This window comes from Sphingopyxis sp. GW821-FHT12F08 (genome assembly GCF_058806755.1).
This window is the reverse complement of the sequence record NZ_JBXAQA010000002.1, coordinates 567150-678950: the sequence shown is the minus strand read 5'-3', so window position 1 is coordinate 678950 and position 111801 is coordinate 567150. Positions and strand designations below refer to the sequence as shown.

104 protein-coding genes, 1 tRNA gene, 1 other RNA gene and 1 riboswitch (2 of these 107 running past the window's edge) are annotated in these 111801 nt (G+C 66.1%); of the genes, 42 read left to right on the top strand and 64 right to left on the bottom strand.

The annotated features are described in order from the left end of the window. Positions 1-229 carry the 5' end (the start) of a serine hydrolase domain-containing protein gene (locus tag AC1RNQ_RS08010; protein WP_493170300.1) on the bottom strand. It extends 896 nt beyond the left edge of the window, so 229 of the gene's 1125 nt are visible here — the first part of the coding sequence; the start codon lies at positions 227-229; its stop codon lies off the left edge, out of view. Beyond that, the gene (locus AC1RNQ_RS08005; RefSeq protein ID WP_493170298.1) at positions 229-1452 is read right to left on the bottom strand and encodes a TetR/AcrR family transcriptional regulator; all 1224 of its coding nucleotides are present in this window, start codon (positions 1450-1452) and stop codon (positions 229-231) included. The genes AC1RNQ_RS08010 and AC1RNQ_RS08005 overlap by 1 nt, the downstream gene beginning before the upstream one ends. Before the next feature lie 197 nt (positions 1453-1649). Here AC1RNQ_RS08005 and AC1RNQ_RS08000 point away from each other — a divergent pair, with 197 nt between their 5' ends. The 4 genes from AC1RNQ_RS08000 to AC1RNQ_RS07985 are packed head-to-tail and all read left to right on the top strand — an operon-like array spanning position 1650 to position 6190. After that, the gene (locus AC1RNQ_RS08000) at positions 1650-3932 is read left to right on the top strand and encodes a TonB-dependent receptor (protein ID WP_493170296.1); all 2283 of its coding nucleotides are present in this window, start codon (positions 1650-1652) and stop codon (positions 3930-3932) included. After that, positions 3932-4399 (top strand): DUF3237 domain-containing protein, encoded by a 468-nt coding sequence (locus tag AC1RNQ_RS07995; protein ID WP_493170294.1) that lies wholly within the window; start codon positions 3932-3934, stop codon positions 4397-4399. The genes AC1RNQ_RS08000 and AC1RNQ_RS07995 overlap by 1 nt, the downstream gene beginning before the upstream one ends. A 13-nt stretch (positions 4400-4412) precedes the next feature. Then, on the top strand, positions 4413-5420 hold the full coding sequence (locus AC1RNQ_RS07990; RefSeq protein WP_493170293.1) for an NADP-dependent oxidoreductase: 1008 nt from the start codon (positions 4413-4415) through the stop codon (positions 5418-5420). Then, a complete protein-coding gene (locus AC1RNQ_RS07985; protein ID WP_493170291.1) occupies positions 5417-6190 on the top strand; it encodes an SDR family NAD(P)-dependent oxidoreductase in 774 nt (257 codons plus the stop codon). The genes AC1RNQ_RS07990 and AC1RNQ_RS07985 overlap by 4 nt, the downstream gene beginning before the upstream one ends. A gap of 107 nt (positions 6191-6297) precedes the next feature. Here the strand turns inward: AC1RNQ_RS07985 and AC1RNQ_RS07980 are convergent, their stop codons facing one another. The 6 genes from AC1RNQ_RS07980 to AC1RNQ_RS07955 all read right to left on the bottom strand — a co-directional run bounded on the left by AC1RNQ_RS07980 (position 6298) and on the right by AC1RNQ_RS07955 (position 12136). Beyond that, positions 6298-7308 (bottom strand): NAD(P)H-dependent flavin oxidoreductase, encoded by a 1011-nt coding sequence (locus tag AC1RNQ_RS07980; RefSeq protein WP_493170289.1) that lies wholly within the window; start codon positions 7306-7308, stop codon positions 6298-6300. 87 nt (positions 7309-7395) lie between these two features. Beyond that, entirely contained in the window at positions 7396-8610 is a 1215-nt protein-coding gene (locus AC1RNQ_RS07975; protein WP_493170286.1) for a cytochrome P450, read from the bottom strand. A gap of 224 nt (positions 8611-8834) precedes the next feature. Continuing rightward, the gene (locus tag AC1RNQ_RS07970) at positions 8835-9866 is read right to left on the bottom strand and encodes an NADP-dependent oxidoreductase (RefSeq protein ID WP_493170284.1); all 1032 of its coding nucleotides are present in this window, start codon (positions 9864-9866) and stop codon (positions 8835-8837) included. A 30-nt stretch (positions 9867-9896) separates the two neighbouring features. Further along, a complete protein-coding gene (locus tag AC1RNQ_RS07965; RefSeq protein WP_493170282.1) occupies positions 9897-10739 on the bottom strand; it encodes an SDR family NAD(P)-dependent oxidoreductase in 843 nt (280 codons plus the stop codon). Positions 10740-10743: 4 nt separating this feature from the next. Then, complete coding sequence (locus tag AC1RNQ_RS07960; protein WP_493170279.1) at positions 10744-11535, bottom strand: EthD domain-containing protein; 792 nt, start codon at positions 11533-11535, stop codon at positions 10744-10746. Between the two features lie 82 nt (positions 11536-11617). After that, complete coding sequence (locus AC1RNQ_RS07955) at positions 11618-12136, bottom strand: nuclear transport factor 2 family protein (RefSeq protein WP_493170277.1); 519 nt, start codon at positions 12134-12136, stop codon at positions 11618-11620. A 314-nt stretch (positions 12137-12450) separates the two neighbouring features. On the opposite strand from AC1RNQ_RS07955, the gene AC1RNQ_RS07950 reads away from it, so the two are divergent. The 4 genes from AC1RNQ_RS07950 to AC1RNQ_RS07935 are packed head-to-tail and all read left to right on the top strand — an operon-like array spanning position 12451 to position 17634. Beyond that, positions 12451-12828, top strand: a complete 378-nt coding sequence (locus tag AC1RNQ_RS07950) for a nuclear transport factor 2 family protein (protein WP_493170275.1) — start codon at positions 12451-12453, stop codon at positions 12826-12828. A 60-nt stretch (positions 12829-12888) separates the two neighbouring features. Beyond that, positions 12889-14136 (top strand): cytochrome P450, encoded by a 1248-nt coding sequence (locus AC1RNQ_RS07945; RefSeq protein ID WP_493170274.1) that lies wholly within the window; start codon positions 12889-12891, stop codon positions 14134-14136. Positions 14137-14161: 25 nt separating this feature from the next. Continuing rightward, positions 14162-16525 carry a membrane-bound PQQ-dependent dehydrogenase, glucose/quinate/shikimate family gene (locus tag AC1RNQ_RS07940; RefSeq protein ID WP_493170273.1) on the top strand — a complete coding sequence of 788 codons (2364 nt, stop codon included), beginning with the start codon at positions 14162-14164 and terminating at the stop codon, positions 16523-16525. 59 nt (positions 16526-16584) lie between these two features. Further along, complete coding sequence (locus AC1RNQ_RS07935; protein ID WP_493170272.1) at positions 16585-17634, top strand: NAD(P)-dependent alcohol dehydrogenase; 1050 nt, start codon at positions 16585-16587, stop codon at positions 17632-17634. 72 nt (positions 17635-17706) lie between these two features. Here AC1RNQ_RS07935 and AC1RNQ_RS07930 read toward each other — a convergent pair whose 3' ends face one another. The 8 genes from AC1RNQ_RS07930 to AC1RNQ_RS07895 form a co-directional block, all read right to left on the bottom strand. Then, complete coding sequence (locus AC1RNQ_RS07930; RefSeq protein WP_493170271.1) at positions 17707-18342, bottom strand: CoA transferase subunit B; 636 nt, start codon at positions 18340-18342, stop codon at positions 17707-17709. After that, on the bottom strand, positions 18342-19049 hold the full coding sequence (locus tag AC1RNQ_RS07925) for a CoA transferase subunit A (RefSeq protein WP_493170270.1): 708 nt from the start codon (positions 19047-19049) through the stop codon (positions 18342-18344). The genes AC1RNQ_RS07930 and AC1RNQ_RS07925 overlap by 1 nt, the downstream gene beginning before the upstream one ends. A 95-nt stretch (positions 19050-19144) precedes the next feature. After that, positions 19145-20203 (bottom strand): biotin synthase BioB, encoded by a 1059-nt coding sequence (gene bioB, locus AC1RNQ_RS07920; RefSeq protein WP_493170269.1) that lies wholly within the window; start codon positions 20201-20203, stop codon positions 19145-19147. A gap of 1 nt (position 20204) precedes the next feature. Beyond that, positions 20205-21152 (bottom strand): SDR family NAD(P)-dependent oxidoreductase, encoded by a 948-nt coding sequence (locus AC1RNQ_RS07915; RefSeq protein ID WP_493170268.1) that lies wholly within the window; start codon positions 21150-21152, stop codon positions 20205-20207. A gap of 10 nt (positions 21153-21162) precedes the next feature. Continuing rightward, positions 21163-22368, bottom strand: a complete 1206-nt coding sequence (locus AC1RNQ_RS07910; RefSeq protein ID WP_493170267.1) for a thiolase family protein — start codon at positions 22366-22368, stop codon at positions 21163-21165. Further along, positions 22361-23284: an alpha/beta fold hydrolase gene (locus AC1RNQ_RS07905; protein ID WP_493170266.1), complete on the bottom strand. Its 924-nt coding sequence runs from the start codon at positions 23282-23284 to the stop codon at positions 22361-22363. Before AC1RNQ_RS07905 ends, AC1RNQ_RS07910 begins: the two co-directional genes overlap by 8 nt. Further along, positions 23274-24803, bottom strand: coding sequence for a class I adenylate-forming enzyme family protein (locus AC1RNQ_RS07900; protein WP_493170265.1), 1530 nt, complete (start codon positions 24801-24803; stop codon positions 23274-23276). Before AC1RNQ_RS07900 ends, AC1RNQ_RS07905 begins: the two co-directional genes overlap by 11 nt. Further along, on the bottom strand, positions 24796-25878 hold the full coding sequence (locus AC1RNQ_RS07895; protein ID WP_493170264.1) for an amidohydrolase family protein: 1083 nt from the start codon (positions 25876-25878) through the stop codon (positions 24796-24798). The genes AC1RNQ_RS07900 and AC1RNQ_RS07895 overlap by 8 nt, the downstream gene beginning before the upstream one ends. 248 nt (positions 25879-26126) lie before the next feature. Here AC1RNQ_RS07895 and AC1RNQ_RS07890 point away from each other — a divergent pair, with 248 nt between their 5' ends. The 9 genes from AC1RNQ_RS07890 to AC1RNQ_RS07850 are packed head-to-tail and all read left to right on the top strand — an operon-like array spanning position 26127 to position 35312. Continuing rightward, positions 26127-27245 carry a thiolase C-terminal domain-containing protein gene (locus tag AC1RNQ_RS07890; protein ID WP_493170263.1) on the top strand — a complete coding sequence of 373 codons (1119 nt, stop codon included), beginning with the start codon at positions 26127-26129 and terminating at the stop codon, positions 27243-27245. Positions 27246-27247: 2 nt separating this feature from the next. Next, positions 27248-28399 (top strand): thiolase C-terminal domain-containing protein, encoded by a 1152-nt coding sequence (locus AC1RNQ_RS07885; RefSeq protein ID WP_493170262.1) that lies wholly within the window; start codon positions 27248-27250, stop codon positions 28397-28399. 11 nt (positions 28400-28410) lie between these two features. Then, a complete protein-coding gene (locus AC1RNQ_RS07880; protein ID WP_493170259.1) occupies positions 28411-29337 on the top strand; it encodes an OB-fold domain-containing protein in 927 nt (308 codons plus the stop codon). Further along, on the top strand, positions 29334-30164 hold the full coding sequence (locus AC1RNQ_RS07875; protein WP_493170258.1) for an N-acyl homoserine lactonase family protein: 831 nt from the start codon (positions 29334-29336) through the stop codon (positions 30162-30164). The genes AC1RNQ_RS07880 and AC1RNQ_RS07875 overlap by 4 nt, the downstream gene beginning before the upstream one ends. Positions 30165-30174: 10 nt before the next feature. Next, the gene (locus tag AC1RNQ_RS07870; RefSeq protein ID WP_493170256.1) at positions 30175-30972 is read left to right on the top strand and encodes an enoyl-CoA hydratase/isomerase family protein; all 798 of its coding nucleotides are present in this window, start codon (positions 30175-30177) and stop codon (positions 30970-30972) included. A gap of 2 nt (positions 30973-30974) precedes the next feature. After that, complete coding sequence (locus AC1RNQ_RS07865; protein ID WP_493170254.1) at positions 30975-32165, top strand: acyl-CoA dehydrogenase; 1191 nt, start codon at positions 30975-30977, stop codon at positions 32163-32165. A 20-nt stretch (positions 32166-32185) separates the two neighbouring features. Continuing rightward, positions 32186-33313: an acyl-CoA dehydrogenase family protein gene (locus AC1RNQ_RS07860; RefSeq protein WP_493170253.1), complete on the top strand. Its 1128-nt coding sequence runs from the start codon at positions 32186-32188 to the stop codon at positions 33311-33313. Between the two features lie 23 nt (positions 33314-33336). After that, entirely contained in the window at positions 33337-33822 is a 486-nt protein-coding gene (gene accB, locus AC1RNQ_RS07855) for an acetyl-CoA carboxylase biotin carboxyl carrier protein (protein WP_493170252.1), read from the top strand. A gap of 35 nt (positions 33823-33857) precedes the next feature. Then, complete coding sequence (locus AC1RNQ_RS07850) at positions 33858-35312, top strand: pyruvate carboxylase (RefSeq protein ID WP_493170250.1); 1455 nt, start codon at positions 33858-33860, stop codon at positions 35310-35312. Positions 35313-35324: 12 nt separating this feature from the next. On the opposite strand, the gene AC1RNQ_RS07845 is transcribed toward AC1RNQ_RS07850, so the two are convergent. Together AC1RNQ_RS07845 and AC1RNQ_RS07840 are read right to left on the bottom strand one after the other, a co-directional pair. Beyond that, positions 35325-36557: an MFS transporter gene (locus AC1RNQ_RS07845; protein ID WP_493170248.1), complete on the bottom strand. Its 1233-nt coding sequence runs from the start codon at positions 36555-36557 to the stop codon at positions 35325-35327. Between the two features lie 56 nt (positions 36558-36613). Continuing rightward, positions 36614-37360 carry a glucose 1-dehydrogenase gene (locus tag AC1RNQ_RS07840; RefSeq protein WP_493170247.1) on the bottom strand — a complete coding sequence of 249 codons (747 nt, stop codon included), beginning with the start codon at positions 37358-37360 and terminating at the stop codon, positions 36614-36616. A 168-nt stretch (positions 37361-37528) separates the two neighbouring features. Here AC1RNQ_RS07840 and AC1RNQ_RS07835 point away from each other — a divergent pair, with 168 nt between their 5' ends. Next, positions 37529-38761, top strand: a complete 1233-nt coding sequence (locus tag AC1RNQ_RS07835) for a cytochrome P450 (RefSeq protein WP_493170245.1) — start codon at positions 37529-37531, stop codon at positions 38759-38761. Positions 38762-38804: 43 nt separating this feature from the next. Here AC1RNQ_RS07835 and AC1RNQ_RS07830 read toward each other — a convergent pair whose 3' ends face one another. Further along, positions 38805-39434, bottom strand: a complete 630-nt coding sequence (locus AC1RNQ_RS07830) for a TetR/AcrR family transcriptional regulator (RefSeq protein WP_493170243.1) — start codon at positions 39432-39434, stop codon at positions 38805-38807. A gap of 618 nt (positions 39435-40052) precedes the next feature. On the opposite strand from AC1RNQ_RS07830, the gene AC1RNQ_RS07825 reads away from it, so the two are divergent. The 8 genes from AC1RNQ_RS07825 (at position 40053) to AC1RNQ_RS07790 (ending at position 49043) form a co-directional block, all read left to right on the top strand. Continuing rightward, on the top strand, positions 40053-41141 hold the full coding sequence (locus AC1RNQ_RS07825; RefSeq protein WP_493170240.1) for an LLM class flavin-dependent oxidoreductase: 1089 nt from the start codon (positions 40053-40055) through the stop codon (positions 41139-41141). Between the two features lie 24 nt (positions 41142-41165). After that, positions 41166-41891 (top strand): glucose 1-dehydrogenase, encoded by a 726-nt coding sequence (locus AC1RNQ_RS07820; protein WP_493170239.1) that lies wholly within the window; start codon positions 41166-41168, stop codon positions 41889-41891. 60 nt (positions 41892-41951) lie between these two features. Beyond that, positions 41952-44468, top strand: coding sequence for a TonB-dependent receptor (locus AC1RNQ_RS07815; protein WP_493170237.1), 2517 nt, complete (start codon positions 41952-41954; stop codon positions 44466-44468). 64 nt (positions 44469-44532) lie between these two features. Continuing rightward, on the top strand, positions 44533-45039 hold the full coding sequence (accB, locus tag AC1RNQ_RS07810; RefSeq protein WP_493170236.1) for an acetyl-CoA carboxylase biotin carboxyl carrier protein: 507 nt from the start codon (positions 44533-44535) through the stop codon (positions 45037-45039). Next, positions 45039-46406, top strand: a complete 1368-nt coding sequence (locus tag AC1RNQ_RS07805) for an acetyl-CoA carboxylase biotin carboxylase subunit (protein WP_493170234.1) — start codon at positions 45039-45041, stop codon at positions 46404-46406. Before accB (AC1RNQ_RS07810) ends, AC1RNQ_RS07805 begins: the two co-directional genes overlap by 1 nt. Then, positions 46403-46846 carry a biotin/lipoyl-containing protein gene (locus AC1RNQ_RS07800; RefSeq protein WP_493170232.1) on the top strand — a complete coding sequence of 148 codons (444 nt, stop codon included), beginning with the start codon at positions 46403-46405 and terminating at the stop codon, positions 46844-46846. Before AC1RNQ_RS07805 ends, AC1RNQ_RS07800 begins: the two co-directional genes overlap by 4 nt. Then, the gene (locus AC1RNQ_RS07795; RefSeq protein ID WP_493170231.1) at positions 46843-48264 is read left to right on the top strand and encodes a 3-hydroxyacyl-CoA dehydrogenase NAD-binding domain-containing protein; all 1422 of its coding nucleotides are present in this window, start codon (positions 46843-46845) and stop codon (positions 48262-48264) included. The genes AC1RNQ_RS07800 and AC1RNQ_RS07795 overlap by 4 nt, the downstream gene beginning before the upstream one ends. Beyond that, positions 48261-49043 (top strand): enoyl-CoA hydratase-related protein, encoded by a 783-nt coding sequence (locus tag AC1RNQ_RS07790; RefSeq protein ID WP_493170229.1) that lies wholly within the window; start codon positions 48261-48263, stop codon positions 49041-49043. The genes AC1RNQ_RS07795 and AC1RNQ_RS07790 overlap by 4 nt, the downstream gene beginning before the upstream one ends. Before the next feature lie 3 nt (positions 49044-49046). On the opposite strand, the gene AC1RNQ_RS07785 is transcribed toward AC1RNQ_RS07790, so the two are convergent. From AC1RNQ_RS07785 to AC1RNQ_RS07770, 4 genes are all read right to left on the bottom strand, one after another. Then, on the bottom strand, positions 49047-49856 hold the full coding sequence (locus AC1RNQ_RS07785) for an enoyl-CoA hydratase/isomerase family protein (protein ID WP_493170227.1): 810 nt from the start codon (positions 49854-49856) through the stop codon (positions 49047-49049). A 4-nt stretch (positions 49857-49860) separates the two neighbouring features. Next, a complete protein-coding gene (locus AC1RNQ_RS07780) occupies positions 49861-50502 on the bottom strand; it encodes a 3-oxoacid CoA-transferase subunit B (protein WP_493170225.1) in 642 nt (213 codons plus the stop codon). A 13-nt stretch (positions 50503-50515) separates the two neighbouring features. Continuing rightward, positions 50516-51199 (bottom strand): 3-oxoacid CoA-transferase subunit A, encoded by a 684-nt coding sequence (locus tag AC1RNQ_RS07775; RefSeq protein ID WP_493170223.1) that lies wholly within the window; start codon positions 51197-51199, stop codon positions 50516-50518. A 78-nt stretch (positions 51200-51277) separates the two neighbouring features. Then, complete coding sequence (locus AC1RNQ_RS07770) at positions 51278-51817, bottom strand: flavin reductase family protein (RefSeq protein ID WP_493170222.1); 540 nt, start codon at positions 51815-51817, stop codon at positions 51278-51280. Positions 51818-52016: 199 nt separating this feature from the next. Between AC1RNQ_RS07770 and ribB the strand changes: the two genes are divergently transcribed. Continuing rightward, complete coding sequence (ribB, locus tag AC1RNQ_RS07765) at positions 52017-53126, top strand: 3,4-dihydroxy-2-butanone-4-phosphate synthase (protein WP_493170603.1); 1110 nt, start codon at positions 52017-52019, stop codon at positions 53124-53126. A 57-nt stretch (positions 53127-53183) separates the two neighbouring features. Further along, positions 53184-53660, top strand: coding sequence for a 2,4'-dihydroxyacetophenone dioxygenase family protein (locus AC1RNQ_RS07760; RefSeq protein WP_493170220.1), 477 nt, complete (start codon positions 53184-53186; stop codon positions 53658-53660). A gap of 16 nt (positions 53661-53676) precedes the next feature. On the opposite strand, the gene AC1RNQ_RS07755 is transcribed toward AC1RNQ_RS07760, so the two are convergent. The 4 genes from AC1RNQ_RS07755 to moaA form a co-directional block, all read right to left on the bottom strand. After that, on the bottom strand, positions 53677-54375 hold the full coding sequence (locus tag AC1RNQ_RS07755) for a TetR/AcrR family transcriptional regulator (protein ID WP_493170218.1): 699 nt from the start codon (positions 54373-54375) through the stop codon (positions 53677-53679). A 750-nt stretch (positions 54376-55125) separates the two neighbouring features. Continuing rightward, a tRNA-Asn gene (locus tag AC1RNQ_RS07750) sits at positions 55126-55200 on the bottom strand. Positions 55201-55263: 63 nt separating this feature from the next. Further along, the gene (locus AC1RNQ_RS07745) at positions 55264-56034 is read right to left on the bottom strand and encodes an NAD kinase (protein ID WP_493170216.1); all 771 of its coding nucleotides are present in this window, start codon (positions 56032-56034) and stop codon (positions 55264-55266) included. A gap of 25 nt (positions 56035-56059) precedes the next feature. Further along, on the bottom strand, positions 56060-57067 hold the full coding sequence (gene moaA / locus AC1RNQ_RS07740; protein ID WP_493170215.1) for a GTP 3',8-cyclase MoaA: 1008 nt from the start codon (positions 57065-57067) through the stop codon (positions 56060-56062). 61 nt (positions 57068-57128) lie between these two features. Here moaA and AC1RNQ_RS07735 point away from each other — a divergent pair, with 61 nt between their 5' ends. After that, positions 57129-58325, top strand: a complete 1197-nt coding sequence (locus tag AC1RNQ_RS07735; RefSeq protein ID WP_493170213.1) for a GGDEF domain-containing phosphodiesterase — start codon at positions 57129-57131, stop codon at positions 58323-58325. A gap of 30 nt (positions 58326-58355) precedes the next feature. On the opposite strand, the gene mfd is transcribed toward AC1RNQ_RS07735, so the two are convergent. After that, positions 58356-61937, bottom strand: coding sequence for a transcription-repair coupling factor (gene mfd / locus AC1RNQ_RS07730; protein WP_493170211.1), 3582 nt, complete (start codon positions 61935-61937; stop codon positions 58356-58358). Continuing rightward, on the bottom strand, positions 61934-62194 hold the full coding sequence (locus AC1RNQ_RS07725) for a succinate dehydrogenase assembly factor 2 (RefSeq protein WP_493170210.1): 261 nt from the start codon (positions 62192-62194) through the stop codon (positions 61934-61936). Before AC1RNQ_RS07725 ends, mfd begins: the two co-directional genes overlap by 4 nt. A gap of 205 nt (positions 62195-62399) precedes the next feature. Here AC1RNQ_RS07725 and recG point away from each other — a divergent pair, with 205 nt between their 5' ends. Then, on the top strand, positions 62400-64463 hold the full coding sequence (gene recG, locus AC1RNQ_RS07720) for an ATP-dependent DNA helicase RecG (RefSeq protein ID WP_493170208.1): 2064 nt from the start codon (positions 62400-62402) through the stop codon (positions 64461-64463). Positions 64464-64579: 116 nt separating this feature from the next. Here recG and AC1RNQ_RS07715 read toward each other — a convergent pair whose 3' ends face one another. Next, the gene (locus AC1RNQ_RS07715; RefSeq protein ID WP_493170206.1) at positions 64580-64918 is read right to left on the bottom strand and encodes a PilZ domain-containing protein; all 339 of its coding nucleotides are present in this window, start codon (positions 64916-64918) and stop codon (positions 64580-64582) included. Between the two features lie 75 nt (positions 64919-64993). Continuing rightward, a complete protein-coding gene (tyrS, locus tag AC1RNQ_RS07710; protein ID WP_493170204.1) occupies positions 64994-66220 on the bottom strand; it encodes a tyrosine--tRNA ligase in 1227 nt (408 codons plus the stop codon). A gap of 135 nt (positions 66221-66355) precedes the next feature. Between tyrS and AC1RNQ_RS07705 the strand changes: the two genes are divergently transcribed. The 3 genes from AC1RNQ_RS07705 to AC1RNQ_RS07695 all read left to right on the top strand — a co-directional run bounded on the left by AC1RNQ_RS07705 (position 66356) and on the right by AC1RNQ_RS07695 (position 69514). Next, a complete protein-coding gene (locus AC1RNQ_RS07705; protein WP_493170203.1) occupies positions 66356-66940 on the top strand; it encodes a DOMON-like domain-containing protein in 585 nt (194 codons plus the stop codon). Beyond that, a complete protein-coding gene (locus AC1RNQ_RS07700; RefSeq protein ID WP_493170202.1) occupies positions 66937-68145 on the top strand; it encodes an exo-beta-N-acetylmuramidase NamZ family protein in 1209 nt (402 codons plus the stop codon). Before AC1RNQ_RS07705 ends, AC1RNQ_RS07700 begins: the two co-directional genes overlap by 4 nt. Before the next feature lie 178 nt (positions 68146-68323). Further along, positions 68324-69514, top strand: coding sequence for a M24 family metallopeptidase (locus AC1RNQ_RS07695; protein WP_493170200.1), 1191 nt, complete (start codon positions 68324-68326; stop codon positions 69512-69514). A gap of 126 nt (positions 69515-69640) precedes the next feature. On the opposite strand, the gene AC1RNQ_RS07690 is transcribed toward AC1RNQ_RS07695, so the two are convergent. The 3 genes from AC1RNQ_RS07690 to AC1RNQ_RS07680 all read right to left on the bottom strand — a co-directional run bounded on the left by AC1RNQ_RS07690 (position 69641) and on the right by AC1RNQ_RS07680 (position 72596). Then, on the bottom strand, positions 69641-70495 hold the full coding sequence (locus AC1RNQ_RS07690) for a DUF817 domain-containing protein (RefSeq protein WP_493170198.1): 855 nt from the start codon (positions 70493-70495) through the stop codon (positions 69641-69643). Then, complete coding sequence (locus AC1RNQ_RS07685) at positions 70488-71294, bottom strand: lipid II flippase Amj family protein (protein WP_493170197.1); 807 nt, start codon at positions 71292-71294, stop codon at positions 70488-70490. The genes AC1RNQ_RS07690 and AC1RNQ_RS07685 overlap by 8 nt, the downstream gene beginning before the upstream one ends. 123 nt (positions 71295-71417) lie before the next feature. After that, a complete protein-coding gene (locus AC1RNQ_RS07680) occupies positions 71418-72596 on the bottom strand; it encodes a vWA domain-containing protein (protein WP_493170195.1) in 1179 nt (392 codons plus the stop codon). 569 nt (positions 72597-73165) lie between these two features. On the opposite strand from AC1RNQ_RS07680, the gene AC1RNQ_RS07675 reads away from it, so the two are divergent. Further along, positions 73166-74563 carry a methyl-accepting chemotaxis protein gene (locus AC1RNQ_RS07675; RefSeq protein ID WP_493170193.1) on the top strand — a complete coding sequence of 466 codons (1398 nt, stop codon included), beginning with the start codon at positions 73166-73168 and terminating at the stop codon, positions 74561-74563. 150 nt (positions 74564-74713) lie between these two features. Here the strand turns inward: AC1RNQ_RS07675 and AC1RNQ_RS07670 are convergent, their stop codons facing one another. From AC1RNQ_RS07670 to AC1RNQ_RS07630, 9 genes are all read right to left on the bottom strand, one after another. Next, the gene (locus tag AC1RNQ_RS07670; RefSeq protein ID WP_493170192.1) at positions 74714-75559 is read right to left on the bottom strand and encodes an AAA family ATPase; all 846 of its coding nucleotides are present in this window, start codon (positions 75557-75559) and stop codon (positions 74714-74716) included. A gap of 86 nt (positions 75560-75645) precedes the next feature. After that, a complete protein-coding gene (locus AC1RNQ_RS07665; RefSeq protein WP_493170190.1) occupies positions 75646-76314 on the bottom strand; it encodes a DUF6975 family protein in 669 nt (222 codons plus the stop codon). A 253-nt stretch (positions 76315-76567) separates the two neighbouring features. Then, positions 76568-76864, bottom strand: coding sequence for a PspC domain-containing protein (locus tag AC1RNQ_RS07660; protein WP_493170188.1), 297 nt, complete (start codon positions 76862-76864; stop codon positions 76568-76570). A gap of 320 nt (positions 76865-77184) precedes the next feature. Beyond that, a complete protein-coding gene (locus tag AC1RNQ_RS07655; RefSeq protein WP_493170601.1) occupies positions 77185-77937 on the bottom strand; it encodes a formyltransferase family protein in 753 nt (250 codons plus the stop codon). A 17-nt stretch (positions 77938-77954) separates the two neighbouring features. After that, entirely contained in the window at positions 77955-78806 is an 852-nt protein-coding gene (locus AC1RNQ_RS07650; RefSeq protein WP_493170187.1) for a polysaccharide deacetylase family protein, read from the bottom strand. A gap of 216 nt (positions 78807-79022) precedes the next feature. Continuing rightward, positions 79023-81044 (bottom strand): RNA polymerase sigma factor RpoD, encoded by a 2022-nt coding sequence (gene rpoD / locus AC1RNQ_RS07645; protein ID WP_493170185.1) that lies wholly within the window; start codon positions 81042-81044, stop codon positions 79023-79025. 30 nt (positions 81045-81074) lie between these two features. Next, positions 81075-82961 carry a DNA primase gene (gene dnaG / locus AC1RNQ_RS07640; protein ID WP_493170183.1) on the bottom strand — a complete coding sequence of 629 codons (1887 nt, stop codon included), beginning with the start codon at positions 82959-82961 and terminating at the stop codon, positions 81075-81077. Next, a complete protein-coding gene (locus tag AC1RNQ_RS07635; protein WP_493170181.1) occupies positions 82958-83362 on the bottom strand; it encodes a GIY-YIG nuclease family protein in 405 nt (134 codons plus the stop codon). Before AC1RNQ_RS07635 ends, dnaG begins: the two co-directional genes overlap by 4 nt. A 111-nt stretch (positions 83363-83473) precedes the next feature. Further along, positions 83474-83926: a GatB/YqeY domain-containing protein gene (locus AC1RNQ_RS07630; RefSeq protein ID WP_493170179.1), complete on the bottom strand. Its 453-nt coding sequence runs from the start codon at positions 83924-83926 to the stop codon at positions 83474-83476. A gap of 133 nt (positions 83927-84059) precedes the next feature. Here AC1RNQ_RS07630 and carA point away from each other — a divergent pair, with 133 nt between their 5' ends. Genes carA through AC1RNQ_RS07615 form a run of 3 tightly spaced genes read left to right on the top strand, consistent with a single transcriptional unit; the run spans position 84060 to position 86304 of the window. Beyond that, a complete protein-coding gene (carA, locus tag AC1RNQ_RS07625; protein ID WP_493170178.1) occupies positions 84060-85256 on the top strand; it encodes a glutamine-hydrolyzing carbamoyl-phosphate synthase small subunit in 1197 nt (398 codons plus the stop codon). A 20-nt stretch (positions 85257-85276) separates the two neighbouring features. Next, the gene (locus AC1RNQ_RS07620; protein WP_493170177.1) at positions 85277-85972 is read left to right on the top strand and encodes a hypothetical protein; all 696 of its coding nucleotides are present in this window, start codon (positions 85277-85279) and stop codon (positions 85970-85972) included. Further along, positions 85972-86304 carry a hypothetical protein gene (locus tag AC1RNQ_RS07615; RefSeq protein ID WP_493170176.1) on the top strand — a complete coding sequence of 111 codons (333 nt, stop codon included), beginning with the start codon at positions 85972-85974 and terminating at the stop codon, positions 86302-86304. The genes AC1RNQ_RS07620 and AC1RNQ_RS07615 overlap by 1 nt, the downstream gene beginning before the upstream one ends. A gap of 134 nt (positions 86305-86438) precedes the next feature. Here AC1RNQ_RS07615 and AC1RNQ_RS07610 read toward each other — a convergent pair whose 3' ends face one another. Then, positions 86439-86786: an endonuclease domain-containing protein gene (locus tag AC1RNQ_RS07610; RefSeq protein ID WP_493170174.1), complete on the bottom strand. Its 348-nt coding sequence runs from the start codon at positions 86784-86786 to the stop codon at positions 86439-86441. Positions 86787-86849: 63 nt separating this feature from the next. On the opposite strand from AC1RNQ_RS07610, the gene carB reads away from it, so the two are divergent. The 3 genes from carB (at position 86850) to AC1RNQ_RS07595 (ending at position 91386) form a co-directional block, all read left to right on the top strand. After that, a complete protein-coding gene (gene carB, locus AC1RNQ_RS07605; RefSeq protein ID WP_493170173.1) occupies positions 86850-90170 on the top strand; it encodes a carbamoyl-phosphate synthase large subunit in 3321 nt (1106 codons plus the stop codon). A 96-nt stretch (positions 90171-90266) separates the two neighbouring features. After that, entirely contained in the window at positions 90267-90743 is a 477-nt protein-coding gene (greA, locus tag AC1RNQ_RS07600) for a transcription elongation factor GreA (protein WP_493170171.1), read from the top strand. Between the two features lie 13 nt (positions 90744-90756). Next, the gene (locus AC1RNQ_RS07595) at positions 90757-91386 is read left to right on the top strand and encodes a rhomboid family intramembrane serine protease (RefSeq protein ID WP_493170170.1); all 630 of its coding nucleotides are present in this window, start codon (positions 90757-90759) and stop codon (positions 91384-91386) included. A 137-nt stretch (positions 91387-91523) separates the two neighbouring features. On the opposite strand, the gene AC1RNQ_RS07590 is transcribed toward AC1RNQ_RS07595, so the two are convergent. From AC1RNQ_RS07590 to AC1RNQ_RS07570, 5 genes are all read right to left on the bottom strand, one after another. Next, positions 91524-92066 (bottom strand): NUDIX hydrolase, encoded by a 543-nt coding sequence (locus AC1RNQ_RS07590; RefSeq protein ID WP_493170168.1) that lies wholly within the window; start codon positions 92064-92066, stop codon positions 91524-91526. A 224-nt stretch (positions 92067-92290) separates the two neighbouring features. Further along, positions 92291-92977 (bottom strand): TPM domain-containing protein, encoded by a 687-nt coding sequence (locus tag AC1RNQ_RS07585; RefSeq protein ID WP_493170167.1) that lies wholly within the window; start codon positions 92975-92977, stop codon positions 92291-92293. 12 nt (positions 92978-92989) lie between these two features. Beyond that, on the bottom strand, positions 92990-93811 hold the full coding sequence (locus AC1RNQ_RS07580; protein WP_493170165.1) for a TPM domain-containing protein: 822 nt from the start codon (positions 93809-93811) through the stop codon (positions 92990-92992). After that, on the bottom strand, positions 93808-94320 hold the full coding sequence (locus AC1RNQ_RS07575; RefSeq protein WP_493170163.1) for a TPM domain-containing protein: 513 nt from the start codon (positions 94318-94320) through the stop codon (positions 93808-93810). The genes AC1RNQ_RS07580 and AC1RNQ_RS07575 overlap by 4 nt, the downstream gene beginning before the upstream one ends. A 1-nt stretch (position 94321) precedes the next feature. Then, the gene (locus tag AC1RNQ_RS07570) at positions 94322-94924 is read right to left on the bottom strand and encodes a LemA family protein (protein WP_493170161.1); all 603 of its coding nucleotides are present in this window, start codon (positions 94922-94924) and stop codon (positions 94322-94324) included. 118 nt (positions 94925-95042) lie between these two features. Here AC1RNQ_RS07570 and mscL point away from each other — a divergent pair, with 118 nt between their 5' ends. Together mscL and ssrA are read left to right on the top strand one after the other, a co-directional pair. Next, positions 95043-95459 (top strand): large conductance mechanosensitive channel protein MscL, encoded by a 417-nt coding sequence (gene mscL, locus AC1RNQ_RS07565; RefSeq protein ID WP_493170159.1) that lies wholly within the window; start codon positions 95043-95045, stop codon positions 95457-95459. Between the two features lie 34 nt (positions 95460-95493). Further along, positions 95494-95852: a transfer-messenger RNA gene (ssrA, locus tag AC1RNQ_RS07560) on the top strand. A 47-nt stretch (positions 95853-95899) separates the two neighbouring features. Here the strand turns inward: ssrA and AC1RNQ_RS07555 are convergent. The 15 genes from AC1RNQ_RS07555 to AC1RNQ_RS07485 all read right to left on the bottom strand — a co-directional run. Then, a complete protein-coding gene (locus tag AC1RNQ_RS07555) occupies positions 95900-99313 on the bottom strand; it encodes a DUF2339 domain-containing protein (protein WP_493170158.1) in 3414 nt (1137 codons plus the stop codon). Positions 99314-99421: 108 nt separating this feature from the next. Then, complete coding sequence (cobU, locus tag AC1RNQ_RS07550; RefSeq protein ID WP_493170156.1) at positions 99422-99955, bottom strand: bifunctional adenosylcobinamide kinase/adenosylcobinamide-phosphate guanylyltransferase; 534 nt, start codon at positions 99953-99955, stop codon at positions 99422-99424. Further along, positions 99952-101409 (bottom strand): cobyric acid synthase, encoded by a 1458-nt coding sequence (locus AC1RNQ_RS07545; RefSeq protein WP_493170155.1) that lies wholly within the window; start codon positions 101407-101409, stop codon positions 99952-99954. The genes cobU and AC1RNQ_RS07545 overlap by 4 nt, the downstream gene beginning before the upstream one ends. Then, positions 101397-102335: an adenosylcobinamide-phosphate synthase CbiB gene (cbiB, locus tag AC1RNQ_RS07540; protein WP_493170153.1), complete on the bottom strand. Its 939-nt coding sequence runs from the start codon at positions 102333-102335 to the stop codon at positions 101397-101399. The genes AC1RNQ_RS07545 and cbiB overlap by 13 nt, the downstream gene beginning before the upstream one ends. Next, positions 102328-103305, bottom strand: a complete 978-nt coding sequence (locus AC1RNQ_RS07535; RefSeq protein ID WP_493170152.1) for an aminotransferase class I/II-fold pyridoxal phosphate-dependent enzyme — start codon at positions 103303-103305, stop codon at positions 102328-102330. Before AC1RNQ_RS07535 ends, cbiB begins: the two co-directional genes overlap by 8 nt. Then, the gene (locus tag AC1RNQ_RS07530; protein WP_493170151.1) at positions 103302-104021 is read right to left on the bottom strand and encodes an adenosylcobinamide-GDP ribazoletransferase; all 720 of its coding nucleotides are present in this window, start codon (positions 104019-104021) and stop codon (positions 103302-103304) included. The genes AC1RNQ_RS07535 and AC1RNQ_RS07530 overlap by 4 nt, the downstream gene beginning before the upstream one ends. Further along, positions 104018-104578 (bottom strand): histidine phosphatase family protein, encoded by a 561-nt coding sequence (locus AC1RNQ_RS07525; RefSeq protein ID WP_493170148.1) that lies wholly within the window; start codon positions 104576-104578, stop codon positions 104018-104020. The genes AC1RNQ_RS07530 and AC1RNQ_RS07525 overlap by 4 nt, the downstream gene beginning before the upstream one ends. Next, positions 104575-105591, bottom strand: coding sequence for a nicotinate-nucleotide--dimethylbenzimidazole phosphoribosyltransferase (cobT, locus tag AC1RNQ_RS07520; protein ID WP_493170147.1), 1017 nt, complete (start codon positions 105589-105591; stop codon positions 104575-104577). The genes AC1RNQ_RS07525 and cobT overlap by 4 nt, the downstream gene beginning before the upstream one ends. Next, positions 105588-105995 (bottom strand): DUF1636 domain-containing protein, encoded by a 408-nt coding sequence (locus AC1RNQ_RS07515; protein WP_493170145.1) that lies wholly within the window; start codon positions 105993-105995, stop codon positions 105588-105590. The genes cobT and AC1RNQ_RS07515 overlap by 4 nt, the downstream gene beginning before the upstream one ends. A gap of 10 nt (positions 105996-106005) precedes the next feature. Further along, the gene (locus AC1RNQ_RS07510) at positions 106006-106548 is read right to left on the bottom strand and encodes a hypothetical protein (protein WP_493170143.1); all 543 of its coding nucleotides are present in this window, start codon (positions 106546-106548) and stop codon (positions 106006-106008) included. After that, on the bottom strand, positions 106548-108488 hold the full coding sequence (locus tag AC1RNQ_RS07505; protein ID WP_493170141.1) for a TonB-dependent receptor plug domain-containing protein: 1941 nt from the start codon (positions 108486-108488) through the stop codon (positions 106548-106550). Before AC1RNQ_RS07505 ends, AC1RNQ_RS07510 begins: the two co-directional genes overlap by 1 nt. A 146-nt stretch (positions 108489-108634) precedes the next feature. Continuing rightward, a riboswitch (cobalamin riboswitch) is annotated at positions 108635-108824 on the bottom strand. Positions 108825-108870: 46 nt separating this feature from the next. Then, on the bottom strand, positions 108871-109560 hold the full coding sequence (locus AC1RNQ_RS07500; RefSeq protein WP_493170140.1) for a phytanoyl-CoA dioxygenase family protein: 690 nt from the start codon (positions 109558-109560) through the stop codon (positions 108871-108873). Next, positions 109557-110333 carry an ABC transporter ATP-binding protein gene (locus tag AC1RNQ_RS07495; protein WP_493170139.1) on the bottom strand — a complete coding sequence of 259 codons (777 nt, stop codon included), beginning with the start codon at positions 110331-110333 and terminating at the stop codon, positions 109557-109559. Before AC1RNQ_RS07495 ends, AC1RNQ_RS07500 begins: the two co-directional genes overlap by 4 nt. Then, positions 110327-111328, bottom strand: coding sequence for a FecCD family ABC transporter permease (locus AC1RNQ_RS07490; RefSeq protein WP_493170137.1), 1002 nt, complete (start codon positions 111326-111328; stop codon positions 110327-110329). Before AC1RNQ_RS07490 ends, AC1RNQ_RS07495 begins: the two co-directional genes overlap by 7 nt. Continuing rightward, positions 111328-111801 carry the 3' portion of an ABC transporter substrate-binding protein gene (locus tag AC1RNQ_RS07485; RefSeq protein ID WP_493170135.1) on the bottom strand. 381 nt of this gene lie beyond the right edge of the window, so 474 of the gene's 855 nt are visible here — the last part of the coding sequence; the start codon falls outside the window, past its right edge — the gene reads right to left on this strand; the stop codon is at positions 111328-111330. The genes AC1RNQ_RS07490 and AC1RNQ_RS07485 overlap by 1 nt, the downstream gene beginning before the upstream one ends.

The window sequence follows — 111801 nt, the reverse complement described above, 5'->3', positions numbered from 1 at the left end:
CCGCCTTCGTCGTCGACCAGAGATTGACGAGCGTGTCCTGCGTCCAGCGCCGCGCGCCTGCCCGATCGGCCTGGCCGCCCCACAGGTCGACGACGCATTCGCGGCGGCGAAACACCACCAGCGACGCGCCGATTTCGCGATAGGCGCCGGTGCGTTCGAAATTGGCCGCGAAGGCATCGGCAACGGGCTCGAACCCCGGCGCGACGCGGCCCGCGATCGGCGCGCCCATCAACGCGCCCGCAGCCCGACGGCGTAAAGCGCTGCAAATTCGTCGGCGATATGGTTCACCATCGTCTCGTCTTCGCCATCGAACCATTTCGGAATCCAGCCGAAGGCCCCCGCAAGGGCGACTGCGGCTCCGGTCACGTCGATAGCGCGAATCGTGCCGTCGGCGATTCCCGCCGCGACATAGGCCGGGAAAATATCTTCGGACCGGCGCGCCAGCGCGACGATTTCCCGCCGCGCCTCGGGCTCGAGCGCCTCGATCCCCGCGAGCGGTACGAGCGGCGAAAATTCGGCGCGCGCATTCATCTCGACGAGCAGGCGGAAACCCGCCACGGCGCGTGCGAAACCGTCACCTTCATAGGCTTCGATCGCGCCGATCACCCGGTCGCCGAGCGCGAAGGCGCGGCGGTAGCATTGTGCAACGAGGTCGGGCTTATCGGTCAGATAATGATAGACGACGCCTTTGGTGGCGCCGAGCGCCGCGCCGATTTCGTCGAGCGAGGTCGCGTCGATGCCCTTTTGGTTGAAGAGGCGCGAGGCGATGCGCAGCAATTCCTCGCGCTTCATCGCCGCCGCTTCTTCGCGGCGAAACGGGTTGCCGCGTTCGCCGCGCAGCGCCGCGACGTCGATCCGGGGAAGCGATGATGCGCGATCGGGCGCGGCGCATATCCCGTCGCGGACAAGGTCGATCGCCGCGGCGCAGATGCGCGGGCGCATGATGGCGGGATCGTCGCCGCTCCAACGCGGCGCGAGCGGCACCCACGATACGATGCCGATGAGCGCCCGCGCGACGACAGCGGCATCGCACGGCCGAATATCGCCGTGGCGCTGACCTGCTTCGATGAGGTCGACGAGCTGCGCGAGCACCCCCGCGGCAAGCGCCTCGATGGTCGAGCGCTGTTCGTCGCCCAGATAGGCAACCTCGCTCAGAACCGCTTCTTCGACGCGATCGGGCGCGAGGCTGCGGGTGACGAAGGCGCCGATCCGGTCGAGCGCACGGCCTTCGACCTGTGCCGCCGCGGCAAGGTCGCGGCCGAGCGCTTCGCACGCGCGGCGATAGCATTGGAAGACGAGGTCCTGCCGGTCGTCGGCGTAATAATAGAGCGCCGCGCGCGTGAGGCCGAGCGCGCCGGCGATGTCCGCAAGCGAGGTTCCCGAAATGCCGCGCGCATTGAATTGCCGCGCCGCTTCGTCGAGCAGCTGGTCGCGCCGGCTGCGCTTCTGCACCAGCTTTAGCTCCGCTTCGGTTCGCCGCTTTGCGTTCATCGGTGATTCTGCCCTTTCGAATATTCTCATACCCATATGTAGAATCGCTTGACAAGTCCAATTTTGCATGTCGTGATGCAGACATACTCATTTGTTAAATCCGCGACAGACGGAATCGAAAACGGGAGTGCGGGCAAAAGCCCGGTTGGGAGGATGGGATGAAGCAGATATCACACACGCTATCGCGCCGGGCCGCAGCGCTTTTGCTCGCCTCGGCCGCCTTTTGTCCGGGCGTTGCGCACGCACAGGAAGCCCCGGAAACGGCGGTGCAGGAAAGCATCGGCAGCGAACCGATCATCGTCACGGCGCAGCGCCGCGCCGAACGGCTGACCGATGTCGGCATCGCGATCGAGGCGCTGTCGGCTGAAGCGATCACCGAGGGGCGGATCAGCCAGATCGAGAATCTGGCGCAGGCGGTGCCCAACGTCGACATCAAGGAACAGGTGCCCGGCGCGATCCCGGTCGTGACGATCCGCGGCATCGGCCTCGACGATTTCAGCGCGACCAACAGCCCTTCGGCGGGGATCTATGTCGACGAGATCCCGCTCGTCTCGACCGCGCTGATGAGCAGCGAAATCTATGACCTCGCGCGGATCGAGGTGCTCAAGGGGCCGCAGGGCACGCTCTATGGCCGCAATTCGACCGCGGGCGCGATCAACATCATCACCGCGCGGCCGACCCACGACTTCGCGGGTTCGCTGACCGCCGGATATGGCAATTACCAGAATTTCGAGGCCGAAGGCTTCATCAACGTGCCGCTGTCCGAAACGCTTGCGGCGCGCATTTCGGCGCGCACCGTGCAGCAGGGCAAGGGCTATTGGAAAAGCCGCCTGCTGCCCGGCGAAACGCTCGGCGAGCGCGATATCGTGACCGGGCGACTGCAATTGCGCTGGCAGCCGACAAGCGACATCGACGTCAATCTGAAGATCGAGGGGATGCGGTCCAATTCGGAACTCGGCCAGGGCGAGTTTTTCGGCGCGGTCAATCCGCTGACCGGCGGACCTTGCGCGCCCTATCTCGCGGGGCGCCCCGACAACAGCCAGTGCACCGATTTCTTCGGCTACACCGACACCGATGGCGATCCCTTCCTCGGCGACTGGGCGCGCGACGCCTTTTACAACATCGACAGCTGGGACGCGACGCTGAAGGTCGAGGCTGATCTGGGCGCGGTAAAACTCACGTCGATCAGCGGCTATCGCTGGCAGGATCGCGGCTTCGACGTCGATTCGGACGCGACCCCGGCGCGGCAGGTCGATTTTCTGCAGAACGACAAGATCGAGCAATTTTCGCAGGAGCTGCACCTGTCGGGCGAAACGGGGATCGCCGAATGGATCGTCGGCGGCTTCTGGTCGCACGACAAGGTGACGGTGTTCACGCCGGGCAATCACCTTGACCTGTTCGCGACGCAGACGGTGATCAATGCGCTGCAAAAGACCGACGCGACCGCGCTCTTCGCCAATATCGACTGGCATGTCGCCGACCGGCTGACCTTGGTCACTGGTCTGCGCCTGACGCACGAGAAGCGCAGCTATGTCGGCGGGACGACCGACCTCAACCCGCTCGGCTTCTCGCTGCTCTGCATCGCCGCCGGGCTCTGTGCCCCGGGTGTGCCCGGACCCGCCCAGCTGAGCTTTATCGACGACCGGATCAAGGACACCAATCTGACCGGGCGCATCGCGCTCGAGTTCAAACCGTCGGACGACAGCCTGATCTATGCGAGCGTTGCGCGCGGGCGGAAGAGCGGCGGCTATTTCAGCGGCATCACGACCAGCAGCGGCGAACTCGCGCCCTATCGGCCCGAAGATCTGACCGCCTATGAAATCGGCGCGCGCGCCGAACTCGCGAACCGGACCCTGCTCGCCGACGCCAGCCTCTTTTATTACGACTATGACGACGTGCAGACCTTCATCCGTGTTGATTCCGGGCCGATCACGATCCAGAAGCTCGGCAATATCGACAGCGCGCGCGTCTATGGCGCCGATTTCGACCTGACCTGGCTGCCGGTGAAGGGGCTCAGCCTGTTCGCAGGGCTTGGCCTGCTCGATACGCGGCTCGGTGCCTTCGCCACGAGCGCCGGACCGATCGCGGCGGGGAACAAGCTGCCCAACGCGCCCGATTTCACTTTCACCGGCCGTGCGCGCTACGAATTCGCCGTCACCTCGGGGATCGACCTGTCGTTCAGCGGCAGTGCGCATTACAGCGACAGCGTCTTCAAGGACGCCACGAACAACCCGGTGATCGCGGGCGACAGCTATTGGCTGTTCGACGCGCGTATCGGCATCGCCGCCGCCGACGACCGCTGGGAGGTTGCGCTGTGGGGCAAGAACCTCTCCGACAACCGCCACGTCGTGCAAGGCCTCGACGTCGGCGCACTCGGTTTCGGCAACCGCACCTATAATGCGCCGCGCACCTATGGTGTGACCGCGACGATGCGCTTCTGATGGGCGAGGCGGCGTTCACCGACCGCTTCGCGGAGATTGGCGAGGCGGAGCTGGAGCTGATCGCGCATGTCGAGGCGCGGCTCGGCCCGACGCACGACCTGCGCGACGCGCCGTTCAACCGCTGGCTGATCGTCGATGTCATCGGCGCGCGGATGGAGGGACCGCGCATCCGCGCGTCGCTTCAGGGCAGCGCCGCCGCCGATTGGGTCAGCGTCGGCGCGGGTGGCGACATCGGCGCGCTCGACGTGCGCGCGACGATGAAGACCGACGACGGCGCGCTGATCTTCAGCGAATATCGTGGCCGCGTCCACTTTGGCGCCGGCGGGCTCAACCATGTCGTGACCAGCCCGCGCTTCGAGACCGGCGATCCCCGCTACGCCTGGCTGAGCGGGCTGCAATGCATCGGCAAGGGCGTCTCGAACGCACGCGAGCGCTGGCTGCGCTACCGGCTCTACGCCGTCGTCTGAAAAGGAAACGACCATGGCTATCAACCGCCAACTCCTGCTCGCGCGTCGTCCCGAGGATCGCGTCTCGATCGATCATTTCGACATCGTGGAGACATCCCCGCCGCCCGTCGACGACGGCGGGGTTCTCGTGCGCACGCGCTTTCTGTCGGTCGACCCGACGAACCGCGTGTGGATGAAGGACGTCCCGCAATATATGCCGCCGGTCGCGATCGGCGAGGTGATGCGTTCGGGCGGGCTTGGCGAAGTCCTCGAATCGCGGCTCGACGGTTTTGCGCCCGGCGACCTCGTCTTCGGGATGACCGGGTGGCAGGACTATGCCGCGCTGAAGCCGGGCGGCGCGCTCGGGCTGGCGAAGATCCCTGCACTACCCGGCATCGCGCCCGAAAAATTCCTCGGTATCTGCGGCCCGAACGGCGTCACCGCCTGGGCCGGAATGATCGACGTCGCCAACGTGGGCGAAGGCGACACCGTAATCGTCACCGCCGCCGCTGGCTCGGTCGGATCGGCCGCGGGACAGATCGCGAAGCTCAAGGGCGCACGGGTAATCGGCATCGCGGGCGGCCCCGAAAAGGCGGCACGGCTGATCGACGATTTCGGTTTCGATGCGGGCGTCGATTATCGCGCCGACGATTTCGAGGGCCAACTCAAGGCGGCGACGCCGCGCGGCGCCGATATATTGTTCGAAAATGTCGGCGGTTCGGTGATGGAGGCGTGCATCGCGCGCATGAATCCGCGTGGACGCATCGCGCTTTGCGGGATGATCTCGATCTATAATGCAGGCGGCAGCGCACGCCACGACTGGTCGGTGATGCTCGCCAAGCGGCTGCGCGTCATAGGCTTCAACCTGATCGATTGCGGCGAGATATGGCCCCGCGCGGTGCAGGATCTGGCGCGCTGGCTCAGCGAGGGGCGAATCAAGGCCGAGGAGACGATCGTCGACGGGCTCGAACAGGCGCCCGAAGCGCTCAACATGCTGTTCGACGGCACCAATGTCGGCAAGCTGCTGGTCCGCGTGTCATGACCGGGCGGTTGACCGGCAAGACGTTGCTCGTCACCGGGGCGGCGTCGGGTATCGGCGCGGCGGTGGCGCGGCTTGCGGCCCACGAAGGGGCGTCGGGCCTTGTTCTTGTCGATCGCAATGCTGCGGGGCTGGCGGTGCTTGCGGCCGAACTCGACTGTCCGCTGATCGAAGCCGCCGGCGACGTCGCCGACCCGCTGTTCTGGGATAGGGTGGAGAGCGACATCGCGAGGCGTTTCGGCGCCCTCGACTGCGCCTTTGCGGGGGCGGGGATCGGCCATGCCGTGACGCCGATTGCCGATCTCGATCCCGCCAAATGGACGCAGGTGCTGTCGGTCAACCTGACCGGGGCTTTCCTGACCCTGCGGTCCAGTCTGCGCACGATGCGCGACGGCGGGGCGATCCTGCTCATTTCCTCGTCGACGGGGGTCAAGCCGTCGCCCGGAACCGCGGGTTATGGCACGTCGAAGGCGGCGTTGATCCACCTCGCCAAGATCGCGGCGCTCGAAGCGGCACCGTGCGGCATCCGCGTCAATGTCATCGCGCCGGGCGGGGTCGAAACGCCGCTTTTCCGCGGCAATGGCTTCTTCGATACGCTGGTCGAGAAGACCGGAAGCGAGCGCGGCGCCTTCGATGCGCTTGCCGCTCGCACGCCGCTTGGCCGCTATGCGACCGCCGACGAGGCAGCCAGCCTGGTCCTTTTCCTCCTTGGCGACGAAGCGGGGCAGATCACCGGCGCCAATCTGATCGCCGATGCCGGGATGACGTTGTAATATCCTATTGGTTCTACGTCCGCTCTTGCAAGTTTTCGCGCCAAAGGCGGCCTGTCCGCAATCGGCCAAAATCGGCCGTCTCCGCGTGATTCGGCAAGGCACCGTCATCAACGCCCGGCTGGAACGCCGGCATTTCTTTCGCGCAGCATCCCCGAAAGGCGGCGCGCGATGATTGCATCGGCGTCGGTCATGATCCGATCGATCAGGTCACGACAGGTGGGCAGATCATGGATCAGGCCCTGCGCCATGCTTGCCCAGTAGACCCCATGATCGAGGTCGCCGTTCGAAAGCAGTTCGCGCCCCTTTGCACCCGCCACAAGTTCGGCCACGTCGGCGAAGGTCGAGTCGGGCTCGTTCAGCCGGCGGACAACGTCTTCGGCCACGCGGTTGCGCCCGACGCGCGCGCTATTGTTGAGCTTGCGAAACAGCAGGACCGTACCGCGCTCGTCATTGTCCAGATAGGCCTGTTTGACGTTCGGATGGATCTGCGCTTCCTGCGTGGCGCAAAAGCGGGTGCCCATGTTGACGCCGTCAGCGCCCAGGGCAAGTGCCGCGACCAGCCCGCGCCCGTCAGCGATCCCGCCGCTGGCGAGCAGTGGCACTTTCACCTTGTCCGCCGCTGCGGGGATCAGGACCAGCCCCGGTATGTCATCTTCACCGGGGTGCCCGGCGCATTCGAACCCGTCGATCGACACCGCGTGCACGCCGAGCCGCTCCGACGAGAGCGCATGGCGCACCGACGTGCATTTGTGGATGATCGTGATGCGGCGCGCGTGCAGCATTTCCCAGACTTCGCGCACGGCCGGCGTCCCTGCTGTCTCGACTATGGTGATACCGGCGTCGGCTATCGCGTCGACGATAGCCGGATAGTCTGGTGGGTTCATCGTCGGAAAGACCGAGATGTTCACCGCAAACGGCTTCGCGGTCATCGCCTTGCAGCGCTCGATCGCCTCGCGCAGCGCTGCCGCTGAAGGGAAGGTGAGGGCGGTCAGCATGCCGAGCCCGCCAGCATTCGACACCGCCGAAGCCAGTTCGGGTACGCCGACAATCTGCATTCCGCCCTGCACGATCGGATGTTCGATCCCGAGCAATTCCGTGATCCGCGTGGTCAGCGCCATCTGCTTCTCTCTGTTGCGTCGGCTTCGCCCGACTCTAACGCTCGATTTGAGCGGGGAGGCGTCGCTATGTCGCCCAAATGCGGACCCTCACCATTCCAGCCAGAAGGACTCGGTTCCCGAGGTCACGCCGCCGAGATGACGGATTTCCTGACCAGGCTCGAGCCGGAAGCTCGGAATCCGGGCGAACCATTCTTCCAGCAGGATCTTGATTTCCAGACGGGCGAGGAACTGGCCCGGGCAAATATGCGGGCCAGCGCCGAAAGTGACCTGCTTCTTCACCGCGCGATCGAGGTCGACCTCGAACGGGCAAGCATTCACACTCTCGTTGAGCGCGTACAACTCGGTCGGCGCAATGACGATATCGCCCTTGGCCAGCGTCACGCCGTCGACCTCCACGTCGTTGATGACCTCGCGACCCGATGAGATGATCGGAAGGCGGCGGATCAGTTCATTGACCAGCTTGGGAATTCTGCCGGGATCCCTGGTAATCTCGGCTTGCAGATCGGGCAGGCCGGCAAGCGTGTACATCGCGAAACTCATGAAATTCACGACCGTGTCGAGACCGCCGACCATCGCCTGGCCTGCCAGGTTGACCGCCTCATCCTCGGTAATGTCGCGCCCTTCAATCTGCGCATCGGCGATATGGGTGAGCAGGTCGGTCCGGCCCGATCCTTTGCGTTCGGCAAGAATGGGGGCGAGATATTTCTGGAACTGGGCGGTCGCCTCGGCGGGCGTCACCGACCCGTCGGGGCGGGTGAACTGGTCGGCGAGATGCTTGAGCTCGGGGAGATTCTCGAGCGGCAGATCCACGAGCTTCATGAAGACCTGCAGCGGGAGATGTTCGGCGAACTCGTGAGCAAAATTGCAGCGCTTGTTTGGAAGAAACGCCTCGATGAGCGACACGGTCAGCTCGCGGATACTGCCTTCGAGCGCATTCACCGCCCCGACCTTCAATTGTTCGTCGAGAACCTTGCGGAAGGGCCTGTGACGCGGCGGGTCGAGCGATAGCGGGATGAATTCGCTATAGGCTTCACCCGAGGTCGACTTCGGTACCAGGACGATGCGGTTGGAAAAGCGCGTGCTGTCCGAAAGAACCGCCGAGACCAGTTCGGGGGCGAGCGCAATCCAATGGCCTTCGTTGTGCGGCGTCCAGGCGATGCCGTGCGGGGTGCTTTCGCGCATGCGTGTCCAGGCCTGGTGCAGGTCGGCCTCGAGGGTGCAAGGATTGTAGATATCGAAGTCGACCTCGCGGTCGACGGGAACGTGCGACGGACGCGCCGATTCCAACACTTCTGCGCTCACTTGCGCTCTCCCATCTTGTCTCATTTCGGATGGCGAATAATCGACATATTTTCGGATAAATGTCAATTCACATTATCGGCCCGGAGGGAATCCAATATATAAATTATTTAATTACAAAAGGTTGATATACAGTACTCCCGCGTGTGTACTTCAATCTAGTTGATGACAGTCACATACTCCGAGAAATAATCGGATAGAATCGCATTTTCAATGTAGCGGCCGGGTCAGGTCGACTGCCTCGCATCGTCCGAGATCTGCACGATCAACGTGCCCTGATTCGAGCCGTCGAACAGCGCGTTCAGCGACAGCGGCAGCACCTCCATCCCGACCCGCACATCCTCGCGGTGAAGCAGGCGGCCTTCCTCGATCCATCCGGCGAGGCGGGACATCGCCTGTGGGAATTGCGCGATGAAGTTGGAGGCCAGAAAGCCTTCCATGCGGATGCTGCCATATACGAGGCGCATGAGGTTCCCGAGGCGGTTCTCGGCTGCCCCGTCATTATAGCCGGAGATCTGGCCGCACAGGACGACCCGGCCGTGTCGCGCCATATTGTCGATGGCGGCCTGCAGCGTCGCACCGCCGATATTGTCGAAATAGATATCGACACCCTGGGGACAAAGGGCGGCAATCCGCGCGGCAACGTCTTCGCTCTTATAGTCGATGCACTGATCGACACAGCGCTGCTCGACGAGCCAGGCGCATTTGTCGGTGCCGCCGGCGATGCCGATCACGCGGCAACCGAGGATCTTGCCGATCTGGGCGGCGACGCTCCCGACCGAGCCGGCCGCACCCGAAACCAGCAGGGTCTCGCCTGCCTTCGGCTTGCCGATCTCGATGAGCCCGAAATAGGCCGTCAGCGCGTTCATGCCGACGGGCCCGAGCGCGTCGATGAAGCTGAAGCCGTCGGGGATCGGACGGATGAGCGCCCGCGTCGGAGATACCACGTCGAAATCCTGCCAGCCCGCGATCGTGCAGACCCGGCTTCCCGCAGGAAAGTCGGGGTTCGCGGACGCGATCACGCGCGCGGCAGAGGGGCCGCGAACGGGCTCGCCCAGCGCAATCGAAGGCATGAAATTGCCCGTCTCTTCGTCCATCCAGTTGCGGATGGTCGGTGCGCAGAGAAAGGCCATGTTCCGGATCAGGACCTCGCCCGCGCGAAGGTCGGGCGATGGATAGGCTTCTTCGCGATACAGAAAGTCGTCCGGAACACAGAGTCCGTCCGGGCGACGGGCGAGGAGCCATTGCCGGTTACGCATCTTCGCTTTCCCAGGACTTGCCGCGGCCCGTCAGTCCATCCTGTAACCGCCGCACACGTTGATGGTCTGCCCGGTGACGTAGCTTGAGTCCGGCCCCAGCAGGAAGGACGCCACCGATGCCTGTTCGGATGCAAGGCCCCTGCGTCCCATCGGGATGATCGTCTGGTTGTAGCTCGCCTTATAGTCGGCGAACTCCATGCCCGCGACCTTCGCCTTGCGCGACATCGTGCCATCGAGCATGTCCGTGTCGATCGAACCGGGGCAGATGCAATTGACCCTGATGCCCTGGCTTGCGACTTCCGCGGCCAATTGCTGGGTCAGGCCGATCACTCCGAACTTGCTGGCGCAATATCCGCCATAATTGGCAAAGCCGAACCGCCCGGCCAGCGACGATATGTTGACCACCGCCGACGGACGTCCATGCGCCAGCATCGCGCGGACGCCGACCTTGCACATGCGATACACGCCATTGAGATTGATATCGATCGTCGAATGCCAAAGCGCATCGTCCATGTCTGCGATCGAGGCTGCAGCCGCCTCGCTGGCGATGCCGGCATTGTTGACGAGGCCCGTGAGGTCGCCGAGTTCGGCCGTGGTGCGCGCAATCGCATCCGCGACCTGCTCGTCGCTGGTGACGTCGAGGTCGATGGCGATCGCGCGGCGGCCCATCGCGCGAATTTCCTCGGCGACGGACTCCGCGCCTTGCCATCCTTCTTCGCGCTCATGCGCCGGATATTCGGACGGGTCGCGCGCGATCGCGGTGACCGCGACATCCGCCCCGTCTTCGGCGAGCCGAAGCGCGATGGCGCGGCCAATCCCCCGTTTGCGCGCCGCGCCCGTTACCAAAGCGACCATGCCGTCCAGCTTGTCCATAGTTCTACTGAGCCCATTCTCGATCGACGAAGACGAATTCCTTCCCGACCAGGATGGTCGAGCTGCTGAAATCGATGAATTGCCGCTCGTCCTCGATCGCGGCATCCATCGCGGCTTGGGTTTCGGCCAAGGGCTTCGCGCCCGCGGGCCGCTCGAACCAGGACTCGGCGTGGCCGAGGAACGGGTCCGCCGTCGTTCCGCGCGGCGTGCCGAACGCCGAGGCCAGCGGGTCATCGCGGCGGTGCACCTGATTATAGGCGATGAGGCCGCGCGCCGGCGAATGCGAGCGGATCAGCGGGCCATGCTCCTCGAGCCAATATCGCCTGGCTTCCGCCTCGCCGAGATCCTTGGGCGGTCGCAGCGCAAAGTGCAGCCGCATCACATTGCTGCGCGCGCGCGCGACCGGACGGGAGAGGGACGTCGCCACTTGCGGATATTCGGTCGCCATCCAAAGCGGCGAGGCTGACAGGTCGACGAACCGGCTTTCGCTGGCCACCAGTTGCTCGGCTGCGGAAGCGCCGGCCGCGCTCGATAGCGCGGCACGCAGGGCATCTGCCGATTTCCACCAATATTCGGCAATCCCGTCGAACGGCTGAAGCATGCCGCCGCGCGCTTCGGATGCTGCGGCGTCAATGCCTTGTCCGGCGGGGTCGGGATGGAGCTGCAGATAGCGGACGATATCGAGATCGGTCTGGAACGACGCAACCAGGGGGCCGTTGGTGTCACGCCAGATATCGGCAAATTCGCGGTACGAAAGCCCGGCCGCGCGGCGCAGCATATGGACGAGGCGAATCATCTTTCACCCGGGCGCACGGCCGAAATCGAACGCGTCCGAAGATGACCGTAGTGGCGGTTTGCGCCCCATCCATTGAGCCAGGTCATGATTGCTCGAACACGCCGTGGCGAACGCGGCCTCTTTCGCTCATCGTTTCGAGCTTGCCGGGCCAGAAGGGCTTGTCGAAGCCGGCGGTCAATCTCGCGATACGCCAGGTCGGACCGTCGCGGCGATAGGCGACCCGGTAGAAACCCATCGATTCCATCGAGACCGCATCGCCTGTCGATGCCATCAACAGCAGATAGCTCAATGTCACTGCCTCGTCGTCGCGTAGGTCCTCGACGATCGTATTGAGGAGCATATGGCGCCGCTGATCCTTCTGGTGGGGCCAAAATTTGGAGAGCCACTCGACGATCGCCTCGCGCCCTTCGAGGGGCCCGATCGGAATTTCGCCGAGCACGCTGCCCTCCCATATCGCGTCGGGGGTGAAGCAGTCGCCGAGCGGCTCGATCCGCCGTTCGTCATAGGCCCAGCAATATCGGGCGATGCATTCGCCGACGGCTGCGCGATCGCTCGCCTCGCAGCGTTCGGCCGGCGGCACCGGCGAGCCCAGATCCAGCATTCCGACCCGATGGGCCCATGCAGATATCGATGATTCGTCGTATTTATCAGCCGTCGTCATATTGGGTAGCGCCCTCTCGTGCGCTGCTCTGATAATATCAGAGCGGCAGTTTACCTCGGGGTTTCTGCCAGTTTTATCGTACTTGACGAAAGTAGAAGCGGGATATACCTATGTCAACGATAATCGACGATTTGTCGGAAATAGAGATGACTCGCGGAAGTCGGGTCGTCGGGTAAGGCCGCTTTCGAATATTCGAGGCGGCCGCCGCCCGGTGGTCCCCGGCTCCGGAGATTGATCCAGCTGGGAGAGTGAAGATGACCGATTTCGCGGCCCGTGCCGATGGCATCATCCAGGCCTATAACGACAAGGACTTCGAGCGGCTCAGAGCCGCGATCGCCCCCGACCTCAAGATGGCGCATTTCAATCGCGGCGCTTCCTTCGAAAATGCCGATGACCTGATCGAAGTGATGAAGGCGTTCGGTGACAGCCTCATGCCCGACCGGCGTTTCGAGCCCGCCGAGGGCGTCCATGTCGTCGGCCATGTCGTCGTGCGCGAGGGGTATTGGGGCGGGACCGCCCAGCAGGATCTGCCAGGCTTTGCGGCCAAGGGAGAGGCGCTTCGCCTCCGGCTCTGCTCGGTGATGAAGTTCGACGACGCCGGCATATTGGTCGACTGGAAGGATCATGGCTGACGGCGCGGCCGGCACCTGTCGGCCGCACGACGATATCCCCTAGTCCCATGGAGGAAGCGCATGGAAACCTCAGCGGCGCTTGATGCAAATCCCGGCGAGCCGGATCTCGCACCCCGTCCGGATCATGTGCCGGAAGATCGGGTGATCGATTTTGATGTGTACCGGTCCCCGCCGGCCGGCATGTGCCCGCAGCGGATGTGGTTCGAGATGCAGGCTCATGCGAAGCATCCGGTCATGTGGACACCGCGCAATGGCGGCCACTGGATCGCGATGACGCCGGACCTTACCGAGTCGGTCCTGTCCGAGTGGGACACCTTCTCGACCAAGGTGGTCATGGTTCCGCGCGAGCCGATGGGGGAAACCTATTCCAAATATCTGCCCCTGCCGCTCGATCCACCGAATCATTTCGAGTTTCGCCGCATTTTGAATGCCAATCTCGGCGCGAAGTCGATCGCGCGCATGACCGAAGATGTCGAGGAACTGACCGCCGCGTTGATCGAAAGTTTCCGGGCCCGCGGCCGATGCAATTTCACGACCGAGTTTGCCGAGCAGCTGCCCGTCCGCATCTTCATGCGCGTGGTCGATCTGCCCGAGGAGGATCTGCCCAAGCTCAAATATCTCGCCGATCAGTTCACCCGGCCCGACGGTTCGATCACCCATCCCGAGGTGGAACGCCAGTTCAGCGAATATATCGGACCGGTAATCCGCTCACGCCGGGGCAAGGAGGGCACCGATCTCATCACCGAGATGATCAACGGCAAGATTTTCGACCGTCCGATAACGGATGAAGAAGCCGAGAATATGTGCATCCAGGTCCTGATCGCGGGGCTCGATACGGTGGTGAACCTGCTCGGGTTCATCTTCTCCTACCTTGCGACAAACGCAGGCCTGCGACGCAAGCTCGCGAGCGAGCCTTCGCTGCTCGAAGACGCGATACCCGAATTCCTGCGGCGCTTTCCACTCGTGTCGAATGCACGCGAAGTCGCCAAGGAAACCGAATTCGGCGGGGTGACGTTGAAGCCCCGCGACATGATCATGGGTTCGACGATCCTCGTCGCGATGAGCGAAGATAGCAATGACGATGCGCTCGAGTTCCGCCTCGAGCGGCCGAAGCGGCATTTCTACATATTCGGCAAGGGCATCCATGTTTGCCCCGGCGCGCCCCTCGCGCGGCTCGAGCTCAAGATCATCCTCAGGGAATGGCTGGCCCGGATTCCCGAGTTCCGCCTCGTCGAGGGCAATGACCTTTCCTATCTGAGCGGTATCGTCTCCGCAGTCAGTCCGTTCGAATTGGAGTGGGACGCTTGAACCGTCGCATCGCTGGAAGACGGCCATGAGCTCGCTCTCGACGACTTCGCCACTTGCCGAGGGACCGATGGACAACGAGCCCACAGCACCTTTGAAGCCCCGCAGGCGGTTCGTCCTCTCGGCCGTGCTCGCCGTGATCGCGCTGTTGCTGATTGTCGGCGGCGCGCAACTCGCCCTGCTCGGCGGCTCCATCTATTATCTCGCGGCGGGTATCGCCGTCGCCGCCACGTCATGGCTCGCCTTCAAGGGCGACCGGCGCGACGTGGCTGTCTATGTGCTTTTTCTCGCCCTGACGCTTGTCTGGGCGATCTGGGAAAGCGGCACCGACGTCTGGCGTCTGCAGAGCCGCCTCGTCGCCCCGATGATCCTCGGGCTTTGGGTATGCTGGCCCTGGCTCCGACGGTTTCGCACCATTGTCATCGGCGCCGCAGCCGTTGGCCTGGTCGCGTTCGGCGCGTGGCTCTGGCAGGTCAACCAGCTCCAGGCAGCGCCGGAGCAGGTCATCCAGGGCAGCGACGGGTCTGGTGAGTGGGCGCATTATGGCAATACGCTTGGCGGCACCCGCTTTTCTCCGCTGTCGCAGATCGATCAGGGCAACGTCGCGCGCCTCGCGCCAGCATGGACCTACCGAACCGGTGTGATCGCCGGAACCGGCCTCGGTTTTCAGGCCACGCCGCTGATGGTGAATGACACCGTCTATCTGTGCACGCCCACCAATATCGTCATCGCGCTCGATCCCGAGACCGGTGCGCGCCGCTGGCAATTCGACCCGAACATCGATGCACCCGACGCCGGTACCTGCCGCGGCGTCAGCTATTTCGCGCCGCCCGGTGCCACCGGACCGTGCGCACGGCGCATCATCACGGCCACCACCGATGCCCGGCTGATGGCCATCGATGCCGACGACGGAAAACCCTGTCCCGCATTCGGGACCAATGGTTCGGTCGACCTCACGCGGGGCTTCGGCAAGATCATCAAGGGATATTATTATATCACCTCCGCACCGACGATCGTCCGCGGCAAGGTCGTTTTGGGCGGCTGGGTGACTGACGGCCAATATGTCGGCGAGCCGTCCGGGGTCATCCGGGCGTTCGACGCGACGACCGGCGAATTTGCCTGGGCGTGGGACATGGATCGTCCGCACGAGCATGGCGAACCGGGGCCTGGCGAGACCTATTCCCCGGGCACTGCGAACAGCTGGGCCCCGATGAGCGGCGACGAGCAACTCGGCCTCGTTTACCTGCCCACCGGCAATTCCACGCCCGATTATTGGGGCGCCCATCGTTCGAAGGGTTCGGAGCAGTATAGCAGCTCGGTCGTCGCCCTCGACATCGAAAGCGGCGAAGCGCGCTGGTCCTTCCAGATCGTTCACCATGACGTCTGGGATTATGACGTTTCGCCGCAGCCCACTTTGATCGACATCCCTGTCGGCGGCGAGATGGTTCCCGCCTTGCTCCAGACGTCGAAGAGCGGACAATTCTTCATGCTCGACCGCCGGACGGGCAAACCGATCCGGCCGGTGGAGGAGCGACCGGTGCCGCAAGGACCGGCAAAGGGCGACTTCCTGTCTCCCACGCAGCCTCACTCACCGACCTTGCCGGCGTTCGACAATATGGTTCTGACGCCGCAGTCGATGTGGGGCCTGACCCCGCTCGATCAGCTCTGGTGCCGCATCAAGTTCAGCCAGGCGCGGTACGAGGGCATGTTCACGCCGCCCGGCTATCCGCGCCCGACCATCACCTATCCAAGCTTCCTCGGCGGCGTGAACTGGGGCGGCATTTCGATCGATCCGGATCGCAAGCTGGCGATCGTCAACTGGAGCCGGATGGCCAATTACACAACGATGGTCTCGCGTGCCGAGGCCGACGCCAAGGGCTACAAGCGCTCGCTGACCGGTGGCGCGCATGTCGGCCAGCCGGTCGCGCAGGAGGGAACGCCGTTCGCACTTCTGACCGGACCGTTCCTCTCGCCGCTGAATGTTCCCTGCACCGAGCCGCCCTTCGGCAAGATCGGCGTCGTCGACCTGAAGACCGGCAAGATGAACTGGGAGCGGCCGCTTGGCACCGCCTCCGACAGTGGGCCGTTCAACACGCGAACGCACCTGCCGCTGCCCATGGGCGTCCCCAACACCGGTGGCGCGGTCACCACCAGGTCCGGACTCATCTTCATTGCCGCCACGCAGGAGCGCGCGTTCCGGGCGTTCGATGTGAATAGCGGCAAGCTGGTGTGGCGCGTTCCGCTCCCGGCGGGCGGCCACGCCACGCCGATGACCTACATCAGCAAGAAGAGCGGTCGTCAGTTCGTCGTGATCGCCGCGGGCGGCAATGCACCGCTGTCCTCGGGAGCCGGCGATTATGTGATGGCCTACGCGCTGCCGAAATCAAACTGACGCCGGTTGCGCTCCCGTAATGTGAAGCGAGCGGCCCCGGCAGGGAGAAACAGAAGGCGATGCGAGCCTATCGGATAGTCGAATGGGGACGGCCTGCCGAGTTCGTCGACATTCCCACGCCTGTTCCCGGTTCCGGAGAGGTGCTCCTCCGCATGCGGGGCGCGGGTCTCTGCCGCTCGGACCTCGACATCATCGGCAGCCGGCCGGGAAGCGTTCCTTACGCCGCCGAATTATCGGCCGGTTTCACGCTCGGCCATGAAAATGCCGGGCAGGTCGAATATTGCGGTGACGGCGTTACCGACCTCAAGCCCGGCGACAATGTCGCGGTTCACAACATGCACCACTGCGGCAACTGCGAATATTGCCACGAAGGGTACGAACAATCGTGCGCGACCTTCGCGCGCGGACCGATTGGCACGACCCGCGGAGTGGGTATCGATGGCGGCCTTGCAGAATTTATGGTGGTGCCGCGCCGCGAGCTCGTGCCGCTGGGCAACGTTGATCCGGTTTCGATCGCGCCGCTGACCGACGCGGGGGTCACCTCTTACCGCGCAGTCAAGTCCGTGCTCGACCGGCTCAAGCCAGGCTCGACCGCGCTCGTTATCGGGGTGGGAGGCCTCGGCGCCTATGCCATCCAGTTCCTGAAACTGCTCTCATGTGCGACGGTCTTCGCGGTCGATCGGGCCGAGAGCCGGCTGTCCGACGCGCGGCGATATGGCGCCGACCATGCGCTTGTCGCGGATCGCCGCACGGCGGAAGCCATCATGGATATCAGTGGTGGCCGCGGCGCGGACGTCGTGATCGACCTGGTCGGAACCGACGAGACGCTCGCCTTGGCCGCAGCCGTGTCGCGGCCGCATGGACGGATCGTGCTGGTCGGCCTCGAAGGTGGTTCGCTCGCCGTTGGCTGGGGACGGCTGGCGACGACCTGCCAATTTGCTATCTCGCTCGGCAGCACATTGGCCGACTTGCGAGAGGTATGCCAGCTTGCGGCCGATGGTCGGCTCCTGATCGATTATGAGCGCTACGCTTTCGACGATGTGGAGACAGCCTTGTCCCGCCTCCGCGACGGCACGCTCAAGGGCCGCGCGGTCGTCACGTTCGACTGAGCAGAGGCCGCACGACCTGGCCCCGGTCGAAACCGGTCGCGGCCCCCGAAGGCAAACGGAGACCGGCGGGCTTTAGGCGAGGTAGCGCGCGGTCGTTTTTTCGGCGACTTCCCCGGCGGTCACCCCCGGCGCGAGTTCGATCAGCTTGAACGGGCTGTCATGGTCGTCACGCCGGAACACCGCGAGGTCGGTGATGATCATGTCGACGACATTCTTGCCGGTCAGCGGCAGCGTGCACGCCGGGATGAACTTGGGGCTGCCGTCCTTGGCGTTGTGTTCCATCACGACGATGATCTTCTTGACCCCGGCGACGAGGTCCATCGCGCCGCCCATGCCCTTGATCATCTTGCCCGGGATCATCCAGTTGGCGATGTCGCCATTTTCGGCGATCTCCATCGCGCCCAGGACGGTCAGGTCGATATGCCCGCCGCGGATCATCGCGAAGCTGTCCGCCGAGCTGAAATAGGCCGACTGCGGCAGCTCGCTGATCGTCTGCTTGCCCGCGTTGATCAGGTCGGCGTCCTCTTCGCCCTCGAGCGGGAAGGGGCCGATGCCGAGCATGCCATTCTCCGATTGGAGCGTGACCGTCATCCCCGCGGGAATATGGTTCGCGACCAAGGTCGGGATGCCGATGCCGAGGTTGACGTAATAACCGTCCTGCAGTTCCTTCGCGGCGCGCGCCGCCATGTCGTCGCGGGTCCAGGCCATTATACATTCTCCCTTTCGCGAACCGTTCGGAATTCGATCTTCTTGTCGTAGGGCGCGCCGACGATCAGCCGCTTCACGTAAATGCCGGGCAGGTGGATCGCATCGGGATCGAGGCTGCCGGTGGGGACGATTTCCTCGACCTCGGCGATGCAGATCTTCGCCGCGGTCGCCATCGGCTGGTTGAAGTTGCGCGCGGTCTTGCGGAAGATCAGGTTGCCGCTCTCGTCGGCTTTCCACCCCTTGACGATCGCGAGGTCGGCGAAGATGCCGCGCTCGAGGATATAATCCTGACCGTCGAAATTCTTCACTTCCTTGCCCTCGGCGACCAGCGTGCCGACGCCGGTCCTGGTGTAGAAGCCGGGGATGCCCGCACCGCCGGCGCGGCAGCGCTCGGCGAGCGTGCCCTGCGGGCAGAATTCGACCTCGAGCTCGCCCGCCAGATATTGCCGCTCGAACTCCTTGTTCTCGCCGACATAGCTGCTGATCATCTTCTTGATCTGCCGCGTGCGGAGCAGCTTGCCGAGCCCTTCGCCGTCGATCCCGGCGTTGTTGCTCGCGATCGTCAGGTCCCTGGTGCCCGCATCGCGGATCGCGTCGATCAGCCGTTCGGGGATGCCGCACAGGCCGAAACCGCCCGCGCAGATCTGCATGCCGTCGAAGAGCAGCCCTTCGAGTGCAGCGGCGGCGGCGGCGTAGTATTTTTTCATCGCAAGGCCCTCGTCAAGAACAGGCGCATTCCGTAGCGTCGGCTCGCTTGAACGTCAATATACGACAAATAGTCGGAAAATATACTTAGCTTCAATCAAAGATAATGTGGAAAATATTCCGATAAAAGGTCGGAAGTTGGCGAAGCTTCCTCGCTTTCGCCGCGCCGCATCGGTTCTTCGCTCTCCATCGGCCTGAGGCCAAGCTTTGCGAGGAGCGCCGCGTCGGCGCTGTCGCCGCGATTGCCCGTCGTCAGCAGTTTGTCGCCGGTGAAGATGCTGTTCGCCCCCGCCATGAAGCAGAGCGCCTGCGTCGCCTCCGACATGCTCTCGCGTCCCGCCGACAGGCGAACCATGCTCATCGGCATGGTGATGCGCGCGACGGCGACGGTGCGCACGAACTCGATATCATCGATCTTGGCGAGCGGCGTATCCGCGAGCATATCGCCGAGTACGGTGCCCTTCACCGGCACCAGCGCGTTGATCGGCACGCTGCCGGGGTGTTCAGGCAGGGTCGCCAGGGTATGGATGAAGCCGACGCGATCTTGCCGTGTCTCACCCATGCCCACGATGCCGCCGCTGCACACGTTAATCCCGGCGCTGCGCACTTCCTCCAGCGTATCGAGCCGATCCTGAAAGCTGCGCGTCGTGATGACATTGCCGTAATTCTCTGGGGATGTGTCGATATTGTGATTGTAATAGTCGAGCCCCGCGACCGCGAGTTGCTGCGCCTGTTCCTTGGTCAGCATCCCCAGCGTCATGCAGGTTTCCATGCCCATCTGGCGCACGCCCTCGATCATCTCGACGATCGCCGGCATATCGCGGTCCTTGGGGTTGCGCCACGCGGCACCCATGCAGAAACGCTGCGATCCGGCATCCTTGGCCTCGGCTGCCGCCTGCAGCACCGCGCGCACATCCATGAGCTTGGTGGCCTTCAGCCCCGTGTCGGCGTGTGCGCTCTGCGAGCAATAGCCGCAATCCTCGATGCAGCCGCCGGTCTTGATGCTGAGCAAGGTGCACAGCTGGATTTGCCCAGGCGCATGGCGGCGGCGATGGACGCCCTGCGCCTCCCACATCAGCTCGTCGAACGGCAGGTGGAACAGCCCGGCGATCTCCTCGCGCGTCCAGTCGATGCGCGGTGCGTCTTCGGGGGCCATTTCAGGGCGCTCCTACAAATAGGGGCGGAATTGCCGCGAGTTCGTCCGAGGTGGAGGCGGGATCGAGAAAATCGCCGAGCGCGCGGATCTGGTCGGCGTGCGCGGCCAGATCCTCGGGGCCATGGTCGGGATCGAAATAGCCCTCGCCCACGACGAACGCGACGCGCGCCACCTTGCCCGACGAACTCGAGAAGATTTCGCCGTTGATCCTTGTATCGCGGTGAGCGAGCCAGAGCACCGCGGGCGCCACGATCGACGGCGGCCCCATCGGGACCACGCCGCTCCGGATATCGCCTTGCCAATCGCTGCCGCCGCCTTCCTTGCTGTCGAAAAAGGCGTCGCGGTTCATTCGCGTGATCGCCATCGGCGCGACGGCATTGACGGTGATGCCGCTGTCGCCCACCTCCTGCGCCAGGCATTTGGTGAGCCCCGCTACCGCCAGTTTGGCGGCGCCATAGGCGCCTAGCCCCTCATTGCCGGCGAACCCGGCGTTAGAGGTCGTGTTGATGATGCGGCCCCGCCCCGCCGCCGCCAGATGCGGCCAGGCTGCGGCGCATAGATGGAATACCCCGTCGAGCGTCACCGTCTGCATCGCCCGCCAGTCGCCTTCGCGGATATCGGTGAGCTTGGCGAAGCTGATAATGCCCGCATTGTTCACGAGAATGCTGAGCTTGCCGAAGGCCGCGATCGCCTTGGCGACGATCGCCTCGGCTGCCTCGCGCGTGCCCACCGCCGTCTCGTCGGCGACCGCGCGGCCCCCGGCAGCGCGGATTTCAGCCGCGACGACTTCGGCGACGCCCGGCCCGCTGCCCGGCCCGCCCTCGGGGCCGCCCGGGTCGTTGACCAGCACCGCAGCGCCGCGTGCGGCAAAGGCCAGCGCATATTCGCGCCCGAGGCCGCGCCCGGCCCCGGTCACGATCACGACGTCATTGTCGAAACGAAGGGTCATGTCATAGTCCTCATTGCGGGATTTCGAAGAGTCCGGCGGATCCCATTCCGCCCGCGACACACATCGAGACGACCGCGTAGCGGACGCCGCGCCGGCGGGCCTCGAGAAGCACTGAGCCCGCGAGCCGGGCGCCGGTCATACCGAAGGGGTGGCCGAGCGCGATCGCGCCGCCATTGACGTTGATCCTTTCGGGATCGATGCCGAGCTCGTCGCGGCAGTAGAGATACTGGCTGGCAAAGGCCTCGTTGATCTCCCAGAGGCCGATATCGTCGACCTTGAGCCCGGCGCGCGCGAGAAGTTTGGGCACGGCAAATATCGGTCCGACCCCCATTTCGTCGGGCGTGCAGCCCGCCGACTGGAAGCCGCGGAAGATGCCGAGGATGTCCTTGCCCTCCGCCTCGGCGGTTGCGCGATCCATCAGCACCTGCGCTGCAGCACCGTCCGAAAGCTGGCTCGCATTGCCCGCGGTGACGTGGCGGCCCTCCTTGATCACCGATCCGTCTTTCCAGACCGGGCGCAACCCGGCGAGCCCCTCGGCAGTGGTATCAGCGCGAATCCCTTCGTCATGCTCGAACAGGAAAGTCTCCTGCCCGGTCACGCTGCCGTCCTTGGCGACGAGATTCCTGGTGACCGTCATCGGCGCGATTTCTTCGGCGAGACGGCCCGCGGCGACGGCGGCCGCGGCGCGCTGGTGGCTGAGCGCCGACACTTCGTCCTGCGCCTCGCGGCTCACGCCATATTTCTCGGCGACGATCTCCGCGGTCTCGATCATCGCCATATAGGCGTGCGGCTGCCGGTCGAGCACCGCTTGCGGCTGCGCGCGAAAGGTCGGGTGGTGCGCGTTGCGCGTATGGCTGATCGACTCGGCACCCCCGCTCAGCGCGACATCGAGATCGCCCGCCATGATCCCGCGCGCCGCATAGGCGAGCGTCGTCAGCCCCGAGCCGCATTTGCGGTCGAGCGTCGTACCCGGGACCGACAGCGGGAGGTCGGCGGCGAAGATCGCGGTGCGTGCAAGATTGCCGCCTTGCGTGCCCCATTGGGTGCCGACCCCGACGAGCACATCGTCGATCCGCGCCGGATCTATGCCCGCCCGCTCGACCGCCGCCTTCATGGCGTGTCCCATGAATTCCGGGGCGTCGGTATCGTTGAGGGCGCCCTTGAAGGCCTTGGCAATGGGCGTTCGTGCCGTGGAGATGATGGCTGCTTCACGCATAATGGTCTCTTTCATTGGCGAGGGTAGGCGAGGGATCGCCAAGAAAACGGCCGACAAGCTCGTTGAATCCTGCACGGCGCTGGTGATGGAGCCAGTGGCTCGCGCCGCCGAAGGTGATGACGCGGTGCCGCGCGAGATGTGCAAGACGCGTCGTCGGCGGCGGCGTTATCCAGCTCTCGTCGCCATAGGCGAGCAGCGTGGGACAGGGGATCGCGGTCAGCATCTCGTCGAGATCGGCGCCGCGCTGGTCTTCGGGCGGCCGATGGCGGCAGCCATTGTCATATTTCCAGCGAAGGCCCCGGTCGGCTTCGGCAATCAGGCCCGTTCGCGTGAGATAGGCGATCGTCTCGCTGTCGATTTCGGGGTTCGCTTCCTGCATGCGCTCGGCGGCGCGCGCGAGATCGGGATAGTAGCGCGGCGTCTGCAGCCGGCGCATCAGCTCGTTCGCCGTCCACTCGCGCAGACGTTCGGGATAGGGGCGCGACTTCTCGCGTTCCTGCCGGATGATCGGCAGCTCGACGCCCTCGATCGCGACGAGCGCGCGCACCCGTTCGGGGAAGGCGGCGGTGTAGCGCAGCGCAATCTGTCCGCCGAGCGAATGGCCGACGATTGCGAAGTCGCGCAGACCGCAGAGATCGGCGATGGCGGCGAGGTCGATGACGAAACTGGCCAGCGCATAATTGCCGTCGCTCGACCAGTCGCTGTCGCCATGACCGCGCAGGTCCGGCGCGATCACATGATAATTGTCCTTCAGCGTCTCGGCGAGCCACGTCCAGCTATGCGCCTGGTCGCGTATGCCGTGCTGGAGAAGGACGACCGGCGCGCCGGTCTCGCCCCATTCGAGCAGGTGGTGGCGCGAGCCGCCGAGCGACACGAAGCGCGAGCGTGCGGTGCTGACGGGCGGCTCAGGCGGCATGGCGGGCCTTGTCGCGCAGCGCCCTGCGCAAGATCTTGCCGGTGGGGCCCTTGGGCAGTTCGGGCAGGATCTCGATGTCGGCGGGCACCTTGTAGCGGGCGAGATGTTCGCGGCAGTGCTCGATCAGCGCGTCGACCGCGAGCGCAGCCGTTCCGGCGACATAGGCGATCGGGACTTCGCCCATCATCTCGTCCTCGCGGCCGACGACGGCGACCTCGGCGACGCCCGGCGCCTGGTAGAGAACCTCCTCGATGTCGACCGGATAGATGTTCTGGCCGCCCCGGATGATGACGTCCTTCTTGCGGTCGACGATGTAGGAATAGCCTTCGTCGTCGATGTAGCCGATATCGCCCGTATAGAGCCAGCCGCCGCGCAGCGCCGCGGCGCTGTCATCGGGCGCCTTGTAATAGCCCGCCATGAGATTGGGTCCGGAGACGACAATCTCGCCCGAGGTGCCGGCCGGGCAGCGATTCCCGGCGTCGTCGACGATCGCGAGGTCCATGCCTTCTAGCACGCGGCCGATCGTGCGGCCGCGTTCGAGCTCGCCATCGGCGTCCAGCCTGACTTCGGTCAGCGTCACCAGCGCGGTGCCTTCGGTCAGCCCATAGCCGGTCAGCACCTGGACCGAAGGCGCGGCAGCGATAATCCGTTGCAGCAGCGCCGAAGGTACAGGGGCGCCGCCGGTCATGATCCGGCGCAGCGACTGGAGGCGGGGACCGCTCGCCCCCGGATGATCGAAGATCTTCTGGAGCATCGTCGGGACGGCGGGCAGGAAGGTGCAGCCGAAGTCGCCGACGGCTTCGATGCAGCGCGCCGCATCGAAGCGTGGGAGGAGCACCAGCGTCGCGCCGGTGACCAGCATCGCGTTGATGCACTGGTTGAGCCCGAATGTGTTGTAGAGCGGCAGCGCGCAGAGGATGACGTCGTTCGCGTCGAGACCGAGCCACGCTGGCGTCCGGTCGTAGTTGGCGGCAAGATTTCCTGCGGTGAGGATCACGCCCTTCGCCTTGCCCGTTGTCGCGCTCGTCAGGAGGTGAAAGACGGGGTCGCCGGGGCCGATCGCGGCGAGGTCGGCGAGCGGACTGGAGGCCGCGAGCGTCGCAGGAATCGAGGCACCCGCCGCGTCATGCGCCGCCGTATCGACCAGCAGGAGCCGGCAGCTTGCCGGGAGGGCGGCCAACGCCGCGCTCGCGAGCGCTTCGGTGGTCACGATGAACGCGAGATCGCAGCAGTCGACCGCATGGGCGATCTCGGTGGGGCGGTAGAGGATGTTGACCGGGGTGATCGGCGCGCCGAGCGCGAACAGCGCCTGCTCGACGACGATGAACTCGGGCGAGGCGGGGAGCAGCAGCCCGACATGCACGTCTCGCGCAACGCCAAGCGCCGCGAGCGCGCCCGCCATGTCGCGGACCTGCCGCGCCAGCGCCGCGAAGCTCGTCTCGCCGCCTTCGAAGCGGATCGCGATCTTGTCGGGGCGCTCCGCCTCGCGCGCAAAAAGTGCATTCGCCCTGTTAAGCATCGGCGGCCTCGGTCTCCGGCCGCACGCTCGGGCGCGGCGCCTCGTCCAGCCCATAGATCCGACGCGCGGTTCCTGCGAACAGCATTACCCGGTCGGCCTCGGGCCAGCCCTGCGTGATCCGCTTGAAGGCGTTCCAGAGGGTCCGGTAGCTGTACATCGCCTTGTCGACCGGGAAGTTGCTTTCGAACATGCAGCGTTCGGCGCCGAACAGTTCGGTGCAGGTCTCGACATAGGGCTGCCAGGCCTCGGCCAGTTCCGCCGACGAAGGGGGCAGGGCGCGCTCGTGCCAGCGCGCGCCGCAAATGATCATACCGAAGCCGCCGATCTTGACCGCGACGTTCGGGCAATCGGCGAGTCGCCGCATAGCGTCGCGCCAGCGCGCGAACGACGCCTTCTCCTGGCCCTCATAAGGGCCGACCCCGAGGATGCAGCCGAGATGGTCGAGGATGATCGAGGTGCCGGGCACCGCCCGTGCGGCGTCGACCAGCTCGGGAATCTGCGCATGATAGAGCATCGCGTCATAGACGAGACCGCGGCGGCCGAGTTCGGCCAGCCCCGCACGATAGGCGGGGTCGCCGAGAAGGCCCGCCGGGGCCGGGCGCAGCACGATGCCATCGGGGAAATTCTCGTCGCGCGACACCGAGTGGCGAATGCCCCGCAGCGCGCCGTCCGCCGCGATGCTGTGCGCATCGAGCGTCTCGGTGAGCAGAGGTCCCGACATGAGGTCCGCATAAGCGACAATAGCCTTGGCGATGCTAGTCGCGCATCCGGCTTCGCGCGCCGCGCGGGCGATGGCGGCGACCTTTTCGGTTTCGCCGACCGGCGCCAGATGCGCCGGGCCGTCGGTACGATAGCCATAATGAGCCTGGACGAAGACCGTCGCGTCGATCCTGTGGCCATCGTCCACATCGGCGCACATTTCCGCGAGAAGATAGGGCGATCCGCCCTCTTCCCAGAGATGGTGATGCGCATCGATGATCGGAAGCTCCGGCTCCAGCACATCTTCGACGCGCTGCGACAGCCAGGCAAGGTCCGGCGACGGATAGCGAAACTTGCCTGAAACATCGAGGCTCACAGTCTTCTCCTTCTCCATCTTCCGATATTGTTTCGGATATACTCGGAATGCAAGCCCTATGTTGATCCGGCATGATTCCAAGGAAACCGTGCATTAATCGTCTATATCGCGCGAAACTCAAAATCCGATGAAACGTCGAATATGGGTTGACGGAAATTTTTCCCGGCCATAAACCGACCCTGCACAGCGGACGTACCGGGACTGAACGGGCGCCAGGCTTGCGAAACGTAACGCATGGGAGGCCGTGGATGGCTCTGAAGAAGGTGGCAGTGGTCGCGACTGCGCAAGCGGAGCTGCGGCCCGCTTGGCGCGATGCGCAGCACATCGACCTGATCTCGTCGGTCGTAACCGCGGTGTTCAAGGGATCGGGCTTCTCGATCGACGACGTCGATTTCGTCATCGACTCGGGCAGCGACGTTCTCGACGGACGCTCGATCTCGAACTGCGGCTTCCTCGGTGCGCTCGGTGCGCACCACAAGGAAGAGGCGCGTGTCGAAGAGGACGGGCTGTTCTCGGCGCTCTACGGGGTCAACAAGATCCGCTCGGGCGCCGCGTCGGTCGGCCTTCTCGTCGCTTATTCCAAGCCGTCCGAGTCGGTGGTCGAGAATTACTGGGCCTCGCAGGTCGAACCCTTCTACCAGCGCCCCGTCGGCTTCAACCAGCGCGCGGCCGCGGGCATCCAGGCGCAGCATTATCTGGCTTCGGGCAAGCTCGGCGAGCGCGACCTCGCCGAACTGGTCGTTGCCCGCTGGGCCGATGCAAAGGCCGATGGCCGCGTGGCGATCGACGAGCTTCCCGATCTCGACGCCGTGCTCGGCGCCTCCGAAGCGGCCGCGCCGCTCACCGAACTCATGTTTGCGCGCCCGGTGGACGGCGCCGTCGCGATCCTGATCGCAAGCGAGGATGCCGCACGGCGGAGCGGCGGAACGCCGGTGTTCGTCACCGGCATGGGATCGAGCACCGACTGCCACGCCTATGCCGACCGCGACCGCAGCCGGCTGCGCGCGCTCGAAAATGCCGCCGCCATGTCGGCCCGCGCGGCGGGCTGGGACGCCGCCTCGGCCGATATTGTCGAGGTCAGCGCCTCTTCGGTCGTCTCCGAACTCATGGCGATCGAGGCGCTCGGCCTTGCCAAGCAGGGCAATGGCCTTTCCGCGGCGCGCGGCGGCAAGGTCGCCGTAAACCGCTCGGGGGGCGCACTACCCGCCGATCCCATCATGGCGACCGGCATGTTCCGGCTCGCCGAAGCCGTCCGACAGCTGCGCGAGCCGCAGCTCTACGGCAGCGGCACGCCGAGCAAGGCGGTCGTCCATGGCAGCACGGGCGTCGCGATGCAGAGCAACTGCGTATTCAGCCTCGAGGTGTGACAATGACCAGACATGTAGGAATCGTCGGGGTTGGACAGACCCATCACGCGCGTCGTCGCACCGACGTCAGCCAGGCCGGGCTCGTTCGCGAGGCGGTCGACCGCGCCCTTGCCGACGCGAAGCTCACGATCGAGGACATCGACACGATCGTCGTCGCGACGGGCCCGGTGCTGTTCGGCGCCGTGAACCATCCCGAACTCTGGGTCGCGAATGCGATCGGGGCGCAGGGGAAACCCCTTCTTCGCGTGACCAGCGGCGGCGGCGCAGGCTTTGCCGGGGCGCTCGCCGGCTATTATCAGGTCGCGGGTGGCTACGCCGACCGAACCCTGGTCGTCGCCTATGACAAGCTGTCAGAGGGGCCGCTGCAATATTCGATCTCGACGCTCTACGATCCCTTCTGGGGCCGCGAGTTTGCGGTTGGCATCATGGGCTTCTCGGCCGCTTACTGGCGCGCGCGCATGGACGTCCTCGGTCATACCGAGGAAGCCGCCGCGATGGTGTCGGTGAAGAACCGCATGAACGCGATCGCCAATCCCTATGCGCATATGAAGAAGGAAGTGACCGTCGACGAGGTGCTCGCCTCGAAGCCGCTGTGCTGGCCGATCAAGCTTCTCGATGTGCCGCCGATCTCGGACGGTGCCGCTGCAATCGTCCTCGCCACCGAAAAGGTCGCCCACAAGTCGACCGATCGCCCGGCGTGGATCCAGGGCATGGCCTATTATTGCGAAGCCGATAACGCGCCCGAACGCTCGCTGATGATTTCCGAGCCGCTCGCGCTCGCCGCGCGCGCCGTTTATCGTTCGGCGGGCATCACCAATCCGCGCCGCCAGTTCGACGTGGTCGAGGTGCAGGAGCCCTATTCCTGCTTCGAGCTCAACTATTATGAGAGCCTCGGGCTCTGCCCGCCGGGGCAGGCCGCCGAGCTGATCGCCTCGGGCGCGACGCAGCTCGACGGCGACATCCCGGTCAATCCGTCGGGCGGCTGCATGGGCGCGAATCCCATCGGCGCGGTCGGCGTGATCCGCCTCATCGAAGCCGCGACCCAGGTCATGGGCCGGAACGAAAGCCACCAGATCAAGGATGCGAAGCTCGCACTGGTCCAGTCCGGCGGTGGCTGGGCCAACCTGCGCGGCTGCGCGGTCCTGAGCGCATAGGGGACGACGACATGTATTCAGCACCCGAAACGATGCCGATCGAACTTCCGGTCTTCAATGCGCAGATCGCGCTGCCCTACACGCTCACGCCCGGGCGCGCGGCGGGGACCTTCCTCGCCGAGATCAAGAACCGGCGGATCGTCGGTTCGCGCTTCCCCGACGGCTCGGTTGTCGCGCCGGCGCAGGATTTCTCCGCGATCAACAGCGACCCGATGGAAAGCTTCGTCGAAGCGCCCCACACCGGCGAGCTGACGGGCTTCACCCGTGTCGACGGCCAGGTGATCGGTCTTGTCCGCCTCGACGGCTGCGACAATGAGTTCGCACACCGCCTGATCGGCGATCTCGGCGACTTCAAGATCGGGCAGCGCATCGAAGCGGTCTGGGCGGACGAGGCGTCGGAAACGATCACCGCGATCAGCGGTTTCCGCGTTGCGGCCGATGCGCCGGTCGGCACGGTTTCGCCGCTCGCCGATACCGAGGCGCCGCTCGAGGTTGTGAAATATTCGCTCGCGCTGCCCTATGAGCATGCCTACGGCCCCTATTACGGGCGCATGTTCGACGAGATCAAGGAATTCGGGCGCGTCATCGGGGTTCGCACCTCGAACGGCGACGATGCCTTGCTCCCGCCACGCGAAGTCGACGATATCACGCACAAGCGCACCGGCACCTGGAAAGCCTGCGCCGACACCGGCACCATCCGCGGCTGCTCGATCATCAACATGGAGTTCGTCGGCCAGACCCGCGAACCGCCCTATGTCTATGCCGAGATCGTGCTTGACGGGGCCTCGACGCGCCTCATTCACATGATCGACATCGACAGCCTCGAAGAGGCGAAGGAGCGCATCAAGCCCGGAACGCGTGTCCGTGCGATCTGGACCAGCGGCGAGCGGAAGGGTTCGATGGCCGACATCGAACGCTTCGAGGTCATCGACGAGTGACCGAGTGGCGCATCGACTCGCTGCTCATCGGTGAGCTCTACCTGCCGCATGGCGGGGGGATCCAGCGCGACCCGGTCCACGTCTGGCTGGCGCGCGACGGAACGCATAATGTGCTCATCGACTCCGGCATGGCCGAGATCGCGCTCATCACCAAGCGCCTCAAGGTCGAAGGGTGGGGCGGAGGCCATGCCAAGCTTACCGAGCTCCTCGCCGGCGAGGAGCTGACGCCGGGCGACATTGACCATGTCGTGCTCACCCATGGCCATTTCGATCACGCCGAAAATCTCGACCTCTTTCCCGACGCCTGCATCGTCATCCAGCGCGACGAGCTGTCGCACGCTGCGGATCCGGTGCCGTCGCAGCGCATCTTCTACTGGCAGTCGACGATCGGCAATCTGGTGGCGCGCCGCCGGCCCGGCCAGATCCGTACCCTCGACGGCGATGCCGAGCTGTTCGCCGGTTTCCGCGTCCTGAAGGTGCCGAGCCACACGCCGGGGATGCAGGTGCCACTGATCCGGACCGCCAAGGGCATCGTCGCGATCGCCTCCGACCTTGGCGATCATTATCGTTACTGGTTTCCGGCAGATGCGCGCGCCACCGACCATCCGCAGCGCTCGCTCTCCGACGCCTTCCTGACCGGGAATATCCGCAGCGAAAGCGAGCGCGACTGGCAGGCGGCGATGCGCCGGGTGCAGGTGAACTCCGACATCGTCGTGCCCGCGCACGACTTTCGCATCCCGAAGAAAATCCCCGAGCAATGGTTCGCCATTCCGGAATCGACCGAAGGCGATCTGGCGCATGTGCCGCCGGATATGTCCAGCTTCTGAAAGGTCAGCCATGTCTTACGAGAATATCCTCTATGAAGTGAGCGACCGGATCGCGACGATCACGCTCAACCGGCCCGACGCGATGAACGCGACGACCGACGAGCTCTATGCCGAGCTCGAGGACGCCCTCGGCCGCGTCGCCGCCGACCCCGATGTCGGCTGCGTCATCCTGACGGGCGCCGGGCGCGGCTTTTGCGCCGGTGCCGACCTCAAGGCGCGCAAGGACGACATGACCCCGCTGCAGCGCCGCACGCGCCACCGCGGCATCCTGCGCAATATCGTCGAACCGCTCTTCCGGCTCGAAAAGCCCGTCATCGCCGCCGTCAACGGCGCCGCAGCCGGGGCCGGCTTCAATATCGCGCTGGCGTGCGACTTCATCATCGCGAGCGACCGGGCGAGCTTCATGCAGGCCTTCGCCAAGGTCGGCCTCGTTCCCGATCTCGGCGGCCTCTACCTGCTGGGCCGGGTCATCGGCATCAACAAGGCGAAGGAGCTCTGCTTCACCGCCCGCAAGGTGCCTGCCGCCGAGGCGCAGGTCATGGGCATCGTCAATCATGTCGTCCCGCACGACACGCTGATCGCCGAAGCGCGCGCCATCGCCTCTAAAATCGCGGCGGGCTCGCCGACGGCGCTCGCCATGACCAAGACGCTGCTCGACAAGTCGACCAACGCGACGCTCGACCAGATGCTCGAATATGAAGGCTATGCGCAGACCATCGCCTATCTTACTCCCGAATATGAGGAGGGTGTCCAGGCCTTCCGCGAGAAGCGCGCGCCCGATTTCGCCACTGCCGCGAAGCGGGGCTGACCATGGACTTCAGCTACAGCCCCGCTGAGGAGGAGTTTCGCCAGCGCCTGCGCGCCTGGCTTGCCGACGCGCTTCCCGCGGGCTGGGGCGTGACGGCCTTCGAACCTGAGGATGAGGAGCAGCGCTATCTCTTCCGCCGCGACTGGGACCGCAAGCTCCACACCGGCGGCTGGACCGGCATCAACTGGCCGGTCGAATATGGCGGCCACGGCGCGACGCTGACCGAGCGTGCGATCTTTGCCGAGGAAATGGCGCGCGCCCGCGCGCCCGAAAGCCTCAATATCATCGGGCAGAATCTCGCCGGGCCGACGATCCTGCGCCACGGCACCGAAGAGCAGAAGAAGCGCTTCCTCCCCAAGATCATCTCCTCGGATGAGATCTGGTGCCAGGGTTTCTCCGAGCCCAATGCCGGATCGGACCTCGCCTCGGTGCGCACCCGCGCCGAACTGAGGGGCGACAAGTTCATCGTCAACGGCCAGAAGATCTGGACGAGCTTCGCGCAATATTCGCAGTGGTGCTTCGCGCTTGTCCGCACCGACGGCGATCTCCCCAAGCACAAGGGGCTGAGTTTCCTCCTCATCGACATGAGCAGTCCGGGCATCTCGATCCGGCCGCTGCGGCAAATCTCGGGCGAGAGCGAATTCAACGAGACCTTCTTCGACGATGTCGAAGTACCGGTGGAGAACATCGTCGGCGGGCTCAACGAAGGCTGGCGCATCGCGATGACGACGCTCGCCTATGAGCGCGGTCCGGAAGATTGCCTCGGGCGCCAGATTCGCTTCAAGCAGGAGCTCGAAAAGCTAATCGACGTCGCGGTGTCGAAGCCCTCGAACGGGGGCGTCGCGATCGACGATCCGCGCGTCCAGGAAAAGCTCGGTCGCTCGATCACCGAGGTCGAGGCGATGCGCCTCGTCGCGCTGCGCAGCTTCAGCCGCTACAAGAATGGCGGCGAGCGCGGATCCGATGCCTCGGTGGTCAAGCTCTACTGGAGCCATGCTGCGCAGCGGATGTACGAAAATGCCCTCGACATCCTGTCGCCCGAAGCGGTGCTGTCGGACAATGATCCGCTCGCCGACGCCGGCGGCAAGTTCCAGCTGAGCTATCTCCAGTCGAAGGCTTTCAGCATCTATTCGGGCTCCTCGGAGATCCAGCGCAATATCATCGGCGAGCGCCTGCTCGGCCTGCCGCGCTAGACGGCGAAAGGAAGAGGAACATGGACTTCGCATTCAACGAGGAGCAGCAGAACCTCGCTGAGACGGTCGGCAATGTTCTCGCCGATTTTCCCGCGCTCGCGGGTCCCGATCTTGATCGTGCCGCCGATATCGACGCCTGGAACGCGCTTGCTGCACTCGGTCTGTTCTCGCTGCTCGTTCCCGAGGCCGACGGCGGCGTTGGTCTCACGCTCGTCGACTGCGCGCTCGCGATCGAGGCCCTGGGCGCCGGGCTCGCGCCGCCTGTCGTCGCCAGCACGCTTCTCGTGACCGAAGTCATCGCGCGCTTCGGGAGCAGCGAGCAGCGCGCGCGCTGGCTCGGACCGCTTGCCGCCGGCGAAGTGCGCGCCGCGCTGGCCGTCGCCGAGAGCGGCGCCGAGGATCCGACGCGCTGCGCCACCCAGATGCGCAGCGGCGCGCTTAGCGGAACAAAGATTGCCGTCGCCGGCGCTGCGGACGCCGATCTCTTTCTCGTCACCGCGCAGGATCGCGGCAGACCCATTCTCGTGCTGGTCGAACGGTCGGCAGGGGGTGTCGGAGTCCGTCACCATGAATCGCTCGATCCGTCGGCCGGGCTTGCCGCGGTCAGCTTCGACGCCGTGCCGCTTGAGGCGACCAGCCTGCTCGGAGCCGATCGCGGCGAGGCGGCGCTCGAAACGCTGCTCGATCTCGCCTCGACCGTCCACGCCGGCCTCGCGATCGGCATCGCGGGCCGCATGCACGATGTCGCGGTCGACTATGCCAAGACGCGCGAACAATTCGGTCAGGTCATCGGCGCCTTCCAGTCGATCAAGCATCGCTGCGCCGACACTGCCGTCGCGGTCGAGGCTGGACGGGCGACCGCCTATTACGCCTTCTGGTCCTGCTCGGAGGGCATGGACGATCGGTCGCGGAGCGCCTCGTCGGCCAAGGCCTATTGCACCGAGATTGCGCGCGATGCCTGCAACGACGCGATCCAGATCCACGGCGGCATGGGTTTCACTTGGGAGCTCGGCCTCCACCGCTTTTTGCGCCGCGCGAAAATCCTCGAGCATGCAATCGGCACGCCGTCGTGGCACTATGCCCGCGTTCTCGCCGCCGCGCTTGCGATGCGCGACGAAGCCGGGACCGCCAGCCGCGCTGCGGCCTGAGACTATGAGAGGGACGGCCGGTCATGGATGAGCGCACCACCCGCGACCTCGAGATCATCATCGATCTGTTCCGGAAGGGGGAACTGCGAGAGTTGCTGGTTCGGGGGCCGGACCTCAGCCTGCGCCTGTCGATGGATGCCGATAGCGCCGGCCGCGAAAGCGTGCCTCGCGCCGCGCCGCCTGCCCCGAGCGCCGCTTCGGCCGCAGCCGCCGGCGTTACCGGCCGGATCGCGCCTCCGGCTGCGCCCGCCTCGGCGATCGACCCGGCCTGGACCGCAGTGATCGCGCCCAATCTCGGGACCTTCTACCGTTCACCCAAGCCCGGCTCGCCGGCCTTCGTCGAGGTCGGGCAGACTATTTCCGCCGGCACCGAGGTCTGCCTGATCGAGGTGATGAAACTATTCACCTCGGTACGAACCGAGGTCGCGGGCGTCGTGCGGCATATCGCTGCCGAGGACGCACAGCTCGTCGAAGGCGGGCAGCCGCTCATCTATATCGAGGCCGACTGATGTCGGCCGACGCGATTCCTGGAGTGTAGGACGAAATGGCTCATATCGAATTTCTCGACGAAACGATGCGCGACGGGCAGCAGAGCCTGTGGGGGCTGCGCATGCGCGCCGGCATGGCGCTTCCGGTATCGCCGCTTCTTGACAAGACCGGGTTCAAGACGATCGACCTCACCGGCGGCGGCATGCTCGACGTGCTCACCCGCTATTGCCAGGAAAATTACTGGGAAGGCCTCGACCTGCTCGTCGCCTCGATGCCCGACACGCCGGTGCGCGCGGGGCTGCGCGCCAATGCCAATGTCACCTTCAGCGTCAGCCCGCGCGCGCTGATGGATCTTTGGGTCCGCCGGCTTTGCGCGCATGGCGTGCGCTCCTTCTGGATCTACGACGTGCTGTTCGGCATCGATAATATGCTGCGCCTCGCGAAGGTCGCGAAGGAATCCAATGCGCAGGTCGCGGGCGCGGTGATGTTCGCGCTCTCGCCCGTTCATACCAATGAATATTTCGCCGAAAAGACCCGGCTCCTCGCGGCCAGCCCCGATGTCGACAGCATCCTTCTCTACGACACCGCCGGGGTGCTCGAGAAGGAAAGGCTGATCGGTCTCCTTCCCGGCATCGTCGCCGCGGCGAACGGCAAGCCGATCGAATTCCACGCCAACAATCTTCTCGGCATGTCGGCCAAGGCCTATCTCGATGCCGTCGATCTCGGCGTCTCGGTGCTCCATACCGCGAGCCGGCCGATGGCGAACGGGCCATCGGTCCCCTCGACCGAGATCATGGTGCGCAATATCGAGATCAAGGGCCATAGCCACTCGCTCGACAAGAGCCTGTTCCAGCCGGTCGCCGATCATTTCCGCGCGGTCGGCAAATCGGCGGGTTTCCTCGTCGATCAATATGCCGAATATGACGCCTTCTCCGAAGAGCATCAGATCCCCGGCGGCATGATGGGGACCTTCAAGGCGCAGCTCGAGATGCACAATATGACCGACAAACTGTCGGACGTGCTAGACGAGGTCGCAGCGGTGCGTCGCGACCTCGGCTATCCCGGCATGGCGACCCCCTTCAGCCAGCTCGTCGGTATCCAGGCGGTGCTGAACATCGTCACCGGCAAGCGCTACGGCACGGTTCCCGACGAGGTCGTGCAATATGCGGCGGGATTCTATGGCGACACCGTCGCCCCCGTCGATCCCGACGTGATGGACCGGATCATGAACAGCGCGCGCGCCGCCGAAGTGCTCGCCAACCCGCCTGCCGATCCCGATCTCGACGAGCTCAAGAAGCAATATGGGACCGAGGACGAGGACGAGCTCATTTACCGCGCGACCGTGCCGCAGGCCGACATCGACAAGATGCGCGCGGCAGGACCCGTCCGCCGCGACTATCCGTTGCTCTCCTCGCCCGAGCTCGAGCAGGTCCGCAAGCTGATGAGTGTCGCGACGCTGCCGCTCGTCGAGGTCAAGACGGGCACGCTCGAGGTCAGCCTCAAGCGCTGACGATCGGCCCGGTCAAGCCGCGGACGCGGCGTCCGGGAAGCGCTGGTCGGGATAGCGTCCGAGTGCGAGGATGCCTGCGGCGCCTGCAATCAGCAACCCTGCCGCGAGCGAAATCGGGAGCGCATAGCTTCCCGTCAGGTCATAGGCGCTGCCGAAAGCGAGCGGCGCCGAGCCCGCGCCGATCGAGACGAACATATAGAGCCGGCCGTAGATGGGCGCGAAATGCCTAAGCCCGAAATAGCGCGTCGCGAGAAAGCCAAGCATGTCGAGTTCCATTCCCGTCGCCATACCGATGAGCATCGCGGCGAGCGCATAGGCGCCGAAGGAAAGCGGCAGCTGGAAGGCGAAGCAGGCCGCCGCCGCCGGGACCAGCACGCAGGCCGCGACCGCGGGTGCCCACATATGGTCGACGAGCGATCCGATGAGGATGCGCCCGACGATGATCGCGAGCCCGAAAAAGCCCATGATCGAGACTGCGTCATCGGTCGACAGCCCGGCGTCGGTGAGCGCGGGAACGATGGTCGGGATGAGCCCACCGACCGCGACATAGATGCAGAAAGTCGCAGCGCCCAGCAGCCAGAAATGTCGCCGGCGTAGGGCAGCGCGAAGGGTCAGCCCGGGAGCGGACAGCGCGGCTGCGGTATCGGCCCCTGCCGCGGCATGCGGCACTCGCCGCGGCAGCAGGAGCGCGCAGAGCGGAAGAATGAAGAGAAGCCCATAGGCGCCAAGAATGAGATAGCTCGCCTGCCACCCGCCCCGATCGAGCCCGAACGCGGCGATGCGCGGCATCAGCATCGCGGCGATCCCCGTGCCCGAAAGCGCAATGCCGAGCGCGAGCCCGCGCGTCTTTTCGAACCGGTCGACGATGAGATAGGTCCAGGACACCGCGCCGGTTCCGGCTCCGAGCAGCGCCATCAGCCCGTAGAAGAGATAGAGCTGCCAGGCCGCGCCGGTGATCGAGGCGCAGGCCGCGACCGCGGTCGAGAGGCCGGAGACGCCGAGCAGCACCGATCGCCGGAGCCCAAGCCGCTCGATCATCCAGCCGGCGAGCGGCCCGCCCACCATGCCGAGCCCGGTGCTGAAAAGGATCGCGGCCTGGATCGTGCCGCGGCCCCAACCGAACGCATCGTGCAAGGGACCGGTGAGAACCCCGATCGTATAGACGGGGAGCGTCGCCGGCGAGCAGGTGAGTGCGATCGCGGTGAGCAGGACGAGATGCCAGCTCTTCCCCCACTCGGCAGCCACCCGCCCTCCGGGCCGCTCGGGCGATGCCGACTTTGCGGCCTGCTCGGCCACGGCCGTCATAGCGCGGTGAGGCCGCCGTCGATGATATATTCGCTGCCGGTGATGAAGCCCGATTCGTCCGAGGCCAGGAAGACGACGAGGTTCGACACATCCTCGACCTCGCCGACGCGCTTGATCGGGACCGACCCGCTCGCAATCTTGATCTGGTCGGCGTCGAGCGCCTCGGTCATCATCGGGGTGCGGATATAGCCGGGGTGCACCGAATTGGCGCGAATGCCGTGCTCGCCATATTCGATCGCGACCTGCTTGGTGATGCCGCGCACCGCGAACTTGCTCGCGGCATAGGCGACGTTCGGCGTGCCATAGATGGCGACGATCCCCGAGATCGACGAGATGTTGACGATCGAGCCGCCGCCGGCGCGCACCATCGAGGGGAGGACATGCTTGGTGCCGAGGAAGACCGAGGTCTGGTTGACGCGGCACACAGTCTCGAAATCCGCCGCCGCAAGATCCGCCGCCTTGGCGACCGGCCCGATGATGCCGGCATTGTTGACGAGCACCGAGACCGGCCCGAACTTTGCCTCGGCGGCGGCGACCACAGCGGCCCAGTCAGCTTCGCTGCCGACATCGTGCCGCACGAAGAGCGACGCCTCGCCGAGCTCGGCCTCGAGCGCCGCGCCGGCCTCGGCATTGATGTCGGTGAAGACCGTCTTCGCGCCTTCGGCGACGAAGCGGCGGGCGTGCTCGGCCCCCATGCCCTGCGCGGCGCCGGTGATGATCGCGACCTTTTGATTGAGCCTCATGTCACCTCTTCCATTTTTTCCGATAGAACATCGGATATTTTTTGACAATTTGGCACAATATATGAGGAAAATCAGGCATGTCCAAGGTTAAATCCGATAAACAGTCTTTTTATGGGGCGTCGCATCGGGTAGGAAAGGGGATCGGTCTTGTGCCTGGGAGAGACTAGAATGGAAGTTGGCGCGTTCGACACGAAAGATGTGCTCGTCTTGCCGCGCCCGGAGAATGTCCCGGCGGACCGGGTCTTCGATTTCGACATCTATCGCGAGATTCCCGAGGGCATGGATTTTCACGCCTTCTGGCGCGAGATCATGGAGCAGGCGCCGCATCAGTTGATGTGGACGCCGCACAACGACGGCCACTGGATCGCGCTCACCGCCGAGCTGTCGGACATCGTCATGTCCGAGCCGGCGCGCTTCTCGAACAACACGGTGCTCGTCCCGAAAGCGGCGGGCGAGGCCTATCGCCTCATCCCCTTGTCGCTCGATCCACCCGAGCACCGCCCGTTCCGGACCCTTCTCAACGAAAATCTCGGACCCAAGCCGCTCAAGCCGATCGAGCAGGCGATCGTCGATCTCTCGGCCGAACTCATCGACGGCTTCAAGGATCGGGGCCGCTGCAATTTCGTCGAGGATTTCGCCGAGCAGCTGCCGGTGACGATCTTCATGATGCTCGTCAACCTGCCGCTTGCGGATCTTCCGACGCTCAAGCATCTCGCCGACCAGTTCACCCGGCCCGACGGGTCGATGACCTATCCCGAAGTGCTCGAGGCCTTCCGCGAATATCTGACCCCGGTGATCGCCGCGCGGCGCACCGGCGCCGGCGAAGACATGATTTCGCGCATGGTCAAGGGCCAGATCGACGGGCGCGAGCTCAGCGAGATCGAAGCGCTCAATATCTGCACCCAGGTTCTCGTCGGCGGGCTCGATACCGTCGTGAACATGCTCGGCTTCACTTTCTCCTATCTTGCGCGCGATACGAAGCTCCGCCGTGCGATCGCGGCCGATCCCGCGCTGATCAACGATGCGCTGCTCGAATTCTTCCGCCGCTTTCCGGTCGTCTCCTCGTCGCGCGAAGTGCGGAGCGACGTCGAGTTCGACGGTGTCATGCTCCGCCGAGGCGACATGGTCATGTCCCCGACAATCGTTGTCTCGATGGACGCGGGCATGAATGCCGATCCACTCGACTTCCAGCTCCAGCGGCCCGGGCGCAGACATTCGACCTTCGGCAAAGGCTCACACACCTGTCCCGGCGCGCATCTCGCCCGCATGGAAGTGAAGATCGTCCTTCAGGAATGGTTTGCGCGTATCCCCGAGTTCCGACTCGGCGAGGATCGCCCGCTCGCCTATACCAACGGGATCGTCGGAAGCGTTAAACCCTTCGCGCTCGTCTGGGACGTCTGACGGTCGTCATAGTCGGGCGTCCGCGCCGGTGGGTACGTCCCGGTCAGGCCGCGTGGCACTCGCATTCGAGAAGCCGGATGATGCGCTCGCCGATTTCCGCGCCCGCCTTGGTGAGGTTGCGCGGCTTGCGATAGAGTAGCCAGGTGATGATGAGCTGGTTCGACCCGCCGATGATGATCGCGGCGGTATCATATTTGTTGCGCGCGGGATCGACCCAGCCCTCGGTCTTGCCGATCTCGACCAGGAACTGGACGATCTTTGCGAAGTCATTGATCGTATATTGGAGCTCGGTCTCGCTGACGAAGACGCTTGGCCAGATCTCGAGATAGAGGAGGCGCGCCCATTCGGCGTGCTCGCGGGCATAATCGGCCGACATGGTGAGATAGAGGAGCAGCCGCGCGCGCGCGCTCATCGACGCCGGCGCGGCGGCGCGATAGCTTTCGAAGAAGTCGGCGAGGTAGAACATGGGGACGTCGTAAGCGAGGTCCTCCTTGCTCTTGTAATATTCGTAGAAGGTGGAGGTCGAGATCCCGGCCTCGGCGGCGATATCGGAAATCTTGGACCTCGAGAGGCCGTCGCGCGCAAAGACGCGCAAGGCCGCGTTGAAGATTTGCTGCTCGGTTCGACGGCTGCGGTCCTGCTTGCGCTCGGTATCGCGAGTCGCTCGCGACAATATCTCCCCGAGGAGGGTCTCCCATCCGGGGTCCGTACCGGGAGCGATGGCGATGTCTTGGGTACCCGTTGCCAACTTGTCTCTCCAAAAACCGTTTATTGTTCGAGTTTGTACTAGCATCGCGCCTTGGTCAATCGGCTATTGTTCGGCGTCCTGATATCGCGGAAATTGCTAGGTTATGCTAGATATTTCTAGAATATGTGGCGCATGAAGCGAGACGGAGAGGGGAGTCGCGTTATCGTCATGCAAATGAAGTTTTCCGACGAATGATCGATTTTATTTGACGCTCGACCATGGTCGGCGTAGGAGATTGATGCCGCACCAGCCGAAAGAAGCTGTGCGGCGGCATTTGGGAGAATCGGCAAATGGCATTCGTCACGGCAACCGCTGGACAGCGCTTCAGCCTCGAGGCCGAGGCACGCACGCCGATCGGGCGTCTGCCGCGCGTTCGGGCGCCGCTCCCCCGATATTCGCTCTCCGAAACATCATCTCAGGCAGGGACAGGTGCCACTGCGCGATCGGCCGCATCGCGAAACCATGCGACGCGCGCGTGGCCGGGCTATTGAAGCATCGGGTGCGCCCCATCGCGCAGACCAAATTCAGAACGAGGTATCCAACATGAAAATCGGTATGTTTCAGACGCCCTTTCTCCGGCCGGAACGCAAGCCCAAGCAGGTTTTCGAATGGGCGATCCGCCAGGCCGTGCATGCGGACAAGGTCGGCTTCAGCGAATATTGGGTTGGCGAGCACGGAACGCTCGACTGGGAATCCATTCCCAGCCCCGAACTCGTCATCGCTGCGGCGGCGCTGCAAACCGAACAGATCAAGTTCGGACCGCTGGCACATCTTCTGCCCTATCATCACCCCGCGACGCTCGCCGTTCAGACGGCCTGGCTGAGCCAGATCCTCGAAGGCCGCTACATGCTCGGCGTCGCGACCGGCGCCTATCCGACCGACGCGGCGCTGCGCGGCATCACCGACATGTCGAAGAATCACGAGATGATGCTCGAGGCGATCGACATCATGGAAAAGGTCTGGAAGGCCGAGCCCTTCAGCGTCGAAGGCAAATATTGGAACGCCGGCTATCCCGAAGCCGATCCCAAGAAAAAGCTGCGCGACGTACGGCCCTGGGACGGCGATATCCACATGGCGATGACCGGCCTGTCCGCGCCGTCGCCGTCGATCGCTTTTGCCGGCACCCACGGCTTCATTCCGGCCTCGGTCTATGCCGGCAATGAATTCCTCAAGAGCCATTTCGAGACCTATCGCGACAAGATGACTGAAGCCGGTCGGAAATCCGACCGCTCGGCCCACCGCGTGGTGCGCGACGTTATTGTTGCCGACACCGACGAGGAAGCGCGCAAGCTCGCCATCGAAGGCGGCATCGGCGATGCGTGGAAGGCCTATATCAAGCCGACCTATGAGCGCTTCGGCGTGCTCAAGGGCCTGCTGCACGATCCGAATGTCGATCCCGCCGACGTCGACGCGGCCTATCTCGCGGAACATGTCTGGATCGTCGGATCGGTCGAAACGGTGCGTCAGAAGCTCGATCACTGGATGAGCGAACTCGGCGGACCCTTCGGCACCCTCCTCATCTACAGCCACGACTATATCGACAATCCCGAGCCTTGGGAGCGGTCGATGGAACTGCTGGCGAAGGAAGTCGCGCCGAAGATCAGCACCGACGCGGCCGCGGAAGCGGCCTGACAGATGCAACGCCTCTGCGGAAAAGTGGCGATCGTGACGGGGGCCGCCCAAGGCATGGGCGAGGCGCACGCTCGACTCTTCGTCGCCGAGGGCGCGCGCGTGGTCCTGACCGACATCAACTCCGACGATGGCGAACGGATCACGCGCGAACTTGGCGATACCGCGGTGTTCGCGCCGCACGATGTCGCGAGCGCGGACGATTGGGACCGGGTCGTCGCGCTTGCCAACAAGCGCTTCGGCCCCGTCTCGGTGCTCGTCAATAATGCCGGCATCATCGGGCCGGTGAAGTCGATCCTTGAGTTTTCCGCCGAGGAGTTCACCGAAGTCTTTCGCGTGAACGAGCTCGGTGTGTTCCTCGGCATGAAGGCCGTGCTGCCGGACATGATCGCGAACGGCGGCGGCTCGATCGTGAATATCTCCTCCATTGCGGGCATGCTCGGGACGCGCGCGTCGTCCAACGCAGCCTATTGCTCGACCAAATTCGCCGTTCGCGGGATGAGCAAGCTCATTGCGGCGCAATATGGCCACGCCGGCGTCCGGGTGAACTCGGTTCACCCCGGATATATTCTGACGCCGATGATGGTCGCCGCGACTGACGAAAAAGGCGGCGGAGCCGCCGAACTCATTCCCCTGGGAAGGTTGGCCCAGCCCGACGAAGTGTCGCGGGTGGTGCTGTTCCTCGCTTCGGATGAATCAAGCTTCGTGAGCGGCGCAGAACATGTCGTCGATGGGGCCATGATCGCTGGATAGTCAAAAAACAGGCGATCGACGCTGCTCGGCAGCGCGGTCGCACATTGGGAGGTGCCTGAAATGAAAACCAATCTATTCCTCACATCGTCCGCCATGCTGGTCGCGATGCTCGCCGCCGCTCCCACCGCGGCGCAGACAGCGCCAACGGCACCAGCTGCCGATACCGAAACCGACACCTCGAACAACGAAATCATCGTTACCGCGAACAAGCGCGAGCAGGCGCTGAACGACGTCGGTCTCACCATCACGGCGGCGACGGGCGAAAGTCTCGGCGAGCGCGGCATCAAGGGGCCCGAGGATCTCGCCAAGCTCGTCCCGGGCTTCACTTTCACCCAGTCGCTCTATTCGACCCCGGTCTACACGCTGCGCGGCATTGGTCTTTACGACGCGACCTTCGGCGCTGCGCCGTCGGTTTCCATTTACACCGACGAAGTGCCGCGCAACGTCCCGGTCATGTCGGATGGCCTCGACCTCGATATCCAGCGGCTCGAAGTCCTCAAAGGTCCCCAAGGCACCCTGTTCGGCCAGAGTTCGACCGGCGGCGCGATCAACTATATCGTCGGCAAGCCGACCGACAGCTTCGAGATGGGAGGCTTTGCCTCATACGAACGCTTCGACCGGTTCGAATTGTCCGGTCATGTGAGCGGACCGCTCTCCGACACGCTGCGAGCACGCCTCGCGGTCAAGGGCGTTACCGGCGGCGCATGGCAGCGCAGCTTCTCGCGTCCCGACGACGAGAATGGCGCGGAGCGCAAGCTGATGGGCCGTTTCTCGCTCGAGTTCGAGCCCTCGAGCGCGGTGAAATTCCTGTTCACTGCGACGGGTGCGCGCGATCGCTCGGATCCCCTCGCGTCCCAATATGCGGGGACGTTGCTGAATGTCTACGGGTCGCAAGCCGCATTGACCGCTTCCGGGAACCCCTATGGATTTGTCGACGCCGAACGTTTTGCGCAGTTAACCACCCCGACAAGCCCCGGCTTTGACGGGTCCTTCCTCGGGCGCCAGGCCGTCGTCGTCGGCCGCTTGTCCAGTCCCAACCCCTCGGTCCGCGCCGGCGCCAACGCGGTCCTCGGAACGCCGATCAGCGATGGTGCGCGCGGCGCGGACTGGGCATCCGGCCTGCTCGGCAAGTCGGACAATGATTATTTCCAGTTCGCCCTGCGCTCGGATTTTTCGGTGAGCGACAGTGTCACGATCACGTCGACCACCGCTTATGCGAAGAAGAACCTCGAATATGCGCAGGACCTCGACGGGACGACCGCCCGTGTCGTCGATGTGCCGCTCGACGGACAGGTCGAATCGTTCAACCAGGAACTTCGCATCGCCGGCGACAGCGGCGGTATCAACTGGATCGTCGGGGCGAGCTTCGACGATATCCGGACCGAGCAGAATAATTTCTTCTTCCTGGGCGATTATTCGGCGAACGCCGACCTGATCACGCTGACGCTCAACAATTTCAACTCGAAGCAGCAGACGTTCGGGCTTTTCGGCAATATCGAGGCGGAGTTGAGTTCCAACTTCACCGTTCAGGGTGGCGTCCGCTACACGAAGAACAAGCTGGACGCGCTCTACTGCTACAATGATCCGCCGGAAGACACGGCGCAGGGAACGGCCCTCGTATTCGGGTCCGCGCTCAACAGCGTTCCGATCGTGATCCAGCCGGGCCAGTGTTTCCCGACCACGGGCGACCTGTTGCAGGGCACGGCGCGCTCGACGCTCGACCCGGTCGCGAGCAGCCTCGACCAGGACAATATCTCCTTCCGCGTCGGCGCAAACTACAAGTTCGATGGCGGTATGCTGCTCTACGCGACGGTGAGCCAAGGCTATAAAGCCGGCATCTTCTCGGCGATCGGCGCCTCGCGCGTCAGCCAGTATACGCCGGCCACGCAGGAAAAGGTGATTGCCTACGAGGCGGGCTTCAAGGCACCGCTTGGCGATCGCCGTGTGCAGCTCAACGGTGCCGCCTTCTATTACGACTATTCGGACAAGCAGGTCCGCGGCCGCATCCAGGATCCGGTGTTCGGCCTGCTCGAGAAGATGCTGAACGTTCCGGGATCCTATATCTGGGGCCTCGAAGCCGACTTTACCGCCGAGCCGGTGGACGGGCTGAATTTCTCGGCCGGTGCGACTTATCTCAAGAGCAAGGTCACCGACGATTATACGCAGACGCCCGATGGCCTGGCGATTTACAATGCCTCGGGCTTCACCGGCAATTTCAAGGGTTCCAAGCTGCCCTACACGCCGACCTTCAGCGCGAACCTCGACGCGCAATATGAGGCCAGTCTGTCGGGCAATATGAAAGCCTTCCTCGGCGGCACGCTCGTCTATCAGGGCAAGCAGAATGCGACCTTCGAGACGGCCGTTCTGCGCGCTGACGATTTCGTCATCCCGTCGCACACCACGCTCGATCTACGCGCCGGTATCGCGACGGAAGACGATCGCTGGCGCCTCTCGGTTTTCGGCCGCAATGTGACCAACGAGTCCTACATCACGGCGGTCTCGACCTTCCTTGACACGCTCGTCCGCTATCGTGGTAAGCCTTCGGTCTACGGCGTTTCGGTCCAGTTCAAATATTGATCCGCCTTCCAGCGTGCGGGGTCGTCATTGCTGGCGACCCCGCACTCATTTCAGGACGACAAGAATGAGTTCCGGCGATTTCCCCGAGAAACTGACCTTCCTGCTTCAGGAGTTCGAGCGCTCGTCGCTTCGGGAAGTGCATATCCGGCGGGGCGACATCGAAATCTATCTGTCGCGTGACGCAGCGCCGGCTAGCCGCGCAGCGATACGCCGGGACGGGAGGGGCGGGGTTGTTGCCCCGGCACCCGTGGTCCAGCCCTCGGCCTCGGCACCTGTTGCCGCCGTGCCTGCGGCACCGGCGGCCGATCCGGCGGGCGAGCTTCCGCCCGGCGGCGTGATCATCACCGCGCCCAATATCGGCACTTTCTACCGGTCGCCCAAACCGGGCTCCGCGCCCTATGTCGAGGTGGGAGATACGATCGTCGCGGGCGACGAGCTATGCCTCATCGAGGTGATGAAGCTGTTCACGGCGCTCAAGTCCGACAAGGGCGGGCGCATCCACAGCATCCTGGTCGAGGACGGCGTCATGGTTGAGGGTGGGCAACCCCTGTTCGTGGTGGTGGAAGGCTGATGGCGATCAAGCGTCTCTTCGTCGCCAATCGCGGCGAGATCGCCCTCAGGGTCGTTCGCGCCGCGCAAGCGCTCGATATCGAAACGGTGGTCGCGGTGTCGGAAGCCGACCGCGACAGCGCCGCGGCGCGCCTCGCCGACCGCGCGATCGTCATCGGTCCGGCCTCCGCCGCCAAATCCTACCTCGACCCGCGGCTGATCGTTCACGCCGCCCGCGAAAGCGGCTGCGACGGGCTCCACCCGGGCTATGGCTTCCTCTCGGAGCGCGCAATCCTCCCGCGTCTCTGCAACCAGCATGACATCGCCTTCGTCGGGCCCGAGCCCGACATGATCGACGCGCTCGGCGACAAGCTGCAGGCGCGCGCCATGGCAGGCGCGGCGGGGGTCCCGCTCGTGCCCGGAAGCGAATGCATCGCAAGCGCCGCCGACGCGCGGCGCGAGGGCGACCGCATCGGCTATCCGGTGCTCCTCAAGGCATCGGCTGGCGGCGGCGGCCGCGGCATGGTCATCGCGCACAATGGCGACGACGTCGAGGCGGGCTTTCACCGCGCATCGGCCGAGGCGGTCGCGGCCTTCGGCGACGGCACCCTCTTCATGGAGCGCTTCGTCCCCGAGGCGCGTCACGTCGAAGTCCAGTTGATGGGCGACGGAAAGGGCAGCGTCCTCCATTTCGGCGAACGCGACTGTTCGGTCCAGCGCCGCTACCAGAAGCTGATCGAGGAGGCGCCCTGCGCCGCCATGTCCGATGCACTGCGCGCGCAGCTCCACCAGTCGGCGGTCGATCTCGCCGCGAGCGTCAATTATCGCAACGCCGGCACCGCGGAGTTTCTCTTCGACGTCCAGCGGCAGGAATTCTACTTCATCGAGGTCAATGCGCGGATCCAGGTCGAGCATCCGGTGAGCGAGATGATCTCGGGCTTCGACCTCGTCCAGGAGCAGATCCGCATCGCCGGCGGCGCCAGCCTCTCGGCCGCGCAGGACGACATCAAGCTCTCGGGCCATGCGATCGAGCTGCGCATCAACGCCGAGGATGCCGCGCGCGACTTCATGCCGAGTCCCGGGCGCATCACGCGCTGGGAGCCGCCGACGGGGGAGGGCATCCGCCTCGACAGCCATATGTCCGCCGGGGCGATGATCCCGCCCTATTATGACAGCATGGTCGGCAAGCTGATCGCGCACGGCCGCGACCGCAGCGACGCGATCGCAAGGCTGGTTGCCGCGATCGACGAATTTGCAATCGAGGGCGTGCCGACGACGCTTCCGCTGCAGCGCGCGATCATCACCCACCCCGATTTTGTCGAGAACCGGATCCACACGCGCTGGCTCGAGCAGGTCGTGCTTCCCGAATTCGGAAAGGCCGCGGCATGAGTGACGTCAAAGACCCGTTCGAGGCCGCCATCGATGACCTTCGCGCGCTGATGACGGGTTTCCTCGAGGGCGACTGGACCGAGACGCATGTGGTTGACGCGCGCGGCGAGATATTCATTGCGCGTGAAGGCGGCGGACCCAACCCGCTGCTGGGCGAGCCTCTCGATCCCAGTTTCGATGCGCCGGACGGTGAGTCCGACGCTGTCCCGGTTGCCGCGCTCCGCGACATCGTTGCACCGCACGTCGCGACGCTGGTGTCCGTCCTGGCCGTTGGCGATCGCGTCGCGGCGGGCGCCGAGCTCGCGCGGCTCTCGGTTCTCGACGAGGAGGAGGCCTTTCTGGCGCCTTCGGACGGCGAAGTGGCCGAAGTCTGTGTCGCTCCCGGCGCGCTGGTCGAACATGGCACGATCCTCGTTCGTCTTCGGGAATCCGGCAAATGACGACAGTCTCGCGGGTCGCCGTGTGCGGCGCCGGTGCCATGGGTTCGGGAATTGCCCTGATCGCTGCGCAAAGCGGTGCAACGGTGCGCCTGTTCGACCTTTCCGCCGCGGCGCTCGCTGCCGCGCGGACGCGCACGGGCAAGGCGCTCGACGGCCTCGTTGCCAGGGGACGCCTCGAGGCGGCCGACGCGGCCGCAATCCTCGAGCGGATCATCTGCACCGAGGATATCGCATCGCTCGCCGATAGTGAGCTGGTGATCGAGGCGATCGTCGAAAATGCCGCGATCAAGGCCGAGCTGTTCGCCAAGCTCGAGGCGATCGTCGGCCCCGATACGGTCCTTGCGAGCAATACCTCCTCGCTGCCGATCGCCGGTCTTGCAAAGCCGCTGGCGCGGCCCGAGCGCTTCGTCGGCATGCATTTTTTCAATCCGCCCGGCGCGATGAAGCTGGTCGAGATCGTCTCGGGTCCGGCAACCGATGCGGCGGCGACCGACGCCGTCACCGCGGCGGCGAAGGCGTGGGGCAAGGTCGCGGTGCCGGTCGCCGATGTGCCAGGCTTCATCGTCAACCGCGTTGCGCGCCCTTTCTATGCTGAGGCATTCATGGCGCTCCAGGAACAGGCCGCGAGCGCGGGAACGATCGACGCAGCGGTCCGCGCTGCGGGATTTCGCATGGGGCCGCTCGAACTCACCGACTTCATCGGGCAGGACGTCAACTTCACCGTCGCCCGCTCAGTCCACGACGCCTATTTCGGACGGACCCGCTTCGTGCCGCAGCGCGCACAGGCGGCGCTCGTCGATGCGGGCTGGTACGGGCGCAAGACAGGGCGCGGCATCTACGATTATTCGGGAGGCGCCCCGGCGCCCACCAGCATCGACGCCGCGCCGCGCGCGGTTCCGGACGGGCAGGGCCGCGCCGAGGCCGAGGCATTGCTTCGCTCGGCGCCCGGCGAGTTGCTGCCGGTCGGCGGCGCGTCGATCGGCATTGCCGCGGGACGGACGGCAACTGCCCTCGCTTCCGAAACCGGTACGCCGACGGCGTTGATCGACTGGACGCTGGCCGAAAATGACGGTCCCATCATCTTTGCTGCGTCGGACGGCACGGCGGCCGAGGTGGCGATCGATCTCGCCGGCGCGCTCGGGCGCGCCGCGATCCGTATCGCCGACCGCCCGGGGCTGATCGTCTGCCGCACGCTCGCACAGATCGCCAATGCCGCCGCCGATGCCGTGTTCGAGCATGTCGCGGGCGAGGAGGGTATCGATGCCGCGATGCGCTTCGGTGCCAATTATCCCGTCGGCCCCTTTGCCTGGGCCGATCTCTATGGCCGCGGCCGGGTGCGCGCCGCGCTCGCTGCGATCGCCGACGAAACCGGCGAGGCGATGTATCGCCCGTCGCAATATATGAGGAACTGGAAGTGAGCGAAGCCGATGCCAGCCTGATCTGCGAGCGGCGCCTGGACCATGTGCTTCTGCTGCGGCTCAACCGGCCCGAGAAGCGCAACGCACTGGCAACCGATCTGCTGCGCCGCGTTGCCGATGCGCTCGACGCGGCGGCGGCAGATGCCGACGTGCGCGCGGTGATCGTCACCGGAAACGAGAAGGTGTTTGCGGCCGGCGCCGACATCGGCGAACTCGCCTCGCGCGATACTGCCGGGGCGATGAACGATCCGCGGCCGGCGATCTGGGCGCGGATCCGCAGCTTTTCAAAGCCGCTCATCGCCGCGGTCGAAGGCTGGTCGCTCGGCGCAGGGAACGAGCTTGTCATGTGCTGCGACCTCGTCGTCAGCGGCGCCTCGGCGAAATTCGGTCAGCCCGAAACCAATCTCGGGATCATCCCAGGTGCCGGCGGGACCGCGACCTTGCCGCGCCTCGTCGGGCGCGGCCGCGCGATGAAGATGGTGCTTCTCGGCGAGGCCTTGACCGCCTCCGAAGCCTTGCATGCGGGGCTCGTCACCGATGTCGTGGGCGATGGCAATGCCGTCGCCGCCGCGCTCGAACTGGCCGAAAAGATCGCGGCGCGCGCGCCGCTCGCCATGCAGCAGGGCAAGGCGCTCGTCCGGGCCGGGTTCGATACCCACCAGGCGGCGCACCTCGCGATGGAGCGCCAGGCTTTCGCGGGCCTGTTCGGCACGGCCGACAAGGTCGAAGGCGTGACCGCTTTCCTCGAGAAGCGCCCCGCCGTCTGGCAGGGGCGCTAGGCTTCAGCCGGCAGCGGGCCGGTCGGATCCGCTTCGCGATTTGAGCGCGTCTTGCACGCCGCTGCGGCTGGCTTCATTTTCGACAAGCTCGCCCGAGGCGCGCTGCGACCGCTCATAGGCCGCGATCCAGGCCGTGCCTTCGAGTTCGAGCGTATCGCGCTTGCGCGCCCGCATCGCCGCGGGATCCTTGGCCGCGAGCTGCTCCGCCAGCGCGAGCGCGCGGGGCAGAACCTCGCTCGCCTCGACGACATAGTTGAAGAAACCCGTCGGCTCGAGCGACGCCGCGGTAAAGCGCCCGCCCGTGTACAGCATCTCGCGAAGCTTCGGCTCGGGGAGCCGCAAGGCGGCAAATCGGCCGGCGCCGCCGCTGAGCAGGCCGAAATTGATTTCGGGCACGGCAAAGGCCGCCGACGAGGCGGCGATGCGAAAGTCACAAAGGCTCGCGAGCACCATGCCGAGCCCGATCGCCGCCTTGTTGATCGCCGCGATCGTCGGCCGATCGAGCGCATGAAAGCGCGGCAACACGCTGTTGATGAACGCATAGCGTTCGGCGCGTGCCGCCTTGGTGATGCCCTCGAAATCGCGGAGATCTGCGCCACCGCACCAAGCGCGCGCATCGTCGGGGGCCGCGAGGATGAGCACGCGGACCGCCGCGTCGCCCTCGACATGGGCTATGAGGTCGCCGAGCGCACGATATTCGGCGATCGAGAAGGCATTGACCGGAGGGCGGGAAAAGGTAGCGATCGCGACGCCATCGGCGCGGCGTTCGAGGGAGAACGCCCCGAAGACGGGCGGTTCTGGCGTCTCCGCCACCGCTTCAGCCGGCCATTTCGAGTTCGAGGCCGGTAAGCTTGCTGAGCGCGGCAAGATCGAGGCCGTCGACCATCTCGACGACCTTGGCGCCGTCGGGACCGAGATCGAAGATGGCAAGATCGGTATAGAGACGCGAAATGCAGCCGAGGCCGGTCAGCGGATAGCTGCATTCCTTGACGAGCTTGCTCTCGCCGGTCTTGGAGAGGAGGTCCATCATCACGAAGACCTGCTTCGCTCCGACCGCAAGGTCCATTGCGCCGCCGACTGCCGGGATCGCGTCGGGCGCGCCGGTGTGCCAGTTGGCGAGATCACCCTTCTCGGACACCTGATAGGCGCCCATCACGCAGATATCGATATGGCCCCCGCGCATCATCGAGAAGCTGTCGCCGTGATGGAAGAAGCAGCCCCCGGTCAGCAGCGTGACCGGCTGCTTGCCGGCGTTGATGAGATCCCAGTCGATGTCGTCCTCGGCGGGTGCCGGCCCCATCCCGAGGATGCCATTCTCGCTGTGAAGGAAGAAATCACCCTCGGTGGGGAGGAAATTGGCGACCTTGGTGGGAAGCCCGATGCCGAGATTGACATAGGCGCCTTCGGGGATGTCCTTGGCGACCCGCGCCGCGAGGGTTTCGCGATCCATCCGCTGCATGTCCATGTCTCCTTCAGGCCGCCGCTGCCGCGCGGGTGGGGATCGCGACGATGCGATTGACGAAAATGCCGGGCGTCACGACGATTTCGGGGTCGAGCGTCCCCAAGGGGTCGACCTGGTCGACCTGCACGATCGTGTTCTTCGCCGCCATCGCCATGATCGGCCCGAAGTTGCGCGCCGCCTTGCGGTAGACGAGATTGCCCCAGCGGTCGGCCGCCCAGGCCTTTACCAGCGCGAAATCGGCGTGGATCGGATATTCGAGCACATATTGGCGCCCGTCGATCTCGCGCGTTTCCTTACCCTCGGCGAGCATGGTTCCATAGCCGGTCGGCGTGAAGACGGCGCCGAGGCCTGAGCCCGCGGCCTGGATGCGGCAGGCGAGATTGCCCTGCGGCACGAGCTCGAGCTCGAGATCGCCCGCACGGTAGCGCGCCTCGAAATGCACTGAATTGGCCATGCGCGGGTAGGAGCAGATGACCTTGCGCACCCGGTTCGCCTTGATGAGCGCGGCAATGCCGACCTCGCCGGTGCCGGCATTGTTGCTGATGATCGTGAGGTCGGTGGCGCCATGGTCGACGACGGCGTCGATCAGTTCGGCAGGGACCCCCGCCTCGCCGAAGCCGCTGATCATAATCGCCGCACCATCGTGCAGGCCCGATACGGCCTCGGCGGCGGATGCGGCCAGCTTGTCAATCATCTGTCCTGTCCTTTGATTTGCCAAACATCATCAATCCCATCGCAGGCGGCCATCTGACGCGGCCTTATGCTTGTCTTGTCAGGCCGCGGCCAGCGGCGCGGGCGTACAATATCCGCCGTCCATATAGAGCAAAGGCTCGGCGCCCGCCGTCCTTGTCATATGCCGCACGCGGCCGATGAAGATATCGTGCGTGCCATGGTTGTGCCTGGCCTCGAGCTCGCACTCGAAGACCGCGACGGCGTCCTTCAGCATCGGCTGGCCGAGCTCGCCCTTGTCCCATTGCCCGTCGAGGAAACGCGCCGCGCCGGAGAGGCCGCGCTGGGCCGAGAAGATGGCGACCGTCTCGACATCGTCGGTCGAGAGCAGGTTCACGCTGAACCGTCCCGAGGAGACGATCATCTCGTTCGCGCTCGCTTTCCGGTTGACGCAAACGAGCAGCATCGGCGGCTCGGCGCAGAGCGAGTTCCACGCCGTTGCCGCCATGCCCGTCCGGTCGTCGCCGTCCGCGGAGCAGATCAGTGCGACGGGCCCGGGCACCACGCGCATTTGCGCCACGAAATTGGCCTGGTGATCGTCGGGGCAGCAGTCAGCCTGCAGGGGGACGGCGCTATCGGCCACGTGAGCACTCCAAAACCGATTAATAATCGGATATTGATATCATCGTCTGAGAATTGTTCAAGGTATCTCTTGGCAAAATTGATTTCTAGACGTAAATAATTCGATAGATCATTGGATTTTTCGATGGACTCGAAGGAGCAAGGCGATGGGTAATGTGGCAACGGCGGCCTTCCTTGCCGCGCCGCGGAAGGAAGACGCCATGGGCAGGTTCGCGATCGCGACGGTCGAGGAAATCATCGATGAAGCGCGGAATGGCCGCATGTTCATTCTGGTCGATGATGAGGATCGCGAAAATGAAGGCGACCTGATCATCCCGGCGCAGATGGCGACCCCCGACGCGATCAATTTCATGGCCAAGCATGGCCGCGGCCTCATCTGTCTAGCGCTGCAGCGGCAGCGCACCGAGCAGCTCGGTCTCGACATGATGTCGAGCCAGAACCGGACGCGGCACGAGACGGCGTTCACCGTGTCGATCGAGGCGCGCGAAGGCGTCACCACCGGCATCAGTGCCGCCGACCGGGCGCGCACGATTGCGGTAGCCATCGACGCGGCGCGCGGCCCCGCCGATATCGTGACCCCGGGACATGTCTTCCCTCTCGTCGCGCGCGACGGTGGCGTCCTCGTGCGCGCCGGGCACACCGAAGCCTCGGTCGATGTCGCACGCCTTGCCGGGCTCAACCCGTCGGCGGTGATCTGCGAGGTTATGAAAGCCGATGGCAGCATGGCGCGGCTCGACGATCTGATGGAGTTCGCGGCCGAACACCGGATGAAGATCGGGACGATCTGCGACCTCATCGCCTATCGCCGCAAGTACGACCGCATGATGAAGCGAATCGGCGAACGGGAGGTCGTGAGCGAATTTGGCGGCGAGTGGAAGGCGGTCGCCTTTGAAAACACGTCGACCGGTGAGGAGACGCTCGCGCTGGTGAAGGGTGAAATCGATCCAGCGAAGCCGACGCTCGTGCGCATGCACCTCCTGTCGATCATGCACGATGTGTTCGCCGAGGCATCGGATCGCACGCACCTCGTCGAGAAATCGATGGAGATGATCGGCGAGGCGGGGAGCGGGGTCATCGTCATGATCAACCGCTTCGTGAACGACTATGTGAGCCGCGCGCTCATCCCGTCGAGCGATCCCGTCCGCCGCGATATCGCCCGCAGTCTCGAGCTGCGCGACTATGGCGGCGGCGCCCAGATCCTCGCCGAGCTTGGCGTGCACGACATGATCCTGCTGACCAATGCGCCGCAGTCGCTTGTGGCGCTCGAGGGCTATGGTCTTTCGATCGTCGAGCAGCGCCCGATCGTCTGAGCGCAGCGGGTCGACACGCCGCGAAGCCGGCGCACCCGCTAGGAGGAGGTGAGGGCGATGGTGGACGTCAGCGCGTGGAGCCCGGCCGAGATCGTCGAGACGGCCGTGTCGGACGACCCACGCCACTGGATCCCTGCTGCAACCCGGGGCGTCTGGATGCGGCCGCTCCTCTTTGATACCGTCCGGGGCGCGTGGACGAATGTCGTTCGTATCGACATGCACGGATTCATCAGCCGCCATGCGCATCCCTCGCCGGTACACGGCTATGTCATTCGCGGAACATGGCACTATCTCGAGCGCGACTGGCGCGCGGAGGAAGGAAGCTATGTCTTCGAAGCGCCGGGCGACATTCACACGCTGACCGGCGACGGGTTTTCGGAAACGCTGTTCTGGATCACGGGAACGCTGATCGAGCTCGATGACGACGGCCAGGCGGCGGGCTACGCCGATGTCTTCACGCGGATCGAGCAGGCCGCCGCGCATTTCGAGCAGGTCGGTCTCGGCAAGGATTACGTCCGCCGATTTATTCGTTGAAACGAACTGCGCGCGCCTAGATTCCGAGCTTCGCTTCGGCTTCGAGCAGGCGCACCAGTCGTTCGGCCATCTCGGATCCCGCCTTGGTCAAATTCTTGGGCTTGCGGTACAGGAGCCAGGTAATGATCAACTGGCTCGAGCCGCCGATGATCAGCGCCGCGGTCTCATAGAGATTCTGCTTCGGCGATACCCAGCCTTCCGCGATCCCCTCTTCCAGCAGCTTGATGACCGGCCTTGCGAAGTCGTTGATGCTTGTCTGCACCTCGGTGTCGACTACCAGCACGCTCGGCCAGATCTCGAGGTAGAAGAGGCGGGCCCAGTCGGCATGCTCGCGGGCGTAATCCGCGGACAGCGTCAGATAGAGCACCAGACGCTCGCGCGCGCTTTCCTCGCCCGTCAGCGCGTCGCGATAGGATTCGAAGAAGGCCGAGAGATTCTTGAGGGGAAGATCATAGGCCAGATCCTCCTTGCTCTTGTAATATTCATAGAGCGTCGAGGTCGAGATGCCGGATTCAGCGGCGATATCGGCAATCCGCGAGCGCGAAATTCCGTCGCGCGCGAAGACCCGCAGGGCTGCCGTCAATATCTGCTGCTCGGTCCGCTTGCTGCGATCCTGCTTGCGCTCAGTGCCGCGGCGCGAGCGGCCCGTGATTTCGGCGAGAAGAATGTCCCAATCATCGTTGGTCTCAATCATCTCGACGCTGTCGGTCGCCAATTTGCTTGCCTTGGGCATGCAGCCTCCAAATCCGATCTTTATACAGCTTTTCATAGAAGAACTAAGGATATCTCTGCACTTCTATGCTGATCGCGACAAGCCGAAAACCGGCAAGAAGAGCCATAGTCGTGTGATGTTCTGCTGCGATCGCTCTTCCAGGCTTGAAGATAGCTCAGCGCGCGTTTCCGACAGACTTCGACGATTTTCATCTACTGGGAGGGCTTCGCGCCTGATTGCCGCCGTTCAAGTCCTCGCCGCTCCAATCCAAAAGCGGACGTTCGGTAACGTGGCGGCGCTCTAGAAGGATGGTGGAAACCGCAGCGGCTATTGGAGCGCTAGACCCGCCTAAGCTTTCGTTCGTTCAGGCTCAAGTGACCGGCAGCTACCTTCCCGGGTGACCTCCATGCCCCTCGGTCGGCTCGCCGGCTTCAGGACGATCAGGATCCGCATACGGACAATCCGTTTCCGCTTGTCTCCGCAGCGTGATCGCTTGGCTCGCTATCGCGTTCTGCAGTGTGCCCTGCCGCCTTAAAATCGCTTGCCTGAGATGGGCATCCTTCGGGGACGCCGCAGGATGTGGGAACGAAAGGAGAGCCAACAATATCGTAAAATAGAATAGAATAGGTGCCAACATCGGAAAGGATTCGAACCAGCTAACCCTATGGAAACGCGTATATTTTCTGATAGGGCGATTTTGGTCTCGAACCGCAAGTCAATAGAAAATATAATAATTCAATGACTTAGGCTTGATGGCTCCCCGGGTAGGATTCGAACCTACGACCGGTCGATTAACAGTCGACTGCTCTACCGCTGAGCTACCGAGGAACACGCCGCCGATGCGGACAAGGCGGCCCCTTTGCCGCCGCGCGTCCGATTTTGCAAGCCCCCTCAGACGATAAATTGTTCCATCGCGATGCGTTCGTCGAGGCCGTGGTCGGGATCGAAGAGCAGGGTCAGCGGGCGGCTGCGATCCGTGGTGACCAGCACGGTCTTCACGTCGCGGATTTCGCGCTGGTCGGCGACCGCGCTGACCGGGCGTTTCGCCGCCTCGCGGACGTTGAAGCGGATGCTCGTCGATTCGGGGACGAGCGCGCCGCGCCAGCGGCGCGGGCGGAAGGGGCTGATCGGGGTCAGCGCCAGCATCTGCGATTCGAGGGGCAGGATCGGGCCGTTGGCGCTGAGGTTGTACGCGGTCGATCCCGCGGGTGTCGACACCAGCACGCCGTCGCACGCCAGTTCCTCGAGCATCGATTTTTCGTTGATCAGTACCTCGAGCTTTGCCGCCTGGCGCGTTTCGCGCAGAAGCGAGATTTCGTTGATCGCGGGCAATATATGGCGCTCGCCGCCGACCGTGGTGATGTCGCCCGACAGCGGATGGATGAGGAAGGGGCGCGCCGCGGCGAGCCGGTCCAGCAGGCCTTCGATGCGGAATTCGTTCATCAGGAAGCCGATGGTGCCGCGGTTCATCCCGAACACCGGCATCGAGCGCCGCTGGTCGAGCAACTGGTGCAGCATGTGGAGCAGGAAACCGTCGCCGCCGAGTACGATCAGCATGTCGGCTTCATTAAGATCGACGAAATCATAAAGCGGACGCAGCTCGGCCTCGGCCTCCAGTCCCGCGGGCGCGTTCGATGCGACGAGCGCGATCTTGCGATGCATATTGGTCCCCCTGATGGGCGACGTGTCAGCCGCCCGTTGCACTCATATGACGCGCGACCGCCGGTGCGGACTTTCGTTCGATCTGAAAGTCATGCGCGCGGGGTTTGCCAGCCAAAGCGGCATCAATCAAGCCATCGACGTCGCCTCCTTCGCGCAAGCTCGCGCGCAGGTCGACATGGTCGTCCTGCCCCAGGCACATATAGATGCGCCCCTCGACCGTCAGGCGGATGCGGTTGCAGGTGGTGCAGAAATTGTTGCTGAGCGGGGTGATCAGCCCCAGCGTCACCGGACTGTCCTCGACCGCGAAATAGCGCGCGGGGCCGCCGGTGCGCTTGTCGACCGGGAAGATCGCATGTTCGGCGCGCAGCGGGGCGATGAAGGCGTGGAGCGGGATATAATGGTCGCTGCGATCGTCCGCGACCTCGCCGAGCGGCATCGTCTCGATCAGCGTCAGGTCGCAGCCGCTTTCCGCGCACCAGCCCAGCATCGGGAGCAGCTGGTCCTCGTTGAGCCCGGCGAGCGCGACCATGTTGATCTTCACCGCCAGCCCCGCGGCGCGCGCGGCGGCGATGCCTTTGAGCGCGACATCGACGTCGCCGACGCGGGTGATGTGGCGAAAGGCATCGGCGTCGAGCGTGTCGAGACTGACGTTGATCCGCCGCACGCCCGCTTCGGCGAGCATCGGTGCATATTCGGACAGCCGCATGCCGTTGGTGGTGAGCGTCAGCTCGTCGAGGCCCTGGCCGATCAGGGCGCCGAGTCGGCCGACCAGCGTATCCACGCCTCGTCGTACCAGCGGCTCGCCACCCGTAAGGCGGATGCGGCGAATTCCGCGCGCGACGAAACGTTCCGCGAGCTCCGCCATCTCTTCGATGCTGAGTACCGCCGATTTGGGGAGGAAAGTCATGTCCTCGGCCATGCAATAGCGACAGCGGAGGTCGCAGCGGTCGGTCACCGACAGGCGCAAATAGTCGATCCGGCGGCCGTGGCCGTCGGTCAGTGGGGCGACAGACGAGGGCGACAATCGCGTCATCTTGTCAATCTTGCTGCAAAAGGGGGGAGATTGGCAAGCAATGCCTGCTATGGGGGCGCCGATGAATCGCATAGTTGACACATTCGCCGCGGCCGTCCGGCATCTCGAAGAGCTCCATCTGCGCCACGATGCCGACATTGGCGTCATCCTGGTCCAGGTCGATCAGCTCGCGCGGATCAACAACAGCGCGGGGACCGAAGCGGGCGATGCGGTGCTCGAGGAAGTCGCGCGGCGGCTCGAAAATTTCGCGGGCGACGAGTTCGGACGCGGGTCGCACGTTGACCGGCTCGACGGGCCGCGCTTCCTGATCGTGCCCGCGGCGGCGCTGTCGCTCGGCGCCTTGCGCGCGCAGGAACGCGCGCTGCACGTCGCGCTGGCCGAACCGATGGTCGGCGATCCCAACGGCCGCCTCGCGATCCGCATCGCCGCAGCGCGGATCACGCGCGACGAGCCCGTCGCCGACCAGCTGCGCACCGCGAGCGACCAGCTCGCGCGTCCGGCGTCGGCGCGCGATGGCGCGACGGTCAAGGCGGCGCTGTCGGCGGGCGAGGTCGTGATCTTCTACCAGCCGCAATATGACGTCGCGACGGGCGCGATGACCGGGGTCGAGGCGCTGCTGCGCTGGCAGCATCCCGAACTCGGGCTGCTCGGCGCCGGCGCGTTGGTCACCGCGGCACGCGCGGCACGGATGGAGTGCGAGCTCACCGAGCAGGCGCACCGCGTCGCGCTCGGCGAAATGGCGAAATGGCCGAAAGCGCTGGCGAAGCTGCGCGTCTCGCTCAACATCACCGCCGCTGACCTCGGCGACCCCGATTTCGCCGACCGCTTTGCCGCGATGGCGAAGGCGGCCGGGGTCGATCCCGACCGGCTGACGCTCGAACTCACCGAACAGGCGATGCTGAGCGATCCTGCGAGCGCGGCGGCGCAGCTGGCGCAGATCCGCGAGCTCGGCTGCGCGATCGCGATCGACGATTTCGGGACGGGCTATTCGAGCCTGTCCTTGCTTGCGCGGCTGCCGATCGATTATCTCAAGATCGACAGCGGCTTCACGCGCACGATCGACGACAGCGACCGCGACCGCATCGTCGTGCGCGCGATCGTCGACCTCGCGCGGGCCTTGGGCCTGCTGGTGGTCGCCGAGGGGATCGAGCATGAGGCGCAGCTCGCGCGGCTCGAAGAGCTGGGGGTCGCGACCTGGCAGGGGTTTCTGAAATCGGGGCCGGTGCCGGGGGACGAGTTGCCGGGTTTGATGGAATAAGAAGACCGCTCCCCTGAAGGGGAGGGCGGATCAGCCCGCCAGTTTCGCCAGCTTCCCCAATCCCTTCGACAATTGCAGCGCACCGTTGAGCCGCGCGCCGGTGCTCGCCCATTCGCCGCTGACCGACAGCCGGTTGTCGGGGCGGATGCGCGCGCGGCCTTTCAGCCGTTCGACATAGGCGATCAGGCCCGGGACGTTGGCGAACTGGTCGCCGTGGAAGCTGACCAGCGCGCCCTTGGTGCCGACGTCGAGCTTGGCGATGCCCGCGAGCTTGGCGTTGGCCTTGATCTCCATCAGCTGGACGAGGTTCGCGGTCTCGGGCGGCAGCGGGCCGAAGCGGTCGATCATCTCGGCCGCAAAGGCGTCGAGCGCGGGCCGATCCTGCGCGTCGTTCAGGCGGCGGTAGAGCGCCATGCGCAGCGGCAGGTCGGGGACATAATCCTCGGGGATCAGGATCGGCGCGTCGATGGTGATCACCGGCGACAAGGCTTCGCGCGGCGGCAGTTTTCCGGCGCCTTCGGCCTTGGCCACCAGGATCGCTTCCTCGAGCATCGACTGATAGAGTTCGAAGCCGACCTCGCGGATATGCCCCGACTGTTCGTCGCCGACGAGATTGCCCGCGCCGCGAATGTCGAGGTCGTGACTCGCGAGCTGGAAGCCCGCGCCCAGCGTGTCGAGATCGCCGAGCAGCTTCAGGCGTTTCTCGGCGGTGTCGGTGATGGCGCCATGGTCGGGGGTGGTGAGATAGGCGTAAGCGCGCGTCTTCGACCGGCCAACACGGCCGCGAAGCTGGTAGAGCTGCGCGAGGCCGAAGCGGTCGGCGCGGTGAACGACCAGCGTATTGGCGCTCGGAATGTCGAGACCCGATTCGACGATGGTGGTCGAGACGAGCACGTCATATTTGCGGTCGTAGAAGGCGCCCATGCGCTCCTCGACCTCGCCCGGCGCCATCTGGCCGTGCGCGACGACATATTTGATCTCGGGCACCCGCGTGCGCAGGAATTCCTCGATATCGGGCAGGTCCTTGATCCGCGGGGTGACGAAGAAGCTCTGCCCGCCGCGGTCATGCTCGCGGAGCAGCGCCTCGCGGATGACCACCGGATCCCAGGGCGCCACGTAAGTGCGCACCGCGAGACGATCGACCGGCGGGGTCTGGATGACGCTGAGTTCGCGCAGCCCCGACATCGCCATCTGCAGCGTGCGCGGGATCGGGGTGGCGGTGAGGGTCAGGACGTGGACGTCGGTCTTGAGCTGCTTCAGCCGCTCCTTGTGGACGACGCCGAAACGCTGCTCCTCGTCGACGATGACGAGGCCGAGCCCTTTGAACTCGACCGATTTGGCGATCACCGCGTGGGTGCCGACGACGATGTCGATCTGGCCGCTCGCCAGCCCGTCGCGCGTCCGCTGCGCCTCGGCGGCGGGGACGAGGCGCGACAGGCGGCCGATGTTGACCGGGAAGCCTTTGAAGCGCTCGACGAAATTGGTGAAATGCTGGCGCGCGAGCAGGGTGGTGGGGCAGACGAGCGCGACCTGCACCCCCGCCATCGCCGCGACGAAGGCAGCGCGCAGCGCAACCTCGGTCTTGCCGAAGCCGACGTCGCCGCACACCAGCCGGTCCATCGGGCGCCCCGACGCCATGTCGGCGAGTACGTCGCCGATCGCGCGGTCCTGGTCGTCGGTCTCCTGATAGGGAAAGCGGTCGGCGAAAGCCGGATAAGCGGCGTCGGCGGCGAGCAGTTCGCCCGAGCGCAAGGCGCGCTGCGCCGCGGTCGCGAGCAATTCGCCCGCGATCTCGCGGATGCGCTCCGTCATCCGCGCCTTGCGGCGCTGCCAGGCCTCGCCGCCGAGCTTGTCGAGCGCGACCCCCTCGCTCTCGCCGCCGTAGCGCGAAAGCACGTCGAGATTCTCGACGGGAACGTAGAGCTTGTCGCCGCCCGAATAAGTCAGCGCGACGCAATCATGCGGGCTGTTGCCGACCGGGATCGAGGTCAGCCCTTCGTAGCGCCCGATGCCATGGTCGAGGTGGACGACGAGGTCGCCGACGCTGAGTGTCGCGAGTTCGGCCAGGAAGGCGTCGGCGCTCTTGCGGCGTTTCTGGCGGCGGACGAGGCGCTCGCCGAGGATGTCCTGTTCGGTGAGCAGGCTGATCGCGTCGCTGGCGAAGCCGTGGTCGAGGGGGAGGACGATGAGGGCGACGTTGCCCGTCCCCCTCCCGCTTGCGGGAGGCGCTAGGGGAGGGCTTGTTTCGTTGGCGCGCTCTGCAACAGGCCCTCCCCCGACCCCTCCCGCAAGCGGGAGGGGAGAAGAGACGCCTAGTGCTTCCTGCCACGTTTCGGCCTGAACCAGCCCAGTCACGCCATGATCGCGCAGCAGCCCCGACAGGCGCTCGCGCGCACCGCCCGAATAGCTCGCGATGATCGTGCGGCGCCCCTTGCGGCGCTCGTCGGACAGATGGTCGGCGACCTTGTCGTACACGTTGAGGTCGGCGGCGCGCTCGGGAGTGAAATCGCGCGCGGCGAAACTTTCGAGGTCAACGATGGCGGCGGCGGGCGGCACGTCGAAGGGGGTGACGATATGGACCGGGCGGCTGGCCGCGGTATCGGCCCATTCCGCTTCGGTCAGGTAGAGCGTTTCGGGCCCCAGCGGGCGATAGCTGCCCGCGCTTTCCTGCGCCGCGGCGACGCGGTTGGCATGATAGTCGGCGATCGCCGCGAAGCGGGTTTCGGCGGTCGCCTCGGTGCGGTGGCCGCGCAGTACCGGGGTTGCCGCGTCGATATGGTCGAACAGCGTCGCCAGCCGTTCCTCGAACAGCGGCAGCCAATGATCCATGCCCGCCTGCCGCCGGCCCTCGCTGACCGCCTGATACAGCGGGTCGCCGGTCGCCTGTGCGCCGAAGATTTCGCGATAGGCGGAGCGGAAGCGCTTGACCGTGTCCTGGTCGAGCAACGTCTCGGCGGCGGGGAGCAGTTGCAGCGCCTTCGCGGGGCCGAGGCTGCGCTGGTCGGCGGGGTCGAAGCGGCGGATGCTCTCGATCTCGTCACCGAAGAAATCGACGCGCAGCCCTGTTTCCTCGCCCGCGGGGAAGAGGTCGAGCAGGCCGCCGCGCACGGCGAACTCGCCCTGGTCGGCGACGGTGTCGACGCGGCTGAAGCCGTTGGACACCAGCAACTCGGCGAGCGCGTCGCGGTCGATCCGCATGCCGGGGCCAAGCGTCGTCGCGAGCTGTCGGACGCGAAAGGGGGTGAGCGTGCGCTGGGTGACCGCGGCGACGGTGGTCAGGATCAGTTCGCCGCGCTTCGGCGCCGCCTGCAGCGCCGAGAGCGTCGCCAGCCGGTCGGCGCTGACGCGCATCGACGGGCCGGCGCGATCATAAGGAAGGCAGTCCCACGCCGGGAAGCGATGGACGGTGAGGTCGGGCGCGAAGAAGGGCGCGGCATCGGCGACCGCCTGCATCGCGGCATCGTCGGTCGCGACATAGACGAGCCTCTTGTCGCTGGCGCGCGCGAGGTCGGCGAGCAGCAGCGGCAGGAAACCGTCGGCGGCGCGCGAAATCGTCAGCGGCGCGGTGGCCGACGCGATGGCGGCAAAGATGTCGGCGGCGCTTCGGGTCATGGCAGCGGGATATAGTCCAGCCGGCGCATCGCCGCGATCATCTCGGGGCGGTCGAGATGCGCGGGAGGCTCGCCGGTGCCGAGCGCCCACGCCATGATATCGACGTCATCCTCCTCGACGACGATTTCATACCAGGCGATTTCTTCCTCGCCCCACTCGGGCGAATAGCGGTCGAAAAAGCCGCCGATCATATAATCGGCCTCGCGCGTGCCGCGGTGCCAGGCACGAAACTTCAGGCGTTTGAGGCGGTCGGTCATGGCGGGCCTTTTAGTCGGAAGCGTCGAAGTGGCAACGGACATCGCCTCCATTCCCCGTTCGCCCTGAGCTTGTCGAAGGGCCGTTCTTTCCTTGCACCGTCGGAAAACAAGGACGGTGCTTCGACAAGCTCAGCACGAACGGAAGGGAGGTTGTTTTTCCTTCGCTCGACACGAACGGAATGTGGGGGCTAGACAAGCCCTAGCCATGCGACCCGAGATACTCAATCCGCTCTTTGCCGCGCTGACCGACCTGAAGGGCGTCGGGCCGCAGCTTGCCAAGCCGCTGACGCGGCTGGGGCTGGAGCGCGTGGTCGATGTGCTGTTCCATCTGCCGACGGGGCTGGTGCAGCGCTATCCGGTCGACCGGCTCGATGCGGCGCAGGTCGGGCAGCAGATCATCGTGACGCTGACCGCGCAGGATTATCGACCCGGCCGTTCCCCCCGCGCTCCCTTCGGCGTCGAGGCGTTCGACGGCGCGGGCGATCATGTCCGGCTCGTCTATTTCGGGCGTACCGCGGGGCTGGCGAAAAAGCTGTTTCCGCTGGGCGAGCCGCGGCAGGTGTCGGGGCGGCTCGACGCCTATGGCGACATGCGCCAGATCGTCCATCCCGACCATGTCGGCGAGCCGGGCGACGCCGCCATCGCGACGAGCGAGGCGGTCTATCCGCTGACCGAGGGGCTGACCAATGCGCGGCTGAACCAGCTGGTCGAGATCGCGCTCGAACGGCGGCCCGAGCTCGCCGAGTGGATCGACGGGCCGCTGCTGGCGCTGCGCAGCTGGCCGGCCTGGCAGGAGGCGCTGACGCGCGCACACGCCAGCCCACACGACGCCGCGGCGCACGACCGCCTCGCCTATGACGAGATTTTCGCGAGCCAGGTCGCGCTGATGCTGATCCGCGAAGGGCTGCGCAAGCGCAAGGGGCGGGGAATCGCCGGCGACGGGCGGCTGACCGGTGCGCTCAAGCTGCCCTTCGGGCTGACGGGCGCGCAGGAGCGCGTCGGGCGCGAGATCGCGGGCGACATGGCGCAGGACGTGCCGATGCTGCGCATGCTGCAGGGCGATGTCGGGTCGGGCAAGACGCTGGTCGCGCTGCGCGCGATGCTGACCGCGGTCGAGGCGGGGACGCAGGCGGCGCTGCTCGCGCCGACCGAGATTTTGGCGCGCCAGCATTTCGCGACCTTGCAGGGCATGCTTGCTGGGCTGCCGGTGAACATCGCGATCCTCACCGGGCGCGACAAGGGACGGGTGCGCGAATCGACCTTGATGGGGCTCGCCGACGGCAGCATCGACATCCTCGTCGGCACGCATGCGATCTTCCAGGAGGCGGTCAATTACCGCGACCTGTCGCTGGTCGTCGTCGACGAGCAGCATCGCTTCGGCGTCGCGCAGCGGCTGATGCTCACCGCCAAGGGCCAGCGGCCGCCGCACCTGCTGGTGATGACCGCGACCCCGATCCCGCGCACGCTGCAACTCGCCAATCATGGCGAGATGGATGTGTCGCGGATCGACGAGATGCCGCCGGGACGCACGCCGGTCGACACGCGCGTCGTCTCGGTCGACCGGCTCGACGAGGTGATCGGCGGGCTCGAACGCCATCTCGCGAGCGGGGCGCAGGCGTACTGGGTGTGCCCGCTGGTCGCCGAGAGCGAGGTCAGCGAACTGGCCGCCGCCGAGGAGCGGGCGGCGCTGCTGCGGTTGCGGCTCGGCGACGATCGCGTCGGGCTGGTGCACGGGCGGATGAAGGGGCCCGAAAAGGACGAGGTCATGGCGCGTTTCCAGGCGGGCCGGATCGGCGTGCTCGTCGCGACCACGGTGATCGAGGTCGGGGTCGACGTTCCCGCCGCCAGCCTGATGATCGTCGAACATGCCGAGAATTTCGGGCTGGCGCAGCTCCACCAGCTGCGCGGCCGCGTCGGGCGCGGCGCGGCGAAATCGGTGTGCCTGCTGCTGCGCTCGCAGGCCCTATCGGAGACCGCGCGCGAGCGGCTGGCGCTGATGCGCGAGACCAACGATGGGTTCCTGATCGCCGAGAAGGATCTGGAGCTGCGCGGCGGCGGCGAATTGCTGGGGCTCAAGCAGTCGGGCGACGCCGATTATCGTGTCGCGAGCGCCGAGCAGCTGGTGCGGCTGCTGCCCGTCGCGCACGACGATGCGCGGCTGTTCGTCGAGCGCGACGGCGGGATGGACGGCGCACGCGGCGAAGCGGTGCGGCTTTGCCTGTATCTGTTCGAACGCGACGCGGCGGTGCCGCTGCTGCGGAGCGGATGAACCACCAACTCCCGTTCGTGCTGAGCTTGTCGAAGCACCGTCCTTCTCTCTTCCAACGCTGAAAGAAAGAACAGCCCTTCGACAAGCTCAGGGCGAACGGATTGGAAGATTAGCGGTTAGACGTCGCCGCGCGCGCCCATGGCGCGGATCATCGGGAGGTAATCTTCGACCGCGATCAGTTTTTCGAACTGGACGCCGGTCTTGCCGGCGAGCGACCAGATGACCTTGGCGGCGGTGCGGCCGATGATCGGCATGCGGAACACCACCAGGTCGCCGACCTCGAGCCCGCGCTCGTACCGCATCAGCAGGCCGTCGGCGCTGATGTTGACGCAGGTGCACATATCCTGGCTGCCGTCGGGCAGGATGAGGGGCAGGCGGCAATAGACGTCGCTGCGCGGCGCGAGCCGCTGGTCGAGCCCCACATAGTGGGCCTTGTTGGTGTCGATCTTGCGCATTCCATAACCCTCGCTGGTCGAGCGGGGACGATCGCCGCGATTCACCTAAGAAGTGGTAAACGTTGCGGCAAGCCGTCAGCGCGTGACGAGCCCATGCCTCTTGGCGCCGAGGCTGAGCGGCACCGGGTCGGCGGCGGGTGAAATGACATGGTTCGGGTCGCGGATCACGACGCCGTCAACCTTGACCGCGCCCTCGTCGAGCTTGCGCCGCGCCTCCTTGTTCGACGCCGCGAAACCGAGTTCGCGCAGCGCGTCGAGGATGCGAATGCCCTCGGTCGGCGCCGCGACCTGCGGCAGATCGCCGCCGATCTGGCCTTTTTCAAAGGTTTGCGCCGCGGTCTCGGCGGCGGTGCGCGCGGCTTCTTCGCCGCGGCACAGCGCGGTCGCCGCGTCGGCGAGGATCTTTTTCGCTTCGTTGATCTCGGCGCCTTCGAGCGCTTCGAGGCGTGCGATCTCGTCCAGCGGCAGGTCGGTGAACAGCTTCAGGAACTTGCCGACGTCGCGGTCGTCGGCGTTGCGCCAGTACTGCCAGTAATCAAAATGGGACAGTTGATCGGCATTGAGCCACACCGCGCCCGCCGCGGTCTTGCCCATTTTGGCGCCCGCCGCGGTGGTCAGCAGCGGAGTCGTCAGGCCATAGAGATCGGCGCCGTCCATGCGGCGGCCGAGTTCCATCCCGTTGACGATATTGCCCCACTGGTCCGAGCCGCCCATCTGCAGCCGCACGCCCATTTCCTTTGACAGGTGGCGGAAGTCGTAGCCCTGCAGGATCATGTAGTTGAATTCGAGGAAGGTCATCGGCTGTTCGCGCTCGAGCCGCAATTTGACCGAATCGAAGGTCAGCATGCGGTTGATCGTGAAATGGGTGCCGACCTCCTGCAGCAGCTCGATATAGCCGAGCTGGCCGAGCCAGTCGTGGTTGTTGACCATCACCGCGTCGGTCGGGCCGTCGCCGAAGGCCAGGAAGGGTTCGAAGATCGTGCGGATCGACGCGATATTCGCCTCGATGGTCGCGTCGCCCAGCATCTTGCGGCTCTCGTCGCGGCCCGTCGGGTCGCCGATGCGCGTGGTGCCGCCGCCCATCAGCACGACGGGCTTGTGCCCGGTCTGCTGCAGGCGGCGCAGCATCATGATCTGGACCAGGCTGCCGACGTGCAGCGATGGCGCGGTCGCGTCGAAGCCGATATAGGCGGGGATGATCTGCTTCGCGGCGAGGGCGTCGAGCCCTTCCGCATCGGTCGTCTGATGGATATAGCCGCGGCTGTCGAGCACGCGGAGCAGATCGGATTTGTAACTGGTCATAGCAGCCTCTTGAAAGCGGGGGGCGCTTAGCATGGGAAACGGGTAAACCCAACTCGGTTCGTTCCCGACCAATCGGCTTGTCTCAAGCTTGTATGCGCGCGGCCCTTGGTTCTAATTCGCGGCGACGAGGAGAATATGATGCCGCTCGACCCTGTTCCCGATTGGCCGGAGCCCGCCGTAGGTCTGATGCTGATCGCGCACCCCGAAACGCCCGTGCGCGCGGTCGAGAGCATCGAGGTTCAGTTCGAGAGGTCGCCGGATGGCGCCCTGTGGCTGCGTTATCATATCGAAGTGCCCGAGATTGATCTCACGCTTCCCGACCCGGCGGAGTCAGAGCGAACCGATGGGCTCTGGAAAACAACGTGCTGCGAACTCTTTCTCAGACAGCCTGGCCAGCCGGGATATCTGGAGTTCAACTTTTCGCCGTCGAGCCAATGGGCGGCGTACCGATTTTCAAGCTATCGCGTCGGTGCCGAGAATCTGGGCCTCGGGACCCCGGCTATCTTCCTCGACTGCAGCGCCTCGCACCTCGCGCTGGAGGCGACGGTTCAGTTGCCACGGGGATGGGAGGGCGCCCCGCTCGTCGTCGCCCTCTCTGCCGTCATCGAAGAAACCGACGGCACCAAATCCTATTGGGCGCTCCGCCACCCGCCCGGCAAGCCCGACTTCCATCATCCCGATTGCTTTGCGCTGACGCTTGAGGCACCCCCCGCGGCATGACAGTCCAATTCGGTATCGACCGCCTGCTCGCCGACCCCGACCTGCGCCGCCCGCTCGAGGGCAAGCGCGTCGCGCTGCTCGCGCATCCCGCTTCGGTCACCGCCGATTTGACCCACAGTATCGATGCGCTGGTTGCTGCCGGGATCGATGTCACCGCGGTGTTCGGGCCGCAGCACGGCGTGCGCGGCGACCTGCAGGACAATATGATGGAGTCGCCCGACTTCACCGATCCGGTCTATGGCATGCCCGTGTTCAGCCTCTATGGAGAGGTCCGGCGGCCGTCGGGGCAGTCGATGCATACCTTCGACGTGATGCTGGTCGACCTGCAGGATCTGGGCTGCCGCATCTACACCTATGTCACGACCCTGCTCTATGTGCTCGAAGCCGCGGCGCAGCATGGCAAGGGCGTGTGGGTGCTCGACCGGCCCAACCCCGCGGGGCGCCCTGTGGAGGGGACGTTGCTGCAGGCCGGCTGGGAAAGCTTCGTCGGCGCGGGGCCGATGGTCATGCGTCACGGGCTGACGATGGGCGAGATGGGGCGCTGGTTCATCCGGCACTTCAACCTCGACGTCGACTACCGCGTGATCGAGATGGCGGGGTGGGAGCCCGAGGGGGCGGGCTTCGGCTGGCCGGCGGAGCGGGTGTGGATCAACCCCAGCCCCAATGCCGCGAACCTCAACATGGCGCGCGCCTACGCCGGGACGGTGATGGTCGAGGGGGCTACGCTCAGCGAAGGGCGCGGTACGACGCGCCCGCTCGAACTTTTCGGGGCGCCCGACATCGATGCCAAGGCGGCGATCGCCGAGATGCGGCGGCTCGCGCCCGAATGGCTTGCGGGCTGCCGGCTGCGCGACATCTGGTTCGAGCCGACCTTTCACAAGCATAGGGGGACGCTGAACAGCGGCGTGTTCATCCATGCCGAGGGGGCGTGGTACGACCATGCGGCGTTCCGGCCGTGGCGCGTGCAGGCGCTGGGGTTCAAGGCGATCCGCTCGCTTTATCCGGACTATCCGATCTGGCGCGGCACGGATTTCAAATATGAATATACCGACGATGTGCTCGCGATCGATGTGATCAACGGCGGCACCGGCCTGCGCGAGTGGGTCGACGATGCAGGCGCCACGGCGGGCGACCTCGATGCGCTGGCCTTGCCCGACGAGGCGGCGTGGCGTGCGGACGTGGAAGAGGTTTTGCTTTACCGTTAGCGCCAAGCGCAAACATCAAATCCGCTCGTGCTGAGCTTGTCGAAGCACCGTATTTCCTGTGAAAACGAGTAAGAACGGCCCTTCGACAAGCTCAGGGCGAACGGTAATGGGAGTGAGTGTTGTAATGCAGCGGCGACAATTTCTCGGTTCGGCGGCGCTTGGCGGACTCGCTGCGACGATGCCTTTTCCGTCATATGCGGCCGATACCGCGAAGCTCCCGAACCTCGCGGCCAAGGCGGTGCCGATCGGCAAGGCCGAGCGCATGGCGCGCATCGCCAAGGCGAAAGATTTGATGGCCGCCAACGACGTTGGCGCGCTGCTGATCGAGCCGGGGTCGAGCCTGATCTATTTCACCGGGGTTCGCTGGAACCGCAGCGAGCGGCTGACCGCCGCGGTGCTGACGCGCGAGGGCGAGGTCGCGGTCGTCACGCCCTTTTTCGAGGAGCCATCGGTACGCGAGAGTCTGGCGATTGATGCCGAACTGCTGACGTGGAACGAGGACGAGAATCCGCTCGCGGCGGTTGCGGCCTGGCTCGGCAAGCGCGGGCTCGCCAAGGGCCGCATCGGCGTCGAGGAGACGGTGCGCTATTTCGCGGTCGACGGGCTGGAAAAGGCGATGCCGGGCGCGACCGTCGTCAACGGCGCGCCGGTGGTGCGCGGGTGCCGGATGCACAAGTCGGCGGCCGAAATCGCGCTGATGCAGATCGCGGCGGACATCACCATCGCCGCCTATCGCCACACCGCGCCGCGGATCGAGGCGGGGATGACCCCTGCCGATATCGGCGCGATCATGGCGGCGGCAACCGCTGCGCTCGGCGGCAAGAGCGAATTCGAGCTGATCCTGCTCGGCGAGGCGAGCGCCTATCCGCACGGCAGCGGCAAGCCGCAGGCGGTGCGCGAGGGCGAGGTGGTGTTGATGGACTGCGGCGCGACGGTGCACGGCTATCAGTCGGATATTTCGCGCAGCTTCGTCTATGGCAAGGCGAGCGCGCGGCAGCGGCAGGTGTGGGACCAGATGCGCAAGGGGCAGGATGTCGCTTTCGCCGCGGCGAAGCTCGGCACGCCGGCGGGCCAGGTCGACGATGCGGTGCGTAGCTATTATGCGGGGCTTGGCTGGGGGCCCGACTACAAGCTCCCCGGCACCTCGCACCGCACCGGCCACGGCATCGGCCTTGATGGACACGAGCCCGTCAATCTGGTGCGCGGCGAAACGATGCCGCTGGCGCCGGGCATGTGCTTCTCGAACGAGCCCGGCATCTACATCCCGGGCGAGTTCGGCATAAGGCTCGAGGATTGCTTCCATATGACCGACAGCGGGCCGAAATACTTTAGCGAACCGCCGCCGTCGATCGACCGGCCCTTCGATTGAGTTTCCCCTCCCTGAAAGGGAGGGGTTAGGGGTGGGTGGCGAGCGAAGCTCGCCGCTCTTTCCTTTTTGTCAGCGGTTCGAGGCATCGACCCACCCCCGGCCCCTCCCTTTCAGGGAGGGGAGGACTTATGCCTGATCCGGCGCTTTCGGCCGCTGCACCAGGCTGACCAGCACGAACGAGATGATCATCAGCAGGTACCAGCTGCCGAGCTTTTCGAGGCCGACCATGTGCCAGCCGTCGTCCTGGCTGGGGTAGGTCCAGGCTCTGGCGAAGGTGCCGATATTTTCGGCGAACCAGATGAACAGCGCCACGAGGCCCCAGCCGACGAGCAAGGGCATACGACGATGGACGTGGAGCGGGCGGAACCAGACCTGGCAGCGCCAGAAGAGAAACGCGGTCGCGGCGAAGAGGAGCCAGCGAATGTCGGTGAGCCAGTGGTGGGCGAAGAAATTGACGTAGATGGCGGCCGCCAAGAGATAGCTCGTCCACATCGGCGGATAGCCGGTGTAGCGGAAATCGAAGATGCGCCAGACGCGGGCGATATAGCTGCCGACCGCAGCGTACATGAAGCCCGAGAAGAGCGGCACCGCGCCGATGTGAAGCAGGCTTGCCTCGGGATATTGCCACGATCCCGCGGCGGTCTTGAACAGCTCCATCACCGTGCCGACGATGTGGAAGATCAGGATGACGAGCGCCTCCTTCGGCGTCTCGAGCCGGAAGGCGAGCATGGTGAGCTGGATCAGCACCGCGCCGATCGTGATCGCATCGTAGCGGTGGATCGCGGCGCTGTCGGGCCAGAAGAGATGCGTGCCCAGCAGCAGTGCGAGCATCAGGGCGCCGAACAGGCACGCCCAGCCCTGTTTGAAGCCGAAGACGAGAAATTCGAGGAACCAGCCGCGCGGTCCCGGCTCGACCGCCATCGCTTCGAGCCGGGCGCGGACCGCGTGGAAGCGGCTGTGGCCGCTTTCCGGCTCAGACATGCACGGCGACCCAGGCGATCAGCATCGCGGCGGGGAGCAGCAGCGCTTGCGCGAGGATCGTGCCGGCGAGGCGGCTCAGCGAGATGAAGGTGATCGCGCGGCGGAAATCGGCCTCGTCGACCTTGCCCTCGACCGCGTCGTCGGTCATCACCGACAGCTGCGGGTCGATGAAGGCGAACAACAATATCGTTGCGAAACCGTTGATCAGCGCCGAGAGCTGCGACGCGGTGACCCGGAATTCGGGAGCGAGATAGCCCGCGTAGAGCGAGGCGACGACACCGACGGCGAGCAGCGACTGCGCGAGGCAGTTGGCGATCAGCACTCCCCAGCCGATGCCCTTGGGCATTTTCCAGCTCTTGAGGTGCGACAGGCTGGGCATGGTCAGCGACTGGCGGAGCGTGCGCAGCCCGGTCGGGCTGATGGCCTTGAGCGCGAGCCGCGTCGTCGAGCGGTTGTCCTGGTACCAGCCGATTGCGACGGCGAACATCCGCTGCCCCGTGGGCACCAGCAATATGCCGATCAAGGTCGCGACGCTCGCCGCGGCGAGCACGAACTGCATGTCGATGAAGAGCTGGCCGCCGCTGCCGTCGTGGATGCGCGTCTCGATCCGCTTGGCGAGGAAGGGGCCGAGGAAGCTGTTCGAGGTGCGTGAGAAGAGCACGAGAATGTTGAACAGCGCGAAGGACATCGCGATGCGGCGGGTGCGGACGCCGGCGATGCGCGCGGCATAGGCGAGCGCGCCGATCAGGTTGATGAAGCCGGTGAGCAGCAGGATGGTGAGCAGGGGGAGGTCGAACATCCTTGCGCCCTTAGCCTATCATTGCCGCCATAGGAATCGTCATCCCGGCGAAGGCCGGGATCTCACCGGTGCGGCAAGATGCGAGGTCGAGATCCCGGCCTTCGCCGGGATGACGGAATGGGCTTAATGCTTGCGCGTCAACTCGCGCGTCGCCTTGTCGAGCCCTTCGAGGGTCAGCGGGTACATGCGGTCGTTCATCAGCTGTTTGATCAGCTTGACCGACTGGGTGTAGCCCCAATGCTGTTCGGGCACCGGGTTCAGCCACACTGCGGCCGGATAGACATGGGTGATCCGCTGGATCCACACCGCGCCCGATTCCTCGTTGAAATGTTCGACGCTGCCGCCCGGATGGGTGATTTCATAGGCGCTCATCGACGCGTCGCCGACGAAGATCACTTTGTAATCATGGCCATATTTGTGGAGGATGTCCCACATCTGGTGGCGTTCGGACCAGCGGCGCTTGTTGTCCTTCCACACGCCTTCGTACGGGCAATTGTGGAAGTAGAAGAATTCGAGATTCTTGAATTCGGTCGTCGCGGCGCTGAAGAGTTCTTCGCAGAGCTTGATGAAGGGATCCATCGACCCGCCGACGTCAAGGAACAGCAGCAGCTTGACCGCATTACGCCGCTCGGGCCGCATCTTGATGTCGAGCCAGCCCTGGCGCGCGGTGCCGTCGATCGTGCCCGGAATGTCGAGTTCGTCGGCCGCGCCCTCGCGCGCGAACTTGCGCAGGCGGCGGAGCGCGATCTTGATGTTGCGGGTGCCGAGTTCCTTGGTGTTGTCGAGATTGGCGAACTCGCGCTTTTCCCAGACTTTCAGCGCGCGCTTGTGCTTGCTTTCGCCGCCGATCCGTACGCCCTCGGGGTTATAGCCCGAATTGCCGAAGGGCGAGGTGCCGCCGGTGCCGATCCACTTGCTGCCGCCCTCGTGGCGCTTCTGCTGTTCCTCGAGCCGCTCCTTCAGCGTCTCCATGATCTTGTCCCAGTCGCCGAGCGATTCGATCGCGGCCATTTCCTCCGGCGTCAGGAATTTCTCGGCGACCGCCTTCAGCCAGTCGGCGGGGACATCGACGGGGTTCTGGCCATAGTCGGTGAGCAGGCCCTTGAAGACCTTGTTGAACACCTGGTCGAAGCGGTCGAGCAGGCCCTCGTCCTTCACATAGATCGCGCGGCTGAGGTAGTAGAATTGCTCGGGGCTGCGATCGATCGCCTCGCGGTCGAGCGCTTCGAGGAGCAGCAGATGCTCCTTCATGCTCACGGGAATGCCCGCGGTGCGGAGTTCTTCGAGGAAGCCGAACAGCATGGCTATGGCCTATCGCGTCGCGGGGGCGGGTGCAACTGCTTTACGTAAACGGAAAGTGTGCGGGGTGCGGGGCTTGGGAGTGGCGGAAAACTGCGGAACTTCATTCGCAAATCGCGGGTGGGCGTCGGATGGCGCCTCGCATAAAGCCACAAAAGCCTCGCATGCACGCGCTGAAATTGAGGCCTTTGTGGCCTTAAGGCGGCAAAGGATACGCATGTGCGTGTCTGGAATGTCTCCTTTGTCGCTTTAAGCCGGGGGCGGATAGCGCAGGCTCGGGCGATCGATATCGAGGAGCGGGGCCGGGTCATCCGACAGGGTAGATCATGGCGGGATTTATTAGGAAAGCTGTTTTTGAGGGGCGAGCGATCCTCCCCCAACGGGGGAGGGGGACCACCCGGAGGGTGGTGGAGGGGCACAGGAGGTCATACGGAGCGTTCGACTGCACGTGCCCCTCCACCATGCTTCGCATGGTCCCCCTCCCCGTGCCGGGGAGGATCTGTCACACCCATTGACCCCCCGTTAACCATTATCGGTCATCACCTGCGGATTAATCCAAGGTGGGTGGCGCAATGAAATTCGATCCGATCAATCCGGCGGCTCCGATCCTCGACCAATCGGTCGCGAGCGATTGCGGCGAACTCGCCGTGGGGTGCAGCGAGGCGGCGGGGCGGATCAAGCGCTCGACCGACCAGATGGAGCGGCAGATCGTCGAACTCGGGCGGCTCGAGGAATATGTCGTCGGGCTGGAGGCCGACCAGCGCCAGATTGCCGATTCGACCGACGAGGCCAAATTGCTGTCGGCGCGCGCCTGCGAACAGCTCGACACCGGCGCCGAGCGCGTCAATGCCGCGGTGAGCGAATTCCGCTCGGTCATCGACCTCATCGCGCGGCTCGGTACGCATGTCACCAATTTCGCCGCGGTGATGGAGCAGGTACAGCAGGTCAGCCAGTCGATCGAACAGATCGCCAAGACCACCAATATGCTGGCGCTGAACGCCGCGATCGAGGCCGAGCGCGCCGGCGATGCCGGGCGCACCTTCGCGGTCGTCGCCGCCGAAGTGAAGAAGCTGGCGCAGAATACGCGGAGCGCCACCGACGAAATCCGCCGCAGCATCGGCAGCCTCGCGACCGAGGCGAGCGGGCTGGTCACCGAGATCCAGTCGGGGGTCGAGCAGTCGAGCCGCGCCGAGGCGCAGTTCGAGACGATCACCGATGCGCTGCACGATGCGACGCACCTCGTCGCGCTGCTCGACGACCAGAGCGACCGCATCGCGCAGTCGAGCGCGATGGTGCACGCCAATGGTGCCAAGGTGCGCGACGCGGTCGACCGCGTCGTCGCCTCGGTACGCGACAACAGCGCGACGCTGGGCGGGACGCGCGATTCGATCCTGAAGATGGAGCATGTGTCGAACCGCATGTTCAACGCGGTGATCTCGGCGGGTGTCTCCCCGCGCGACTCCGCGGTGGTCGAGCTGGCGGCGCGCGTGCGCGACCAGTTCGTCGCGATCGCCGAACTCGCACTCGCCAAGGGCGAGCTGACGACCGGGCAATTGTTCGACCATGACTATGTGCGCGTGCCGGGGTCGAATCCCGAACGTTTCCGCACCACGCTGTGCGACTGGGCCGACATCAACTGGCGCCCGCTGTTCGACCATATCGTCGCCAACCACCCCGAGGTGAAGATGTCCTCGGCGGGCGACATGAACGGTTTTCTGCCGACGCACATCACCGATTGCTCGCGCGCGCCGACGGGTGATATCGTCCACGACACCGCGCATTGCCGCAACGGCCGCATCCTGTTCGACGACACCGACAAGGCCGCGAAAAAGAGCAGCGCGCCTTTCTTCATGGCGGTCTATCGCCAGGAAGGCGACGGCACCAACTATGTCACGGTGCGCAACGTCTATATGCCGGTGGTGATCGGCGGGCGCCGTTGGGGCGATGTCGAGGTGGCTTACCAGCTTTAAGTTTGATCCTCCCCTTGGCGCAGCCATGGGGAGGTGGCAGCGCGAAGCGCTGACGGAGGGGTAATATCACTACCGTCGAAACCCCTCCACCACGCCCTACGGGCGCGGTCCCCCTCCCCAACGCTTCGCGATGGGGAGGCTCTTTTTGCTTCAGCTCCCCTGACGCCGCGCCATGAAGGCCAGCTTTTCGAACAGCATCACGTCCTGCTCATTCTTGAGCAGTGCGCCGTGGAGCGGCGGGATCGCCTTGCCGACGTCGCGGTTCTGGAGGACTTCGAGCGGCATGTCCTCGGCGAGGAGCAATTTCAGCCAGTCGATCAGCTCGCTGGTCGAGGGCTTTTTCTTGAGTCCGGGGACGTCGCGGACTTCGTAGAAGATGTCCATCGCGCGGCTGACCAGCGTCTTCTGGATGCCGGGGAAATGGACCTCGACGATCGACGCCATCGTGTCGCGGTCGGGGAATTTGATATAGTGGAAGAAGCAGCGGCGCAGGAAGGCGTCGGGCAGTTCCTTCTCGTTGTTCGAGGTGATGACGACGATCGGGCGTTCCTTGGCGGTGATCGTCTCGTCGGTCTCATAGACGTGGAACGCCATGCGATCGAGTTCCTGGAGCAGGTCGTTCGGGAATTCGATGTCGGCCTTGTCGATCTCGTCGATCAGCAGGACGGGGAGCTTGGGGCTGGTGAAGGCCTCCCAGAGCTTGCCCTTGCGGATATAGTTGCGGATGTCGTGGACGCGCTCTTCGCCGAGCTGGCCGTCGCGCAGGCGCGCGACCGCGTCATATTCGTAGAGGCCCTGCTGGGCTTTCGTGGTCGACTTGATGTTCCAGGTGATCAGCGGCGCGTCGAAGGCCTTGGCGATTTCCTCGGCCAGCACGGTCTTGCCGGTGCCTGGTTCGCCTTTCACGAGCAGCGGGCGGCGCAGCAACGTGGCGGCGTTGACCGCGACCTTGAGGTCGTCGGTGGCGATATAGGCGCTGGTTCCTTCGAAGCGCATGGGCGGAGAGCCTTTCCCTTAACGTGAACGTCAAGGGGCATAGCGAGGCGCGGGGGGCGGCGCAAGCGCGCCTGACGAGGCGTCAGTTAAATGGTGCGGCTCGCCGCGCGCGCCTCGAGCAGGTCCCACAACCCGCTATGCTGGGCGATCAGCTGCTGCGCGCCGAAGACGAGCGCGCGTTCGGCGGCCGGGGTGTCGGCAACCGCGCCGGCAAGGCGGGCGGTGTCGCGCAGATCGGGGAGGGTGCAGCGCGGCGGCGCCATGTCGAGGCGCTGGGCGCTGATGTCGAGCAGCACGCGGATCGTACGCCAGTCGAGCGTCAGCGCGATCGCGGCGCCGACCGCGCAGCCGTGGCGGTCCGATTCGGCGAGCATGTCGAGCGCCTTGCGCTGCGCGGCGACCGCGGCCTCGCACTGGTCCTGGCCCTGGGTGCTCGGCACCGGGCCGACCGCGGCGGCGATTTTCGAGAGGAAGGCGCGTTCCTGGACGAAGGCGTCGGCCGCCTCGTCCATCCACCCGCGCGAAACGGGATCGACCGCCTTGCGCGCGGCGAGGTCGATGACGCCCGGATGGCGGCCATGGAGCAGGCAGAGGAAATGGACGGCGTCGGCAAGGTTGCGCATCGCGTTGGGGCCGTTCGACAGCCCGCCGGCGCGGACGTGGCGATGCGCGCCGGTGCCCTCGCTGGCGACCAGCGAATCGAGCATTTCGGCGACGCTGCGCGTCTGCGGCTGGAGCTGGGGCGACTGGCTCAACGCGTCTTCCTTGCCTGCGGGCAGCGTGGCTGCCGGACTTCAACCGCCAGCCATAGAGCAACGTCGTAAACAGCGCGTTTATGAGGCGGGCGACATTCGACGAACGGCTGTGTCAGGCCGAGACAGAAGAGACCGGCAAGCGGGGGATGCTTGCCGGTCCCTGTTGCTGCACGGCCGGGAGATTATCCGGCGGCCGGGCGGAGCGAAGCGCGGGCGGGCGCGGGGAGAGGGAGTGCCCGCCCTTGCGATCCGGTCAAGCTGCGAGCGCGAGTTCCTCGGTGGCCTCGGTCGCGCGCGGCGTTTCGATGGCGGTCAGCGCGGGCTGGGCCGCGGCCTTCCTCGCGGGGAAGATCAGGCGCGAGGCGAGCACGATGGCGCCGAGGCCGAAATAGGCGGCGAAGGTCTGAACCGGGAAGAAGAAGAGCGGCGCGATGAACGCGATGCGCAGCCAGGTCGGGTTGAAGCCGAAGTCCTGCCCCACGGCCTCGCAGATGCCGAACATCGTGTCGCGACGCTGGAAGAGATTGGTGGTAGTGGTGTCCTGGCTCATTTTCTCGTCTTTCCTCTTGCCCGCGGCGGGGGGCACCGCGGCTCTGCCCCTTGCTAAGCAACGGGCGTGCCAATTTTCCGCTCTCCCGGATTTCCAAGGTTTTTTCGTTGCGGCCGCGCGGGCCGGATGCCTCGGGTCTCGGATGATTTCCCAGCTAGTGGGAATATCGACCATTTGTTCGGGGCGCTGCAGCGGCGGGTACCAGCGCTGCGAAACGATCCCGCGTCATGGTCGAGGCGCTATCTGGGGCGCAAAGATGAAGATTTTAAGGGGGTTGGCGAAAATAATTGTGCGGTGCAGCAATCTCGCGCGCGCAGCGCTCAGCCTTGGCGCTTGCGCCAAAGCCGCTTGTTGTTGCGCTCCATCCGCAGATATTGCCAGAAGGTCGGGGTGGTGAAATGGCGCTCGACCTTTTGCGGGACCGCCGCCGCCGCGTGCTTGTCCCAGTCGGCGAGCAGCGCGGCGAAGGCCTCGGGCAATTGCTCGCGCACCCTGTCGTTGGTGCGGCGGATCGTATCGGCGAGCTTCGGCTGGAAATCGATGTCGACCGCGCGCTTGTAGAGGATGTCGCCGGTGTCGATGCCCTTGTCGATGCGGTGGATCGTATAGCCCGACTGGGTGCGCCCGAAATAGATCGGCCAGACGACGCTTTGCGCGCCCGGATATTCGGGGAGCAGCTCGCCGTGGAAATTGACGAAACCCTGTTTGGGCACGCTGAAGACCCGCGAGGCGATGTAGCTGTTACCGACCGACAGGCCGACGTCGGGGGCATGGTGCTTCAGCGCTTCGACGGTCTCGTCGCAATTGACGCGCGGCACGGTGACGATCGGGATGCCGTGCGCCTTTGCGACCTCGCGCGCGTCGGTGCGCATGTCGTGGCCGAACCATTTGCGGATGCGGATACCGTTGAGCGCGCCCAAGGGGCCGATCTTCCAGATTTTCTGGAGCATCTTCTTGCGGCTGCGCTTCGCGACGATGGTTTCGGAGACGATCAGGCAGACGAGCTCGACCTCGGGAACGCGCGTCAGCCGCTCGAGCACCACCCCCGACCCGCCGACCGGGCCGCTGGTCATCAGGGCCACGCGAAGCGTCATCCCTCGCGGAAACCCCGCGCCCAGACCATCAGCTCGTGGAGCGGCCAGTGGAATTCGAGCTGGTGGCGCGGAATGTCCATGACATCGGTCGCGCCGGGCCGCACCGCGCCGCGTACCGCGCTGAAATTGCTGGTGAAGCCGGCGCTGGCGATCGCGGCGCGGCCCGCGGGGTCGATGTCGCTCGCGGTGCCATAGGGCCAGGCGAAGCTGTCGCAGGGGCAGCCGACATGGCCTTCGATGATCGCCTTGGCGCCCGCGATCTCGTCGGCGAGGCGTGCGGGGTCGTTCGCGATTTTCGACAGCCGCGCATGGGTGCGCGTGTGGCAGCCGATCTCGCCGATGCCCGCGGCGGCGGCCTTGGCCTGGCTCCAGTCGAGCGTGCGGACGCGCGCGCGATAGGCGGGCATATGTGCGAAATAGGCGGCGAGCGTGTCGGGATCGGCGTCGATCAGGTCGGTCGCGACGAACATCGTATAGGGGACCCGCTCCTCCTCCATCACCGGCCCGCCGGCCTCGTAGACGCTCGCGAAGCCGTCGTCGAAGCTCAGGTGGAAGAAGCGGCCGTCGGAGGGTTTGCCGCCTTCGATGATCGCGCGGAGGGTGGGCGTGTCGACGAACTCGCCCTCCTGCTTCGCGGCCTTCAGGAAGGCGCGGAAGGTCGGGACGGTGTCGGGGAAGACCGCGTGGGCGTAGAGGCAGCGGACGAAGGGGGCTGTTTGCGGCCGCTGTCGCAGCGCTTCGAGCCGGATGCGCGCGGCGCGCGCGGCGCTGCGCGCCTTGGCGCCCAAGCCGCGCACAGGCGCCCAGGCCTCGGCGGCGGTTTCGGCAAAGGTCGGGGTGGCGGGCATCGTGGATGCCAATGGCAAATCCGCGGGCATGGTACAAAGCATTTGTCGTGGGGATGGCGGGTTTGAGGTGGAGAGCGGGCGTTGCCGATCCTCCCCCTGCGGGGGAGGATCGGTTTTGTCCGCTCCCGCCCAAAACTGGCCATCGACGCATGCGCCCAAAGAAAAGGGCGCGGGATCATACCCCGCGCCCTCAATCTTTTTTCCTGTAAACCGCGCTTACTGGTCGAGGAACGACCGCATCTTGCGCGAGCGGCTCGGGTGCTTGAGCTTGCGCAGCGCCTTCGCTTCGATCTGGCGGATGCGTTCGCGGGTCACGCTGAACTGCTGGCCGACTTCCTCGAGCGTGTGGTCGGTGTTCATGCCGATGCCGAAGCGCATGCGCAGCACGCGTTCCTCGCGCGGGGTGAGCGACGCGAGAACTCGCGTAACCGTTTCCTTGAGGTTCGACTGCACCGCGGCGTCGACCGGGATGACGGCGTTCTTGTCCTCGATGAAATCGCCGAGGTGGCTGTCTTCCTCGTCGCCGATCGGCGTTTCAAGGGAGATCGGCTCCTTGGCGATCTTCATCACCTTGCGAACCTTTTCGAGCGGCATCGACAGACGCTCGGCCATTTCCTCGGGCGTCGGCTCGCGGCCGCTCTCGTGGAGGAACTGGCGGCTGCAACGCACCAGCTTGTTGATCGTCTCGATCATGTGGACCGGGATGCGGATCGTGCGCGCCTGATCGGCGATCGATCGGGTGATCGCCTGGCGGATCCACCAAGTCGCATAGGTGCTGAACTTGTAGCCGCGGCGATACTCGAACTTGTCGACCGCCTTCATCAGGCCGATATTGCCTTCCTGGATGAGGTCGAGGAATTGCAGGCCACGGTTCGTGTATTTCTTGGCGATCGAGATCACGAGACGCAGGTTCGCCTCGACCATTTCCTTCTTGGCGATACGCGCCTCGCGCTCGCCCTTCTGGACCATGTTCACGACGCGGCGGAATTCGGTGAGGCTCATGCCCGCGGCTTGCGCGATTTCGCTGATTTCGATGCGGATGCGGTCGACCGCGCCGGCTTCATTCTCGGCGAAGGCGGCCCATTTCTTGTCGATCGAGCCGACGGCGTCGAGCCAGGTTTCCTCCAGTTCGCGCCCGACATAATTGTCGAGGAACGCCTTGCGCGGCACCTTGTGGCGCTCGGCGAGGCGCAGCATCTGGCCCCCCAATGCGGTCAGGCGGCGGTTGTAGCTGTAGAGCTGGTCGACGAGATATTCGATCTTGGTGCCGTGGAACTGCACGCTCTCGACCTGCGCGGTGAGTTCCTCGCGCAGCTTGTGATATTTCTTCTCCGACGCCGACGGGAATTCGCCGCCGAGCGACAGCGCTTCGAGCCGCGATTCCTGCAGCTTCGAAAAAGCCTTGAAGCTCTTGGTGATGTTGGCGAATTTCTCGAGCGCGTCGGGCTTGAGCAATTCCTCCATCGCCGCGAGGCTCAGCGTATTGTCTTCGTCGTCTTCTTCGAAGCTCTCGCGCTTGCCCGAGGTGCCTTCGCCGTCCTCGTCGTCGCTGTCGGCGGCGGGCTCTTCCTCGACCTCGTCCTCGTCCTTGAACGAGACGCCGGCGGTCTTCTCGCTGATCTCGCCGTCGTCGGTGGCGCCTTCCTCTTCGAGATTTTCGGGCGCCGGGTCCTTTGAGAGCATCGCTTCGAGGTCGACGATCTCGCGCAGCTGCATGTCGCCGTTGTTGAGCGCGTTCGACCATTCGATGATCGCGTTGAAGGTCAGCGGGCTTTCGCACAGCCCGAGGATCATCGTGTCGCGGCCCGCCTCGATGCGCTTGGCGATCGCGATTTCGCCTTCGCGGCTGAGCAGTTCGACCGCGCCCATTTCGCGCAGGTACATACGGACGGGATCGTCGGTGCGATCGACCGTTTCCTTCTTCTTCTCGACCGCGGGGTTCGACAGCGAGCCGGTGCCGGCGCTGACGTCGACCTCGTCGTCGGGTTCCTGGTCGGCCTCTTCCTGGACGTCCTCGTCGCTCTCGACGATGTTGATGCCCATGTCGGAGATCGCCGACATGATGTCCTCGATCTGCTCCGACGACATCTCGTCCTGCGGCAGCGCCGCGTTCAATTCGTCATAGGTCAGGTAGCCGCGCTTCTTGCCCCGCGCGATCAGCTTTTTGACGTCGGCCTCGTTGAGGTCGATCAGTGGGGCGTCGGTATCGGCGTCGGCGGCGGTGTTCTTGGTGGCCATTTACGGTTCCTGCCTGAAGGCGTACAAAAATTAAGCCTGCTGGCTGTCTTCGGACAGCGCGGCCAGGCGGCGGGTCAGATCCTCGTCCATCGCGCGCAGCTTTTGCTGTCGCTCCATATTCGCGTCGTCCATCGTGCGCTGGAAATCCGCGGTCGCCTCGGCGAGCCGGGCGCGGATTTCGGGCTGCGTCACGAGCACGCCGATATATTCGTCGAGGTCGCGAAGCGCGGTATTCCGCGCCGCATCGGCCCCATCCTTGCTGTCCAGCCTGCGATTGAACGAGAAGTGCATTCCATCGGCTCTGAGCAATGTCGTCGCCCTATTATACACTTTCATTGGCTCCAATATGGCAAGCAAGCCCTCAGTATCAAGCCCTTCTTGGCGCATGGCGCTGTCAAGCATTGCGCCGAGCAGTTCGGCGTCGCCCGGATCGCCCACCGGGAGTCGGCTGAGCGCCTCCTCGTGACGGCGCAGCGCCTCGGGATAGCGCAGCAGGCCGCCGAGCAAGGCGGTGAGCAGATGGCCGGCGATCCCCGCCTGTCCGATGCTGCGCGTTTCGTCGGCGGGCGGCTGCAGCCGCGGGTCGGGGGCGAAGCGGCGATTGCTGCCGCGTGGACCCTGCGGCGCCCAGGGCACGCGTGGGCCGCGTTCGGGCTGTTTGCGTGTGAAGAGCGTGTCGAGCCGCTCGCGAAAGGCCTCGCGATAATGGTGGCGGACGTCGGCGTCCTCGATCGTATCGGCATGCGCGAGCAGGCGCGTTTTCAGCGCGGCGCGCTCCTCGGGGGTGGCGAGCGGGCCGGCGGCGACTTCGTGCGCCCAGAGGCGTTCGACGAGCGGCCGGGCGTCTTCGAGCAAGGCGGTGACACCCTCGGCGCCGCGCGCGCGGACGATATCGTCGGGGTCCTGCCCCGCGGGGAGCGTCGCGAAAGCGAGGCTGAAGCCGGGGCGGAGCAGTGGCAGCGCGCGCATCGCGGCGCGCATCGCGGCTTTCTGCCCGGCCGCATCGCCGTCGAAGCAAAGGATGGGCACGGGCACCATGCGCCAGATCATGCCGAGCTGGTTCTCGGTGAGCGCGGTGCCGAGCGGCGCGACCGCGTCGGCGATCCCCGCTTCGGCGAGCGCGATCACGTCCATATAGCCTTCGACGACGATGATCCGGTTGGTCTGGCGCGACGCGGGCGAGGCCTTGTCGAGATTGTAGAGCGTGCGCCCCTTGTCGAAGAGCGGGGTGTCGGGCGAGTTCAGATATTTGGGCTCGCCGTCGCCCAATATGCGCCCACCGAAGGCGATCACCCGCCCGCGCGCGTCGCGGATCGGGATCATCAGCCGGCCGCGGAAGCGGTCGTAGGGCTCCTTGTCGTCGACCGAAATCAGCATCCCCGATTCGACGAGGATCGCGGTCGGGAATTTCTTGAGCGCCTCTTTCAGTGCGCTGCGGCTGTCGGGGGCGAGGCCGAAACCGAAAGCCTTGCGCGTCGCCTCCGAAATGCCGCGTTTCGTCAGATATTCGCGCGCGGGGGCGCCGTTGCTGCTGGCGAGCTGCTGGGTGAACCAGTCGGCGGCGGCCTGCGTCACGTCGCGCAGGCTCGCCTGCTCCTCAGCCTTTTTCGCGGCGCGCGGGTCGGCGGCGGGAACTTCCATGCCCGCCTCTGCGGCGAGTTCCTTCACAGCGTCCATGAAGCTGAGGCCGCGCTGGTCGGTCATCCAGCGGATGGCATCGCCGTGGGCCGAGCAGCCGAAGCAGTGGTAGAATCCCTTTTCGTCGTTGATCGTGAAGCTGGGCGTCTTTTCGTTATGGAAGGGGCAGCAGGCCTTATACTCGCGGCCGGCGCGCGTGATCTTCACCGTCCGGCCGATGAGGGTCGACAGCGTGACGCGCGCGCGCAGTTCGTCCAGCCATTGGGGGGTGAGGGTCATGAATTCCCCTCCCGGCGCGCCATATGCCTACCTCCGTTTGTGTCGAGCAAAGTCGAGACACGCTGGCGCTGGGCATCGCGTCCCTCGACTTCGCTCGGGACGAACGGGAGGGGAGGGCGTTCTTTCGGCGGTTTTGCGAAATGACCGACCATGTCCCAATCGCCCCGGATCAGCGCTTCCTTCTTGGCGCGCGACCATGGTTTGATGCGGCGCTCCGCCTCCAGCGCTTCGACGCGGGTCGCGAAATCTTGCGACCAGACCAAGGTCACCGGTCTCCGGCGCGACGTGAAATCGCAGAATCCGCCATGGTCATGCTGGGCGATACGGCGTTCCAAATCGTCGGTGTGTCCCGTGTAATAGCGGCCGTCGGAGCAGCGCAGCATATAGGTCCAGAACGCCATGAACTCCCATAACCGTTCGTGTCGAGCGAAGTCGAGACACGTTGGTTCTGGGTAGCCCGTCCCTCGACTTCGCTCGGGACTAACGGAGATGGGGTATACGGATTTCCGCGATCAGCCCAGCGCCGCCTTCACCCACCCGCTGGCCTTGCTCATGTCGAGCTGGCTGCCCAGCCGGTCCTTCACCGCGGCCATCACCTTGCCCATGTCCTTGAGGCTCGCCGCGCCGAGTTCGTCGACGATTCCCTTGATCGCCGCGGTCGCTTCGTCGTCGCTGAGCTGCGCGGGCAGGAAATCCTCGATCACCAGAACTTCCGCCGCTTCGATGTCGGCGAGTTCCTGGCGATTGCCCTGTTCGTACATCGCGATCGACTCGCGGCGCTGCTTGACCATCTTCTGCAGCACGTCGGTGACCAGTACATCGTCGTCGGCCGGCGCGGTGCCGGTGCGCAGTTCGATGTCCTTGTCCTTGATCTTGGCCAGCATCAGCCGGATGGTGCCGAGCCGCGCCTTGTCGCCGGCTTTCATCGCGGCGACCTGCGCAGCCTTGATGTCGTCACGAATCATACCCGTGTTCCCATGCGCTGCAAATTTCGGAAAGGCCCTCTCTAGCGGCAAGTTTCCGAATCGGATAGCTTGTGAATCACTTTTTTGGTGCCTAGTTGATCGGCCGTTTAGCCCCCCGTCCGGAGCATGTTGAATGGCACCAGCCAACCCCTCTGCCGCGCCCAAAAGCCAGCCTGCCGGCGCCACCGGCGTCCTCGTCCTTGCCGACGGCACGATCCTGTGGGGCGTGGGTTACGGTGCCGCGGGCGCGGGCGTAGGCGAGATTTGTTTCAACACCGCGATGACCGGCTATCAGGAAATCCTGACCGACCCCTCCTACGCGGGGCAGATCATCACCTTCACCTTCCCGCACATCGGCAATGTCGGCGCGAACCCCGAGGATATGGAGCGCGAGAAGCGCGCGGCGATCGGCTGCATCACCCGCGAACTGCCGACGCTGCCCAGCAATTTCCGCAGCGTGCAGACCCTGCCCGACTGGATGAAGGCGCAGGGGCTGATCGGGCTGGCCGGGATCGACACGCGTGCGCTGACGCGCCGCATCCGCGACGGCGGCGCGCCGACGGGCGTGGTCGCGCACAGCCCCGACGGCATTTTCGACATCGACCGGCTGCTGCTGCTCGCGCAAGGCTGGCCGGGGCTGGAGGGCATGGACCTTGCCAAGACCGTGACGCGCGAACGGCAGGGAAGCTGGGACGCGGGCGTGTGGCATCTGGGGTCGGGCTATGACGTTTCGGCGCACAAGCGTGCCGATGATGCCGCGCCGCATGTCGTGGCGGTCGATTATGGCGCGAAGGACAATATCTTCCGCAACCTGGTGAAGGCCGGCGCGCGGGTGACGGTCGTGCCCGCGAAGACCAGCCTCGACGAGATCGTCGCGCTGCGCCCCGCGGGGGTGTTCCTGTCGAACGGCCCCGGCGATCCCGCGGCGACGGGCGACTATGCGGTGCCGGTGATCAAGGGGCTGCTCGAGCGGGGTGTGCCGATCTTCGGTATCTGCCTCGGCCACCAATTGCTCGGGCTCGCCGCGGGCGCGAAGACGGTGAAGATGCACCAGGGTCACCGCGGGGCGAACCACCCGGTGCAGCGCGTCGGCGGCGACGAGGGCGACGGCGTGGTCGAGATCACCAGCATGAACCACGGCTTCGCGGTCGACACCGCGACGCTGCCCAAGGGCGTGGTCGAGACGCACCGCAGCCTGTTCGACGGATCGAATTGCGGCATCGCGATCACCGGCAAGAACGCCTTCAGCGTGCAATATCACCCCGAGGCGAGCCCGGGGCCGCAGGACAGCTTCTACCTGTTCGAGAAGTTCGTGGGCGGGCTGGTTTGATCCGTTCGCTCGCCTTTTCCATGATGCTCTTGCCTTCGCTTGCCGCCGCGCAACCCGGAGCGGCTTTGCCGCAGGCCTTCGACTTCGCGAAGGCCGAGCAGGACGGCTTCGAACTGAAGGCCCGGACCGAGATCAACTGGCGTGAGGGGCAGCCCTATGTCGGCGAGATATTGTGCGAAGGGGCGAGCGAAGACGTGTTGTTCGAGGTCGAGGGCGATGGGAATTTGCGGTCGCTGCGACTGAGCTTCCACGGCCTGCCCGACGAGGATGACGAGCGGTCCGACATTGCGCTTATCGGCGACACGCTCTGGCTCTATGTCGACGGGCGGCGCTACGAATATCGCAATATCGCCACGCCGGCGCCGATATTCTCGAACCATGCCTATCCGCCCGACCCGAACCCCGAGCGCGAGATCATCCTCGTCTGGCGCGGGCATCAGGCGGTTCGTGCGTCCGAAGCCGATCCGTTCATGCACCTGTCGCGCATCTATTCGGAGCTGATTGCCGCGAAGAAGATCGAATGGGGCTATAAATCGCGCAACTGGCACGACGTCGACCAGCGCGAGCCCGAAAACCGGTTGCCCGATGGGTGGGAGACGCGTCGCTATCCGGTCCGGATCGCCGGCCTGCGAAGTGCGGTGGACTGGTGCACGCGGCAGGTCGCGTCCGATGCCGCGAGGCGCCTGCCCGCCGATCTGGCTGGAGGGGTTTCGTGATGGCCGATCAACTCGCGTCCCCGGCAACCGCGTTCGCCGACCAGCTCGACGCGCTGGCGGCCGATGCGGCGGCGCATCCCGAGCGCTGGGGCGCGGGGGTGCGGCTCAACATCACCTGCGCGCGGCGGCTGCCCTATGAGGCGGTGCAGCTCGCCGAGGCGCGCGGCTTCGCCGAAGCGCGCGGGGTCGGGCGGCATCATCTGATCTTCGAATATGAGGATGTCGTGCCCGATGCGGCGTGGGTCGCGGCGACGGCGCGACCGGTGCTCGATTTCATCGCCGAGGTCGGCGGGAGTGATCCGCAGATCGGTATCGATCGGAATGTGCAGTGAGCCAAGGTTTCGGCCTTGCTACCCCCCTCCCCGTCGGGGAGGGGTTGGGGGTGGGGGAGCGAGGCCGTCAGGCCGCGCGTCCTCACTGGCGGGCGTACACCCCCACCCAAGCCTCCCCCTCGAGGGGGAGAGCTTTATCGGCCTCGCGCGATGGCGAGTTGTTCGATGATCATCGCGATCACGCCATCGGTGTTGGTGAGCACATCGTTATTCCAGAAGCGGATCACGCTGTAGCCATGGGTTTCGATGATGCGCGTGCGCTCGATGTCGTCGATGCTGTCGGCATGCTGACCGCCATCGACCTCGACGACGAGCTTCATCGACCGGCAGGCGAAGTCGGTCACGAAGCCGCCGATCGGGAACTGCCGGGTGAATTGAACACCCAACTGCTTTCCGCGCAGTCGCGACCACAGTTTCTTCTCCGCCTCCGTGGGTTCGCGTCGCAATCTGCGTGCCACCCTCGTCAATCGCTTGTCCGTCATCGTCTGGACGCCCCCACCCAACCCTCCCCCTCACGGGGGAGGGCTTTGAAGATAGCAGCATAAATGCCCAAAAGAACCGACATCCAATCCATCCTCGTCATCGGCGCCGGCCCGATCGTTATCGGCCAAGCGTGCGAGTTCGATTATTCGGGGACGCAGGCGATCAAGGCGTTGAAGGAGGAGGGCTATCGCATCGTCCTCGTCAATTCGAACCCGGCGACGATCATGACCGATCCCGACCTCGCCGATGCGACGTACGTGGAGCCGATCACGCCCGAGATCGTCGCGAAGATCATCGCCAAGGAGCGCCCCGACGCGGTGCTGCCGACGATGGGCGGGCAGACCGCGCTCAACACCGCGCTGGCTTTGTTCAACGACGGCACGCTGGCGAAATATGGCGTCGAGATGATCGGTGCCGATGCCGAGGCGATCGACAAGGCCGAGGACCGGATCAAGTTCCGCGACGCGATGACCAAGATCGGGCTGGAGAGCGCGCGTAGCGGCATCGCGCATTCGCTCGACGAGGCGCTGAGCGTGCTCGAACGCACCGGCCTGCCCTCGATCATCCGTCCGTCGTTCACGCTCGGCGGCACCGGCGGCGGCATCGCCTATAACCGTGAGGAATTCGAGCATATCGTCCGCGGCGGCCTGATCGCCTCGCCGACCACCGAAGTCCTGATCGAGGAATCGCTCCTCGGCTGGAAAGAATATGAGATGGAGGTGGTGCGCGACCGCAAGGACAATTGCATCATCATCTGTTCGATCGAGAATGTCGATCCGATGGGCGTGCATACCGGCGACAGCATCACCGTCGCGCCGGCGCTGACGCTGACCGACAAGGAATATCAGATCATGCGCAACGCGAGCATCGCGTGCCTGCGCGAGATCGGGGTCGAGACCGGCGGGTCTAACGTCCAGTTCGCGGTGAACCCCAGGGACGGCCGCCTGATCGTGATCGAGATGAACCCGCGCGTATCGCGCTCGTCGGCGCTGGCGTCGAAGGCGACGGGCTTCCCGATCGCCAAGGTCGCGGCGAAGCTCGCGGTCGGCTACACGCTCGACGAGATCATGAACGATATCACCGGGGTGACCCCGGCGTCGTTCGAACCGACGATCGACTATGTCGTCACCAAGATCCCGCGCTTCGCCTTCGAGAAGTTCAAGGGCGCCGAGGCGACATTGTCGACCGCGATGAAGTCGGTCGGCGAGGTGATGGCGATCGGGCGGACGATCCACGAGAGCCTGCAAAAGGCGCTGCGCGGGCTGGAGACGGGGCTTAGCGGCTTCAACTTCGTCGACCGCCTCAAAGGGGCGAGCCACGACCAATTGCGCAGCGAACTCGCGCAGCGCACCCCCGACCGGCTGCTCAACGCCGCGCAGGCGATCCGCGAGGGGCTGCCGCTCGCCGAGATCAACCGCGTCGCGGGCTACGACATGTGGTTCCTCGAACGCATCGCCGAGATCGTCGCCGCCGAGGTCGAGGTCTGCACCAACGGCCTGCCGCGCGATGCCGAAGGGCTGCGGAGGCTCAAGGCGATGGGTTTTTCGGACAAGCGGCTTGCCTATCTCGCGCTCCAGTCGGCGAACCTCCATCCGGGCGCGCAGCGCGCGACCGCGCGCGGCAGCGGGCTGATCCACGAGGCAGTCAAGGCGATGACCGGCGGCGTGACCGAGGCCGAGGTGCGCGCGCTGCGCCACAAGCTCGGCGTGCGCCCGGTGTTCAAGACGATCGATACCTGCGCCGCGGAATTCCAGGCGCAGACGCCCTATCTCTATTCGACCTATGAAGCCCCGACCTTTGGCACCCCCGAATGCGAGGCGAACCCGTCGGAGCGGCAGAAGATCGTCATCCTCGGCGGCGGCCCGAACCGCATCGGGCAGGGGATCGAGTTCGATTATTGCTGCTGCCACGCCTGCTTCGCGCTCGAGGAAGCGGGTTACGAGACGATCATGATCAACTGCAACCCGGAGACGGTGAGCACCGATTACGACACGTCGGACCGCCTCTATTTCGAACCGCTGACCGCCGAGGATGTGCTCGAAATCTTGCACGTCGAAATGTCGAAGGGCACGCTGGTCGGGGTGATCGTCCAGTTCGGCGGGCAGACGCCGCTGAAGCTGGCCAAGGCGCTCGAAGATGCCGGCATCCCGATCCTCGGCACCTCGCCCGACGCGATCGACCTGGCCGAAGACCGCGAGCGTTTCGCAGCGCTGGTCAACAAGCTCGGCCTCAAGCAGCCCGAGAATGGCATCGCGCGCAGCCGCGAGGAAGCCGTCGCGGTTGCGGCGCGCATCGGCTATCCGGTGCTGACGCGTCCGTCCTATGTGCTTGGCGGCCGTGCGATGGAGATCGTCGACGACCAGGCGCAGCTCGAAAATTATATCGAGACCGCGGTGCAGGTGTCGGGCGATTCGCCGGTGCTGATCGACCGCTATTTGCGCGATGCGATCGAGGTGGACGTGGACGCGCTCTGCGACGGCACCGATGTTGTCGTCGCCGGTGTGCTCCAGCATATCGAGGAAGCCGGGGTCCATTCGGGCGACAGCGCCTGTTCGATCCCGCCGTACAGCTTGACCGCTGAAACCATCGCCGAAATCGAGCGCCAGACCGATGCGCTGGCGCGCGCGCTCGAAGTCCGCGGCCTGATGAACATCCAGTTCGCGGTCAAGGGCGACGATGTCTATCTGATCGAGGTCAATCCGCGGGCGAGCCGCACCGTGCCCTTCGTCGCCAAGGCGGTGGGTTCCCCGATCGCCAAGATCGCGGCGCGGGTGATGGCGGGCGAGAAGCTCGCCGACCTGCCCAGGATCAACCGCGACATCGCGCATGTCGCGGTCAAGGAAGCGGTCTTCCCCTTCGCGCGCTTCCCCGGCACCGATCCGGTGCTGTCGCCCGAAATGAAGTCCACCGGCGAAGTCATGGGAATCGACAGCAATTTCAACCTGGCCTTTGCGAAGGCGCAGCTTGGCGCGGGCGACCGCCTGCCGACCGACGGGCGGCTTTTCGTGTCGGTCAAGGACAGCGACAAGCCGCGCATCCTGGAACCGGTGCGCCGGCTCGCGGTCTGGGGCTGGAAGGTGATCGCGACCGGCGGCACCGCCGACTATCTGACGGGGCAAGGGATCGACGTCGAGCGCGTCAACAAGGTGGCGGAAGGTCGCCCGCATATCGTCGACCGGATCAAGGACGGCGACGTGCAGCTGATCTTCAACACTACCGAGGGCTGGCAGAGCCTTCAGGACTCGCAATCGATCCGCGCCTCGGCGCTGGCGGCCGACGTCGCTTATTACACGACGGCGGCGGGCAGCGATGCCGCGACCCATGCGATCGGGGCGCTGCGCGCGCACAGTCTTGAAGTAAAGCCGCTTCAGGACTATTATTGACGGACCGCTTCACCCCCCGACATCGACGGAACCAGCGGCTCTGCCGCCCGGCGCTCTCCCGCCGGGGCAGGATTATTGACGAAGGACAACAGGATAATGGCAAGCGTTGAAAAGGTGCCGATGCTGGCAGAAGGCTATGAGAAGCTGAGCACGCAGCTCAGTGCGCTCAAGGCCGAGCGACCGTTGATCGTCGACGCGATCGAGGAAGCGCGCGCGCATGGCGACCTTTCGGAAAATGCCGAATATCACGCCGCCAAGGAACGCCAGGGCCAGGTCGAAGCGACGATCGGCGACCTCGAGGACAAATTGTCGCGCGCGCAGGTCATCGATCCGACGATGCTTTCGGGCGACCGCATCGTGTTCGGCGCGACCGTCACCCTCGCCGACGAGGACGACAAGCCGATCCGGTACCAGATCGTCGGGCAGGCCGAGGCCGACGCCAAGGACGGCAAGATCAGCTACAACTCGCCGCTCGGCCGCGCGCTGATCGGGCGCCGCGTCGACGACGAGATCGAGGTGACCGTGCCCGCGGGCGACAAATATTATCTGGTCACCAAGATCGAATTCGTCTGATCGCCGCGCGCCGATGACCTTGCCGACCGGTCCCTTCATCACCGCGCTCGCCGCGGTGATGGCGGTGTTTCACATCCTGCTGCTGATCAGCGGGCTGTGGGGCGACGCCGCGATCATGGCGGGCTTCATCCCCGCGCGCTTCGGGATCGGCGTCGTCGCATCGGGACCGATGGTGCCCGCGCTGCTGACGCCGCTCACCGGATTGTTCCTGAACTACGACCTGATTTCGCTGGCGTTCAACATCGTGATGCTGCTGTTCATCGGGCGGCAGCTCGAACAGCCGCTGGGCAAGCCGGCGCTGGCGGTGCTGATCGTCGCCGGCGCCTATGCCGGCGCGCTCGCCTTGTGGCTGGCGCAGCCGCGGCTCGAGCTGCCCTTGCTCGGCGCCAATGCGTCGGTCGCGGCGATGCTCGCGGTGTTCGCGCTGATCTTCAGCCGCGCGCAGACGCGGGCGCTGGGGCCGATCCCGGCGCCATGGGTGCGCGCCTTGTGGCTGGGGGCGGCGTGGATCGGGCTGCAATTGCTGCTCGGCGTCGCGGCGGGCGGCTTCGCGATCCCGACGCTGTGGGCGTCGATCGGCGGCTTCGTCGCGGGGCTGATGCTGGCGCGCCCGCTGCTGCGCTGGCGTTTCGGCGGGCGGTAGGTGAATCATCCCTCCCCTTCAGGGGAGGGTAGCGAGACTTGCCAGCTTGCTGGCTTAGTCGCAGCGGGTGGGGGCCGAGGCCTTGCGCCACGCCAACAGCCCCCACCCCAACCCCTCCCCTGAAAGGGGGGGGGGCTTTAGGCCAACAGCCCGCCCACCAGCAGCATCGCGACGCGCACGTCGATGCCGCAGCCCTCGGCGCGCTTCGCCGCGACGAAATCCTCGATCCCGGCCAGTGGCACGCGGTGGACGACGATGTCCTCGCTGTCGACCCCGCCGCCTTCGCCGACCTTGGTCAGCCCCGTCGCGACGAGCAGGGTGAAGCTTTCGCTCACCATCCCCGGCGAGGAATAAAATTCGCCGACGGTGCGCCAGTTGGCGGCGGCATAGCCCGTCTCCTCGTCGAGCTCGCGCGCGGCGGCGAGTTCCGCGGCTTCGCCCGCGGTGTCGTCGCCGACCAGCCCCGCGGGCATCTCGAGGCAGTTCATGCCCATCGGCACGCGATATTGCTCGACCAGGATGACGTGGCGCCCGTCGGGGGCGTCGTCGATCGCCAGAATCACCGCGGCGTGGATCCCGCGCGAGCGCGAGACATATTCCCATGTGCCCTGCTGCTTGACGGTGACGAAGCGGCCTTCCCACCGCGTTTCGATGGGTGTGTCGGGAGCGGGGCGGGACATATCATCTCCTAGGTCGGCGGCGCTTTCGGGCGCCATGATATTTGTTTCGCACAAAGCCACGAAGCCACAAGGAGGGATTGGCCGCAGCCGGACCCTCCGCATGAAATGCGGCTGAAATTGCAACGTTAAAGGTAAGGGGCCTGCGGCAGTGAGCAGCGCCCCTTTGTGGCTTCGTGGCTTTGTGCGAGATCAATCCCGGCCCGCATTTGTGGGGTAAAGCGATCCTAAATCTCGATCAGCCGGTCAGGCAGTTCGTTGGGATTTTCGCTGCCGCGCGGGAAATGTTCGGCGAGCACCACGCCCATCTGGCGCACCGCCTCGGCCATGCCTTCGCCGGGGCGGCCGGCATGGATATGGTCGATCAGCGCCGCCATGGCGTCACCCCAGACTTCGGGGGAAACTTTCGCCGCGATCGCCTGGTCGGCGACGATGTCGGCGCGATGCTCTTTCAGGCTGACATAGAGGAGGACGCCGGTGCGGCCGAGCGTCTTGGCCTCGGTGCCGACCTTGAACAGGTCGACCGCGCGCGCGCGGACGCGGCCCGCGAGGATCGCGCGCGGGGTCAGCCACAGTCGCAGCGGGCGCCACAGCAGGATCAGCCACATGCCGATCCATTTTATCGCGCCGATCGCGATTACCGTGCCGAGCCACTGATTGGCGGTGAGCTCGTGCCCCCAGCCGCCGGTCAGCCAGTCGTAGATCCCGCGGTAAAATTCGGGGAAGAGCGCGATCACCGACATGGCGATGAAGGCGACGACGCTGGCCCAGACGAGCGCGACATCGTCATAGTCGTTCGATTGCGCCGCGACGACGGTGACGATTTCGCCACTGGTGCGCGCCTCGGCCGCGGCGACCGCCGCGGTGACGAGGTCGTGATCGGCGCTGCTCACATGGCTCACTTTGCGTGGCATCTCTCGCGCTCCCTACCAGCCGCCCGACGCGCCGCCGCCGCCGAAGCTGCCGCCGCCGCCCGAAAAGCCGCCGAATCCGCCGCCACCACCGCCGCCGCTGCTCCAGCCGCCCCACGACGATCCGCCGCTGCCGCCGCCCCAGTCGTCATCGTCGCCCCAGATGATGATCGGGGCGCCCCAGGGGCTGTTCTTGCGCCGCCGCTTCTTGCCCTTGCGCCCGAGGCTCGAAAGGATCGGCAGCACGAAGAAGAAAAAGATGATGATCGCGACGAAGATCAGCCCGCCGATGTCGCCGTCGTCGGCGCGGTCGCGATCCTCGGCCTCGATCTGCGCCGCGCGTGCCGCGGCCTCCTCGGGGGTGAGCTGGATCTGTTCAGCGATCGCGTTGACGCCCGCCTGGATGCCGCCGGGCATGTCGCCGTCTTTAAACAGGGGGGTAACGGTATCGCGGATGATCCGCCCCGACATCGCGTCGGTCAGCACGGGTTCGAGGCCGTAGCCGACCGAGATGTTCATCCGCCGCTCGTTGGGCGCGATCAGGAAGACGACGCCGTCGTCCTTGGCCTCGTCGCCGATCTTCCATTCGCGGCCGAGCTTGTAGCCATAATCGGCGATGTCGTTGCCCTCGAGGTCCTTGACCGTCGCGACGACGAGCTGGTGCCCGGTCCTGGTCTCCAGCGCTTCGAGCTGCGTATTGAGCGCGGCTTCCTCGGCGGGCGGGATGATGTCGGCCTGATCGACGACGCGGCCGGTGAGCTTGGGGAAGGTCTGCGCCGCGGCGGGCGCGGCGAGCAGCGACAAGCCTAGCCCCCAGCCGAGCAGGATCGACTTCATTGCGGCTCTCCCGTTTGTGCGGCGATGGCGTCGATGCCGGCGGCCAGGCCGCCTGCATAATCGCGGCTTTTGAATCGTGGGGTCATCCGGTCGATCGCAGCCTTGGCCTTTTCGTCGGGGAGCAGCTTTTCGATGCCGGTCCCGGTTGCGACGCGAATCTGCCGTTCGTTGGGCGCCACGAGGATCAGGATGCCGTCGTCATGGTCCTTGCGCCCGATGCCCCAGCGATTGCCGAGGCAGGCCGCATAATCCTCGACCGTCGCGCCATTGAGGTTCGCCACCGTCGCGATGACCATCTGATGCCGGGTCAGCGCTTCATAGCGGGCGAGGCGCTGGGACAAGCGGCTTTCCTCCTCGTCGTTCAGCACCGATGCCGCGTCGTTGACCCGCCCCTGCATCGCAATTCCGGGAACGCCGACGCAATAGGCGGCCTCCGATGGCGGCGCTTCCTTGCAGCCGCCCGCGACCAACAGGATCGCGAGCGGAGCGGCAAGGGTGGTGCGGAGCACCTTATTGACCGAAATCGACCTTCGGCGCTTCGTTGGCGCCCGGCGTCACCGCGCGATAGGGTGTCATCGGCTCGGCGCCATGCACGATCTTGGCGCCGATGATGTCGGGGAAGGTGCGGATCGTCGTATTATAGTCCTGCACCGCGGCGTTATAGTCCTGCACCGTGACGTTGATCCGGTTCTCGGTACCCTCGAGCTGGGTCATCAGGTCGGCGAAGCGCGCCTGACTCTTGAGGTCGGGATAGGCTTCGACGGTGACGAGCAGGCGGCCGAGGGCGCTCGACACATTGCCCTGCGCCTGCTGGAAGGCCTGGACCTTGGCAGGGTCGTTCAGGTCGTCGGTCGACAGCTTGACCTGCGTCGCCGAGGCGCGTGCCTGGATTACGCCCTCCAGCGTCGATTGCTCGATGCGCGAGGCGCCCTTGGCGGTTTCGACGAGATTGGGGATCAGGTCGGCGCGCCGCTGATACGCGGCTTCGACATTCGCCCATTTCGCCTTCGCCGCTTCTTCCTTGGTGGGCACGCTGTTGATGCCACAGGCGGACAGGCTCAGTGCGGCGACGGGCAGGATCATCCAGCGGGCGGAACGCATGGTCATGGTCATCGAGGCTCCCTCCGGCGGCGTTTTGCCGCAACAATACACATCATAGGATGGCGCTTGCCTTTGTGCAATCCGCGCGGCACCTTCGGCGCGCAGGACCAACCATCCGGGGAGAGCCAAGATGTTGGCAGAGTTCAGGGAATTTATCGCGCGCGGCAATGTCATCGACCTGGCGGTCGGCGTGATCATCGGCGGCGCCTTTGCGACGATTACCAAGTCGCTGACCGAGGATGTCATCATGCCCGTCGTCGGCTGGATCTTCGGCGGGGCCGATTTCTCGAACATGTTCATCCTGCTGGGTCAGGTACCCGCCGGCGTGTCGCCGACCGACTATGCCAAGCTGAAGGAAGCGGGCGTCGCGATGTTCGGCTATGGCGCGTTCATCACCGCGACGATCAACTTCGTGATCCTGGCGTGGATCATCTTCCTGCTGGTGAAGGCGGTGAACAGGGTCGTGCGCAAGGGTCCCGATGCCGCCGCGGGCCCGAGCGAGGTCGATATCCTCACCGAAATCCGCGACGAGCTGCGCAAGAAATAATTTTCCACCGCTTTTCAGGGGTTCGCCCGCCCGTGCTCTTTCCAAGTGCGGGCGGGCTTCCTATATGGGCTGTGTCGGTTTCGGCCGACTATGAGGATAAATGTTGCCGTGGAATAGGCACAGCGGACCCGGGGGCAGTACCCGGCGGCTCCACCACGAACTCGCGCCCCTTTAGAAGGGGTGCGCGGGTTTCTGACGGGGCCGAACCAGGATCGACGTGTGTTCAAAGACGGTAGTTTCTTCCGGGCTGAGTAACCCGTTAAAGGCTCAAAACCAATAAGTGCTAACGATAACGAAGCACTCGCTCTGGCTGCGTAACCGATAAGCCTCACGGCCTAAGGTTATTCAAATAGAACGCGGTTCGGACCGAACCGGGCAACAGAATCGGATACCAGCGGCTGGGGACGAGCCGGGCAACAGAATCGTCCCACCTTTTCCCTTCAGTCCAGCTTTTCGGGTGCCTCCGGCGCCGACGGCCGCGCGAGCTGGCGGCTGTAGAGCCAGCCGATGCCGATCAGGCTGAACCCCAGTACCACGAACGAGCCGATGCGCAGCAGCCCTTCGAGCCCCGAGGCGTCGAACAGGAACACCTTGCCCACCGCGCCGAGCATCAGGATCAGCGACGCGATGCGCCAGTCGTGGCGGTTGCGGCGGATGCCCCAGAGCAGGAAACCGATCGCGAGCGCGAGGATCAGGATCGAGCGCAGGATATTCTCGCTGTTGGTCACCCCGGGTTCGATCAGCAGGCCGCCGTGGAAGATCTGGCGCAGCGTCGCCCAGGCGAGGCCTGCGACGAGCAGCATCGCCGCGAGTTGGACGATGCGGTCGAGCGCGGCGCGCGCGTCGGGGAAGAGCGCGCGGATGAGCACCAGCCCGATACCCGGCAGCAGGAAGAGCGGAGCCAGCCAGTTGGCAATCGGCAGCGAGCCGACCGCCTGCTGGGTCCACAGCGGGTTGTGGAGGATGAGCCCGTACCAGATCGCATGTGCGGTTCCCGCGACGATGAGCGGGCGCGCGAGGCTGGCGAGGCCGCGCCGCATCGCGAGCCAGCCGATGCCGACGAGCAGCGCGCCCCAGACGATCCGCTGCGCGACGCCGGTGGCGACGAAATCGCCGCCGAAAGCGGCCGCGAAACCGAGGCGATAGAGGCAGTGCAGCGCGATTCCGGCGACGATGCCGATGACCGCGAAGGCCGCGATGAGCAGCCAGCGCGGCAGCCTATCGCGCAGTAGCAGGAGCGGCGCGCCGAACAGCAGCGCGGGCAGCAGCAGGCGAAGCAACAGCTGGTCGATGGCCAGTGCGGGCGCGTCGAACAGCATCGGCACGCCGCCAAGCGAGAGGGTCGCTTTGGTCGCCCAGACGCCCACGGGCAGCACCGCCCAGGCGAGGCTCAGCGCGGCGAAGCTCGCTGCTGCGGCATCGATGCGCGCGCGGTCGATCCGCCGCGCCGCGAGCAGCGCCGCTGCACCGCCGACCGCGGGGACGAGCATCAGATACGCGCCGGGGACGACCTGCGCGAGCGTGCCATAAGCGAGCAGCGCCGCAGCGACCTGACCGATGCGGCGGATCGCGGGCTGCGCCGACAAGGTTGCGTAGAGCAGGCCGAGCAATGTCAGGCCGCCCCAGCGCAGGATCGCGGTCCCGGCTACCAGTTCGTCGCTGCCGGTGAGGCGTGTCCACTGCGCTATGAGGGCGGGGCCGGTCGAGGCGAGCAGCAGGACCGCGAGCAGCGCGAAGACGAGCGAGAGACCCTCGACCGGGAGCGCGCCGCGGCGGCGGGCGAGCGCGAACAGCGCCGCCGCGACCGCGCCCATCGCGAGCGTCAGGCTCCAGCCGGGCACGAGCTGCGCGAGCGCGCCATAGGCGAGGCCGCCGGCGATCGTCAGCGCGAGGAAGCGCAGGTAACGGTCCTCGGCCTTTGCCGCGAACAGGCCGAGCAGCGCGGCCAGGCCGGCCCAGCGTGCCAATGCCTGGCCCGCGAAGCCGCCGTCGACTCCGAGCACGAGCCGCGGCAGCTCGACGAGCGCGAGCGGGGTCGCGATCAGCGCGAGGAGTGCGAGCGCGACGAAGCTCCCTGCGATCGGTTCGATGCGGCGGTCCTTCGCCGCCTTGCCGAAGAAGAGCAGCGCGGCCGCGACGCCGCCGACCGCGAGCGGCGCGATCCAGAGCGGCACGATCAGCCAGGCGGCGACCGCGACGAGCAGGCCGGTCGTTGCGGTCAGCCAGGCGAAGCGGCTGTCGGCGGTGCGGTTCTCGGCCTTCCAGCCGAGCGCGATGCCGCCACCCGCGACCAGTGCGGCGCCGAGCGCGACCAGCGCGAGCGCCGTGTCGGCGATATCCCAGAAATGATATTTGACCAGCGGCGGCGCGGCGAGCGCCAGCGCGCAGAGTTCGAGCGTCCGGCGCAAGGTCCGCGCCTCGCCCCACAGCCGCGCGAGCAGCGGCAGCGCGTGGATCGCCGCGAGTGCGAGGCCGATGATCGCGAACCAGCTAGCGGCCGGATCGGGCCAGACGGCGAGCAGCAGCACCGACAGCGCGAGGCTGATCGAGGGGACGATCGCGAAATCCTTTTCGCGCCAGGCGAGCCACTGCCCCGCCGCCGCGATCAGGATGAACAGCCCCCAGTGGAGCGGCGCGAAGCCGCCGATGCCGACGAGCAAGGCAAGCTGCAACGCGCCGACGATCGCCGAGCCGGCGCGGAGCAGCGCGGCGCGCGGCCCGTCGAAGGCGATCATCGGGAGCGCGAGCGCTAGGAGCAGCACATAGCCGCCGATCGACAGCGAGCCCAAGGTGTCGAGCGCGGTCGTCGCGAGCAACATCCACAGGCTCCAGCCGACCCCGCCGAAGAAGGCGGCGAGCGCAAGCCAAGGCCAGCGCTTCATCCGCGCGACCCCCGCGAGCCCCGCGATGGTGAGGCCGAGATAGACCGCGAGCAACGGCACATTGGGCTCCATCGCGCCGACGAGCGCGGGAGCGGCGAGGCCGCCCGCGAGGCCGAGCAGCGCGCTCGGCGGCCCGAAGCGCAGCGACAGGCCGAGCGCGCCCGCGGTGACGAGCGCCAGCCCGACGAAAGCGGCGAGCGGGCCGATCAGGCCATAGACATTGGCGGCGACCAATATCGCCGCGTAGAGCGTCGCGATGCCCGCGCCCGACAGCGCCTGCGGCACGCGCACGTCGCGGACCTTGTCCTCATTGCGCCACGCATATTCGGCGCCGCCGATCAGCCCGAGGCCGAAAAGCACGCCGGCGATCACCTGCACGCCGGGGGTGAAGACGCGCGCGAAGAAACCCGCGTCGATTGCGTAACGGACGATCAGCACGCCGGCGATGGCGAGGGTGATGCCGCCGGCCCAGATCGGCAGCGTCTTGCCGAACAGATTTTCGAAGCGCGATGCCATGGTCGGCGGCGGTCCGGGTGGGGCGGGCGGTGGTGCGGCAGGGCGTTCTGGTTCGGGCGCGGCGGCCTTTGGCGCGGCTTCTTCGATGATGGCTTCGTCCTCGACCGGGACCTCCTCTGTCATCGACGGCAGCGGCGCGCTCGCGGCGGCGACCGGAGCGGGCCGTTCTTCGGCTTCGGGTTCGGCGGGCGCCTGCTCTTCCGGCGCCGGCCCGTCGGGCTTCGGTTTCCAGCGGTCGATGGTTTCGGGCGATGGCGCGACCCAGGTGGGGGCGGATGCGGGTGGGGGCGGTGCCGGTGTGGGGTCCAGCGGCGCAGCGGCGGCGCGGCGCGCCTGTGCCGGCGTCTCGCCTTCCTTCGGCGGCAGCAGTCCTGCGTGACGCTGGAGCGCGCCGATCCGCTTGGCGGCCTCGGCCAAGGTCGCCTCGGCCCGCTTGAGCCGGCCCCGCGTGTCCACCAACAGGAGGAAAAGGATGACAATCGACAGAAAAGCGAAAAAGCCGAGCATGCGATCCCCTAAACTCGCGCCATCCTAACAGCGGGCGGGGCGAAGTCGACCAACTTGTTATGGTTGATCGCGAAAGGCGGACGGGGCCTTGAGCACCAGCGGCATGCCCGCGGTGACCAGCACGACCTCGGCGGCGGTGGCGGCAACCTGCTGGCTGAGCCGCCCCGCGGCGTCGCGGAAGCGCCGCGCGAGGGCATTGTCGGGCACGATGCCCAGCCCGACCTCGTTGGCGACGAGCAGGATATGGCCCTCGAAATGCGCGATCGCGGTACAGAGATCGGCGGCTGCGGCGTCGATATCGTGATCGGCGAGGAGCAGGTTCGAGGCCCAGAGCGTCAGGCAGTCGGCGAGCAGCACCGCGTCCGGCGAGCTGTGGCTGGTGACGGCGTCTGGCAGATCCTGCGGCGCCGCGACCGTCGTCCAGCGTGCGTCGCGTTCGGCGCGGTGGCGCGCGATGCGTTCGTGCATTTCGGCGTCATGGGCCTCGGCGGTGGCGACGAAGATATGGCGCCCAGCGATCGCTTCGGCGCGCGCCTGCGCGTAGCGGCTCTTGCCCGAGCGTGCGCCGCCGAGGACGAAGAGGCTGCTCATGCGCTGCGCCGCGTCAGCGCGAGGAGCGCGTCGAGGTCGACATGCGCGGCGAGCTCGGCCGCGATCTCGTCGAGCGCGGCGTCGACGTCGGCTTCATGGTTGCGCCCGCTGCCGGCGAGGCCCAGCCGTGCGAGCAGCGCGTGACGCAGTTCGGGCGCGCCGAACAGCCCGTGGAGGTAGGAGCCGATGACGCGGCCGTCGGGGCTCATCGCGCCGTCGCTCGCACCGCCTTCGAGGCGGGCGAAGGCGCGCGCCGTGCCTGGGCCCGTCGTTTCGCCCATATGCATCTCATAGCCCGCGACCGGCGCGCCGAGTGCTTCGCCGCGGACGTGGCGAAGCCTTTTGGCGGGCGAGAGGATCGTCTCGACGTCGAGCAGGCCGAGCCCCTCGGCGTGCGCGGCCTCGCCCTCGATGCCGAGCGGGTCGGCGACGCTGTGCCCGAGCATCTGATAGCCGCCGCACAGGCCGAGGATCATGCCACCACGACGGTAGTGCGCCTTGATGTCGATGTCCCAGCCTTCGCGGCGCAGCGCGGCGAGGTCGGCGATCGTCGCCTTCGACCCCGGCAGCACGATCATCGCCGCCTCGGCAGGGATCGGGCGGCCCGGCGGGACCATCACCAGCTCGACCGCGGGTTCGAGCTTGAGCGGGTCGAGGTCGTCGAAATTGGAGATGCGCGGCAGGATCGGGCAGGCGACGATCCGGCGACCCTCGCGCGGGTCGGCGGGGCGTTCGAGGATCACCGCGTCCTCGCTCGGCAGCCGCGCGGCGGCGGCGAGCCAGGGGATGACGCCGAAGCCCTGCCAGCCGGTTCGCGCCGCGATTTCGCGATAGCCGTCGTCGAACAGCGCGGGGTCGCCGCGGAACTTGTTGATCAGGAAACCGCGGATCATCGCGGCGTCCTCGGGGTCGATCACCGCTTTCGTTCCCACGACCGAGGCGATCACCCCGCCGCGGTCGATGTCGCCGACGAGGATGACGGGGACATTGGCGGCGCGTGCGAAACCCATATTGGCGATGTCGCCCGCGCGCAGGTTGATCTCGGCGGGCGAGCCCGCGCCCTCGACGACGACAAGGTCGCATTGGGTGCGGAGGCGCTCGTAGCTTTGCAGGACCTCGGTCAACAGGCTGCCGCGCGCTTCGCGGAAATTCCCGCTGCCGAGCGTGCCGCGGACCTGGCCGTGGACGATCAGCTGCGAGGTGCGGTCGGCCTGCGGCTTCAACAGCACGGGGTTCATGTCGCTATGCGCCTCGGCCCGGCAGGCGAGCGCCTGCAGCGCCTGCGCGCGTCCGATCTCGCCGCCGTCGATCGTGACCGCGGCGTTGTTCGACATATTCTGCGGCTTGAAGGGGCGCACCGTCAGCCCGCGGTTGGCGAAGGCGCGGCAGAGGCCGGCGACGAGCACCGACTTGCCGACGTCCGACCCCGTGCCCTGCAGCATCAGTGCGCCCATGCGAAAGCTCCCGCGATCAGCCAGAGCAGGGCGCAGGCGATGAGGTAGATGCGCAGCGCGTGGCGGATGTCGAAGGGTGTTGCGGCGATGCTGCCGTCGCCGATCCAAGCTTTGTCGTGCATGACGCCGTCATAGGCGACGGGTCCCGCGAGCCGAAGCCCCAATGCGCCCGCCATCGCCGCCTCGGGCCAGCCGGCGTTGGGCGAAGCGTGTTGGCGCGCGTCGCGAAGCATGAGGCGCCACCCGCCGCCGCCTGCGAGGCAGATCAACACGCCGGCGATGCGCGCGGGGACGAGGTTCATCGCGTCGTCGCTACGTGCTGCGGCCCAGCCGAAGGCGCGCCAGCGGTCTTCGCGGTGGCCGATCAGGCTGTCGGCGGTGTTGACCGTCTTATAGGCCCAAATCCCCGGGAGGCCGAGGAGCAGCAGCCAGAAGAGCGGCGCGGCGACGGCGTCGCAGAAGCTTTCGGCGAGGCTCTCGATCGCGGCGCGCGCGGCGCCGCTTTCGTCGAGCGCTGCGGTGTCGCGGCCGACGATGGCGGCGACGGCTTCGCGCGCTGCGGGCAGGCCGTGGTTTTCAAGCGCGTCAGCGACGGCGCGGACATGCTCGAAAAGGCTGCGCTGCGCGAGCGCCGGCCAGGCGAGGAGGGCGACGGCGAGCCAGGCGTAGGCGTCCAGCTGTTGGAGCAGCCACCATTGGACGAACCATGCCGTGCCGCCGACCAGCGCGACGAGAAGCACCAGCGTCAACACGCCGAACAGGCGGCGGGTGGCGAAGGTCCACGCCGGTCGGTTCCAGCGCCGCTCGAACCCGTCGATCAGCCGCGCGAAAAGCCCGACCGGATGGCCGATGCGGCGATAGACGGCATCGGGCCAGCCGAACGCAGCATCGAGCGCGAGCGCGGCGAGGGCGACGGGCTCAGCCATCGGCGAGGGCGGCGCGCAGGCGGGCGAGTGCCTCGTCGTCGGCGGGCAGACCGAAGCGCAGCCAGGACGGCTGGTCGACGAAGGGGCGGGTCAGGATCGCGCGGCGGGCGAGGTGCTCGAACAGCGCGGGCACCTGTTCGGTTTCGATCAGCCGGAACAGCGGGCAGGCGCCGCGCGGCGTGTAGCCGGCCTCGACCAGCACGGCGTCGAGCGCGGCCGCCTGTTCGGGCAGGCGGTGGCGGGTCGCGGCGATCCAGTCGGCGTCGGCATAGGCCGCGGTGCCGATCGCGATGGCGGCGGCGGACAGCGGCCAGGCGCCCAGCAATTGGCGCAGGTCTCTGAGGAAGGGTTCCGGGCCCAGGACAAAGCCGAGCCGCGCCCCGGCGAGGCCGAAGAATTTGCCGAAGGAGCGGAAGACAAGCAGGTGCCGGTCGTCGGCAACGCGCGAGGCGATGCCGAGCGCGGGGTCGCAGTCGGCGAAGGCTTCGTCGACAAGCAGCCAGCCGTCGCGGCCGCGCGTCGCGAGCAGTGCGTCGAGCATGGGCGTTGCAAGGATACGTCCGTCGGGATTGTTGGGGTTGGCGAGGGTGATCGTGCCGTCCCGTGCCGCGAGTTCGGCGTCAGCGGTGGCGAGGCTTCCCGCGATCATTTCGCCATGTGTGCGGTAGCTTGGTGCGACGTGACGAGCTTCGCCGCCGAGCAGCCGTCCGGCGAGGCGCAGGCCGATCTCGGTGCCGGGCACCGCGCAGACGTGGCGGGCATCGACTCCGAAGAAATCGGCCGCGACGGCTTCCAGTGCGGCGAGCGCGTCGCCATCGGGCAGGCGCTGCCAGTCGATGGCGATCTGGTCGGTGCCGGGCCAGGGCTGCGGATTGATCCCGGTCGACAGGTCGATCCATCCGTCGCCCCCGCCGAAATGGCGCTTGGCGGCGGCGAGATTGCCGCCGTGCCAGGTCCAGGGCTCGGTCATGCCAAATGCAGCCAGACGAGCGCGGCGAGCAGCAGGGCGCTTTCGGTCACTTCGATCCCGGCGCCATGGCCGTCGCCCGAGATGCCGCCGATCTTGCGATGAAGCCACCAAGCCCCGCCGGCGATCAGCAGCGGAGTGGCGAGGAGCGACGGCGACCGCCATGCGGCGACCGCGAGCAGCAGCCCCCAGATCGCCAGGTCGACCGGGCGGATCACGCCGCGAAAGCGCGCGCCGAGACCCGCATGCAGGTCGGGCAGCCAGCGCGACCAGACCAGAGGACCAATCCGCGCGGCGAAGGGGACGAGGGCGATGGCGATGAAGGCTTCGGCTTCGATGAGGCCGTGGAGCAGCACCAGCTTGGCGATTAGTTGCAGCGCGATCGCCGCGACGGCGAAGCTGCCGACGTGCGGGTCGGTCATGGCCGCGATCATGCGGCCGCGGTCCTTGTGCGCCGCGCCCGCGGCGTCGGCGATGTCGCCGAGCCCGTCGAGGTGCAGCGCGCCGGTGACCGCGACCCAGATCAGCAGCGCGGCGAAGGCGCCGGTCCATGAGTCGAGCCTTGCGCCGGCCCATGCGGCGGTGGTGACGAGCACACCGACGATCAGGCCGGCCGCGGGGAACCAGCGCATCGAGGCGGCGAATTCTTCGCTGGTGACCGCGATACGCGGCGTCGGCAGGCGCGTCAGGAACTGGATCGCGACGATGAGCCCCTTCATGGCCGGATCGCCGCGAGCCGCGCGCCGTCGGGCCAGATCTGCAGCGAGACGAGGACGCCATAGGGCAGGTCGAACGACCAGAGCTGGCGCTGGTCGAAACCGCAGAGGCGGTGCAGCGCGGCGCGGATCGCGCCGCCGTGGGTGATGACCAAGGTCGGGCGCGGGACGAGGTCGGTCAGTGCCGCCGACACGCGCAGGGCGAGCGCCGACCAGGGCTCGCCGCCGGGCGGCGGATTGGCATCGGGGTCGCTCCAGAAACGGCCGAGCGCTTCAGCGTCGATGACCGATCCGGGGAGACCGTCCCAGTCGCCGAAGTCGAGCTCGCGCCAGCGCGGGTCGGTGGTCACGGGCAAGCCCGCTGTTTCGCCGATCGCGGTGGCAGTCTCGCGGCAGCGGCGAAGATCCGAGCTGATCAGCGTCTCGACCGCGAGGCCGGTCGCCTGCGCAGCGCAGGCGGCGATGCCTTCGGCGGTCGGCGCCATGTCGGTGCGGCCGAGCAGCAATCCCGGTGTTTCGGGCACGCCGTGGCGGAGGAGGTGCAGCGCGTAGGGCTTCACAGCGACCCCGACACCGCGGCTTCGGCGAAAGTCGCCATGCCGCCATGCGCGGCGAGCGCGGCGCGGACGATGTTGGCCGCCACCGCCGCACCGCTGCCTTCGCCAAGCCGCATGCCGAGCGACAGGATTGGCCCAAGCCCGAGGCGGTCGAGGAGCAGCCGGTGTCCGGGCTCGGCCGAGCAATGGCCCGCGAGGCAATGATCGACGATCGCCGCATTGTCGGCCGCGAGCGGGGCGAGCGCGGCGCAGCAAATGAAGCCGTCGAGCAGCACGGGTACGCCGAGCTGCCGCGCGCGGAGCGCCGCGCCCGCCATCGCCGCGATTTCGCGTCCGCCGACGCGGCGCAGCGTTTCGAACGCCGAGTGCGCGGCATAGGCATGGACTTCGCGCGCGCGCTCGACGACCGCGATCTTGCGCGCGACGCCGCCGGCGTCGACCCCGGTGCCGGGGCCGGTCCAGTCGGCCGCCGCGCCGCCGAAGCTGCGCGCGCACAGCGCCGCCGCGGCGGTCGAATTGCCGATCCCCATCTCGCCGAGCAGCAGCAGGTCGAGGTCTTCGTCGACGACCGCGGCGCCGACGTTGAGTGCGTCGAGGCATTCGGTCGCGGTCATCGCGGCGCCGGTGGTGAAATCGGCGGTGGGGCGGTCGAGGTCGAGCGGGACGATGTGGAGATCGAGCCCCGCCGCACGCGCGAGCGCGTTGATCGCGGCGCCCCCGGCGCGGAAGTTGGCGACCATCTGTCCGGTGACGCTGGGCGGGAAGGCGCTGACGCCGTGCGCGGCGACGCCGTGGTTGCCCGCGAAGATCGCGACGCGGCCGCGGTCGAGGCGCGGGCGCTCGCGGTGCTGCCAGCCGGCGAAGAAGATCGCGATCTCCTCCAGCCGGCCGAGCGAACCCGCGGGCTTGGTGAGCTGCGCCTGCCGGGCGCGGGCGGCATCCTGCGCAGCGCTATCGGGGCCGGGCAGGTCGGCGAGCGCGGCCTCGAAGGCGGCGACGGAGGTGAAGATGCTCATTCGGCGATAAATCCCGGGGGCGGGGTGCGGGTGAGGAAATGGCCTTTCACCCCCTCGGGCCACAGGCTGTAAGCGACGCGGCCATGCTCGCTGGCGGCGTAATGGACGGCGTAATCGAGGATCGCGCGCGCGGCGTCGTTGCCGGGGACAAAGCGGCCGAGGACATAGCCGACCTTGTCCGGCGCGCGCAGATGGACGGTGCAATGGTCCTGGCAGGCGAAGAGGCACGGCATTGCCTGCACCGCGATGCCGGCGTAGCGCGGGTCGCTCGACTTGACGCGTTCGAGCGCCTCGACCAGCCGCGCGCCGCCGGTCACGCCTTCGGCATCGGCGCGCGCCATGCGGTCGTGGCGACAGGTACTGCACGCCACGACCGCGGGGCCGGGATCGACCGGGGTCAGCATGTGCGACCGGTCATGCCGTCGCCGGCCTGGGCGGCGCGGGGACGCCAGCGGCGACGAGCAGGCGATAGAGCGCATAGAGCCCGATCAGGATCGCGCCGTTGCGCAGGAATTGCTCGACGAGCAGGTCGGGCGCCATCGCGGTGTGCAGCCCGCCGAGGACGAGCGCCCAGAGCAGGATGATGCCCTTGAACGCGGTGAAGCCCGCGGCATAGGCGAGGCTCAGCTGCGCCGCGGCCGAGCGGTAGCCCGCCGCGCGCAGGGCCGCATAGCTCGCGAGCGCCGAACCGACGGCGGCGGTGCCGAGCCCGGCGCCCCACGCCAGCGTGCTGCCGTCGCGCGGATAGCCCAGCAGGAAGAAACCGATGAACTGGCTCGCGGCCCAGGCGAGGAACATCAGCGCGAGGCCGCCCCGGCGGCGCATATGCACCGCCGCGAGCGCCGCGAGCGCCGGGAAGGGCGTCGCGCAGGCGAGGACTAGGGTCGTCGCCGTGCTGGCCGCGGTGAGCAGCGACACCCAGAGCGCCGAAGCGCCGCGGCCCGACAGCGCCGCCATCAGAAGCGCCCCCTTATGCCGGCGTAGACGCTGCGGCCGATCGAGCCGTAGCGAAAGGCCGTCATATATTTTTCGTCGAAGATATTCTCGGCGCGCGCGAACAATTTGACCGCGTCTGAAAGCGCCACTTCGGCGCGCAGGTCGACGAGCGTATAATCGTCGAGCCTTTGCGCGTTGCTGGCGTTGTCGAAGCTCTTGCCCGACCAGCGCAGCGCGGCGCCGAGTTCGAGACCGAAATCGAAGCCGTAGCTGACCGACGCGTTCGCCGTATTGCGCGGGCGGCGCGGCAGCCATTTGCCGAAATTGGCGGCGCCCGGCGAGCGGTCCTCGGCGACGATCCAGCTGTAATTGCCGTCGAGCTTGAGCCCGCCGAGCGTCAGCGCGGCCGTGGCTTCGACACCATGCGCCTCGGCGCGCGAGACGTTCGAATAGAAGCCGAAGCGGCGCGTCGCGGGATCGCCGGGGACGAAGCACAGCGGGTTGGTCGACGTGCCGCTGCAGCTGTTGAAGATGACCAGGTTCGTCGTCCGGCGGTCGAACCAGGCCGCGCCGACGACGAGCTTGCGATCGAACAATTGCTGTTCGATGCCCGCTTCCCAGCCCTTCGCCTCCTCGGGGTCGAGAGCGGTGTTGCCGAATTCGCTGAACAGCTGGAACAGGCCGGGCGCCTTGAACCCCTCGCCATAGCTCGCGCGCAGGATCGTGCCCGTGGACAGCCGCCACACGCCGCCCGCGGCGAACAAAGTCTGGCCGCCGAACCGATCATGGTCGTCGTAGCGGACGCCGCCGTTGAGCGTCAGCCCGTCGAGCGGTTCGACGCTAAGCTGGCCATAGGCGCTCGTAATCTCGGCCTCGCCGCGCGCGAAGGCCGGGACGGGTACCGCGAGCGACGCCGAAGGCGAGCGGCTGCGGAAGGTCGAGCGTTCATTCTCGGCGCCGAAGATCGCGGTGACGCGATCGGCGATGTCGAAGCTGCCCTGATATTCGAAGCGCTTGTTCTTCCCGTCGGCCTCGAAGCTCTGCGGCCGCGCGCGCGTCGGGTTGAAATTGTCGCGGTTGGTGTCGGTATAGGCAAAAGCGACACGGTTGCGGAAGCGCCCGTCGACCAGATCGACGTTGAGCCCGGCATAGCCGACGAATTCCTTGTTGAGTCCATAGTCGGCGCTGTCGGTGTTGAAGCCGTCGAATTCGACCCGCCCGCTCGAATAATAGCCGCGCAGATCGACGCTGACATTGTCGGCCAAGGTGAGTTCGGCGCGCCCCGAGACATTGCTGTTGCGATAGCCGTCGGCCTCGACCCCGCCGAACGCCTTGGCGTGCGACGAGATGCCGTCGGTGGTGAAGCGCTGGCCGCCGATGCGCCAGGCGAGCGGCCCGGCGCGCCCGCCGATCGCGGCGCGTGCGCTGATGGTGTCGCGCGATCCGGCCTCGAGATCGAAGCTGCCTTCGAGTGCTTTTTCGGGCGCGGCGGTGACGATATTGACCACGCCGCCGATCGCCTGGCTGCCCCACAGGATCGACTGCGGCCCGCGCAATATCTCGATCCGCGAAATGTCGCCGGTGAGCAGATTGGTGAAGTTGAAGCCGCCGCCGGTCGACGACGGATCGTTGAGCTTGACCCCGTCGATCACCGCGACCGTATGCTCGGATTCGGCGCCGCGGATACGCAGCGAGGTCGAGGTGCCATAGCCGCCGTTGCGCGCGATGCTGACCCCCGGCGTGCGCAGCAGCAATTCGGTGACGCCGATATCCTGGCTGCGGTCGATCGCTTCCTTGTCGAGCACCGCGACCGACGACGGAATCTCGTCGAGCGTCAGCGGCGCGCGCGTCGCGGTGACGATGATGTTGTCGGCTTCGCCCGCTTCTTCTTCGGCAAAAGCGGGCAGCGCGGCCGCGATGGCGGCTACGGAAAGCGTGGTACGAATGATAGTCCTGAACATGATAACCCCATCGACAAGACCGCTCGCGCGCAGGGTCGATGCGATTGTCCTGGAGCGGACGCGCGACATCGGCCCGCGCCCATGCACGGCCACCTTTGTCGTCGCTCGGGTTCACTCCCCGTCCGCCCGGCACACCCTGTCCGCACGAAAGACGACGGCGACGGGCAGGTCTCCTGGCTCGCGGGTCGGTGCCGGTTCGGGCCGCCTTCTCAGGACTTCACGTCCCAATGGCATATGGCCCGATGGCTCTCCGCTTACAGTTGCAGGGGCAGCCGGGGTTTCGCACCCCATTCCCTTTTGATCCCCTCTCGGGGAACCTGTCGCTGGCGGCGCCCCTAACGCGATTCCGTAGCGGCGGTCAATTGCTGCGTTGCAGCGGCGGTCAGGCGGCCTTCATCCACACGACGAGCGCGAAGCGCGTCGCGCGCGCCGGCAGCGTGCGGTGCGGGGTGAAACGGTCGAGGAACAGCGCGGTCCCGGCGGGGCAATCGGGCTGGACGCGCGGCAGGCCGGCGAGGCGGTAGTCGGGGATTTCGAAGCCGTCTTCGACCTGCTCGCCGAGCGGCGCGGGCTGGCGCGCGGCGACGACTTCCAGCCCGCCGCTGTCGGGACCGATATCGCCGAGCGGGATCCACGCGGTGACGAGCACCTTGCCGCAGCCGGTGCCGTCGTCGCGCGCGACGTCGCTGTGCCACGCGTGGCGATGCTCGGGGAAACAGGCGATGCTGGCGCGGACGCGGACGATCTTGCCCGCGAGTTTGCGGCCGCAGAGGTCTTCGGCGGTCTCGACGAGGCGCGCGTCGTTCGCTAGCGCCTGCAGCCGCGCCCCGCGGTGGGCGTCGGTGCAGACCGCGACACGCAGCAGGTTCGCGACGCTGCGTTCCTGGGCATAGACGCGATCGATGCGCTCGGTCAGCAGTGCGCCGGGCGCGGTCTGATCGAAGGGCAGGTAGAGCGCGCGCGCGACGCGGTCGATATGCTCTGCGATATCCTCGCGCGCGGCGAGGACCTGGTCGCGGTCGAACAAGGGCAGCGCGGCATAGCCCTCGGTGGCAAAGGCCTCGGTGCTCACGGTCGCGCGCGGCCGAAGGTGGTCACCGTGGGCCAGTCGCCGCCCGTCTCGACGTGCGCGTCGATGCCATAGACGGCGCGCAGCCGCTCGGGGGTCAGCACTTCGGCGGGCGTCCCGTCGGCGGCGATCGTGCCGCCGTCGATCAGCAGCAGCCGGTCGCAATAGCGCGCCGCCATGGTGAGGTCGTGGAGCACCGCGATCACCAGCGCGCCGGCGTCGGCCTCGCTGCGCATCAGTTCCATCACGTCGATCTGGTGCCCGGGATCGAGGCTGGCGAGCGGCTCGTCGGCGATCAGTGCGGGCGCCTCGACCGCCAGCGCGCGCGCGAAGAGCGTGCGGGCGCGCTCGCCGCCCGACAATTCGGTGGCGATGCGGTCTTTCAGATCGAGCACGTCGGCGCGCTCCATCGCGCGGGCGATGGCGGCGCTGTCGGCCGCGGCGATCTTCGACATCGGGGCGAGGTGCGGTAGGCGGCCGAGCCCGACGAGCCGCTCGACGGTGAGCGGCCAGTGCAAGGTCTGCCCCTGCGGCAGATAAGCGACCTGCCGCGCGAGCCTGGCGCGCGGCATCGCCGCGACATCCCCGCCATCGAGCAGCACGCGCCCGGTGGCGGGGATCAGCGCGAGCATCGCGCGCGCCAGCGTCGACTTGCCCGCGCCATTGGGGCCGACGATACCGGTCAGCGTGCCGGGGGCGAAGGCCGCGCTGACGCCCGTCACCACCGCGCGGCGGCCGAGTGTCACGCCGACATTCTCGAGGGTCAGGCTCACCATATCCGCCGCTCCCGCATCAGGTGAAGGAGGAAGACCGGCACCCCGAGGAAGGCGGTGACGACGCCGAGCTTGAGCTCGTTGGTCGTCGGGATCACGCGCACGCCGAGATCGGCCAAGGTCAGCAAGGCCGCGCCGCCGATCGCCGAGGGCAGCAGGATCGCCGAGGGGCTGCGGTCGGTGAGCGGGCGGATCAGGTGCGGCACGATCAGTCCGACGAAGCCGATCGCCCCCGACACCGCGACCGCGCCGCCGACCCCGATCGCGGTGCCGATCAGCAGCCGCAGCCGCAGCTTGCCGATGTCGGTGCCGAGTGCCTGCGCGGCATCCTCGCCGAGCGTCAGCGCGTCGAGCGCGCGGCCGTTCCACAGCAGCATCGCACTGCCGATCGCGATGCACGGCAGCGCGATCCAGACGTGGTCGAACGAGCGGTTCTCGAGGCTGCCGAGCAGCCAGGTCATGATCTCCATCGCCGCGAAGGGGTTGGGCGAGAGGTTGAGCGCGAGGCTGGTCCCCGCGACCGCGAGTGTCCCCACTGCGATGCCCGCGAGGATCAAGGTGAGCGGGCTTTCGGCGCGGCCGGCGAGCGCGAACAGCAAGGCCAGCGAGAGCAGCGCGCCGCCCGTCGCGAGGATGGGCAGCATCAGCGGATGCAGCTCGGCGAGTCCGAAATAGATCGCCGCGACCCCGCCCAGCGCGGCGGCGTTCGAGGTGCCGAGCACCGAGGGCTCGGCGAGCGGATTGCGGAGATAACCCTGCAACGTGGCCCCTGCGAGCCCCAGCATCGCGCCGACCGCGAGCGCGAGCAATGTGCGCGGCAGGCGAAGGTCGAAGAGGATGATCGTCGCGACCTTGTCGCCGTCACCCGTCGCGGCGGCGAGCAGGCGTGCGACCGAAAGATCGACGGCGCCGAAGAGCAGCGACGCGACTGCCGCGACGAGCGTCAGCGCGGCGAGCGATGCGACCAGCGTCCAGCGCGGCGGAGCGAAGCGGGTCATCACGCACCTCCCGCATCGTGACGCGCGATCTGGGCGACGATGCTGCGCGCGGCCTGCGTATAAGCGGGGCTGCCGCAGACGGTCCAAGCCTGCGGCACGCTGATCCGCGGAATGTCTTTCAGCGCCGGATGATGGAGCATCTCGCTTCCCTGGTCGGTTACGATGTCGGTGGCGCTTTCGACGATCAGGAAATCGGGCCGCGCGGCGACCATCTCCTCGAGGCTCAATTGCGAGAGCGGCGGCTTGCCGAGCTTGCCCGCGAGATTGACGAGCCCGACGCGCCCCATCAATTCGTCGATCAGCGTGCCCGTGCCGGTCATATAGCCGCGCCGCTGGTAATAGGCCGCGACGCGCCCGCGCCCGGGCTTCGGCAATCCCGCCAGTTCGCCCTGCATATGCGCGACCAGCGTCTCGCCGCGCGCGGGATGGCCGACCGCGGCGGCGGTCTGATGGATCGAGGCGTAAATCTGACC

What these genes read in the sequence shown, in the direction of transcription:
- AC1RNQ_RS08000 (WP_493170296.1), top strand. Translation starts at nt 1,650, where the DNA reads ATGAAGCAGATATCACACACGCTATCGCGCCGGGCCGCAGCGCTTTTG.
- AC1RNQ_RS07995 (WP_493170294.1), top strand. Translation starts at nt 3,932, where the DNA reads ATGGGCGAGGCGGCGTTCACCGACCGCTTCGCGGAGATTGGCGAGGCG.
- AC1RNQ_RS07990 (WP_493170293.1), top strand. Translation starts at nt 4,413, where the DNA reads ATGGCTATCAACCGCCAACTCCTGCTCGCGCGTCGTCCCGAGGATCGC.
- AC1RNQ_RS07985 (WP_493170291.1), top strand. Translation starts at nt 5,417, where the DNA reads ATGACCGGGCGGTTGACCGGCAAGACGTTGCTCGTCACCGGGGCGGCG.
- AC1RNQ_RS07980 (WP_493170289.1), bottom strand. Translation starts at nt 7,308, where the DNA reads ATGGCGCTGACCACGCGGATCACGGAATTGCTCGGGATCGAACATCCG.
- AC1RNQ_RS07970 (WP_493170284.1), bottom strand. Translation starts at nt 9,866, where the DNA reads ATGCGTAACCGGCAATGGCTCCTCGCCCGTCGCCCGGACGGACTCTGT.
- AC1RNQ_RS07965 (WP_493170282.1), bottom strand. Translation starts at nt 10,739, where the DNA reads ATGGACAAGCTGGACGGCATGGTCGCTTTGGTAACGGGCGCGGCGCGC.
- AC1RNQ_RS07960 (WP_493170279.1), bottom strand. Translation starts at nt 11,535, where the DNA reads ATGATTCGCCTCGTCCATATGCTGCGCCGCGCGGCCGGGCTTTCGTAC.
- AC1RNQ_RS07955 (WP_493170277.1), bottom strand. Translation starts at nt 12,136, where the DNA reads ATGCTGGATCTGGGCTCGCCGGTGCCGCCGGCCGAACGCTGCGAGGCG.
- AC1RNQ_RS07950 (WP_493170275.1), top strand. Translation starts at nt 12,451, where the DNA reads ATGACCGATTTCGCGGCCCGTGCCGATGGCATCATCCAGGCCTATAAC.
- AC1RNQ_RS07945 (WP_493170274.1), top strand. Translation starts at nt 12,889, where the DNA reads ATGGAAACCTCAGCGGCGCTTGATGCAAATCCCGGCGAGCCGGATCTC.
- AC1RNQ_RS07940 (WP_493170273.1), top strand. Translation starts at nt 14,162, where the DNA reads ATGAGCTCGCTCTCGACGACTTCGCCACTTGCCGAGGGACCGATGGAC.
- AC1RNQ_RS07935 (WP_493170272.1), top strand. Translation starts at nt 16,585, where the DNA reads ATGCGAGCCTATCGGATAGTCGAATGGGGACGGCCTGCCGAGTTCGTC.
- AC1RNQ_RS07930 (WP_493170271.1), bottom strand. Translation starts at nt 18,342, where the DNA reads ATGGCCTGGACCCGCGACGACATGGCGGCGCGCGCCGCGAAGGAACTG.
- AC1RNQ_RS07925 (WP_493170270.1), bottom strand. Translation starts at nt 19,049, where the DNA reads ATGAAAAAATACTACGCCGCCGCCGCCGCTGCACTCGAAGGGCTGCTC.
- bioB (WP_493170269.1), bottom strand. Translation starts at nt 20,203, where the DNA reads ATGGCCCCCGAAGACGCACCGCGCATCGACTGGACGCGCGAGGAGATC.
- AC1RNQ_RS07915 (WP_493170268.1), bottom strand. Translation starts at nt 21,152, where the DNA reads ATGACCCTTCGTTTCGACAATGACGTCGTGATCGTGACCGGGGCCGGG.
- AC1RNQ_RS07910 (WP_493170267.1), bottom strand. Translation starts at nt 22,368, where the DNA reads ATGCGTGAAGCAGCCATCATCTCCACGGCACGAACGCCCATTGCCAAG.
- AC1RNQ_RS07905 (WP_493170266.1), bottom strand. Translation starts at nt 23,284, where the DNA reads ATGCCGCCTGAGCCGCCCGTCAGCACCGCACGCTCGCGCTTCGTGTCG.
- AC1RNQ_RS07900 (WP_493170265.1), bottom strand. Translation starts at nt 24,803, where the DNA reads ATGCTTAACAGGGCGAATGCACTTTTTGCGCGCGAGGCGGAGCGCCCC.
- AC1RNQ_RS07890 (WP_493170263.1), top strand. Translation starts at nt 26,127, where the DNA reads ATGGCTCTGAAGAAGGTGGCAGTGGTCGCGACTGCGCAAGCGGAGCTG.
- AC1RNQ_RS07885 (WP_493170262.1), top strand. Translation starts at nt 27,248, where the DNA reads ATGACCAGACATGTAGGAATCGTCGGGGTTGGACAGACCCATCACGCG.
- AC1RNQ_RS07880 (WP_493170259.1), top strand. Translation starts at nt 28,411, where the DNA reads ATGTATTCAGCACCCGAAACGATGCCGATCGAACTTCCGGTCTTCAAT.
- AC1RNQ_RS07870 (WP_493170256.1), top strand. Translation starts at nt 30,175, where the DNA reads ATGTCTTACGAGAATATCCTCTATGAAGTGAGCGACCGGATCGCGACG.
- AC1RNQ_RS07865 (WP_493170254.1), top strand. Translation starts at nt 30,975, where the DNA reads ATGGACTTCAGCTACAGCCCCGCTGAGGAGGAGTTTCGCCAGCGCCTG.
- AC1RNQ_RS07860 (WP_493170253.1), top strand. Translation starts at nt 32,186, where the DNA reads ATGGACTTCGCATTCAACGAGGAGCAGCAGAACCTCGCTGAGACGGTC.
- accB (WP_493170252.1), top strand. Translation starts at nt 33,337, where the DNA reads ATGGATGAGCGCACCACCCGCGACCTCGAGATCATCATCGATCTGTTC.
- AC1RNQ_RS07850 (WP_493170250.1), top strand. Translation starts at nt 33,858, where the DNA reads ATGGCTCATATCGAATTTCTCGACGAAACGATGCGCGACGGGCAGCAG.
- AC1RNQ_RS07840 (WP_493170247.1), bottom strand. Translation starts at nt 37,360, where the DNA reads ATGAGGCTCAATCAAAAGGTCGCGATCATCACCGGCGCCGCGCAGGGC.
- AC1RNQ_RS07835 (WP_493170245.1), top strand. Translation starts at nt 37,529, where the DNA reads ATGGAAGTTGGCGCGTTCGACACGAAAGATGTGCTCGTCTTGCCGCGC.
- AC1RNQ_RS07825 (WP_493170240.1), top strand. Translation starts at nt 40,053, where the DNA reads ATGAAAATCGGTATGTTTCAGACGCCCTTTCTCCGGCCGGAACGCAAG.
- AC1RNQ_RS07815 (WP_493170237.1), top strand. Translation starts at nt 41,952, where the DNA reads ATGAAAACCAATCTATTCCTCACATCGTCCGCCATGCTGGTCGCGATG.
- accB (WP_493170236.1), top strand. Translation starts at nt 44,533, where the DNA reads ATGAGTTCCGGCGATTTCCCCGAGAAACTGACCTTCCTGCTTCAGGAG.
- AC1RNQ_RS07805 (WP_493170234.1), top strand. Translation starts at nt 45,039, where the DNA reads ATGGCGATCAAGCGTCTCTTCGTCGCCAATCGCGGCGAGATCGCCCTC.
- AC1RNQ_RS07800 (WP_493170232.1), top strand. Translation starts at nt 46,403, where the DNA reads ATGAGTGACGTCAAAGACCCGTTCGAGGCCGCCATCGATGACCTTCGC.
- AC1RNQ_RS07795 (WP_493170231.1), top strand. Translation starts at nt 46,843, where the DNA reads ATGACGACAGTCTCGCGGGTCGCCGTGTGCGGCGCCGGTGCCATGGGT.
- AC1RNQ_RS07780 (WP_493170225.1), bottom strand. Translation starts at nt 50,502, where the DNA reads ATGCAGCGGATGGATCGCGAAACCCTCGCGGCGCGGGTCGCCAAGGAC.
- AC1RNQ_RS07775 (WP_493170223.1), bottom strand. Translation starts at nt 51,199, where the DNA reads ATGATTGACAAGCTGGCCGCATCCGCCGCCGAGGCCGTATCGGGCCTG.
- ribB (WP_493170603.1), top strand. Translation starts at nt 52,017, where the DNA reads ATGGGCAGGTTCGCGATCGCGACGGTCGAGGAAATCATCGATGAAGCG.
- AC1RNQ_RS07760 (WP_493170220.1), top strand. Translation starts at nt 53,184, where the DNA reads ATGGTGGACGTCAGCGCGTGGAGCCCGGCCGAGATCGTCGAGACGGCC.
- AC1RNQ_RS07745 (WP_493170216.1), bottom strand. Translation starts at nt 56,034, where the DNA reads ATGCATCGCAAGATCGCGCTCGTCGCATCGAACGCGCCCGCGGGACTG.
- moaA (WP_493170215.1), bottom strand. Translation starts at nt 57,067, where the DNA reads ATGACGCGATTGTCGCCCTCGTCTGTCGCCCCACTGACCGACGGCCAC.
- AC1RNQ_RS07735 (WP_493170213.1), top strand. Translation starts at nt 57,129, where the DNA reads ATGAATCGCATAGTTGACACATTCGCCGCGGCCGTCCGGCATCTCGAA.
- mfd (WP_493170211.1), bottom strand. Translation starts at nt 61,937, where the DNA reads ATGACCCGAAGCGCCGCCGACATCTTTGCCGCCATCGCGTCGGCCACC.
- AC1RNQ_RS07725 (WP_493170210.1), bottom strand. Translation starts at nt 62,194, where the DNA reads ATGACCGACCGCCTCAAACGCCTGAAGTTTCGTGCCTGGCACCGCGGC.
- recG (WP_493170208.1), top strand. Translation starts at nt 62,400, where the DNA reads ATGCGACCCGAGATACTCAATCCGCTCTTTGCCGCGCTGACCGACCTG.
- AC1RNQ_RS07715 (WP_493170206.1), bottom strand. Translation starts at nt 64,918, where the DNA reads ATGCGCAAGATCGACACCAACAAGGCCCACTATGTGGGGCTCGACCAG.
- tyrS (WP_493170204.1), bottom strand. Translation starts at nt 66,220, where the DNA reads ATGACCAGTTACAAATCCGATCTGCTCCGCGTGCTCGACAGCCGCGGC.
- AC1RNQ_RS07705 (WP_493170203.1), top strand. Translation starts at nt 66,356, where the DNA reads ATGATGCCGCTCGACCCTGTTCCCGATTGGCCGGAGCCCGCCGTAGGT.
- AC1RNQ_RS07700 (WP_493170202.1), top strand. Translation starts at nt 66,937, where the DNA reads ATGACAGTCCAATTCGGTATCGACCGCCTGCTCGCCGACCCCGACCTG.
- AC1RNQ_RS07695 (WP_493170200.1), top strand. Translation starts at nt 68,324, where the DNA reads ATGCCTTTTCCGTCATATGCGGCCGATACCGCGAAGCTCCCGAACCTC.
- AC1RNQ_RS07690 (WP_493170198.1), bottom strand. Translation starts at nt 70,495, where the DNA reads ATGTCTGAGCCGGAAAGCGGCCACAGCCGCTTCCACGCGGTCCGCGCC.
- AC1RNQ_RS07685 (WP_493170197.1), bottom strand. Translation starts at nt 71,294, where the DNA reads ATGTTCGACCTCCCCCTGCTCACCATCCTGCTGCTCACCGGCTTCATC.
- AC1RNQ_RS07680 (WP_493170195.1), bottom strand. Translation starts at nt 72,596, where the DNA reads ATGCTGTTCGGCTTCCTCGAAGAACTCCGCACCGCGGGCATTCCCGTG.
- AC1RNQ_RS07675 (WP_493170193.1), top strand. Translation starts at nt 73,166, where the DNA reads ATGAAATTCGATCCGATCAATCCGGCGGCTCCGATCCTCGACCAATCG.
- AC1RNQ_RS07670 (WP_493170192.1), bottom strand. Translation starts at nt 75,559, where the DNA reads ATGCGCTTCGAAGGAACCAGCGCCTATATCGCCACCGACGACCTCAAG.
- AC1RNQ_RS07660 (WP_493170188.1), bottom strand. Translation starts at nt 76,864, where the DNA reads ATGAGCCAGGACACCACTACCACCAATCTCTTCCAGCGTCGCGACACG.
- AC1RNQ_RS07655 (WP_493170601.1), bottom strand. Translation starts at nt 77,937, where the DNA reads ATGACCAGCGGCCCGGTCGGCGGGTCGGGGGTGGTGCTCGAGCGGCTG.
- AC1RNQ_RS07650 (WP_493170187.1), bottom strand. Translation starts at nt 78,806, where the DNA reads ATGCCCGCCACCCCGACCTTTGCCGAAACCGCCGCCGAGGCCTGGGCG.
- rpoD (WP_493170185.1), bottom strand. Translation starts at nt 81,044, where the DNA reads ATGGCCACCAAGAACACCGCCGCCGACGCCGATACCGACGCCCCACTG.
- dnaG (WP_493170183.1), bottom strand. Translation starts at nt 82,961, where the DNA reads ATGACCCTCACCCCCCAATGGCTGGACGAACTGCGCGCGCGCGTCACG.
- AC1RNQ_RS07635 (WP_493170181.1), bottom strand. Translation starts at nt 83,362, where the DNA reads ATGGCGTTCTGGACCTATATGCTGCGCTGCTCCGACGGCCGCTATTAC.
- AC1RNQ_RS07630 (WP_493170179.1), bottom strand. Translation starts at nt 83,926, where the DNA reads ATGATTCGTGACGACATCAAGGCTGCGCAGGTCGCCGCGATGAAAGCC.
- carA (WP_493170178.1), top strand. Translation starts at nt 84,060, where the DNA reads ATGGCACCAGCCAACCCCTCTGCCGCGCCCAAAAGCCAGCCTGCCGGC.
- AC1RNQ_RS07620 (WP_493170177.1), top strand. Translation starts at nt 85,277, where the DNA reads ATGATGCTCTTGCCTTCGCTTGCCGCCGCGCAACCCGGAGCGGCTTTG.
- AC1RNQ_RS07615 (WP_493170176.1), top strand. Translation starts at nt 85,972, where the DNA reads ATGGCCGATCAACTCGCGTCCCCGGCAACCGCGTTCGCCGACCAGCTC.
- AC1RNQ_RS07610 (WP_493170174.1), bottom strand. Translation starts at nt 86,786, where the DNA reads ATGACGGACAAGCGATTGACGAGGGTGGCACGCAGATTGCGACGCGAA.
- carB (WP_493170173.1), top strand. Translation starts at nt 86,850, where the DNA reads ATGCCCAAAAGAACCGACATCCAATCCATCCTCGTCATCGGCGCCGGC.
- greA (WP_493170171.1), top strand. Translation starts at nt 90,267, where the DNA reads ATGGCAAGCGTTGAAAAGGTGCCGATGCTGGCAGAAGGCTATGAGAAG.
- AC1RNQ_RS07595 (WP_493170170.1), top strand. Translation starts at nt 90,757, where the DNA reads ATGACCTTGCCGACCGGTCCCTTCATCACCGCGCTCGCCGCGGTGATG.
- AC1RNQ_RS07590 (WP_493170168.1), bottom strand. Translation starts at nt 92,066, where the DNA reads ATGTCCCGCCCCGCTCCCGACACACCCATCGAAACGCGGTGGGAAGGC.
- AC1RNQ_RS07585 (WP_493170167.1), bottom strand. Translation starts at nt 92,977, where the DNA reads ATGCCACGCAAAGTGAGCCATGTGAGCAGCGCCGATCACGACCTCGTC.
- AC1RNQ_RS07580 (WP_493170165.1), bottom strand. Translation starts at nt 93,811, where the DNA reads ATGAAGTCGATCCTGCTCGGCTGGGGGCTAGGCTTGTCGCTGCTCGCC.
- AC1RNQ_RS07570 (WP_493170161.1), bottom strand. Translation starts at nt 94,924, where the DNA reads ATGACCATGACCATGCGTTCCGCCCGCTGGATGATCCTGCCCGTCGCC.
- mscL (WP_493170159.1), top strand. Translation starts at nt 95,043, where the DNA reads ATGTTGGCAGAGTTCAGGGAATTTATCGCGCGCGGCAATGTCATCGAC.
- cobU (WP_493170156.1), bottom strand. Translation starts at nt 99,955, where the DNA reads ATGAGCAGCCTCTTCGTCCTCGGCGGCGCACGCTCGGGCAAGAGCCGC.
- AC1RNQ_RS07545 (WP_493170155.1), bottom strand. Translation starts at nt 101,409, where the DNA reads ATGGGCGCACTGATGCTGCAGGGCACGGGGTCGGACGTCGGCAAGTCG.
- cbiB (WP_493170153.1), bottom strand. Translation starts at nt 102,335, where the DNA reads ATGGCTGAGCCCGTCGCCCTCGCCGCGCTCGCGCTCGATGCTGCGTTC.
- AC1RNQ_RS07535 (WP_493170152.1), bottom strand. Translation starts at nt 103,305, where the DNA reads ATGACCGAGCCCTGGACCTGGCACGGCGGCAATCTCGCCGCCGCCAAG.
- AC1RNQ_RS07530 (WP_493170151.1), bottom strand. Translation starts at nt 104,021, where the DNA reads ATGAAGGGGCTCATCGTCGCGATCCAGTTCCTGACGCGCCTGCCGACG.
- cobT (WP_493170147.1), bottom strand. Translation starts at nt 105,591, where the DNA reads ATGAGCATCTTCACCTCCGTCGCCGCCTTCGAGGCCGCGCTCGCCGAC.
- AC1RNQ_RS07515 (WP_493170145.1), bottom strand. Translation starts at nt 105,995, where the DNA reads ATGCTGACCCCGGTCGATCCCGGCCCCGCGGTCGTGGCGTGCAGTACC.
- AC1RNQ_RS07510 (WP_493170143.1), bottom strand. Translation starts at nt 106,548, where the DNA reads ATGGCGGCGCTGTCGGGCCGCGGCGCTTCGGCGCTCTGGGTGTCGCTG.
- AC1RNQ_RS07505 (WP_493170141.1), bottom strand. Translation starts at nt 108,488, where the DNA reads ATGTTCAGGACTATCATTCGTACCACGCTTTCCGTAGCCGCCATCGCG.
- AC1RNQ_RS07495 (WP_493170139.1), bottom strand. Translation starts at nt 110,333, where the DNA reads ATGGTGAGCCTGACCCTCGAGAATGTCGGCGTGACACTCGGCCGCCGC.
- AC1RNQ_RS07490 (WP_493170137.1), bottom strand. Translation starts at nt 111,328, where the DNA reads ATGACCCGCTTCGCTCCGCCGCGCTGGACGCTGGTCGCATCGCTCGCC.